The following is a 112,071-nucleotide window of genomic DNA, read 5'->3' as shown; positions in this document are numbered from 1 at the left end:
TGAGGCCCCGGCGGCTATGGAGGTTCCGACGCGGGGGTGAATTCGGGCACCGGTGGTTTTGTTGACGGTCTTGGGCTTTCTGCCCGTTTCGGGGCCGGGAAGGGCAGAAAGCCCACGATCATTCCGGGTGGGGGCGGGAGCGGCCTCGAATCGCCGCGTCACGGACATCCGGCGGGCACGCGCGGCCCTCCGGCCCCGCCCGCCGACACCTCGTGATCCGCGTGGCGTGAGGTCGAACGACCCACCCGGACGACCAGTGCCCGGAACACCCCGCGCCGGAGCTTCCCTACACGGTTTCCGGGCCCTCCGGCCGCAGGTGCGTCATCAGCTCCCTGAACCCCGTCCACGCGTCGGGGTCGGTTCCGTCGCCGATCCGGTACCACACCGACGGCGCGCGCCGCGGGCCGACGGTCCGGCCCCGGGTCGGCGCCGCGAGCGCGCGGTCGAGGCCGATCTCGGCCACGCCCTCCGCGCCGACCGCCATCCCGACCGGAATCGGCACACCCGACCAGTACGGCTCGTACGTGAGGTCCGGCCGCCCGGTGGTGCGCTGCACCGTCATGGTCTGCAGGATCCCCTGCCGGGTGAACTCCTCGGCCAGTGCGGCGAGCCGGTCGAGCGGGATCTCCTCCTCCTTCGCGTAGCCGACCGCGAAGCTGATGGTCTCCTTCACCCCCGAGGTCACGCGCGACACCCGCTGGGTCCCGACGAAGCTCCGGGCCCAGCCGCCCGGGCCCGCGAACGTGAACCAGGTCGCCTGGGGTGTCCGGCGCCGGCACAGCGCGGTCAGCGCGGCGCGGTCCCACATCGACAGGGCGGGCTCGCTCGTCCCCCATCCGGCGGGGTCGGCCTCGCCGAGGGTCTGGGCGAGGGTCTCGGCGGCTCCGCCGAGGACCAGGTCCTCGCCGGCGGGGTGCAGTACCCGGAGGTCGACCAGGAGCTGGCTGCCGAGGTCGGAGGCGTCGCGGACGAAGGTCCGGGAGGGGCCGGACCGGTCCTGCTCCCCCGGGGCCGGGACGAACGCCGCGTTCCCGCTCCACACCAGCGGGATCCCGGAGAACCCGTCGTAGTGCCCGCCGCCGTCGGGCTCCTCGACCACCCATCTGGCCTTGACGCTGTTCAGCACGGTCCGCAGCGCGAACGTGAGGCGGGACTCCGCGGAGGAGAGCACCTGGAACCCCCGCCCGCTCCGCCCGCACGCCGACACCGCGTCGGTCAGCCACGACGCCAGCGGGACCACGGGCCTGTCCTGGACGGCCACCGCGGTCTTCTCGGTGACGATGTCGATCGCCGGGTGGTTCACCGTGCCCCACCTCCCGGCAGCGCGCCCTGGCGGAGCCGGGGGCGGGACGACCAGACCGTGCCGCCGAGCCTGTCGACCAGCCGGTCGGCGAACCGGTGCGCGAGCGCCACCGCCTCCGCCTCGGCACTCGACGCCCGCGCCTCCACCCACCAGCAGGGGTCGGGCATCAGGGCGGCCGTCCCGGCCCCGAGCAGCCGCTCCACCTCGCTGGCGACCGCGACCCGCTGCGCCGCCTCGATGCTCAGCAGGGGGCGTCCTTCGTCGTCGCAGAGCTGGATGACGGCGCCGTCACCGCCGCCCCGCACCTTCAGATCCGTTCCCGCCCGCACCATCCCGTCCACCAGGGCCCGAACATCCGGGGCCCGCTGAACCAGTGCGACCACGTCGTACGTCAACGGTTCTCCTTCTCCGCGTCCAGCAATCCGGTCTGGATGAGATGGGCCGCCTCCCCCCGGCGGATCCACCGCCCCCGCCCGGGCGGCTGCGCGTTGGCGTACACCCGGGGGAAGATCTGCCCCTCGCCGCGGTCGCCGGACATGAGCACCGCGCTGGTGCCGATCTCCCGCATGGCCTGCACCAGCGGGTCGTACAGGCCGCGTCCGGCCCCCGCCACGCGGCGGGTCACCACGAAGTGCAGCCCGATGTCGCGGCCGTTGGACACGAACGGCACGAACGGGGTCAGGGGTTTCTGCCCGGCCGTGGTCAGGACGTCGTAGTCGTCCACGAGCACGACGATGCGGGGACCGCCCAGCTCGCCGCCCTCGCCCTTGTCGGGGTCGGCGTCGTCGGGCATCCGGCCCTCGAGCTCCTTCGCGACACCGCCCGCCAGCCCCGCGCACACCCGCGCGTTGCTCGCGTATCCGCCGAGGTAGGCCTCGGGGATCACGCCGCGCAGCGTCCGCCGGGGGTCCATCACCGCGAACACCACCTGCTGCGGGGTGTAGCGGGCCATCAGCCCCTCGGCGACGAGCCGCAGCAGGTTGGTCTTGCCGCACTCGCCGTCGCCCAGCACCAGCAGGTTCTGGTCGCGGTCGAACAGGTCGAGCAGGACCGGTTCGAGCGCGCGCTCGTCCACCCCGATCGGCACCAGCCGGTCTTCCCGGTCGGGGCCCGGCAGGGTGCGGGCGGGCAGCCGGTACGGCAGCACCCGGACCGGCGGGGCGGTCGGGCCGCGCCACGAGCTGTTGATCGCCCGGGCCGTCTTCTCGACGACCTCGCCCAGGTTGTCGTCGTCCGGCAGCGAGTCGACGCGGGGCAGGGCCACCTGGCCGAAGAGCTTGCCGTCGGTGAGGGCGCGGCCGGGGGTCTTCGCGCTGATCGTCTCGGCGAGCTTGCGGTCCACCGACGAGTCCGACGGGTCGTTGAGCCGGAGCTCCACCCGCTGGCCGAAGTTCGACTGCATGGCCATGCGCACGTCGTTCCAGCGCAGCATCGCGGCCACCACGTGGATGCCGTAGCCGCCGCCGCGCTGCAGGAGGTCGGAGACCATGTCGTTGATCTCCTCGAAGTCGTTGCGGATCGCCCCGAAGCCGTCGACGCACAGCACGATGTCGGCGCTCGGGAGTTCGGGGACCTCGCCTCTGGCGTGCATCCGCCGCAGCTGCTGGACCGAGTCGATGCCGCGGTCGCGGAAGACCTCCTGGCGGTGCTCCAGCATGCCCCGGACCTCCTCGACCGTGCGGCGCACCCGCTCGGCGTCGGTCCGGCCCGCGACACCGCCGACGTGGGGGAGGTCGGACAGCGCCTGCAGGCCGCCACCGACCAGGTCGAGCGCGTAGACCGCGACCTGGGTCGGCGAATGGGTCAGGGAGATGGACAGCACCATGGTGCGCAGCAGGGTCGTCTTGCCGGTCTGCGGGCCGCCGATGATCGCCAGGTGGCCGCCCGAGGCGGAGAGGTCGATGTTCCACAGGCCCTGCCACTGCTTGGTGGCGTCGTCCAGGAGGCCGACCGGCACCTGCAGCGGCTCGGGGGCCCCGGGCAGCCGCATCGCGTCGTCGGTGATCTTCAGAGGGCCGGCGACCAGGTCCAGCGTGGTCGCGGACGGCAGCGGCGGCAGCCAGATGCTGCGCGCGGGCTCCCCGTGCCGGACCAGCTGCCCGACCATCACGTCCAGCAGCGTGGGCCCGACCGTGCGCTCGGGCAGGCCCGGCTCGTCGTCGGCGTCCGCGGCCCCGGCCCGCCCGGACGCGCCCGCCGTGTTGTACGCGGAGTACGGGCGCACCGGGAGGCGGTCCCGCTGCTCGTCCTCCTCCTCGTCCGCGACCGGGCCCCGGTAGCCGCCCGAGACGTAGCCGGCCTTGAAGCGCTGGTAGACACTGGTGTCGACCTTGAGGTACCCGAACCCGGGAAGAGCGGGCAGGTGGAAGGCGTCGGGGGTGTCCAGTACGGTGCGGCTCTCCTCCTCGGAGAAGGTGCGCAGTCCCAGCCGGTAGGACAGGTAGGTCTCCAGGCCGCGCAGCTTCCCGCCCTCGATCCGCTGGCTGGACAGCAGCAGGTGCACGCCGATGCTCCGGCCGATCCGCCCGATGGACAGGAACAGCTCGATGAAGTCCGGGCGGGCCGTCAGGAGCTCGCCGAACTCGTCGATGATCACCAGCAGGTGCGGGAGCGGGGGCAGGCTCGGATCGTGCGCCCGCTTGTAGGCGTAGTCGCCGATGTTGGCCACGTTGCCCGCGTCGCGCAGCACCTGCTGGCGGCGCTGCACCTCGCCCGACAGGCTGGCGTAGACGCGCTCGATCAGCGCGGCGTCGTCCTCCAGGTTGGTGATGACCCCGGCGACGTGCGGCATCGTCTCGAACGGCGCGAACGTGGCGCCGCCCTTGTAGTCCACCAGCACCATGCTGACGCGCTCGGGCGAGTGCGCCGCGGCGAGCGCGATCACCAGGGTCCGCAGCATCTCGCTCTTGCCCGAGCCGGTGGCGCCCACGCACAGCCCGTGGGGCCCCATGCCGAGCTGAGCCGACTCCTTGAGGTCCAGGATGACGGGCTGCCCAAGGTCGTCGACGCCGATGGGCACCCGCAGGAACGCGCGCTCGCTGCGCGGCGCCCACAGGCGCCGCACGTCCATGCTCCCGGGGTCGGCCACGCCCATCAGGGTCGTGAAGTCGACGCTGCCGCCCGAGGCCGCCGTCTCCTCGATCGACTCCTGGGAGAGCCGGAGCGGGGCCAGCATCCGGACCAGGCCGGTGAGCGTGGCGGCGGAGACGTCGTCCACCGTGCCGGTGAACGTCCGCGGGTCGTCCGAACGCAGGTCCTCGACCCGCACCTGGTCGCCCGAGACGGTCAGCCGGATGCTGACGTCCCCGGGCTCCTCCACCTGGTCGGCGACCAGGTGGACGACGGTGGCGCCGAGGGCGGCCGGGGAAACCGCGTCGTCCGGCCGGACCAGCTCGCTCGCCACCCCGCCGTGGGTGTCGTGGACCACCACCAGGCGGCGCATCATCCGGTACGCCTCGCGCTTCCCCATACCGCGCCGGACCTCGGCCGCGAAGTCGGTGCGGGAGCGCAGCTCGTCGGAGAGCAGCGCGCCCAGCTTCGCCGGGCTGGAGGCGATGAGCCGCGCGCTGACCCCGCCGTCCCGCCGCTGCTGGTCGAGGACCTGCGGAAGCCACTTCAACCAGTCCCAGTCGGCCGCGCGGGCCGCCGGGTGCATCACCGCCAGCGCGGCGTCCTCGGGGGCGTGGAACGCGCCCAGCTGGGCGACCACGGCCCGCACCACGCGCAGCACGTCCTCGCGCGCGCCGATCACGCTGACGTTGCCGACCATGTCGAGCGGCACGGTGAGCGGCATGTCGGGCACGGTCTCGAAGCGCCGGATCGCGGCCCGGGCCTCCGAGAGCATGAAGGGGTCGTTCGGGGTCAGCGCGCTCCCGCGCTCGGCGAGGCGGAGCGGTCGTCCCGGCATGTGCCCCGTGCCGATCCGGACCCGGAGGAAGTCCCGGTCCCTGCGGCGGCGCTCCCAGAGCCGGGTGGGGTCGCGCAGGATGTCGTACAGCGCCTCGGGGGGAGGGTCCAGCAGGCGGGCGTGCGCGTGGGCGCGCCGCTCCCGCTCGCCGAGCTCCTCGCGCAGCTCCTCCAGATACTCCAGGTACAGCTCCCGCTGGTTGCGGCGCTGCCGGGCGGCCTGGCCGCGACGCGAGAAGAGCATGCCGACGCCGGCGATCACCGCGACGACGAGGACCAGCGCGCCCAACGCCATGAACGCCGGGTTCCGCAGCACCATCATGATGGTGAGCGAGGCCATCATGCCGACCATCGGCAGCAGGGTCATCAACTGGCCGCCCTGCGCGTTGCCGTCGGGCAGGGTGGGCGGCGCCTCGACCTCGTGCGGGTCCTGCTGCGGGGGCGGATAGACCGTGCGCGCCGGCCGGTGCACAATGCGGGTCGTCACCGGCACTCCTCTCGAAAACGGACGACACAGTTTTCCAGTGACCGCCCTGCCAGGTCCACCCGTACTGTATATAAGACGATCCGGCCGTGGGATTCCCTATTCACACGGCTGTGGAAAACCGAGCGGATCGGAGCGGCCGCTGAATTCCGGACCATTGGAAATCGCGGGGGAGGTCCACGCGCTCGTCGCGGACCTGCTGCCCGTGACACTTCCCGACGCGTCGTTCGACAGGCGGTTGTCCCGGGTCGTGGTGTCGTTCGGCTGGACCGAGCTGGCCGCCTCCACCTGGCCGCTCCTGGAGCGCTGCGCCGGGGCGCGGCCGCACCTGTGGCCGCGGCTGGCCGAGGAGTGGCTGCGCGAGGTCGCCGACCGGGCCGCGCTGGCGGTCGCCGAGATCGAGCTCCTCGGCGACGTGCGCGAGCTGCTGCGCGTGAAACTGGTCCCCAGGATGCCCCCGGACGTGGCGGAGAACCTGGTGAGCGCGCCGGTCGGACGGTACTTCGACGCGCTGGTCGTCATCGACCACCCGAAGTACGGGGCGCCGCTGACCAGGAGCAGGGCCGGGCTCCTCGGGCTGCGCGGCCTCGGCGGCGCCGTCGCGCGCACGCACGAGCGGGAGCTGGCCGACGTCGTCGAGCACGAGTGGCCCCTGACACTGCGGCACTCCGTCCGCGTCGTCACCAAACCCGGCAGCCCGTACGTGTCCGCGCTGCTCACCGAGCTGGAGCGGTTCCTCCCGCGCCCCTGCCCGGACGGCGCGCTCGTCGGAGTCCCCAGGCTCGACACCCTGCTGCTGCACCCGATCGCCTCCAAGGAGGCCGTCGACCTGCTGCCGGCCTTCGCGAGCGCGGTGGCGGACACGCACGCCCGGGCGGACGAGCCCTGCGCCGCCGGGGTCTTCTGGTGGCGCGACGGCACCCTGGCCGCGCTGGACACCCCGAAGGCCCGCAAGGCGTTCGGCAAGGCGCTGCGGAGGAGGCGCCGGGACCGTTAGGGCGGGGCTCGCAGATTCCGCTGACGGCCCGGACGCGCACCACCGGCGGTCCTCGTCCCCAGACCCCTCCGCGGCCCCCTGCCGCGCGGTGGCGGAGAAGGGAAAGGGGCGCGTACGTGTTTCCCATTCGCGGTCCCCTTTCCGTTCCACCGGTTCAGCGACGGTCCATCGCGTCCAGTTCGGCCGGGTCCAGGGGGGCCTTCGGCTCCTTGACGAGGTGGTCGTTTCTCCGGCCCTTGCGGATGCTCCGGAAATCGACCTCGATGAAGCCGGTGCCGTCCACGGTGAACCCGCTTCCGCGCTCGAACATCAGCAGCAGCGGAGCGAACGGGTCGGGCAGGTCGGGCAGGTCCGCCCCGGACTCCTGGAGGGCGCGGAAGTGCAGCGCCCAGACGCAGGTGTGCCGGACCGTGAGGTAGACCCAGTCGGGCAGGCCCTCCTGGAGGCGGCGCACCTGCCCGGGGTCGGCCCGCACCGACGGGTCGACCCACGACGCGATGTCGAAGAAGGGCCAGCCCTCCGCGTCGAACCGCTTCGCCCACCAGGCTGACCTGCGCAGGTACTCCCGCATCAGCGCCGCCTGGGAGGGGCGCTGCTCGTAGCTCCCGGACCAGTCCGCGGCCAGGAGTCGGTCGACCAGTCCCTCGACCGGGTCGCTCATCTACTGTTCTCCTCTGGGAAATCGGGTCGGGCCGGTTCCCCGGCCGCTCTTCTCGTTCGGGGCGGTGCCTGTCGTCTCATCATGGCGGAGACTCGTGAAGGAGCGTTGTACGTCTTCTCCTCGACGAGGCCGCCGGCGTCGCTCCACCGGCGTTCGGAGACCAGGACCCCCTCCTCGTCGAAGTTCCGCTCTTCGGCGAGAAGGCCGTCGGGATGCCATTTCTTCCATGGTCCGACAGCGCCTTTCGAGGTGGGCCTGTCACTTCCAGGAGATCCGCTTCATCTCGTCCAGGTTCGGCGCGATCTCCTCCCGTGCGTCGGGCGGGATCGCGCCCCCGATGGGGTCCTCGGGGGCGCCGCCCCAGCGCTTCAGTGCCTGAAGCGCGGTCAGGCCGTCAGCGAGGGCGGAGTCGAGGCGTTCGGCCCAGAACACGAAGACCCGCATGCCCTCGGTGTGCGTTCGGACGGTCGACGCCTTGAGGAGGCCTGCGGCCTCCTCCTCGGTCGAGGCCCACAGGTAGCCGACCACCACGCCGTCCTTGGTGACGGGGAGGTAGCGCACCGCCGTGCGTGTGGACGGTACGTAACTGTCCGTACGGTGTCGTGCAGGAGAGTTCGGACGGGGGTGTGGAGTAGGCGGGGCCCACCCGTCCCGCCCGCCCACGGTGTCAGATCGTCCATCGAGCTCCGCGTCGGTCCGTCTTCTCGAAACTGAGGAACACCGCGACATCCGGTGTGCTTCCGGTGATTCCCGTCGGCGGCCGTGCCTTCCCATCGGGGAGAAGAGGAGTGTTCTTTTCCGACGAGGTCGAGAACATCACGGAGGAGAAACATGCGTCGTTTCCGAGACGGTCGGAAGCCGTGACGACTAGGCCATCGGAACGCCGTGTGAATTCAGAAAAGATCGGTGACATCCGGTCCGGTCCCGTCTTCGTTCGGTTCGGGCACCGGTGCTTCGGGGGGTCTTTCGGCCTCACGCCACGCGGATCGCGGGGTCACGGCGGGCGGCGACGGCGGGTGCGGGCCGGGGCCGCGCCCATGATGTCCGTCGCGTGAGGGTTCCGTTGACGGTCTTGGGCTTTCTGCCCTTCCCGGCCTCGAAACGGGCAGAAGGCCCAAGACCGTCAACAAAACCACCGGTGCCCGAATCACCCCCGCGCCGGAGGTTCTCTAGTCCACTTGGTTTAGTTTCGGGCATCCCTTCTCCAGGTCCAGCCGGAGTCGGTTCTCCATCCCTTGGAGGGCGTCGGACGTTGATGTCGTGTTCCGGCCGTCGATGACGATGTCTCCGTCTTGGGTATTCTCTAGCCCCGGGGAGCGTTGTACGTCTTCTCTTCGACGAGGTCGCCGGCGTCGCTCCACCGGCGTTCGGAGACCAGGACCCCCTCCTCGTCGAAGTTCCGCTCTTCGGCGATAAGGCCGTTGGGATGCCATTTCTTCCATGGGCCGACAGCGCCTTTGGAGTAGGCGACCAACCCTTCGACTTTGGGAGTTCCGTCCGGGTACCACTCCAGCCACGGTCCTTCCTCGTACCCGTTCTTATAAGTACTCAGGGAGAGGATCTGCCCATTGGGGCCGTAATCCACGGACTCCCCACTGAATGGTTTCCCTTCATGAAGGGCAATCCCGGTTCCGTCAGACTCCAGTTCCTCGTCGCTTATTCTATTCACAGATCCAAATCTCCCTTGATTACCGTTCCCTCGTTCAGAGGGTGCCCCGGAGGGTGCCGCAGCCTGTCCGTGTTGGTTCCGGCCCCGTCAATCATCCGCGTGCAGTTGGCGCAGCAAGGAGCTGCTACGGGGCCTTCCTTGTAAAGAGTGAACGTGGTGTCCACCTGGAACTCGTTGAGGATCTCAGGGGTGACGTCTTCTCCGTTCTCGGTCCTCCTCCATAGGAGTTCGTTCAACGCCTTGACCTCTGCGTGCCTCAATGGGTGGTCATTCTGCGGATATCTTGTATCCGGGAGCCGCTCTCCCGTGAATCGGTTCCATTGTTCATATGGGCCATCCGTCTCCATTTGTTCCATCCGCTCCTGGAGTAGCGGGTGGACTCTTTCTGGTGAGATTGTGTCACCGGGGCGCCCATTGTACGCCTCGACTATCTCGCCCGTCCGTCGATCGATCACGACGGAGTTTACGGCGCCCGGTCTCTTTCCTAGGTCGGCCGGACGTATTTCATTTCTTTCTACCATTCCACGCATGTGATCTGCGCGTTGGTTCACTATTTCATTCAAGTATACTTCGGCGGGTTTTCCGTCGATCTCGCGGATGAGTCCGTCGCCGTCACGCGTTACCCGGGACTCGTCGATCCGTTCCAGGGTCTGTCCTTGGCGAGGTTCGGAAAGCGGCAGCGGGTCGCTGTCAGGAGTGTCAGAACCGGAGGGGGCATCGTTGCCCTCCGGCTCTTCGCCGCCTTCGCCTTGGTCCTCGGGTTGTCCGTCCAAGTCGACAGGAGGGTTTGAAACCTCACCGTCTTCTTCGGGAGCGTCGTCGTCTCCACCACCGTTACCGTCATCTCCGCCGTCGTTTCCGTTGTCGGAGCTGTTTCCGCTGCCGTCGTCCGTGGGGCCGGTGTGGACGGGCGGGCCGTCGCTGCCTCCGGCGCGGGGGCGGCCGGGGCCGTCCCCCGACGGGCTGCTGGTGTTGCCGGGGGTGTCGGCGTTGGCGGTCGGGAGCGGGTTGGTCCCGTCGCCGTCAGGCGTGCGGCCGGGCACGCCGGGGTCGTTGTCGTACTGGCTCATGTCGAGGTCGCGCATGATCAGGTCGACCAGCTCGCCGAGGTTGGACCGGTCGGGGGCGATCTCGAATTCGGGCTCGTCGCGGCCGAGCAGGCGGGGGTACTGGCGGAACGGGCCGAGCCCGCCCTCGTTGGGGGCCAGGTCGTGCGCGCCGTGGTGGTCGGCCGAGGGCGCGACGGAACCGCCGTCCCAGTAGTCGGGGTGCGCCGACCGGTACGGGACGCCGTTCTCCATGAGGAGGCTCTCGACGCCCTCGTGGTTGATCCACCGGTTGAACCGGATCTCCTCGAACTCGTCGAGCGTGCCGCGCTCGGCCTTGAGCCACAGGTCGCTGATGGAGTCCAGCGGGGAGAAGCGGCCGACGCGGATCTCGTTCGGTCCCACCGCGACCGGGTGCTCCGAGTCGAAGATGTGGTTCTTGATCCGGTCCAGCACGCCCTGGTCGATCCCGGTGTTCTCGGCGATGCGCTCGGTGTCGCCCTCGGTGTCGCGGATCTGCTGGTACTGCTCCAGAGCGCGGGCCGAGGTGGGCGGATCGACGTAGGCGTCGCCGTTGCCGTCGATGTAGCGGCCCTGCTCGTCGATGTGGCCGATGTCCACCTGGCGGCCGTCGTCGTCGATGAACCCGCTGCGGGGACCATCATTGTCGCTGTCGCTGTCGCTGTCGCTGTCGCTGTCGCTGTCGCTGTCGCTGTCGCTGGAGTCGGAGTCCGCGTCGGGACCGTCACCGGTGTCGCTGCTGTCGGCGCCGTCACCGGTGTCGGTGTTCCCGGTGTCGGCGGCGTCGTTGTCCGTGTCGGCGCTGTCGCCCGTGTCGCCGTTGCCGTCCGTGTTGCTGTCGGAACCGGTGTCGGTGTCGCCGTTGCCGTCCGCGTTGCTGTCGGACCCGGGGTCGGAGTCTCCGGTGTTGCCGTCGTTGTCGCCGTCCGGCGTGTTGTCGCCCGAGGGCTCGGTGCGCACGGGCGGGCCGTCGCTGCCGCCCGCGCGGGGAAGCCCGCCGGGGGTGTCGTTCTCGCCCGACGGGGTGGTGTCGCCGTCGCCGGAATCGTTGTCCGAGCCGCCGTCGTCGTTGTTCCCGGTGTCCCCCGAGGGCTCCTCGTACGAGTCGTTCCCGCCGCTGTTGGAGGAGGACGGGCTGGTGCCGTCGTCCACCGGGGGGTCGTCGCCGCCCACGGGGGCGTACTCGCGCTCGTTGCGGGAGCCGAGGTCCGCCGCGTCGTCCAGGGCGTCGTCGAGTCCGTCGAGCGTGCCGGAGTCGACGTCCAGGCCGTCGAGCGCGTCCTGCAGGGCCTGGGTGGAGGGCAGGCCGTCCGCGTCCCGGCCGGGCAGGTCGGCGGTGTCGATGTCGGGAGAGTCGGAGTCGGCCCCGTCGCCGCCGTCGCCGTCGCTGTCGTTGCCCCCGGCGCGCCGTCCGCCCTGGATGATGCCCTTGACGATGCCCGCGCCCACGAACATGCTGCCGATGTTCAGCACGCTCTGGGTGATGACGTAGCCGGGCCGGTCGCCCCACTCGCGCCACGGCACGATGGCGTGCCCGAACTCGGTCCAGCCGGTGGAGAAGTTGCCCCACCACTCGCCCCAGGAGCCGACCCCCCAGCCGTTCTCGCCGTAGAACCCGGCCAGGGCGCCGAACCCTTCGAGCATGCCGCCGTAGTTGGCGGCGAGGTTGTCACCCCACTCGCTCCAGGAGCCGACCCCCCAGCCGTTCTCGCCGTGCAGGCCGACCATGCCGCCCAGGTCCTCGGCGATCCCCACGACGAAGTCGACGCCGCCGTTCCAGGTGTCCTCCCACCAGGGGGCGTCGTGCTCCTGCGGGGTGGCCCACGGGGTCTGCACGTCCGTGGGGGCCTCGGTGTAGCCGTACGCCGACTCGCCCCTGCTCAGCAGCGTCGAGTCGCTGTTGGGGTCGGTCGCGACGAAGGTGGTGCCGCCGAAGATCGCGGTGATCTTGTTGGCGCAGTTGCGCTCGGCCTCCATGTAGTCGGTGAGCGCGGCGAGCACGTCGTTGTTGAGCTGGTTGTGCTCCTCGGTCTTGTCCTCGTCCTTGCGCCAGTCGTCGTCGCCCTCGATGTCGGCGACGAAGTTCTCGGCGTCGGCCTTGAGGCTCTTGAGGCGCTCCAGGATGGGGCGGGCCTCCTCGGCGAAGCCGATGAGGGCGTCGCCGACCGTGGTGATGTTGGTGTCGAACTCGTCGCCCTTGGCGGCGACCGGGTCCACCGCGGCGAGCAGGATGTCGGACTCGGGCGCGACGTAGACGCCCTCCAGCCCCGACCACGCCGATTTGATGTCCTGCCCGGCCTGGGAGACCTTGTCCCCGTCGCTCTTCAGGTCGCCGCCCGCGGTCTCCACCGCGTCCAGGTCCGCCGCGGGGATCGGGATCTTCGTCGGGTCGATCACACCGTCGCTCAACGCCACACCACCAAGAGCTCGATCTCTCTGTCGTCATGACCCGCGACGGACGTCCCCCGTCCTGGGCGCTCGTTCCGGTTGGTTGGAGTGCCCGCGCCGCGAGTGGGTTCCCGTTCCGTCGGGGTTTGGCCCGATCCGGCCGCTCGCGCCGGCGCGTGCCTCCGCGTCCGGGCGGGACGGCCCCTAGAGGTCCAGGTCGGAGATGTCGCCGGCGTTTCCCTGCGCCTCGGCGGCCATCTCCAGGTTTCCGTCCAGGTAGAAGGTCGTCGCGTCGACGCAGCCGGTGATGGCGCTCGCGCTCTTGGCGACCATGCTCGTCAGGTCCTCGCTGTACTCCTCGACGAACTCGCTCAGCGCGATGCCGATCGGCTCGCTGGCGCAGGCGGTCCCCGCGCTCTCGACGTGGGTCCCGAACGTCGTCAGCAGGGCGACCAGGCCGCCGGTCCCGTCCTCTCCGCCGACGTGGCTCCCCACCGTCTTCATGATGGCGCCCACCTCAGGAGCGTTGATGTCCCAACCGGACATGTGCGCCGTCCCCCTTGCTCGTGGTCTGTCGGATGAGCCCGGCGAAGGTGCGGCCGGGAAAAGGTGCCGTGCCGCCCGGTGTCATCGGCCGGGGAGCCCGAACATGTCCGCCCGGAAGTTGGAGGGCGGCCGGTTTCCGGAGCGGTGGCCGGAACCGGCCAGTGCCGGGTCCTCGGCGGAGACGCGCTCCATCAGCTGCGCCACGCTCGGCCCGATCCGGGCGACGTCCTGGCTGACCTGGGATTTCAACCGCGCTGTCGACGCCTTCAGCCGGGCCGCCGGGGTCGGTGCGGCGTCGTCGTCGGCAGCGCCCGGAGCCTCCTCCGAGGCCTGGCCGACGGCGTTGTCCGGCGCCTCCGCAGCGTCCCAGCCAGCGGGGTCCACCAGTTCGAACTTCATTCCACCGCCTCCATACGCGCGTTCCGCCCCGGCATCGGGCTATTCGGATTTACCCTTATTATGCAGTCCCTTGGAAACTCCGGTCAGTTCCGCCGTGTTGATAAAATCATGGCCGGAGTTTCGGAAACCAATGGTCTTCTGGGGGCGTCACACACTTCGGAGAACGGACGACCGTACGGCAGGCCACCAGGAACAGGTGAACAGATGTCACGATGGGACTACGGCGACCAGACCCTGAGCACCCTGGCCCGCACCACTTCGGGGTCGAAGGACGAGTTGGGCGACCTGATCGGCCAGCTGATCCAGGCGGCCGAGCCGCTGGCCGGAAAGTTCAACGGCGCGGGAAAGGCGGCCTTCGACTCGTTCAAGGCCCGCTCCGAGCAGATCACCGCGGACCTCAACGCGGGCCTCGGGTCGATCAACGAGGGCCAGCACGGCATGCAGACGGCCTTCAGCGAGGGCAGCCAGAGCATGGCCGACGAGGCCCAGCGGAACATGGGCGCGGCCAACTTCGACGCCGCCAAGTTCCGCACCGCCTGAGCCGCCCCGAAGTCGCAAGGAGAGCCCGATGAGTGGCAACGGACGCAACAGCTACGACCTCGGCGCCTCGCAGGAGGCGCAGACCAACATCCACGCCGTCATGACCCGGCTGGAGACCCTGATCGGCGACCACGACGTCGACGTCAGCAACGCGATGGGCGACTTCGAGGCGACCGGCGTCTCGGAGGAGTACAGCGCCAAGGAACTCAAGTGGCACAACGCCGGCAACGAGGTCCGGGAGATCATCCGGCTGGTGCGGGACACCCTCGAGGCCAACGACGGCACCGCGCAGTCGGCGCTGAGCCGGGCGAGCGCCGCGGTCCAGGCCATCTGAGGCCCGCGGAGAGGCCACGGGCCCGCCGGGCCCACGGGAGGGACGCCGGTCCGGCGCCCCTCCTGTAGCATGCCGGGCGCCCCGCAGCCCAACGCCGGCTGACGCCGGACCTCGGAAGGAGTCCCGATGGCGCGCGACTACGACAGCCAGTTGCTGGAGTCGGTCGCGGTACGCCGCCAGCGGCTCCGGGAGGCCGTGCTCTTCGGGCCGCAGCGCACCCGCATGCGTCTGGACGAGAGCATCGGCAAGGTCGTCGCCAGCGTGTGCCTGGCGGCGGTGGCGTGCGCGGGAACCGTCGGCTGGTCGTTCGTGAGCAGCCAGCTCAGGACCCAGCAGGAGGCGGCGGAGCAGGCCGCGGCCGGTCCGCCGAACGTCACCGCGCTCCCGCTGCCCGCCGACTGGGTCGGCGAGCAGGTCACGCTCGAGATGCTGCGCGAGGAGCTCGACCGCGCCCAGGTCCCCCCGGACCTGTACGTCCTGCCCGACGAGCCCCGTCCCGAGGCCGACGGCGCCGCCAGCTACTACCTGCTGACCACCAGCGACACCGGCTACTCCGTCGACTACTCGGTCAGCGTCATCGAGTTCCAGCAGGGGCGGACGGGACCGGAGTTCGTCACCGAGGACGAGGCCGCCCGCTGGCTGTACCAGGAGCTGGCGCTGGTGGAGACCGAGCCCGAACGGCTCACCGCCGAGGAGGAGCAGGCGGCGGCCGAGCAGAACGCCGAGCTCGCCGGCGCGGCCACGGAGCGGCTCGAAGGGGGCGCGGGCGACTCCTACAAGCTCACGCTGGAGACCGGGCAGATCGTGGACGCGTTCGGCCAGGAGAGCGGCTCGTTGCTGTTCCCCGACGGGACCCCGTTCGAGCGGCGGGGCCTGCCGGAGTTCGCGCGGGAGGCCCCCGCCGCCGCGGAGGAGGGGCAGCCGCGGCCGCAGGTCTACCACCGCTACCGCGTCACCTACCCGTTCCAGGTGACCGCCGCGCTCTCCCCCGCCGCGGAGCGGAGCCCGGGCGGCGGGGTCCGCTTCGCCGTCGACTCCGGCGGGTTCACCCAGCAGGTGCCGCTGCCGAGTATCCGCTGGCTGCTGGGCAACGGATACCTTGAACGCGTCGCGGTGACGAGCGTTCCCGAGTAGTTCGCAGGGCCGAGGACTCCTCCGGGGCCGACCGGGGCAGCAGAGAAGTGATTGGAAGAGCTCGATGACGACTTGGAGCCGGGTGACGCTCGTCGGCGAGCAGCGCAGGGTCGACGCCGTCCTTCCCGCCCAGGAGCCGATCGGGGCGCTGATGCCCGAGGTCCTGGAGCTGCTCGGCGACCCGGTCGAGAACCCGGCCCGGCTTCGCCACCTCACGACGGCCGCGGGCGTCATCCTCGACGGCGACACCACGCTCGCCGACCGGAGCATCCCCGATGGGGCCGTGCTGCGCCTGGTCCGCGCCGACGACCCGCTGCCCGCACCGGTCGTCCACGAGGTCCCCGAGTCGGTCGGCGACGCGCTCGACGACCAGGCGGGGCGCTGGAACCCGGCCGCGGCGCGGTGGACCGCCACCGGCGCGGTCACCGCCCTCTGCCTTGCGATCGGCGGCCTCGTCTGGGACGGGACCGGCGGCGGCGCGGGCGCGGCGGCCGTCGCTGCGGCGGCGGGGCTTCTCCTGGTCGTCGGCACGGTCGTCGGGGCGACCTGGCGTGAACCGCTGGGCACCGGGCTCGCCATCGCCGGCGGCGCTCTGGGCGGGCTCGCGCTGTGGAGCGCCGTCGACCTGTACGGCTGGCCGGACTGGGTCCGGTGGGGCGGGCTGGCCGTCGTCGCGGGCCTGCTGGTCGTCGCCCTCGGCCTCACCTCGCTCGGCAGGGGCGGACTGACCGGGGGCGGGATCGCCCTGCTCCTGGCCCTGGTGTGGTCGGCGAGCGCGGCCCTGGGCCTGGCCGCCGCGCACATCGCGGCGGTGATGGCCGTCGTCTGCGTGGTCCTGCTGAGCCTGCTGCTGCGGACCGCCCTGACCCTCTCCGGGCTGACGGTGCTCGACGACCGGCGCAGCGCCGGTTCGGAGGTGGGGCGCGCCGACGTGATGTCCGCGCTGGCCGGAGCCCATCGCAGCATGGTGGTCGCCACCGTCGCGGTGGCGGCCGCGGCGGCCGCCGCGGGCCTGGGCCTCGCCTCGGACTTCAACGGCTGGACGGCCGCCCTCTCGGTACTGCTCGCGATCGTGGTGGCCAGCCGGTCCCGCATGTTCCCCCTGGTGGCGCAGAAGACGGGGCTGCTCGCGGCGGCGGTGGTGATCCTGGTCAGTTTCGCCTTCTCCTGGGCCGGTCAGGCGGCCTGGGCGGTCTGGGCCGCCGCGGGCGTCCTGCTGGGAAGCCTCGTCATCCCGGTCGTGGTGCTCGCGACCGAGCAGCCCGAGTACGTCCGCGCCCGGCTCCGGCGGATCGCCAGCCGGATCGAGGCGGTGGCGGTGGTGGCGCTGGTCCCGGTGGCCATCGGCGTGTTCGGCACCTTCCAGCGGCTGCTCGACACCTTCTGACCTGACGAGAGAGAGGGGACGGGATGGTCGACGGAACCCGGTCGCGGGCCCCTGGCGGCGCGCCCGCGACCGCCCCCCACGGGGATCCCCTGCTGCGCAGGGTGGGCCGGGGGGTCGTGCGCGCCTTCCGGCCGGCGGACGACGTCTTCGCGGCCGTCGAACTGGGGGAGGCGCTGCAGCAGCCGATCACCACCGGCCGCCGGATCGTGGTGGGCGGCCCGCACGGCGGGGTCGAGCAGGGCACCGTGGCCGCGCTGGTCGCCATGGTGTTCGCGCACTACCGGCAGGACCGGGTGCTCGCCCTGGACATCGACCCGGGGATGGGCTCGCTGGCCCTCCGGCTCGGTGTCCGGACGCGGTCGTCGCTCGGGGAGCTCGCGGGCGAGGGGGCCGAACCGGAGTCGTTCGAGCGGCTCGAACCGCACCTGTCCCCGGCCGGGGAGCGGCTGTGGGTGCTCCCGGGGACCCAGGACGGAGTCAACGGCGGTGACCTCGGCGTCCGGACGTACCAGGACACGCTGGTGCCGCTGACCCGGTTCTTCGGGATCACGCTCATCCACTGCGGAGCCGAGGCGCCCGAGGACCTGACCCGTGCCGCGCTGGCGGGCGCGCACGCCAGTGTGCTGGTCGCCCCGGCGACCCGGGCCGGGGCCGTGGACGTCGGCCGGACACTCGACTCGATGATCGGAAGGGGCGACGAGCAGCTCCTGGCCCGCACCGTCGTCGTCTTCGCCGAGCAGGACCCGGACGCGGACCCGGCCTTCGACCGGGCCGGAGCCGCCGACATCATCCGCGGCAGCGGCGCGGGCGTCGTCAGGTTCGGCTACGACCGGCACCTGGCCCTCGCCACGGCGCTCGACCCGCTGAGGCTCGCCAGGGCCACCCACGCCACCGTGACCGGGCTGGCCGCCGAGGCCCTGCGCCGCTCGGTGTGACCCCCGGGAGGAGAAGGAGAACAATGCCGAGCCCACCACCGGGGGAGGACCCGAACGGGACGCCGGGCGACTACTGGCAGACCGTGGACCGGCGGTCCGGCGCTCCGGATCCCGGGGCGGAACCACGGCGCGGCGACGGCGCGGACCCGGCCGCGGGGGAGGCGGAGCCCCGGCCGAGGCCGAGGCGGCCCTACCAGCCGCCGCCCGACCCGTGGGACGTCCCGCGGCCCGCGGAGCTGCCCGCGCCGTGGGGAAGGCCCGAACCCGCCCCGCGTCCCCAGCGGACGGGGCCGCGCGCCCCGTACCCGACCCCTCCGTACCCGACGGGCCCCCGGCAGCCGTATCCGCCCGGACCGCCGCAGCCCTACGCCCCTCCGGGCGGAGCCGCCTGGCCGGGAGGGGACTCCTACACGCCGGAGGACACCGGGTTCACGGGGTTCACGGGGTTCGAGGCGGTCCCGGCCGTCGCCGAGGACGACATCGCCGCGGCGTTCCTGGAGGGGCCGTCGTCGACGGGGCCCCAGGCGGGGCTCGCGGCACCCGTGGAGCCGCCGCAGGCGTGGCCGTCGGGCCCGCAGGAGTCCCATGTGTGGCGGCCCGAGCCGCCGCCGGGGCCCGCGACGCCGGTGGAGCCGTCGCAGGCGTGGCCGTCGGGCCCGCAGGAGTCCCGTGTCTGGCGGCCCCAGCCCCCGGCGACGCCTCCCGCGTCCCGCCCGGAGCCTCCGGTGGCTCCTTCTGTTCCGCCGGTGGAGGCGGCGGTGCGCTCGCCCGAGCCGGTGGCGGCTCCTCCCGAGCCGGAGCCCGTATCCGAGCCGGAGCCCGAGCCGGAGCGGTCCGGCCCCTGGCCGGTGCTCCCGGAGCCGACGGCGGAGGCGGTGGTCCGGACCGAGGTCCGCTCCGAGCCTCCGGTGGCTCCTTCTGTTCCGCCGGTGGAGGCGGCGGTGCGCTCGCCCGAGCCGGTGGCGGCTCCTCCCGAGCCGGAGCCCGTATCCGAGCCGGAACCCGAGCCCGTACCCGAGCCGGAGCGGTCCGAACCCCGGCCGGTGCTCCCGGAGCCGGTGGCGTCTTCCGTGCCCCTGCCGGAGTCTCCGGTGGCTTCTCCCACGCCTCTGCCGGAGGCGGCGGTGCCCGTGGCACTGCCGTCCGAGCTTCCGGTGGGGTCGTCCGAACCGGGTGGGCGGGCGCGGCCCTCCGGGCCGGAACCGGTCCCGGGCGGTTACGAGCAGCTCCTGGGCTCACTGGAGGCGCTTCCGACCTCGTGGTGGGGCCGGAGCGTCCACCGGATCACCGGCGGCAGGGTGCGGCCGGGGCGGTCCGCGAGGCGGTAGCCTGCCGCCGGCCGCCGACGGGTCCTCTCCACCGTCGGCATTGTGGTCCGCTTCAGGTGCACCACAGGAATCCGGTACCGGTATCCGTAACAGGGGTTTTCCGGGGCGGGGTTGTTCGGCGGGGTGGCCGGGTGATCCTCCTGTGCCCCCGGCGGCGGTCCGGGGTTGCGTGACAGTGCGTGGCACCGGCCGCGCGAGCACCACGCCGGAAGCCGCCCGCCCGCCCGCCCCGGAGCCGAGGACCGGCACGCACACCCGCCCGTGGTGCTCGCGCGGCCGTCGCTCCGCGAAGTCACGCAACCTCGTCGAACCCCTTTCCAGCACAGGAGGATCACCCGGCCGACCCGCCGGAACACCCCCGCACCGGAGGTTCCCCATGGGGTTTCCGACGTGGGGGTGGTCGGCACGCGAACCACTCCCGCGCCGGGAAGTCCCTAACTCCGCGGATAGCAAACAGTGGCGTGTCGCACACGAGGCGTAGGGAACTATGGGGCATAGTCAGCCGACGTTGTGGGGGCGTGCGGCACCATTTCTGCCCGCCGTGGCGGCGGGCGCGCTGACAGGAGAGACATGCCCCCCGAAGAGAACGCCCCGCAGGCTGTCCGAGAACAGCCCGATGCTCCCCTCGGGCCTGACGGCGAACAGTCGGGCCGGGAACCCGGAAAGGCGTCGGCCTGGGCGCTGCTGCGGCCGCTGGTCCTACGCCTGCACTTCTACGCCGGGGTCCTGGTGGCGCCGTTCATCCTGGTCGCCGCGGTGACGGGGCTGCTCTACGTCTACACCCCCCAGCTGGAGCAGGCGGTCTACGCCGACCAGCTGCGCGTCACCGCCCAGGGCGAGCGGATCCCGCTGGGCGAGCAGGTCGCGGCGGCGTCGGCCGAGCATCCCGAGGGCGTGCTCAGCGCGGTCCGCCCCGGCGACGGCCCCGAGGACAGCACCCGGGTGCTGTTCGACGTCGACGGCTATCCGGAGAGCTTCATGCTCGGCGTCTTCGTCGACCCCTACACCGGTGAGGTGCTCGGCTCCCTGGACAGCTACGGGAGCAGCGGCGCCCTGCCGGTGCGCTCCTGGATCGACGTGCTGCACCGGAACCTGCACCTCGGCGACTTCGGGCGCCTCTACAGCGAACTGGCCGCCAGCTGGCTGTGGGTGGTGGCCCTGGGCGGCGTCGCGCTGTGGGTCGGCAGGCGGCGCTCCCAGGCGCGCGTCCGCCGCGTCCTGGCCCCGGAACCCGGTGCGACCGGACGGCGCCGGACGATGTCCTGGCACGGCTCCGTGGGAGTGTGGGCGCTGCTCGGCCTGTTCGCGCTCTCGGCCACCGGCCTGACCTGGTCCACCTACGCGGGGGAGAACGTCACCGCCGTCCGCGCGGCCCTGGACTGGCGGACCCCCGCGGTGAGCACGGAACTGCCCTCGGGCGGGTCCGGCGCCACCGGTGTCGACGTCGGTGTCGACCGGGTACTGGAGGCGGCGCGCGCCGAGGGGCTCGACGGGCCGGTGGAGGTGGTGTACCCGGCCTCCGCCGCCGAGGGGTACAAGGTCACGCAGACGCGCAAGCAGTGGCCGACCCAGCAGGACTCGGTCACGGTCGACCCCGCGACGGGCGAGGTCGTCGACGTGGTCCGCTTCGAGGACTTCCCGGTCATGGCCAAGCTCAGCCGCTGGGGCGTCGACGTCCACATGGGGCTGCTGTTCGGCCTGGCCAACCAGCTCGCCCTGACCGCTCTGGCCCTGGCGGTCGTGGCCATGGTGTTCTGGGGGTACCGGATGTGGTGGCAGCGCCGCCCGACCACGGGCAGCGGCTTCGCGATGGGAAGGCCGTTCCCGAGGGGCGCCTGGCGCCGCCTGCCGTGGTGGGTGAAGGCCGCGACCGTCGTGGTGGCGGTGGGCGTGGGCTTCCTGCTGCCCGTCCTCGGCGTCTCCCTGCTGTTCTTCCTGGCCGTCGACGTGCTCGTCGGGGCCTGGCACCGCGGGCGGGCGCGGGACGGTGCTATACAGGGCGAGAAGAAGTGAAAACCGTTTTCGTCCAGTGAAGTGTGCTCCCAGTGACTACCGTCTCCACCCGTTCGACGTCCACCGCCGCCGCGGCCCTGCTGCGGCGGTGGTGGCTTCTCGGCCGCGTCCGCGACGTCCCCGGGACCACCCGGCTGCTGCTGCTCACCCAACTCGCGTTCAACGTCGGGTTCTACCTGGTGCTGCCCTTCCTGGCGCTGCACCTGTCCGGGGACCTGATGCTGGCGGGGTGGGCGGTCGGCCTGGTCCTGGGGGTCCGGGCGTTCAGCCAGCAGGGGCTGTTCGCGCTCGGCGGGGTGCTGGCCGACCGCTACGGGACCAGGCCGGTGGTGCTGTCCGGGTGCGTGCTGAGGGTGGCCGGGTTCGTGCTGCTGGCGATGGCGGGCGACCTGTGGTCGGTGCTGGCCGGAGCCGTCCTGACCGGGCTGGCCGCCGCGCTGTTCTCCCCCGCGGTGGAGGCGGCCCTGGCGGAGCAGGGCACCGGACTGGAGCGGCTCGGCACGATCAGCCGGGCCGAGCTGTTCGCGCTGTTCGCGGTCTGCGGCGAGGTCGGCGCGGTGGCCGGGCCGCTGCTGGGCGCGCTTCTGCTGCGCGTCGACTTCACCGCGGTCTGCCTGGCCGCCGCGGGGGTCTTCGTGCTGATCGGGCTGGCGCTCGCCCGCTGGCTGCCGTACGCCCCGCCACGCCACGAGGGGGAGCCGCTCCTGGCCGGATGGGGCGAGGTGCTGGGGAACAGGGTGTTCTGGCTGTTCGCGCTCTGCTACAGCGGCTACCAGTTCAGCTACCACCAGCTCTACCTGGCGCTGCCGGTGGAGCTGGGGCGCGCGGGCGACCGCCAGTGGGCGCTGGGCTGGCTGTTCGCGATGGCCTCGGTGCTCATCGTGCTGTGCCAGCTTCCGCTGGCCGACTGGGCGCGCAACCGGCTGGGGTCGGGGCGCGCGCTGCCGCTGGGGTTCGCGCTGCTCTCGTCCGCGTTCGCGGTGGTGGCGTTCGACGTGCTGGCCGACCCCGGCTGGTGGCCGCTCGCACCCGCGGTGGCCATGGTCGCGCTCCTCACGCTCGGGCAGATGCTCGCGGTGGCGACCGCCCAGGACCTGGTGCCCCGGCTGGCGGGGGAGCGGCGCCTGGGCGTGTACTTCGGCTTCCTGTCCTCGGTGGGAGGGGTGGCTGTGCTGCTGGGGGGCACGGCGGTCGGACGGCTGCTGGACGACGCCGGGGGGCCGGGCGGCCACGCGGCGCTGCCCTGGCTGGTGCTCGCGGCGGTCCCCGCTGTGGGGGGCCTGGCCTTGCGGTTCCTCATGAGGCGGGTGAACGCCTGGCTCCCGTGCCCGCCCTCCCGCTGATCTTGACCTTTTCGGGGTCTCAGAAGCGGTTGAGACCCCGAAAAGGTCAAGATCAGCGGGGAGGCTTCTGGAGAGCTTCCGGGGGACGGCGGGGAGGCGGGGGCTCCCCAGGGAAACGAAAACGGTTGTCGTTTTTGTTGTAAGGTGTGGCTGTTCATGTGCAATGCCCGTTTTCCGACGCCGCCCCGCCGCGTCCAGGAGTGAAGGATCCCCATGCGCTCCCACCCCCCAGCCCGTCGTCTCCGGGCGGTCTCGGCCGCTGCCGTCGCGCTGGCCGTCCTGTCCTCGTCGGGCTGCTTCAGCGGGTCCGGCGCACCCGACGGCGCGGACGCCGACGACCGGATCGCCGTCGCGATGCTGCTGCCGCCCCGCTCCGCGCTCAACCCCTTCACCGACGACGCGTTCAAGCTGTCCAGGCTCGGCATCGCCGAGACGCTCGTCCAGCTCGACGAGCCGGGCGACCCCCAGCCCATGCTGGCCACAGGATGGGACCGCGTCGACGACACGACCTGGCACTTCACCCTTCGCGAGGGCGTCACCTTCCACGACGGGACCCCCCTGACCACCGACGCGGTCGTCACCGCGCTGACCGCCGCGACCGAGGCCGAACCCAAGCCGCGCATCCTCGACGGCGTGGAGTGGCGGATCAGCGCGGAGGGGGAGGACACCGTCGTCATCCGCAGCGACTCCGGCGACCCGCTGCTGCCCCAGCGCCTGTCCAGCCCGCAGCTGAGCATCCTCGCCCCCGACGCCTACGGCGGCCAGGCCGTGGACCCCACCGGCAGGGGGACCGGCCCCTTCGAGCTGGTCGCGCTCAACGGCGGCGACAGCGCCACCCTGGACCGCTACGAGGACTACTGGGACGGCACCGCCGCGGCCTCCGGCATCGACGTGTCCTTCGTCCCCGACGGAACGGCCCGCGCCGCCGCCCTGCGCACCGGTGAGGCCGACATCGTCGAGGCGATCCCGCCGTCGCAGACCGCGCTGCTGGAGGAGGGCACCTTCGAGGAGGTGCCGATGCCGCGCACCAACACCCTCTACGTCAACACCCGCGACGGCGGCCCGCTCGCCGACCCCGGACTGCGCGCCGCCGTGCGGGAGGCGGTCGACGCCGAGCCGCTGGTGTCCGACATCTACGAGGACCGCGCCGACCAGGCCGCCGGACTGCTGGGCCCGGCCCTGCCCTGGGCCGACCGGCGCACCGCCCCCGAGTACGCCGCCGAGGCGGCCGACCCCGACGGCGAGAAGCTGACCCTGGGCACCTTCAGCGACCGGGCGGAGCTCCCCGAGGTCGCCGCCGTCCTGGAGCAGCAGCTGGAGGGGGCCGGGTTCGACGTCCAGCTGGAGATCCGCGAGTACTCCCAGATCGAGGCCGACGCCCTCGACGGCGCGTTCGACCTGTTCGTCCTGTCCCGCGCCACCGTCCTCGACTCCGGCGACCCCGTCGCCTACCTGGTCAGCGACTTCTCCTGCGAAGGGGGATTCAACATCTCCGGCCTGTGCGACCCGGAGGTGGACGGGCTGCTGGAGGACGCCGCCGCCGAGGCCGACCTCGACGAGCGCCGGGACATGATCCTGGAGGCCGAGCGCGCGATCCTGGAGACCGGCGCGGCCGTCCCCATGCTGCACGAGCGCGTCATCCAGGGCAACGCCCCCGGCGTGACGGGCGCGTTCTTCGATCCGCGGGAGCGCCTCCTCGTGGGCCTCGAAACCACCGCCGGGGACTAGACCGTGCTCCCCGGATCGTTTCGGAGCCGCGGGGCCGACACCGCCCGGTCAGCCGGGCGGGACGCCTCCGGCGGACCGGAGCCCGCGTCCGAACGACCGAAGGTCCGCCCGGAGGCGCCCCGGAGGCGTCCTCCGGGCGCGGGCCTCCACGGGCTCCGGCCGCCCGACTGGCTGACCGTCGCGGTCGGCCGGGTCGGGGCGGTCGCCCTCCTGCTGTTCGCCCTGGGGACGATGCCCTGGTGGTCGGGGCGCGACCCCGCGCTCACGATCCTGCGCGCCGGTTCCGCCGAGCGCGAGATCTCCCCCGAGGCGCTGGACGCCGTCCGGGACCGGCTCGGCCTCGACGACGGGGCCCTCGCCCTGTTCACCCGCTGGCTGGGAGGGCTGTCGCGCGGCGACCTCGGCACCTCCTGGGTGTCGGGCCGCCCCATCGCGGCCGGGCTCTGGGCGGACCTCGGCGTCTCGCTCACCCTGATGAGCGGCGCCCTGGCCGTCGCGCTGACGCTGGCCGCCCTGCTGGTCCTGCCCGCCCTGCGCGCCGGGGCGCTGGGCCGGGGCCGCGCCGGGACCGGCTTCACCGCCGCGTTCCTCACCGCCGTCCCCGAGTTCCTGATCGGCTCCGTCCTGCTCGTGGTCGTCGCGGTCTGGCTGGGCTGGCTGCCGCCCTACGGTTGGGACGGCCCCGCCAACATGGTGCTGCCGGCCCTGGCCATGGGCGTCCCCGCCGGAGGGCTGCTGGCCCGCCTGGTCGACGACGCGCTGGCGGGGGCCTTCGGCGAGCAGTGGGGCCAGACGTGGCGGGCGTTCCGGTTCCGCCGCCGCGTGATGGCCCGGGGCGGCCTCACCCGCGCGCTGCCCGCGCTGCTTCCGCAGTTCGCGCTCGTCGTGGTGGCCCTCGTCGGCGGCGCGGTCACCGTGGAGACCCTGTTCGCCGTCCCCGGGGTCGGCCGCGCGGCCGTGGGCGCGGCCATCTCCCAGGACCTGCCCGTACTGCAGGCGTACGTGCTGGCACTGCTGCTGGTCGGCGCCGTCGCGGGCGGTCTGGCGGAGGCGGTCCAGTTCCTGATGATCGGTCCGGCGCTGCGCGGGGCCGCGCTCACCGGAGCGCCGCCGCCCCCGCCGGGCCGCCGCGGACCGCGCACCGCCGTTCCGGCGGCCGTGGCCGTCGTGCTGGGAGCCGTGATCGTCGCCGGGCTGCTGCGCGACCCCGAGGCCGTGGACACGTCCATGCGCCTTGCCGCACCCTCCTGGGACCTGCCCTTCGGCGCGGACGCGTTGGGCCGCGACGTCCTGGCCAGGGTCGGCCACGGCGCGGCCCGCACCATCGCGACCGCCGCGGCGGTCACCGCCGTCGTCCTCGTCGCGGGCCTGCTCCTGGGACTGCTGCCCGCGCTGAGCCGGGGCCCGGTGGAGGTCGTCAACGCGATGCCGCCGATCATCGCCGGGCTCGTCACCGCGGCGGCCCTGGGCCCCAGCGCCTTCGGCGCGGCCGTCGCCGTGTCGATCACCTCCTGGGCGCCGCTGGCCGCGCACACCGCTGCGCTGGTGCGCGAGCAGATGGCCACCGGCTACGTCGAGTCGGCGCGCACCCTGGGCGCCTCCACCTGGTGGATCTACCGCACCCAGGTGCTGCCCAACGTCGTGCCCTCCGTCGCGCGGCACGCCATGGTGCGGCTGTCGGGGATCGCGCTGGCCCTGGCCTCGCTGAGCTTCCTCGGCCTGGGCGCGCGGCCGCCCACCCCCGAATGGGGGCTGGTCCTGGCGGAGGGCATGGGCTACGTGGAACGCGCGCCGTGGGCCGCGCTCGCCCCGGCGGGCGCGTTGGCGCTGCTGGGGGTCCTGGCCGTGACCCTGTCCACGCTGCCCCCGAAGAGCGCGCGCGGCTGAGGCCGCCGAGGGACCGGCGGCGCGCGGAACGGGCGGCGGCCGTCAGGGGCGGCCGCCGCGGCCGGGCCGGACAATGAACCACAGCGCGATCATCCCGAGGCCCAGGAGAAGGTGCAGCCAGTTGTCGGCGGTGTTGAGCGGGACGAAGTTCGCCGCGGTGTCATGATCGATGACCAGTCCGTACAGCCACAGCACCAGGTAGACCACGCCGCCTACGAGCAGGTACAGGCGCGCGGTCGCCGCGTTCGCCACCGCCGCCGCGATACCGGCGACGCCGAACAGCAGGTGCACGATGTTGTGCAGGACCGACACCTGGAACAGGCCGAGCAGTTTCGCCTCCGAGTGGTGCCCGGCGAACGCCATCGTGTCGTACCCGGTGGTGATACCGGGGACGAACCCGAGGATTCCGACGAGAAGGAACACCGCGCCGACGGCCCCGGCCGCGATCCGGGCCGGGCTTCGCGTGACGTCCGAGGACATCGGGGATCGGTTACCCGCCATGACAGGACCTCCGAACGTGTCGATGGACCAGCCCTTCTACCCGGGAAGGGCGCCGGGACACGGCGGACGCGCGAAAAGGCGCCGGGTGCGCGGGACACGGGCCGGCGGCCCGGCACTCAGGGCCCGGAAGCCGACAGGAGGACGTGCAGCCGGATCGCCGTCCTCCCGGGCCGGGTGTGGATGCGGACCAGGTCGCACAGGTGGTTGACGAACACCAGGCCGCGGCCGCGCGACGCGCCGCCGGCGGGCCGGAGGCGGCCGATGAGCGGGTCGGCCAGGTGCCCGGTGTCCTCGACCTGGCAGACGAACGTGTCCCGCTCGCTCCAGGCGGCCACGCTGCCGCCCCCGGTCGTGTGCTCGATGGTGTTGGAGACCAGTTCGTTGACGGCGACGGTGAGTTCGGCGGTTCTGTCGGCGGCCAGCCCCGCGGCCTCGGCCTGCTGGGTGACGAAGCGGCGCACGTCGGTGAGCGAGGCCTGCCCCCGGTAGGCGGCGGTGGCGGTTTCCGGGGGCGGAGCGGGAAGGGGCTGGTTGAAGCCGGCGGCCACGTCCAGCGGGTCGGCGTAGGCGTCGCTGGGGCGGCGCGTCCCGAGGTGCTCCATGACCGGGTGGGTGCGGTGGGCGTCGGCGAGGGCCCGGGGGGAGAGGCGCTGCGCGTCGTAGGGGCACAGGATCGCCGCGTCGCGCCCGGCGAACACGGTGTTGATGAGGGCCTCGTGGATGACGCAGGCCGGGTACTCGATGTCGGTGCGGCCGGGCCAGACGGGTTCGCCGATGATGGACACCCGCCGTTCGGGGTGGGAGTCGGCGAAGTCGAGCAGGACGCCGGGCAGGATGCGGCCGGGGTTGCGTCCCGCCACGGTCATGTCGGCGAAGCCGACCCGCCGCGCGTCGGATCCCAGTGCGGAGCGGACGAGGTCGAGGTTGGCCTTCGGGGCGGCGACCAGCACCGGGTCGCCGGCGGACAGCGCGGTCCGCACGAACGGCACGGTTCCGGTCAGGTAGTCCGCCGCCGTGCGGTACAGCAGCCCGAGATGCTCGAACGGGGCGGCCCCGCCGTCCCGGTCGGTGGTGAGCTCGGTAGGGCTCATACGGTGTGCTCCCTGGCGGTCGAGGGGGAAGGGCCGTCGGCGGTCGTCTCCACGGTCATCCCCCGGGTGTCGCAGCCACCGGCGAGGTGGATCAGTTTCGCCATGAGCGAGGACGCGCCGACGATCCGGAGTCCGGCCGAGGCCGTCTGCGCGGTCCGCACCAGCGCGTGCACGGCGGCGGCGTCGGCGAAGGTCAGCCCCGTCACGTCCACGGTCAGCGGCGCGCCGCAGCCGGGCAGGTCCTCGGCGGCCCCGGCCAGCACGGCGGTCAGGGCTTCGCGGGTGGACAGGTCGGACGCGCCGACCAGGCGCAGCCCGAGCGGGTCGTCGGTGCGCAGGATGCGCAGCTGCGGCCGCCAGCTCTCGTCGCCCGGTGTGAAGGCGGTGCCCGGGTGCGCGGACGCGATGCCCCTGAGGTCGCCGGCGGTGAACAGCCGCCGGTCGTACAGGCACACCACGGTGGCGTAGCCGTCGGCGAACATCCGGTTGGCCTGGGCCTCGTACCAGGCCAGCCGCCGTATCCCGGTCACCGAAACCGGCCGGGCCAGCCACGCCATGTCGGTGATCGCACGCAGACTCGCGTAGCCCTCCGCGCGGGCCCGCCCCAGCTCCCTCCGCCAGTCGTCCAGCATCGACACGGGGTCGAACACCCCGGTGTCCGGGGACGACCCCCGCGCGTCGCGGAACCGCACCTGGCCGCGGGCGACCGCGGCGGTGACGTCGACCCCGCGCGCCTCCAGCACGGCCCGCAGCGCCTCCGGGGTCGGGTCCTCGGTGAGGCACAGCACCTTCTCGCCGGTGGTGATCCCCCCGGCGACGAACCGCAGTGTCGTCCGCAGCCGTTCCTCGTCGTCGTGAAAAGCCCAGCAGACGTGGTCTCCCGGTTGCAGCCGGTCCACGATCGCCGTAGTCACCGCCGATGCCCCCCAGTCGTCGGCCGCGGGGCGCGCGGACCGGTCCCGCGACGCGGCTCCGGAAGTCCGGTCGCCCTCCACCACTAATGTCCCGAACAGCGGCTATTACACCAGGTCGCGAGAACGGGTGGCGGCTTTTCCCGGGGATCTGCCGGTGGGCCCGGCGTCAGCGGACGCCCTCCCACAGCAGCCGCTCCCGCGAGGCCGGGTCCTCCCGCACCACGGGGACGCGGTCTCCCAGTCGCATGACGGAGCGGCGGTCCCCGTAGGCCGGCCAGTCGGGCAGCAGGCCGCCGGCCGGACCGGGGCGGCCGTCGCGGGCGAAGGCGGTCCAGGCGGCGCGCATCTGGTCGGACAGCTCCCGGGGCGGGTCCTCCCCCAGGAGGGGGGTGGAGAGGTTGCCGAAGACGAAGCCGATCTCGGTCGTGTGGCACGAGCCCAGGGCCCCGTCCAGAGCGGGCGAGGGCCAGGCGAACTCGTAGACGTGGGTGTCCGCGCCGTGCGCGGCGCGGGCCTCGGCCAGGCGGATCGCCGGGAGGCGGTACGCGTGGTCGCTGAGCACGGCGGAGAACAGGTCGCCCGGGGCGGCGTCCGGACGGGTCGCCCGGTAGGCGGCGAGGGCGTGCGCGGGGTCGAGGCCGAACGCGGAGAGGAAGCCGTTCAGGAAGTTCTCGGTGATGAAGGCGGAGATCCCCAGGGGGACGAGGAAGAGCCGGAACTCGTCGGTGTTGGTCCCCGTGAGCAGGTCGACGCCGCGGGAGGCCCCGGCCGCGATCGCGTCGACCGGGCGGCCGGGAAGGACGTCGCCGTCGACGACCGGCAGAACGGTGGTGCCGCCGCCGGTGGACTCTCCCCACAGCGCGGGGTCGGTGGCGGCGGCCATCTCCTGGCCGAGGGCGGTGTCGGCGGCGATGAGGCGCTCCGGCGGCGCGGCGGCCAGCGCCTCGGTCGTGGGCTCGACCCCGGCGAGGGCGGCCAGGCGCTCGGTGACGCGGCGGGCGACGTCCTCGGGGTGGCTGTGGTGCCCGGCGCCGCTCTGGGTGACGGCGCGGCGGAAGAGCCCGTTCGCGCGCGGCATGGCCATGAGGGCGGTGATGCTCATGGCCCCGGCGGACTCCCCGAAGAGGGTGACGTTGTCGGGGTCGCCCCCGAACGCGGCGATGTTGTCGCGGACCCACTCCAGGGCGGCGACCTGGTCCAGCAGGCCGAGGTTGGCGGTGCCGTCGGGCAGCAGGAGGAAGCCCTCGGCGCCCAGGCGGTAGTTGAGGGTGACGCACACGACGCCGTCGGAGGCCAGGCGGGCGCCGTCGTAGACGGGGAGCGAGCCGGCCCCGTTGCGGAAGGCGCCGCCGTGGATCCAGACCATGACGGGCAGCCGCCCGCCGGTGCGGCCGGGGGCGGGGGTCCACACGTTGAGGTTCAGGCAGTCCTCGCCGGGGTTCGCCGCCTGGCCGAGCAGCGCGGACATCGCGGGAAGGTAGCCGGCCTGCGGGGCGGTCTCCCCCGGGGCGAGCGCGTCGCGGACGCCGGTCCACGGCTCCGGGGGCTGCGGGGGGCGCATCCGGCGCGGTCCGAACGGCGGGGCCGCGTAGGGGACGCCCAGGAAGGAGGCGACGCCGTCACGCTCCCGCCCGCGCAGCGTGCCGGCAGTGGAGAGGACGGTGACGTCCATGGGGGAATACCTCCCGGTTTGTGGCGTTAAGACCGGGTCAATCGTCGCGGAGGGGCGCCGTGCCGCGCAAACCGGTTCTCCAAAGGGGAGACCGGGACCGCGTTCCCGCCCTTCCACCCGGCGGGAGCCGGGAGAGTGGGGAGGGGCCGTCGGACCCGGCCGCGCGGTCATCACTGGGGCCCTGATCGATGATTTTGAGCCTTCTGCCCGTTTCGGGGCCCGAAAAGGCAGAAAGCCCGTGATCGCCACGAGCCCTGAACGGACTCCGCCCGGATCACCCCGCACCCAGTCGATTCGACTACTTTCCGCATTGATTTCGCCACTGAGAGAATTCAAAGGCTTTCCGTCCGACTGCCATCCGGCCATCAGGCTCGGCGTCCATTTCCGTATTTCATCTTTTTTCGCCAGGATTATTGTCGGGAAGGGACGTAGTCTGGCGAACACTCGATGACCGCTCTCGAATCCGCGTCGCGCGGGTGAAGGACGTGGAGGCCGGATGGACAGGGAAAGTCGCAGCTACAAGCCCGGCACGTTCGTCTTCTGGAGCACGGCGGTCATTGTCCTGGCTCTCGCCTCCGCTGTGGTCGGCAATTTCTTCACCAACGCGGTGAAACTGTCCGGATGGGCGAATCACCCCCTTGTGCTGGGTGGAATTCTCCTGCTCTTCCTTCTCGGGCATATCGGCGCCAACGCGGTGGTGTTCCGGTTGGATCCGGAGCTGCCCGCCATCAGGCGGGAACTGCGAGAGCGCGGGCTGGGGAGGAGGCTCTTCCTCTTCCCGTGGCAGCGCGAGGCGCTGCTGGGAATCGCGGCCGTCCGGGACGCGGGAATGGCCGGGGCGGTCCCGCTGGGCACCACCGACGCCAATCTCGGGGAGTGCCGCGACGTCCACGCGGACGCCGTCCGCGCCGCCGACGGCCTCAAGTACGCGCTCGGCGTCCGGATCGCCCCCGACCGGTACCGGAACACCCGCAGGGAGCACCCCGGGAACGTCCTCCTCCCCGCGGGGTTCGCCCTCGGCCTGCCGGAACTGGCCGTGCCGATGACCGAGAACGCGATCATCGAGCGGTTCGACCTGCACGAGTACCTGGACCTCCCCGACTTCGACCTCGGCCTCGACCTGCACCTGCCCTTCGGGGGGATCGCGGTCACGCTGGTGAACAAGTGGGAGGCGGCGGTCCAGGGGCGCCTCGACTACGAGGCCCTCCTGGGCGACGCGGTGGGCAAGGGCGCCCTCCAACTGGGGGCGGGCGCGGTCGGCGCGGTGGTCGGGATGGCGCTGCTCGGACCGGCGGGCGCGGTCGGCGGCAAGGTGGCGGGGGCCGCGCTCGGATCGTACTTCTTCGTCCAGTCCCGGAAGCAGGAGCTGGAGAACGCGAAGGGACGCCTCGAAGAGGTCGACGCGGAGGCGCGGAGGCGGATCAGGGAGCACCGGGACCAGTTCAACGCGTTCGTCGTGAGGAGGGGGGACTCCTACTGGGTCAGCGCGGCCGGGCGCATCGACGCGATCCCGGACCCCCGCAACCTTCCGGAGACCCGGGAGGTGGCGAACACGCTGCTGGCGGGGACCGCCGCCCTGGTCGAGGACCGGCGGAGGCTCCGCCGGCGGCTTCCGCTCCGGGGGCGGCGCGGCGTCTTCCCCGGAAGCGTGCTGGACCAGGCGGAGAAGGACCTCGCCCGGGCGTCCCGGGAGCTCCGGCGGAACGACCCGCTCGCGGCGGCGGCGGTCCTCGTCGGGATCAACCAGGAGTTCCTCTCCCGGAACCTCGGCTGCGCCGAGATCCCGTGGGAGGAGGCCGGAAGGAAGTCGGCGGAGGCGCTGCGGCGCGCCCGGCAGGAGACCGACCGGTGGTACGCGGACGTGAAGGAGACCGTCACCCTGCTGCACGAGGAGTTCCTGAAGGACCTGAAGGAGGAGGAGAACCGGTTCAGGGAGGTCTTCGACGAGGAGACCGACCGGGTGCGGGAGGCCGGTGAGGAGTACGAGGGGAGGCTCCGCCGCTTCCGGTACGAGAAGTGAACGGGGGCCGGCCCGCGCGCGAGCAGGGAGGAGCGGAGGGCGCCGGCGGCGGGTGGTTCCCGCTACGGCCCGCTACGGCCCGGCCCGCCCCCGGTCATGACCGGGAGGCGGCGCGTCGGCGCAGGAACTCCCGCAGCACGTGAACGCAGAACACGAGGAACCCGAACGCGGTGACCCACACGACCCCCTCGCCGCTCGGATGACCGGCCCGCACCATCGCCACGCAGACGACGGCCAGCACGCCGTGGAACACGATCCCGACCAGCAGGAACCTCTTCACGTCTCTCGCCCCCTCGCGACGGCCGGCAACGGGAAACCACCCGATACCCGTGCCGAGCGTACGGCACCCCTCGGCCCTTTCGCCGAAACGGGATACCGGACCGTCCGCGACGCGACGCGGAACCGTGCCCGTGAGTGGACGCGCCGCTATTCGGTTGTCGCGGTGCCGGATTCGGTCTCGTTGCGGCTCTGGCGGTATTCCAGGGCCTCGGGGGTCTCGTTGTACTCCAGGAGGTCCCCGGCGACGCCGGCGAGGAGTTCGCGGACTTCGGCGGGGGTGGCGTGGAAGAACTCGCGGCGGTGGTTGACCCGGTTGACGCGCTTGTCGGCCAGGCGCCGGTGCATCTCGGCCTCGACACCGACGGCGTCGTCGGAGAAGTGGATGGCGTGCACGTCGAAGTTGAAGGGCACCGAGGCGTCGCTGAGCTCGCGCACGCGGTCCATCGGCTCCAGGCGGCGGGTCATGCCGACCTTGACCACCTGCTCGCCGAAGGAGCCGAGGTTGGAGATGACGTACACGTATCCGGCGCGGACGTTGGCGGCCCGGTAGTCGACGTTGTCGATGGCCTGGGCGATGTCGTCGAGTTGGGTCTCCATGCGGGAGGCGCCCTCGACGTCGCCCTTGGCGCGCAGGGCGGCGAGCGCGTTCTCGTAGTGGCGCCGCTCCTTGTCCAGGCGCGCCTTCTCCCGTTCGAGTTCGGCCTGCGCCTGCTTCTCCTCGCGCAGCCGGGCCTTCTCCTCGCGGTCGCGCTCCTTCTCCTCGGCGACCTTGTTGAGGTGGTCGGCGGTCAGTTCGAGTTCCCTCACCCGGAGCCGGTGGTACTGGGCGGAGATCCGGATGTCCATGGACCGTCCGAGCTTCTCGATCGTGGCGCGCGACTTGTCCAAACGGTCCTTGGCGGTGTCGAGCTTGTACGGCTTCATGCCGCGCACGAGGTTGTCGGCCTCGTTGTTGTAGGCGCGCAGCAGCAGTTTGGAGAACTCCCCGACCATCGTGCGGCCCTGGGCGGCGGAGCCGTTCATCGTGAACGAGGTGGTGGCCTGGACCGCACCGCCGTCCTTACGGGTCATCGCCTTGGCCCGGTCCCTGAGCTTGGCGAGTTCGGCCTTGTAGGCCACCGAGTCGTCGAGGGGGTGGGTGTACTCGTAGACGCCCGCCTCCTGCAGGATCAGCAGGTCCTCAGTGACGACGACCCGCTGCTGGAGCACGGCGAGCCGAGCGGTCACCGCGTCGAGTTCGGTGGTCTCCCTGGCCTTCCGGGCCTGGTGTTCGGCGTGCGCGCGCTGCCGCTCGGACTCCCGCGCCGTGCGTGCGGACTCGATCTCCTCGGTCAGGCGCTGCTTGCGCTGCTCCAGTTCGACCACCTCCAGTCCGCCGAGCCGGTCCAGGTCCGCGTGCAGCCGGGCGTTCTCGTCGGAGAGCCGGTTCACCTCACGGGCCAGCTCCTTGGCTCTGCCGCGCGCGCCGAACAGGCCGATCTCGGTGTCGACATGCCCGGAGCCGGGGAGAGGGGGAGCGGCCGCCGCAGGTGGCGGCGGGGGGTGGGGAGCGGAGCCGTTGCCGGGGAGGGGCTGGTGCGGGGGGTGGAAGCGGCCCGGCCCGGTGGTGTCGGCGGGGGCCGGGTACGGGGCCCGGTCCGGTCCGGCGGGGAGCCAGAACCGCCATCCCGGGGGCGCGGGCCCCCACGCGGGATCGGGGCGCCAGTCCGGCGGCGGAGTCCAGCCCTCGGGCGGAGTCGGCCAGTTCGGCGGGGAGTTGTAGTGATGAAGGATGGGGGGCTCCTGGAAGATCGGGGGACGTCCGGGTTCACCGGCGGAGGAGAGCGAGGCCGCCCCTCCGATAACGACCCTGACGGCCACCGGAGGGCGGTGGAAGAAGCCGTCTCGGAAGGAGCATCGTGCTTGGTTCCGAAACCCGCTGAGTCGTTGGGGGACAACGGGGTTACGGGCGGAGCCGTGTTCCCCGGGAATGTCTGAGAACCGTGGACTCCGGTCCGGTTTCCGGGGATTTCCAGTAGCCGAAGCTACTCCCTTCCAGTCGGGTTGTGCTCCCCAAAGTGGATGATCTGTTTTTCCGCCACAGGCGGCTCTGGAGCCTTTTGGTGCTGGTGGCGGCCGATGGGAGAATCGCGGGCCGCCGCCTGGCGGTCGAAGCGGAAGGGTGTGCTGGTGGGCCGGACGCGGTACCGCTCGCCACTCCGAACGAGCCCTTTCCCGGGTTTTCAGGGGAGTCGCGGTGGGGCCGCGTCGTCTCGGGATTCCTCCGATGGGCGCTTGGCGACTCCCCAGTCCCATAGGCGCACGGGAAGGGGACGCCACTGCCCGGGAGGTTGATGTCGGAATGGCCTGTGCAGAAGGCGGGAGCCTCTTCCGCGGAAAGTGGGGAACTCCGGACGGAGGGCCGGGCCGGTCTGTCCGTTGGTCCGGCTAGGGTGATCACCTGCTCCAGAGGTGAAAGACGAGGAATATGCTGTTTTCGATTCCCGAGTCCGGTTGGTGGCTGATCGCGGTCGCGGCGACGGTGTTCTTCATGGCCGGCGTGCTGGCGCTGCCCATCGGGTTGAAGGTCCCGGACGAACTGCGGAGCACGATGGATCAGCAGTGGAGGAGAGGGAGACGGGCGTTCTACGTCCTGACCCCCGTGATCCTCTCCGTCGTCCTGGCGGTGAACCTGCTCCGGCCCGAACCGGCGCCGACGATCCTGTTCCTGTACAGCGTCACGATCGCCTCCATCCCGGTCGCCCTCTTCCCGATCCGGGGCCGGGTGGTCAAGGACTACATCGCCCGGCAGCAGAACCCCGGAACCATGGTCAAGCCCGACCGGCTCGCGACGGCCTGGATCGTCGGTTTCCTGCTCACGGTGTGCCTGGTGGCGGTGATGGCGCTGATGGTGACGTCGTACGGCAGTTGACGCCGGGGCCTGTCGGGCGTTTCGCCGGACTCGTCGGCAACGGTGCGCGGCCCGGTTCACGGCAGGACCTGCTGATGGCGTCCGCCGTTCGCGCGGCGCGACCCGGGCCGCCCGCAGGAACGGCGTCGGTGACGGACACCTGCGCCCGGACGCAGCAGGGAAGCCTGCGGCGAAAGGACCGCTTCCCTCTCGGAAGCGGTCCTTTCGCCTGTGTGCGCTCGGAGGCACTCGGACCCCCGGCCTTCCGTGCGGACCTGGCGGGGCCGGGAGCCGTACGTGCACGCGTATATGAGGCTCCGAAACCGTTCGTGCTTTCGCGGTGGAGCCTGCCTTGGAGGCAAAGGTGGTAAGAGGGTCGAAGATGTCAACCTATATTCTTACGGGGAAGGGTGATTTTGTCGATATTTTCTCCGTGGAGGCAGAGAAGGAAAAAAAGGCGTATCTGGAAGGCGCTGTTGAACTTGTCCTAGAGGGAAAGGTGGTACTTGACAAAAACCTCTGGGATGATGTGGAGTTTATCTGGTGGGGCCTTGTTGATATGGCTGTCGGGTTCAAGGGGGAGGGGAGTATGGATTTCCCTGACCAGCCGATTTCGGTGACGCTTGTACGAAAAGAGAGGGGGTGGCTGAAATTCGAGGTCAAATCATTGCGAGGTGGAGTGATTTCTGCTTCTTCTGTCAAGGAGGAAGAATTTTTTCATCTTCTGAAGAGTGAAGGGATGAGAACTTTATCGCGATTGCTGGTTCTGAACCCCGCCAATGCGGACTCTCACGATCGGGCACTTGCCAAACTTGCTGCGCTGGGTATCCCGTAACTGTTCGAAGCAGGGTGAAAAGCCCGTAGTGCACTGTCGGGGATGACCGCGTTCGGAATCAATACAAAATCAGCCTTCACTGATTTTGGTCGCCGCCAAGTTTTTCAATCAGGACACTGTCAACACGTTTAACTCGAACTCGACAAATTCGCCACTGCAGCCCGGCTCTTGGCTTGGTAATTGTAAGGAGGTTCCTTTGTCGAAGGGGAGTCAAAGGGATTCGACAGTGGGGCGGTTGGTAGTACGTTCCCAGATCAACTAAGGCTTTTTCGGTAAGGTTGAATTCTCTGGATTGTAGGGAATTTGGAAGAAAGTTCCGCTTGCTTCGACAAGAGTTGGAAGTTTCGCCTGAGGGCGTGGAACGCATCTTTCTCGATCATGATCATCGTTGGAGTGCAGCCCGCCTCCGGGAAGCGCGAGATTCTTTTCTTCAATGGTGTCGGCGTCGCCTTGATGTCCACGGACTGGTTGAGCGGCCTGCGGGTCGGCAGGGCCTCTGTCGGGGAGCTGTCGGCCAAGTTTCCACAGTTGGCCGACAGCTCCCCGACAGAAAAAAGGGGGTTTTCTTTGGAGAGTGGGAATTTCAGTGGTTTCGTACTCGGTTTGAGCATGAGGAGAAAGTCACTTTCCCCTGGCGAGACGTTTGAGGAGGCGCTCTCCCGGGATGGGTTGTCCGATGTGCTGGTGAGTGATTATGAGACCTGAAAACCTGGATTTCTCGGGTCGAAAATTTACGGTCAGCTACTATACGCCCAGACGTCATGCTCTTCTTCTGAGTTCCTATGCGGAATGGGGAGGGTATGATGAATCAATCAGGGTTGCCTTTTTCGGGGTTTCCGAATTCTTTATTTCCCAAGCGCTGAAGGAACTTGTGGTGGATGTTCCGTCTCCCTGGGGTGGTTCTGGTGGCCTGCTTAGAAAATATCCCGTCTCGTGGGGGGATGGGAAGGGGTATGTGATTGCCGAGGGGGTGGATGTTGAAAGAGTCCAGGGAAAGAATGCAAGCCTTTTTCGCGACAAGTGGGGGATTCTGGAAATAAGGCCGATCCGACCGGCTGGATGGCCTGGCTGAGGCGTGTGTCGGAGTCAGGTGTGATGGCCTGCCCCGAGTGCGCGTTGTCGGGCGTGTCGATCTGTTTCGCGCCGGGTTTATCGGAGATTCGACCACCACCGCCCTGGACCGGGCCAGGACGGTGTGGAAGGGGCGGTTCGTGGTTCCCACAGGGGTCCTACCCGATGATCTTGACGCTAGAGAGTCCCCGGGGTGGGGGTGATTCGGGCTCTGTCGGAGCAGGGTCTACTCGGGACCTGTTACGGCGGGCAGCGACGGCGGGTGAGGGTCGGGGCCGCGCCCATGATGTCCGTTGCGTGAGGGTTCCGTTAACGGTCTTGGGCTTTCTGCCCGTTTCGGGGCCGGGAAGGGCGGAAAGCCCATGATCATTCCGGGGGGCGGTACAAGGACCACCCCCGCTCCGGAGGTTCCCTAGTGTCCTCGAAACGGACATTCAAGGGCGTTAACGCCAAGGTCTGTTGGTTCATGATGGGATGTCGGGGTCGTAGCGTCATCAAGAGTGTCGGCTACGCGGACCCGACGGTCGAACTTTGGCGAAGCAGCGGTAGCAGATGAGAGCGCAGGTCATCAACTCTTGCCGGGGCGCCACAGGCGGGGAGTCAGCAGCCGTTCATCAATGGGGCCTCACTCACGTGAGACCCCATGACGGGATCAGACGGTGAGGACGAGCTTGCCCTGGAGATGACCGTCGTCGAGTAGCCGGTGCGCGTCGGCGACGCGTTCGAACGGGAACGTCTCCTGCACATGGACCCGGAGCCTGCCCTGTTCGACGAGGTCGACGAGACCTCGCAGAGCGACCGGATCAGGGTCGACCGCGATGCCGCTGAAACGGATGTCGGCCGCCTCGTACTTGGCGGCGAGCACCGAATCCCTCATAGCGACCGCCGTCACCAGGTGACCGCCTGGGCGGAGCACTTCGAGCGACCGCTCGACGGTGTCGCCGCCGATCGTGTCGAGTACGACGTCGATGTCGCGGACCGCCTCGGTGAAGTCGACCGCCGTGTAGTCGATCACCTCGTCGGCGCCGAACCCCTCGACGAACTTCCGCTTGCTCCCGCTGGCGGTCGCGATCACGTGCGCGCCGAGCGCTTTCGCGATCTGGATCGCGACGTGGCCGACCCCGCCACCACCACCGTGGACCAGGACGCGGTCGCCCTCGGTCACGCCGCCGAGGTCGACGAGGCCCTGCCACGCCGTCAGCCCGACGGTCGGCAGCGCCGACGCCTCGACGTGCGAGAGCGACGCCGGCTTGCGTGCCAGGTGCAACGCCGGCGCCGACACGACCTCGGCGTACGCGCTCGCCGCCCGCGGGAACAGCGGCATCCCGAACACCTCGTCGCCGGGCCTGAACCGCCATGTCTGCGGCGCCTCCTCGACCACGCCGCTGATGTCCCAGCCGAGAACGAACGGCGGCCGGCCGATCAGCGGGAACTCGCCGGCGCGCAGGAGCGCCTCCAGCGGGTTCAGCCCGATCGCCTTGACGCGAACGGGGACCTCGGTCGGGAGGGGCCGGGGTTCGGGCACGTCCACGATGGTGAGAACCTCGGGACCGCCGAACGTCTGCTGGGTGATGACGCGCATGACTCTCCTGGATTCCTTGAGGGGGAGGGGAGAGAACCCAGGCTAGGTTTCCGATAGGAACCGGCAGGTACCTTTGGCGCCATGAGCGGTTTCGGTTCCGGTGATCCCTTTCTGGCCGACTGTCCGGCGCGTCTGGCGGTCGAACTCATCGCCGACAAGTGGACGGTGGTCGTGCTCTACGGCCTCAGCAAGGGCCCGGTGCGCCATGGCGAGCTGATCGAGCTGATCGGCGGCATCTCCCGCAAGATGCTCACCCAGACACTCCGGCGACTCGAGGCGCACGGACTCGCCCGCCGCCACGCCTACGCCGAGGCGCCGCCCCGTGTCGAGTACGAGCTCACCCAGCTCGGGGCGACGCTGATCGATCCGATCCACGTGCTGACCGAGTGGGCGGTGGCGAACGGCGACGCGGTGCTCGACGCGCTCGACGCCGATCCCGAGCCGGTCGCCCATAGCGGCTGAGGCCCCCGCAGGGGTCCTGCCCGGTGATCTTGACGTTATCGTTCCAAAAACGCGGGTTTTGGAACGATAACGTCAAGATCACCGGGCAGGGCTCTCGCGGAACGGGCATTGTCGGGGCGGCCGGCCTCTCCGCACGCCCGCGCGCGGACCGCAGGGCGTGCGGTTCTCGCAGGACCGTCGCACCGGGGATCGTCCGGCCCGGCCCGGCGCTGGACCGAGGGGGTTCGCGGGCGTGGTTCCGGTCCCTCAGTCGTCGGATCCGGTGGCGCCGCGCTGGTAGGCCGTCGGGTGGTCGGGCCGGGCCAGCAGGTCGCGGGCGGCCGCCAGGTTCCGGTCGATCGCGGCCTGCCATCGTCCCGGGTCCCGGCGGCGACGATCGCGCGCCAGCGCGAGCCCGGACAGCACCGGCCCCAGCCACGCGTCAGCGACCGGGGCCGGAGGGATGCGGAGGTCCTGGCACATGCCGTCGCCGTGGATCCGGCGGGCGATCGCGTTCAGCGCCGGCCGGGCCAGTCCGCGCGGGGCCTTCAGCATCTGGTTCAACGCGGAGGTCACCGACGCCAGCGTCGCGTCCGCCAGCACGGCGGAGTCCTCCGTGACCGGTCCGGTCACGGTCTGGAACACGGCGTCGAGGCGCGCGGCGGCCTCGTTGCCCGCGATCCCCTCGACCAGGCGCGCGTCGATCCCCAGCAGGTGGGCGATGTGCCACCAGTAGCGGTACAGGTCGGCCAGTTCGCGGTTGCTCAGCCCGAACCCGAGAAGCCCTTCGGCCGTGTAGGCGGTCAGGGTGAAGTCCATCCAGGTCCGCCCCAGATCGACCTGGTTGATCGGACAGCCGTGCGCCGAGCTGTCGTAGCCGCGGTCCAGCGCGAGTCTGCGCATGTGCGCGTGCAGCATCCGCACCTCCAGGGTCGCCACGTAGCCGGGCTGCCCGACCCGGAGGCCGCCGGGCAGCATGACCCGGGTGAGCCACGCCCCGGTCTCCTGGATGCGCCGCTGCGCGGAGTCGACCAGCCGGCCCGTCGTCGTCAGCACCGTGGAGATCGACGGCGACCCGTAGACCCGGATCAGCGAACCCGTGTTCAGCGCGATGACGTGCACCGGCAGCGGCGAGGTGTAGAACGGCGTCGGGCCCTGGTCGAGCAGGAAGTCGTCCACGTAGCCGGGCACGCTCTCGGTCTGCCGCAGCAGCGCCTCCAGCGCCGGAGGCGGATCGACGAGGGAGGCCAGGCCCTCCCGGACGCCCTTGTCCAGCACGGGCCTGGCCTGCTTCATCCCGATCTCGTGCATCTCGGCGACGACCGCGTCGGCGAGCACGTCGCCGGTGGTCAACGCCCACTGCATCAGGTCGGCCCGGGCCTGGCCGAACTGGGCCAGAACGGTCGACCGTCCCGCCCGTTCCGTCGGCCACCGGCTCTGCTCGGTCATGCTGTCTCCCTGGAGGACGAGGGCGTGTCTGGGGCAGGGGTGTCCTTGCGTTTCCCGGCCTGGGCCGGCGGGTCGGGATCGTGGTCCTCGGACCTGAGGCGGCCCGGTGGTGGTCCGGCCCGGGGCGGTCAGCGGCGGGCCTCGGCCCGCGGCCTGCCCGACGAGCCGTGGGTGTCGCCGCTCTCGGCGATGTCGCTCAGCACTTCGGAGGCGGCGAGTTCGTCGCGCGCGGCGAGCCGGTCGAAGCCGCTGACGGCGGGGTAGACGTAGCGGCCCAGGGTCGCGATGAGGACCGCGCCGACGACGAGGACGCCCATCAGGACCGGGATGACGGGGTCGTAGGAGCCCAGCAGGTCGTACCCCAGCCCGAGGAGCAGCGGCCCGAACGCGGTGCCCAGGAGGAACGCGGCCTGGACCACGCCCAGGATCCGGCCGAAGTGGCGGGTGCCCAGGTAGCGGCTGATGAGCAGGGCGAGCAGGTCGCCCTCGACGCCGAAGGCGACGCCGATGAAGGCGACCGCGACGGCGGCGCCGCTGAACGGCGGGTGCAGGAAGAACATGCCCGCTATGGGGGCGAGGATCACGATCGGGCCGATGACGGACACGTGCACGCGGTCGACGACGAAGCCGCCGGCCACCCGGCCCACGAGCGAGGCGAGGCCGAAGACGACCAGCAGGAAGCCCGCCTGGTCGCTGGTCAGCCCGCGGTCGGTCATCATCGGCACGAGGTGGACCTGGAGACCGTAGACGACGACCCCGACCAGACCCAGCCCGAACGCGATGCCCCAGAACCGCCAAGTGCGGACCGCTTCGCGGATCGTCAGGCCGGGGAGTTCGAGGCTGACGTCGCGGCCCTCCACCCGGGCCTCCCGGACGAGTCGTCCCCGGACGTGCCGTTCCGCGCGGGCGCGCACGAACAGGGTGACCATCGTGACCGACAGGAGAACCGAGACCAGTGCCATGAAGCCGTACGCCTGCCGCCAGCCCACGTTCTCGATGAGCGTTCCGGCCAGCACCGGGGCCAGGGCCGAGCCCAGGCCGATGAGGCCCGTCGCCACTCCGACGGCGAGGGCGCGGTTGTTGTCGAACCAGCTCACCACCGCCCTGGTGGCGGGCACCGCCGTCCCGGCCCCGAAGAACCCCACGAAGAAGCACGGGACGAGGTAGACCCACTCGATCGGCGGCACCAGCCCGATCAGCGCCATCGAGGCCGCGAACAGCGCGAACCCCGGCACGAGGATGTGACGCGCGGCGAAGCGGTCCACGAGCTGCGCGACGATGACCAGCCCGATCGCCATCCCGACCGCCGCGACCGAGAACGCCCCGGTGACGGTCGTGCGGCTGAAGCCGGTCTCCTCGACGATCGGCAGCACGAACAGGCCGATGGTGGCCAGGTACATCGGGGGGCCGACGGCGTTGGCGGTGCCGCCGCCGACGACCACCCACCAGGGGCTCCGGGGTCTCGACGTGCGGGTGGCGACAGTGCTCACGCGGGTTCTCCTTCGGTGGTCGTGCGAGTGGCGGTCAGGCGGCGAGGAAGGAGGTCCTGGTCAGTTCCTCGGAGACCTGCCAGACGCGCGCGGCCTCCTCCGCGCCGCGCAGCGGCGGGTACAGCGGCTGCTCGGCCGGGGTGCCGCCCAGGTTCCCGGGGCCGCTGGGGCCGTAGAGCGCGCCGCGCTTGGCGGCGGGGTCGGTCGCGGCCATCAGCGCGGGCAGCTTCGCCGTCTCGGCGGTGCCCAGCAGGATCCCCCGGGCCGAGAGCGAGCGGATCAGGCGGATCTGCGGGGTGTCCTGGCCGCGGCCGAGTTCGGGGCGGGCGGCCAGGAGGTTCGTGGGGGCAACCCCCGGGTGGGAGAGGTTGCTGGTGATCCCCCACCCGTGGGCCTTGCTGCGGCGGTCCAGTTCGAGGCCGAACAGCCCGAACGCGATCTTGGACTGGCCGTACGCGCGCATCCCTTGGTAGGAGCGCTCCCAGTTCAGGTCCTCCCAGTGGACGGCACCACGGCGCGCGGCGACGCTGATCTGCGAGGTCACCCGTGCCCGTCCGGCGCGCAGCAGCGGGAGGAGGCGGCCCACCAGGGCGAAGTGGCCGAGGTGGTTGGTGCCGAACTGCAGCTCGAACCCGTCGGCCGTGGTCTGCCGGTTCGGCGGCCGCATCACGCCCGCGTTGTTGATCAGGATGTGGATCGGCCGGCCCTCCTCGCGCAGGGCGTCGCCGAGGGCCGCGACCGAGTCGAGGGAGGACAGGTCGAGACCGCGCAGCGAGACGTTCGCGCCGGGTGCCGCCTGCCGGATCCGGGCGATCGCGTCCTCGCCCTTGCGCGGGTTGCGGACGGGCATGATCACCTCGGCGCCCGCGGCGGCCAGCCGCGCGGCCATCCCCAGGCCCATCCCGTCGCTCGCGCCGGTGACGACGGCGCGCTTTCCGGACAGGTCCGGCACGGTGATGTCGATGGGTCGACGTGGCATTCTTCCGCTCCTTCGTGTTGCGGCCGCGGGGGCGGCGCCCGGGCGGGTCCGCCGCCGCGCTCCCGCCGCCGGGGCGAGCCGGACCTCTCGGTCCGCGCCGTCCTCCCCGGGACCCGGTCGGGCCCTGGCATCGATCCTCGGCGGACGGCGCGGACCTATCCAGGACCTCTCGATCCCCGGCTCGCCGGGCCGCCTCTGCGCTCCGGATGGGGGGATCGGCGGGGCGTGGCTACTTCCGACCGCAGGCGGTAGACAGGCGGTGGAGACGAGGCGGCACCGGAAATGAGGAGCGTTGTGATCGATCGCGCGGGGCTGGCGGAGTTCCTCCGCAATCGGCGTGAGGCACTGCAACCAGAGGACGTCGGCCTGCCGCGCGGGCAGCGCCGCAGGACCAACGGGCTACGGCGCGAGGAGGTCGCGTCGCTGTGCCACATGTCGGCCGACTACTACTCCCGCCTGGAGCGGGAGCGCGGCCCCCAGCCGTCGCTCCGGATGCTCGCCTCGATCGCCCAGGGGCTGCACATGTCGCTCGACGAGCGCGACCACCTGTTCCGCCTCGCCGGCCACAACCCGCCCCCCAGGGGCGCGTCCACCGACCACATCAGCCCCGGGCTCCTGCGTGTGCTCGACCGCCTGGACGACACGCCCGCCGAGATCGTCACCGAGCTCGGCGAGACCCTGCGGCAGTCCCCGATGGGCGTCGCGCTCACCGGGGACACGACGCGGTACACGGGGCCCGCCCGCAGCGCGGGGTACCGGTGGTTCACCGACCCCGCCGCCCGGCGGATCTACGCCCCCGAGGAGCACCCGTTCCTGTCCCGGATGTACGCCTCGGGGCTGCGCCAGCTCGTCACCCTCCGAGGCCCGCAGTCCCGCGCCGCCCACCTGGCCGAACTGCTGCTGGCCCGCAACGAGGAGTTCCGGCGGGTGTGGGACGACCACGAGATCGGGATACGCCCCCACGAGGTCAAGCACTTCGTCCACCCCGAGGTCGGCGCGCTGGAGCTGAACTGCCAGCGGCTGGTCGACCCGGGCCAGGCCCACTCGCTGATGGTCTACACCGCCGTCCCCGGCAGCGAGAGCTACGAGAAGCTCCAGATGCTGTCCGTCATCGGAACGCAGTCACTCCGCTGACCGGCGCGACGGCCGGACGGAGACGCTGGCGTACGACCCCGCCCGGCGTCGTCGACGTCAACCGTGGACGCCGGAGGCCTGCTGATCCGCGGCTCCGGAGAGAACGCGGACGGAGGCGGAAGGCCCGTGTCCGGTCGCCGGACCACCCGTGACCGGTGGGAGCCGGTGGTCTCGGGTCAGGCCGTGCTCATGTCGGAGACGTGTCCTTGCGTGTCCTCGGACACGGCGGCCTCGTCCTCCCCGAAGTCCGGGGCCTGGAAGGGGTTCGTCGTCGGAGGCGGCGGCGCTGCGGCAGAGCGGCGGGGCGCCCTTTCCGGAGCGGAGAACAGCGGGGTCGGATCGATGAGAGGTCTCCCTTTTCGCGACAACAAGCCCCCGGAGGGGCCTGGCGTGCCGTGACCGGGCGCAGAGGTCTACAGCTTGGTCATCTTGGGGTACGGGCTCAGGATCCGCTCCTGCGTCGAGCCGAAATCCACGAGTGCCGCGATCCCGTCCTCGATGCCGGTCACCCGGCCGAGGCCGTACACGTCGTGCGTCACTTGGTCACCCACGGCCAGTTCCTCGGGAACCGGTATGACCTGGGCTTTGAAGGGGCTGGTGGGCAGATGGCGCTTCAGCGCGGCAGGCTTTGTCATCGCCTCCAGTATGCGCCAGCGGGACCTCGTTCGCTGCGGTTGTCCGCGTCGGATCCGACACGGATCCGGACAGCGGCGTCCGCTTCGGGAGGAGGGGAGGACGGGGGTTCCACGCCGGTGACCTGCGTCTTCGGTTCCCGGTGAGGGAGGCCCGGACTCGATCGCGGGACACCCCCTGCCTCCTCGACCCGGGCGGCGGCGTCACCGACGTGAACGACTCGACCCGCGACTCCTGGCGACTGCCCGCCCCGGACGCCGGGGAGGCGGCGCCGTCACGGACCGCTCGTCGCCGCTGCCGTCCACCGTCGCCGTTGGCGGTGGTGGAGGTCAGGCCGGCCGAGGCACGATGTCCACCGCCCGGTAGTCGTACCCGTCCTGCTTGAAGCCGGGGGCCTCCCACCGGAGGTCCACCCGCTGCCCGGGCGACAGCGTGCGGAAGCCTTCCATCTGGATATGGGAGAAGTGGCCCCAGCAACCGCCGGGGGTCTCCGGTGAGTCGAGCACGCCCCACCCCTCCTCGTCGTGCCACTCGCGAACAGTCGCCGTCACCATGCGGGAACCTTACGGGTTCCGTCGGCTTCGCCGGGCTCGGCCTCCCTGTCGGCGGCTCCCCACTGCTCCCCGTTGCCCCCGGTGCGGTTGCGGTGGGGCATCGGGGCAAGGCGCCGGGTCAGTGCTCGCGGCGGCCGCACTCGGCCGGGTAGAGGGTGGAGCCCGGAGCGGCCGCAGGCAGTGCCCGCCCGAGTTCGATGCACGCGCCGCCCGAGGCGTCGGCCGTCAGCGCGTCGATCCGGAGGGGGCGCACAGACTGCCCGAAGGGCGGGGTGTGCGCTTCGGCCTCGACCGGCGTCCGGAACGGTGCGCCTTCGAGGACGGCGATGGCGGTCGCGCTGCCGTCGGCCCGGAGCTCCGCCTCCTCGATGGCCAGTCGCCAGTGGAGTCCGGCCTCCGCCAGGAGCCGCCTGCCGTGGATCCCATGGGCGAGAAGAGCACGGTGGCGATCACGGACGCACCGGGCTATGGCACAGCAGAGCGGGACTCCGGTGCCGTGAGGGGTGTCCACCCGGTTGTGGCCGGCGGGCGGGAAGTAGTCCAGGGCGTTCGAGAGGAGCCCGAGGGCTGCGTCCTTGACGCGCGGCTGCCGGCCGTGCTCGACGAGGTCCAGCAGGATCGGGGCGGCAGCGTAGGCCGCGGGGAAGACCATGGCGGCGTGGCCGCAGACGAAGCCGCCCCCGGCGAGGAGGGATGCCGCGTCGCCTGTCTCGCGGGCGGTCGTGGACACGGCCAGCAGTCGTAGCGCGTGTGCGACACGCTCCGGGTCGTCGCACCGGTGCCACGTCGGGTTGGGGATCGCCGACCAGTTCACGGCGTCTATGGAGTCAAGGGGCACGCCCGCATTCTGCCGCGTCGGCGCGGCGCCCTCACGCGGATCCCGGCCCTCTGCGCCGAGCCCCGGGCCCGGGAAGCGGTCGGGGCGGTTGACCGCTGATCCGGTATTTCGCTGACCTGCGCTGTCGCGGCCGAAGAGAGGGCTGCGGCCGCAACCCGGTCGAGAGCGGGGCTATGGGGTTTCCGACGTGGGGGTGAATTCGGGCACCGGTGGTTTCGTTGACGGTCTTGGGCTTTCTGCCCGTTCCGGGGCTTGGAAGGGCGGAAAGCCCGTGATCATTCCGGGTGGGGGCGGGACCGGCCCTCGAACCGCCGCGTCACGGACGTCCGGCGGGGACGGGCGGGCCTCCGACCCCGCCCGTCGTCGTCGTCCGCCGTGACAGGCCCCGAGGGAACCCCGTCCTGACAGAGCCCCAAGCACCTCCGCGCCGGAGATTCCCTAGCGCTGCTGGTCGAGAGAGAAGACGACGTCGAGTCCCCGGTCGGGGTGGTAGGACCATGAGGCGGTGATGCCGTCCCAGGACGCGGACTGGCGGCCGTCCATGGCGGTTGTTCCCTCCATCTGCGCGGTGACGCTGTCAGGAACGTCCAGAGCACCGAGGACGCAGTGCAGTCCGGTGTGGGAAAGGCCGCTGATGTCGTCTTCGCCTTGGTGGTCAAGGGCCAGGCTCGCGCCTTCGTCGCCTATCTGCGCGGCGGAGCTCTCGTAGTCCAGCCCGCATTCTTCGACAGCGGCGGTGAAGGTGTCGGGCGTCCCCACTGCGTAGGAGGAGGAGACCAGGGCCCACCCCGCCGCGCCGATGACGATTCCGACGGCACCGGTGAGTGATGGGAGAAGCCACGCGGGAAGGGTTCTTGCGGTTGGTTCGAAGGCTTGGGCGGCAGGGGCCCCGCCGAACGGCGGTGAAGACGGCCCCGTGGTTCCGGTGGGGGGCGTCTGGCCGTTCCAGGGGCGGGGTTCCGGCCCGGGGGCGTGTGTCTCGTTCACTTGTGCTGCTCCTTGGGGGATGCCGCTCGGGTGCTTCCGGGCGGGGAACTCACGGCTGCCGGTCGGTGGCGTCGGCGGACGGCTGCCGTCTGTCGGCCGTGTGCGGCCGTGAACGGGAGAAGCGGGGTGCTACCAGCCGCGGATCTTGCGGCCGTACTCGGTGTCGGGGTGCAGGAGGGCGTCGGCGACGCGGCCGCCGGAGTCCTTGGCGCCGCCGCCGAAGTTGAGGGTTCCGGAGGCGTTGGCGCTGGCGGCGACGCCGTCCCAGTAGCGGGCCTCGCGCTCCCAGCGGACCGGCTCCAGCAGCTCCAGCAGGTCGTCCGCGTTGAGCCGGGCGCCGCCGGCCGCCCAGCTGGTGGCCTGGTGCGCGACGACGCCGAGCCCGGCCAGGACCGCGGGCGCGGAGACCGCGTCGCGCGCCGCGAAGTGCGGGTACAGGCGGGTGATCACCTGGGACAGCAGCGGGGCGAGTTCGCGCTTCACCTGCTCGACGCTGATGCCGTTCGGAAGGTCGCCCTCGTGCACCGTGGCCGAGGACTGGCCCAGCCCGCTGCGGCCGTACAGCGCGGTGACCACCAGCAGCCGCAGCGCGGAGAGGGTCACGACCTCGGGATCGGTCTTGGTCAGCTGCCGCTTGCGGGCCTGGACGAGCTTGGCGAACGGGATGATCTTCCCGTCGTGCTCGACCTTCACCATCTCGGCGACGCGGTGGGCGAGGCGGGTGCCGATGTCGCGCTGGTCCATGGACATGGCCAGGTTCTTCGCGACCGGCACGCCCTCGACGTTGCGGTCGTAGAAGATCTGCCGCGCGTCCTCGACGCTGAGTCCGAAGTACAGCTCGAACGGGATCCGGATGGCGCTGAGCTTCTCGTACGAGATCCCGAAGCGCTCCGGGTCGTCGAACAGTTCGTGCCAGGCGGCCACCTGGGTTTCGCCGTCGATGGCGACGACGGGAGAGGCGGGCAGCACGGTGATCGTGCGGATGCCGCTGCCGGGCACCAGCTCGTCGCTGATCGCGCCGGGCCGGCCGTCCAGCCAGAGCGTGATGGGAGGGGTGGACCACCCGGAACCGTACTCGCCGTTGACCGCCGCGGCGATGTAGGCCGCGTAGGAGGTGACGTTGCGGCCCTTCTGGGTGGACTTCAGCATCCGCTGCACCAGGGCGCGCACCTCGGCGTGACGGCGCAGGGAGCCGGAGGCGTACTTCAGGGCCCGCTTGTCCTCCTCGGTCTTGGGGGAGGGGACGAGCTGCAACAGGGCCGGGAGCCCCACCGTGCCGATCACCGCGTCGGGGCGGAACGGGGTCACGATGAGCTGGATTCCTTCGACGGCCGCGGTGGGCATGGTGATGGTCATGGCGGGGCTCTCTCTCGTCTGCCGTGGGGGCGGGGGTGTCGCTGTCTCGCTCGCGGTAACTGATGGACAGCGGGGGTGTACGCGTCGAGAATCACATCCCGGAGCCGAAAGAGCCACTGCTTATCTGATAACCCCTGTTATCAGTCACTTGCAGGAAGCGAAACGGCGGTTGCTTGTAGAGTGCCCAAGAGCGCGTGCCGGAGCCCGCCGGAGAGGCCGAAGCGGTCCCGGCGGATACCCGCGCATCCACTGCGACGATCACGGGAGGAGAACCCGGTCATGGCCCATCTACCGGAAGCGGTTCCGCCCTCTTCGACACCGTCGCGCGGAAGCGGCGCTCCCCTGGTGTCGATGTCGGACATCGCTGCTTTCGCCCGGGTGAAACGCCCGGTAGTCACCACTTGGCGACGACGCTACGCCGACTTCCCCGCTCCTGTCAGCGAAACCGCCGAACGTCCGCTGTTCGACGGCGCGCAGGTGGCCGGGTGGCTGCTCTCCACCGGACTGGGCAACGCCGACTCCGACCAGCTCAGAGCCGAGATCGCTCTGCACGGCATCGCGGCTCGGGCCGACCGCTTCGGTCCGAGACGACTGGTCGAGCTTCTCGGCAGTCTGCTGTGCCTGCGCAAGCTCGATGAACGCCCCCTGGCCGGTGACGGCGCGGACGGTACCGGGATCGGGGAGGAGCGGGCGCTGTGGGCCGCGGTCCTGCACCGGGCCGAGCGGATGGACCCCGACGACGAGTTCGTCCTGCGCGAACTGCGCTCCGCCGGCGAAGAGGCCGCACCGCTCGCCCGGCTCGCCGAGGACATGGTCGAAGCCGCCTACAGCGAGCGGAGCGCCTACGAGTGGCTGCTCGCCGCGCGATCCCGCTTGGGGCTGCACACCCTCGCCGCCGACGCCGTGGCCCCCGAACTCCAGAGCCTCCTCGTCCAGCTCGCCGACCTGCCCGCCCGGATCGAACGCGGGGAGTCCGTCACCGTCGCCGACCCGCACGCCCGTACCGGCGACCTGCTCGCCGCCCTCATCGGCGGCATCGAGAACCCCGAGCACATCACCGCCCTGGCCGCCGACCCGGACGAGTGGATGGCCCGCGTCGCCCGGCGCCGCCTGCTGCTCGCCGGAGTCGACGAACTCGCCCTCGACGTGCAGACCGGCCGCGATCTGGAAGAACGCCTCGCCGACCCCGACCTCATCGCTACCCGGCTCCCGTACCGCTCCGGCGAGGACCGGGAGGTGCTCACCACTCTGGAAGACATCGAGCGCATCGCCGACCTGCTCGGCCCCGGTTGCACCGCCCTCGTCCTGGGCCCCGCCGACGCCCTCGTCGACGCCCTGCCCGGAACGGAGGAGGCCCGACTGCGCTCGGCCCTGCTGCGCGGCAACATCGTGGAAGCCGTCGTCACCCTCCCCGGCGGCATGCTGCCCTACCGGCCGGGCTACCGAACCGCCCTGTGGATCCTCACCAGGGACCCCGTCCCGGCGGCGCGGGGAAACGTGCTGCTCGCCGATATCGGCGCCGAACCCCTGACCGCGTCCGTGCGGGACCGGCTCGCCGAGGACGTCCTGCTGTGGCGCGCCGAAGGCTTCCGCGCACACGACGGCCACGACCCCCGCTACGGGCGGGCGGTGCGCGTCGCCGACCTCGACCGCGCCTTCGGCGGACCGCTCACCCCGCCCGCGCCGCCCGCCTCCCAGATCCTGGCCCGCACCGTCACCGAACGCCCCGCGCTCATCGGCGAAGCCGAGGCTGCCCTCGAACGCGCCGCCGCCCAGGCCCGCTCCTACGACGACGCGCACGGCCCCTACCGTGCTGACGTGCTGCGCCGCACAGGCCCGCGCCCCCGGCGCACCACCCTCGGCGCGCTCATCACCCAGGGGCGGGTCACCCGGCTCAAGGGCCACCGCCTCGACGAGCGGCACATCAGCGGCGACGGCCACTACCCGGTGCTGGGCCCTCCGGAGCTCACCGGACGCGCCCCCGTCGGAGCGCGCCGCATCGACCGGCTGGTGCTGGCCGCCCACTACGAGCACGCGGCGCTCACCGAACCCGGTGACATCGTCTACACCCTGGCCCCCGAACTCGGCATCCGTGTCGGTCACGACGGCCTCGGCGTCGCCGCCTTCCCCGCCCGGGTGCTGCGTGTCAACCCCGACGCCGAACGCCCGATCCCCCCGCGCGTACTGGCCGCGCTGCTCGGCGCCACCCGGGGCGCCGGACGCAGCCCCAGCGCGGTGCGCCCCGTCCGCCGCATCGAGGACTACCCGCTGCCCGACCTCGACCCCGGCGACGTCGAACGCTTCGACGCGCTGCTCGCCGAGATCGAACACCGGGAGAGGATGCTGCGCGCCCAGGCCGACGCGCTCGCCGACGCGCGGCGGATGACGGTGGCGGGCCTCGCCGACGGCACCCTGACCCTCGAACCGCGCTGAACCAGACCGCGAGAACAACCGACACAGCAAGGAAGGCAACGATGCCCCCCCGTAAACGAGCGAACGCCGGACAGGGCGAACTGCCCGGCATCTCCAGCACCAAGGAGATCCAGGACATCCTGTGGAAGGCCGCCGACAAGCTCCGCGGCTCCATGGACGCCGCCCAGTACAAGGAGTTCGTCCTCGGCCTGGTGTTCCTCAAGTACGTCTCCGACGCCTTCGCCGAGCGCCGCGCCCAACTGGCCGCCGACCCCGAGCTCGCGGAGATCCCCGAGCACCGGCGGTCCGCGTTCCTGGAGGACAAGGACGAGTACACCGAGCAGAACGTCTTCTGGGTGCCGCCCACCGCCCGCTGGGACCACATCGCCGCCAACGCGGCCAGCGCCGAGGGCGGCGTCGGAAAGCTCCTCGACAACGCGATGGACGAGGTGATGAAGGCCAACAAGGTCCTCACCGGCGTCCTGCCCAAGATCTTCAACCGCGACAACGTCGACCAGAACCGCCTCAAGGACCTGGTCGACCTGATCAGCGACGCCCGCTTCACCGGCCACGGCGACCGCCCGGCCCAGGACGTGCTCGGCGAGGTCTACGAGTACTTCCTGGAGCGGTTCGCGCGCGCCGAGGGCAAGCGCGCGGGCGAGTTCTACACCCCTGCGAGCGTCGTGAAGCTCCTGGTGGAGGTGCTGGAGCCGTACGAGGGGCGGGTCTACGACCCGGCGTGCGGCTCGGGTGGCATGTTCGTGCAGTCCGGCAAGTTCGTCGCCAGGCGGCGCGGCCAGGACCACACCCACGACATCGCCGTGTACGGCCAGGAGGCCAACGAGCGCACCTGGCGGCTGGCGAAGATGAACCTCGCCATCCACGGCATGGACCCCAAGGGAGTCGGCGACCGCTGGGCCGACACCTTCGCCGACGACAAGCTGCCCGACCTCAAGGCCGACTTCGTCATGGCCAACCCGCCGTTCAACATGTCCGACTGGGCGCGCAAGGCCGAGGACCCGCGCTGGAAGTTCGGCGTCCCGCCGCAGTCCAACGCCAACTACGCCTGGTTGCAGCACATCGTCTCCAAGCTCGGCGACCGGGGCTCGGCGGGCGTGGTGCTGTCCAACGGCTCCATGTCGTCCAAGCAGTCCGGTGAGGGCGAGATCCGCGCCGCGCTGGTCGAAGCCGACCTGGTGGCCTGCATGGTCGCGCTGCCGGCCAACCTGTTCCGCACGACGGCCATCCCGGCCTGCCTGTGGTTCCTCACCCGCGACAAGACCCCGCAGGGCGCCAAAGCCATGACCGACCGGCGCGGCGAGGTGCTGTTCATCGACGCCCGCGCGATGGGCACGATGGTCGACCGCACCGAGCGCGTCCTCACCGAGGAGGACCTGGCGAAGATCGCCGACACCTACCACGCCTGGCGCGGCACCAGGTCCGCGAAGGAGAAGCAGCTCGCCTACACGGACGTGCCCGGCTTCTGCAACAGCGCCACGTTGCAGGAAATCGCCAAACACGACCACGTGCTCACCCCGGGCCGGTATGTGGGCGCGGCCGAAGTCGAGGAGGACCCGAACGCGGAACCGGTGGAAGAGCGGATCGCGCGGCTGACGAAGGAGCTCTTCGCCCACTTTGAGGAGTCGGCGCGATTGGACACGGTGGTTCGGGAGCAGTTGGGGAGGATCGGATGAGTGAGTGGCCTATTCGTAAACTTGGTGATCTGTGCACAAAGATCACAGTTGGACACGTCGGTTCAATGGCATCCCGTTACGTAACTAAAGGGGTGCCGTTTCTGCGATCGCAGAACGTTAAGCCCGGGCGCATTGATCTTTCTTCGCTCAAATATATTGACGAAGAATTTCACCGGCATTTGGCGAAATCAGATCTTAGTGCGGGAGATTTGGTGATTGTCCGCACAGGGGAACCTGGTGTGGCTGCTGTAATCCCGGAAGGTCTGGGGAAGGTGAACTGCTCTGATCTTGTGATTGCAAAACCAGGGCCAGATGTTGATGTTCGGTTCTTGTGTTATGCCATCAACGAAACCGCTCATGAATTTATCAAAGCTCACACGGTAGGGGCAGTTCAGCAGCACTTCAATATTGCTTCAGCTAAAGAGTTGACTTTGCAGCTTCCGCCATTGATTGAACAGGAAGCCATTGCCGAGGCGCTCGGGGCGCTGGACGACAAGATCGCGGTCAACGGGCGCATCGCGGCTGACATTGAGACCCTGTTGCGTAGCATCTACACATCACTCAGCGTGGGTAGGAGAACGATCCGCATTGGCCAAGTTGGCAACTTGGTTCGCGACTCAATAAAACCTGATTCCCTATCCGGTGGCGAGCCGTATATTGGCTTGGAGCATATGCCGCGTAAGAGTATCTGGCTTAACTCTTGGGGAGAGGCGTCGGGGGTGAGCAGCGTCAAGAGCGCATTTAAAGATGGGGATATCCTTTTTGGGAAGCTGCGTCCATATTTTCACAAGGTGGGAATTGCTCAAATTTCTGGCGTTTGCTCCACTGACATTATTGTGGTGCGGGCGCTGGAAGATGGGTGTCGGTCTTGGCTTTTGATGGCATTGTCGAGCGACGAGGTTGTCGCACATGCGACGGCGCGGAGTGATGGTACGCGAATGCCGCGCGCAAAGTGGTCTGATCTTGCCGAATTCCAAGCCCCTTGGGCCGAACCGGTGAAAGTAGCCCGCTTTGAGGAAATCGCGGTTCCTTTGATCAAGAAAGCAGAGTGTGGTGCAGCCGAAAACCGCACTCTCGCCTCCCTGCGTGACACCCTCCTTCCTCAGCTCATGTCCGGGAAGCTGCGGGTCCGGGACGCGGAGCGGATCGTGGAGGACGCCGTATGACCGGCGACAACGGCAAGATGACCGAGTCCACCTGGGAGCACCTGGCCATGGACGAGCTCGCCGAGCTCGCCTGGGAGGTGCGGCCCGGCAAGGACATCGCCCCCGGTAGCGAATACCGCGAGGACTGGGACGACCTGGTTCTGCACGGCGAGCTGCGGGCGGCCATCGAGCGGCTGAACCCCGAGCTTCCGCCGACGGCCGTCGCCGAGGCCCTTCAGATCGCGATCGACCCCGCATCCCGTGAGGCGTACCCGGAGAACAAGCAGGCGCACGCCCATCTAACCTCCGGTGTCCGGATCACCTACACCGACGACTTCGGCGCGGAGCGGACCCCCACTGTCCGGCTGGTCGATTTCACCGATCCCGAGGCGAACACCTATCTCGCCGCCAACCAGGTGACCGTCCGCGACAGCGACGGCCGCCACCGCCGCTTCGACGTGGTCCTCTACGTCAACGGCCTGCCTCTCGCCGTCGTCGAGCTGAAGAGCGCCGCCGACGAGAACGCCACGGTCAAGGACGCGCACGCCCAGCTCCAGACGTACGTCGCGGAGTTCCCGACCGCGTTCCGCTACAACGTGCTGTGCCTGGTCTCGGACGGGATCACCGCGAAGTACGGCACGGTCTTCACCCCCTACGAGCACTTCGCGCCGTGGAACGTGGACGAGGACGGCCAGCGGGTCGACACCAACGCGCCCGACTACGACGGCGCGGACGCCCTCTCCCTCGCGCTGCACGGCCTGTTCACCCAGGAGCGCCTTCTTTCCCTCACGGTCAACTTCGTCAACTTCACCCCCACCGGCAAGCGCATCGCCAAGCCGCACCAGTTCCACGCGGTCCGCGAGGCCGTGAAGGCGATCGTCGAGGCGTCCCGCACCGACGGCCGGGCAGGCGTGGTCTGGCACACCCAGGGCGCGGGCAAGTCCGAGGAGATGGTGCAGACCTCCGCCCTGGTCTCGCGGCACCCGGCGCTGAACAACCCCACCATCGTCGTGATCACCGACCGCAACGACCTCGACGACCAGCTCTACGACACCTTCCAGGACAGCCGGCCCCTGCTCGGCCAGACCCCTCTCCAGGTCACCACCCGCGAGGGGCTGCGCACCGAACTGACCAACCGCCGCACCGGCGGGATCGTCTTCACCACGTTGCAGAAGTTCGGCCTCAGCAAGGAGGAGAAGGCCGCGGGCGTCAGCCACCCGCTGCTCTCCGACCGCCGCAACATCCTGGTCGTCGTCGACGAGGCGCACCGCTCGCACTACGACAGCCTCGACGGGTACGCCCGCCACCTGCGCGACGCGCTCCCGCACGCCACCCTCATCGCCTTCACCGGAACCCCGATCTCCAGGGCGGACGCCGACACCCGCGCGGTGTTCGGCGACTACATCGACGTCTACGACCTCAAGCGGGCCGTGGACGACGACGCGACCGTCCGCGTGTACCACGAGCCGCGCGTCATCGACGTGTCCCTGCCGCCCGGCATCGACCCCGACACCATCGACGAGCAGGCCAACACGCTCACCGAGGAAATGGACGACGCCGAGCGCCGTCGGGCCTTGCAGTACGCGGCCACCATGAACACCGTCTACGGCGCGCCCGACCGGATCGCGACCCTCGCCGACGACCTCATCGCCCACTGGGAGCAGCGCCGCGAACTGATGAAGCCGCAGATCGGCGGCCCCGGCAAGGCGATGGTGGTGTGCGCCACCCGGCAGATCTGCGTCCGGCTGTACGACGCGCTGGCCGAGCGGCGTCCCGAGTGGGCCAGCGGCGAGGTCGACAAGGGTGTCATGAAGATCGTCTTCCACGGCGATCGCACCGACCCCGAGCACCTGCGCGCGCACGCCCTGCGCAAGTCCCAGCAGAAGACCGTCCAGGCCCGCGCCAAGAACCCCGAGGACGAACTCGAACTGCTCATCGTGCACTCGATGCTGCTCACCGGTTACGACGCGCCGCCCGTCCACACCATCTACATGGACCGGCCCATGCAGGGCGCCAACCTGATGCAGGCCCTGGCCCGCGTCAACCGCCGCTTCCGCGGCAAGCAGGACGGCCTCCTCGTCGGCTACGCCCCGCTCACCGACAAGCTGAACAAGGCGCTGAAGGAGTACTCGTCCAGCGACCAGCAGGACAAGACCCTCGGCGCGGACATCGACCGCGCCATCACCGAGGTCAGGAACGAGCTCGGCACCATCAAGGGCCTGCTGGCCGGAACCCGCTGGCGGGAGCTGCTCGCCGACACCGCCCACCCGGACCCGCGCAGGCGCGCCCTGCGCCTGACCTCGAACTACCTGCGCGACTTCAAGACCCCGGGCAACAAGGTGGAGCCCGGCGCCAAACCGCTCTCCACCCGCTTCAAGGAGAGCGCCGCCCGCCTGGACCGCTTCTACCGAATCTGTTCGATGAGCCGGGAGATCGTCGAACGCTGCGCGGACCTGGACGACTGGCGGCGTGACATCGCGTTCTTCGCCGAGGTGCGGGCCTGGATGGTCAAACTCGACGCCGCCGACCGCGAGGCCAAGGGGCAGCCGCTGACCGCCGAGGTCCGGCTCTACCTCGAACAGCTCGCCGCCTCCGTCGTGGACGCCGACGACATCACCGACCTGTACGCCGAGGCCGGGATCGGGCGGCTCGACATCACTCGCCTCAACGAGACCCAGTTGCGCAAGCTGGAGAACTCCGAGACGCCGCACCTGGTCGCCGAGGCGCTGCGCCGCATGATCCAGCAGAAGATGCGGGAGGTGACCAAGCACAACGTCGTCCGCCATGAGAGCTTCGCCCAGCGGATGGACGAGCTGATGAAGCGTTACATGCTGGACCAGCTCACCAGCGCCCAGGTGATCGCCGAACTCGCCGCGATGGCCCGTGAGGTGTCGGAGGAGGCCCGCCGCGGTGAGCGCTTCGACCCGCCGCTCAGCCACGCCGAACTCGCCTTCTACGACGCGGTCGCCTACCGGGACATGGCCGAGCTCGTGGCCGGAGGAGACGACACGCTCGCCAAGATCGCGCGGGCGCTCGTCTCCGACATCCGCAAGAACCTCTCCGTCGACTGGCTCTCCCGCGAGCCGGTGCGCGCCAAGCTACGGACCCGCATCCGCCGGGTGCTGGCGAAGTTCGACTACCCGCCCGAAGCGGAACGCGAGGCCGTCGACCTGGTCATCAGGCAGATGGAGACCTTCGCCAACCAGTGGGCGCCGAGAGCGGAGTAACCGCAGGCCCCCACCCCATCCCACCGGTGATCTTGACCTTTTCGGGGTCTCAACCGCTTCCGAGACCCCGGAAACGTCAAGATCGCCGAGAGAACCACCGGAGCAACCGACGTCGGCGCGGGCGGAGCTTGTCGCTGGCTCTTCCGGTACCGCAGGCGGCCGAGCGGCCTCCGGCCGGGAGCGGTGCCGCTGGGGTTGCGGGACTGCGGGTCAGAACCCGGTGGCTTTGACCGCCTGGATGAACGCGGTCCACTCCTCTCGGGGGAACAGATGGCCGCCCTGCGCGCGGTTCTGGGTGTCGCGCACGGCGTGCTGTCGCTCAGGGAGGTCAGCGACCTCGACGCAGTTGCTCTGGGCGGTGCTGTAGCTGCTCTTGCGCCAGTGGGCGTTCGACATCGTGCTCGCCTCGCGGTGTCCGGTCGTTTTCATACTGTTGTGACGATTTTGTCAGCGATCAGCCGTGTCGATTCGGCTGGCCCCAGCGCGAGGTCGCCCAAGGTTGCGAAGGCGTCCTGATAGCGCCGCACACTGGCGGGGTCCTCGATGTAGACGTCACTGGTCATGAGTTCGACATGCACGAAATCGAGCCGGGCCATGCTCAGCACGGTGAAGGGTCCTGCGAGCGCGGGGTGGGCGCTGGTCTCCAGAGGCAGGATCTGCACGGTGATGTTGGGTCGTTGAGCGCACTCCAGCATGTGGCCGAGTTGGGCGGCGAACACTTCGGAGCCGCCGAGCCGCTGGTGGAGCAGTGACTCGTGGAGGACGGCGTGGAAGGCGACGGGGTCCTCGTCACGGGTGAGGACCTGTTGGCGCTGCCTGCGCACCGAGACGAAGTGGTCCAGTTCCTCGTCGGTGAGATCGACGCTTCCGGTCGCGCGCACGGCCGCATGCGCGTAGTCGGGATGCTGGAGGAGGCCGGGGAACACTCCGTTCTCGAAGGTGTGGATCCCCGTGGCCGCCGCTTCCAGGCGGACCAGGTCAAGGTAGGACGGCGAAAGGGCGTCGTCGTGTTCGACCCACCAGCCGCGACGCTCGGCCTGGACCTCGCCGGCCACCGAGATCAGGGTCTCGCGCAGGTCGGTGTCGGAGATTCCGTAGGCGTCCAGGAGAGGGCGCACGTCGCGAGGCGGAAGCGCGACCAGACCGTTCTCGACCCGACTCAACGAGGCGATGGAGCGCTCGGCCCGACGTGAGGCCTCCTGGAGAGAGAAGGCCTTCTCCCGCCGCAGTTCCGCGAGCCGGGCGCCCAGCCAGCGCTGCCGCAGCGATGGTTCGTCTCCTATCAAGGCTTCTCCTCGGTTCTGGATGCCTGAGGGGCGCACTCAGCTTGCCACATTTACTATCGTAAATTTTCCTATGCGAATTTATTGCGAACCGTAAAAATGTTGTGCATGCTGAGTGAGGGGATGGTGACCGTTCCATCGCCGAACGTTGTCTGCCCACTTGGGAGGGTCTATGGATGCCGATGTCGTCGCGCGTTGGGTGACGCGGGAGCGGGGGTGTGTGGCGGGGGCGCGGGCCTTGGGGGCTCGCGGTTGGCGTCGTTCGGGGTGACGGGCGCGCGGGCGGACGACGCCCGGGTGATGGTCGGCGAGCTGGTGGCCAACGCGGTGCGCTACGGGGAGGCGCCGGTCGTGCTGGCGGTGTGGCGCTGGGCGGCGGGCTGCGTGGTGGTGGAGGTCCGGGACGCGGGGGCCGGGTGGCCGGTGCTGCCCTCGCCGGTGGCGCCGGCCGATGTCGCCTTCGACGCGGAGGGTGGCCGGGGGCTGCCCGTGGTCACGGCCTACTCGGGCGGCCTGTGCGGGGTGGAGCCGCTGCCCGGCGGGAAGACGGTGTGGTTCGCGCTCGCGTCCGGCGCGCCGGTCCTGTCCGCCGGTGAGCTGTCCGTACTGGTCAGGGCGCGCAACGAGCGGAGGCTCGGTGCTTCCGCGCGGCCGGGTGGGACCGGCCTCCCCGCGCGGGGGATCGTCCCGCTGCCCCGTTCGGCCACGACCGAGGACAGAAGCGCTCCCCCGCTGGTCTGACCCGCGTCGGTCCCGGCGGTCGACAGGCCGGTCCGGGGGTGCGGAACCAGAAGTCCTGCCCGGTGGGCGCGCCGTGCGGTGCGACGCCGTGGCCGGGACCCTCCCGATGGTCGAGGCCCCTGCCCGGGACGCGCGTCTTCTCCCGTCGGGACCTGTCCGGGATCGGTGATCCCTTCGTGAACCGCCGTGGCGGCGGTAGGCGGCCCTCCCCATCCCCCAGCGGCCGCAGCCGGTTCTCCCCGATCCGGGCCGCCGCCACGGCCTCCAACCGATGAGAGAGAAGACCCCGGCAGGTGCGCTCACACCTCCGGGGCACGGCCCCCGACCTGGACGAACAGGTGGAGACATGGAACAGCGTATCGATGGTCCCAGGCATCGGAAGCCGCAGCCGCGCGGATTGGCCGCGCGGCTGCGGTGGCGGCTCGCGGAGCTGCTGGAACGGGTGTTCGTCCCTGATCCGGTCGCGCCCCGGTCGCCGCGCGGTGCGGGGGGCGGTCCTGCGGAGCGGAGCCGCCCTCACGTGCGGGCCGGACATGACGGGGAAGAGGTCTCGGCCGCCGCGCCGATCGGAGGCCCCGTCGAGGAGAACAGGCAGGACGCCCCGTCCGCCGAGTGCGAACTCGCGTCGGCGATCCGCCGGTGGGTGGCGATGCGCGATGCCAGGGCCGGGGCGGAGTCCGGCACCGGGGCGGAGGCCCCCGCCTACCAGGGCCGCCACCGGCGTCCCGCCCGGCGCGGCGGCCGGGACGCCGACCGGGGGGTGCTGGTCCGGCACCACTTGAGGATCGCGGGGTGAGCGGTCCCCGGGCATCCCGAGCGGACGCGGGCGGCGGTCGCTCCAACGGTCGCCGCCCGCGCCGCCGGACGGCGCGGTGTGCCGGACCCGGTCCGGGAGCGCGCCGAAGAAACGAACGACCGCCCCCCGTCAGTCCCGAAGGTCGGGAAGCGGCTTCTCCGACCGACCACGGCTGCGGCCGCGGCCACGGCAGCAAACCCTGATGAGGATGGCGTGCTCGTCTTTGCCCTCCGACACGGTGGTGAGGCAGCTGGATGCCTGCGCGTACCCGCCGGGTGTCCGTGACGCGGCGGCCCGGGGACCAGACCTGCCCTCGCTTGCGACGATCATGGGCTTTCCGCCCTTTCAGGCCCCGGAACAGGCAGAAAGCTCAAGATCATCGAGCAAGTCCCTTCCACGGACGCCCACCCATCGCTCTGTCTCTGTTCGAAGATGGTTTTGTCCTCGTTCGAGGACACACCTCAATTGTCCTCGTTCGAGGACACACGTAAAATGTCCTCGAACGAGGACGGAGGAGACGTGATGTCGGAGGAGTTCGTTCTTACGGGGTGGTCGAAGCTCGGTGGCCTGGTCCGCGACACCCGGCTCTCCAAGGGCCTCAGCCAGGTGGCCCTGGCCGCCCGGGCGGGCGTCGCCCGCTCCTGGCTGGCCCGTGTCGAGGCCGGCCACCGCGGCGTCGAACTGGAGCCTCTCCTCCGGCTGCTGGCCGCTCTGGACCTCACCCTGACCCTGCGATCGAACGCTGACGCGCGGAGGCAGACGCGGCCGCGCCCCGACCGGGACCGCGCCGCGTCCATGGAGAGGCCATCACCCCCCCAGGACCCGCCGGACGGAGTCGGCGCCGGTCTGCGCGCGGCCTCGGAAGCACGTCGGGCTTCCTGGGGCCTGCCCGTCACCGGCACCAGGAGCGACGACGATGGCTGAGCGCTTGGCCGTCCTGCTCTCAGGCCAGGTCGTGGGACATCTGGATCGCAGAACCTCCGGCGACGATCCCACCTTTTCCTACACGACCGAGTACGTGCGGGCCGGTGAGGTGGCCGAACGAGCGGTTCCCGCACTGAAAGCCCACGCCCGGCACATCCTGGACCGCCTTGGCGGTCCGACCGAAGCATGAGGCCCAGGGAGTCTCTCAAGGCGGGGTACCAGCCTCGATCCGTCGGCGGAGTGCGGACGCCGAATGGTCGGGAACCCCGCTCGTTGCGTCCTGGTGCGTCCCGCGTTTTTCGGAGCCGTTTTCGGATTCTCGGGCTACGATGCCCGGTTGTCTGTGACTCGGATCCTACGGGTGTGAGCCGGCTGATCGCCGAGTGCCGTCGTCTCCGGTTGTGGAAGGCCTCCGAGGACTCGAAAACCGACTCCGGAAAACGCGGGCCCCACCACCTCGGGCGCGCCCGACACGAAGCGGAGACGACAGTTCTCTATCACGGGGACGGAGGAGGGTCTGCCGTCCTTCCGGAGGGGCCGGTCCGGTGGATGACGACGTCCCCGTCCTGTGCCGCGAAGACCTGGCCGGTCCCGCGGGCGAGGTTGAACTGCCGCGCGGGCCCGGTGGGCCGCGCGATCCGTTTCCTCGTCGGGGCCGGACCGCCGGGGTGACCCCAGGGCCCCGCTGTGTTTGGGTTAGGTCCGGGTTTGTGGTTTTGGTCTGAATAGCAGGGTGAGGGCGGTGTTGGGATTGGTGTGTTCTCGGTGGGCGTAGGCGATGTTGGCGTATCCGTAGTGGCGAAACACGCCGATGAGCAGGTTGCGCAGGCGGGCCGGTACCTGTGGAGCCGAGCCGACGCGGACCCGGCAGGCGTCCTCGGTGAAGGTGGTGTCGTGGACGTGATGGCTTTTGTTCTCCACTGACCAGTGCTCGCGGATATAGCGGGCCAGATCGGCTCCACCCGCCTGGTGGGCTTGCAGGACGGTCAGCGCGTAGACGGTCTCGCTGCGATAGCGCGGCTGGTGACGGGTGCGACGCTTGCGCACGATCTGTAGAACTTGGCGGGCGTGGGGGAAGGCCACGTTGTTGAGTGGGATCACCTTGAGCGAGCGGATCTCGATCCGTGCGTGCCCGGATTCCTTGACCCGGTGCGCTCGGGGAACCCGCGCCCACGGCAGCGCGCTGACTCGCGCGTGGAGCCGAGGATGGTTGGTTTTGAGAACCGCGATGTAGTGCCGTCGGCCTGGTGGATCCGCTCGGCGTGGGCGTGTTGGGTGTGCAGGGCGCCAAACGTCACGACGGCGCCGGTGATGTCCAGGCCCGCCAGGAGCGGGACGAAGCCGGTGATCTCGCCTTTCCTGCCATCGATGCGGCGTTGGGCCAGAGTCGTTCCGTCGTGGTGGCGCACCGCCTGGAGCAGGTGGACGCGCCGGTCGGGGCCGGTGCGGGCGCCGCGCAGCGCTTTGCCGTCCACCGCGATCCCCCGGTGGCGTGGCCGGTGTCGCGGGTCGGGGTCTGGGGTGGAGATTTTGCGCTGCTCGCGTTCGCCGGGGCGCGGTCGGCGCTCGACGGTGGTGCGTGTCAGGTCGGCCGGGTGGGCGTATCCCGCTGTCTCGATCTGGTCGGCGTCCAGGCGTTTGAGCAGGGTGCGCATCGTGGTCTCGCTGGGCGGCTGGTGCCGACCGCTCAACGGGTCGCGCCGTACTCCCAGCTCGGCCAGGATGTCTTGGGGTGTGCGAGCGGCCCATTCGGCGATCGCCGCGGGATGGTCATGGCCCGAGGCGGCCAGTGCGCAGACGCAGACGCCCAGAATCGAGGTCAGGCTGTGGCGGCGCCCCCGCGCATCGCGGGGGTCGGTGATGGTCGAGAAACGCTCCAGCAGATCCGGTGACGGCTGGAGATCCTCGTCTGAGATGAGTGATGATGAAGACACGGGCACGGTGCTTCCTGCGGGTCATGAGCTTAGACAACACCATGATCGCGGGCACCGTGCCCGTTCTCGTCTCGTGACCTGGCCCAGCAAAGACAAACCCACACAATTCCCAAACACAGCGGGGCCCTGCCACGTCACCGACGCCACCGCGGTGATCGACAAGTGCGGGCACTCGTGTTTCACTAACGACTTTCGCGCCCTGGTTGAACAGCGGGGATGGCAGGACCTGTACTTCCGCAGCGTGGCCACAGAAAGCTGCGTCCTCAAGGCAATCTATTATCGCTCATATTTGCCGTCGAGTGCAGATAGTTTCACATGGACACCACTAGTTTCATCTGCCTCAGGTGCATTATGCTGGATAGTCTTGTAAAGAAATAAAGTCGCTGACCTGAGGTTATGGAGGGGGTGCTAATCAACCCATTGACTCGATGGCAGAGCGAAAATATCCTCATCTCGCTTTGGTCTTGACGGAAGGTGAGAACATCGTGAGCGAACACACGAGTGATCTGGTGATGAACGTAGAGGTCCTGGCTGGAGTCCACGACCGCTTCGACGCTGAGCACTCCGATCCCACGGGAACCTCGGTAGGCGACGACGGGGAGAACCGTGACGGGTTCACCCACATCGAGCCCTAGCGCTCACTAGAAACAAACAGCACTCGTCCATAGTTCAGAAATCGATTCTCCTGAAAAGAGACTCATGGAACATCGGTTCGTGCGGGAAATCGAGCAGGCGCTCAGCTGGCCAGGGCCGAGTATGTTGGGCAAGGAGTTCGCGCGTGGGAGCATCAGCGACACTCGTCTCCCCACCCGCCTTTTGACCCCTCACAAGTTGCTCGACGTCATCATGAGGCGAAGCCTGTCGGTCCCGCAGTTCCGGTGCTTCCGGGCAGGCGAGGAACTGCATCCGTCCCGATTCCTCAGCGACTTGGTGAGCCGCAGGGGCCAGAGCATTCGTGTCCCCGACATGCGTAGGCTCGGCCGTCTGCTCGACGACGGATGCACCCTCGTGCTTGACGAGGTCAACTTCTTCGACCCCACGATGGAAGTGGCGTGTCGTGCCCTGCAGTGGTGGTCGCGCGAACTCGTTCAGGTCAACACCTACCTGACCACCCAGGACGCGGCCGGGTTCTCACTCCACTGGGACGACCATGACGTGGTGATCGTCCAGTTGGCCGGGGAGAAGAGTTGGGAGGTGCGTGGAGCTTCCCGCATCGCGCCGATGTATCGGGACGCCGAGCCCAACAACGAGCCCCCCGAGGACGTGCTCTGGGCCGGGACCATGCGTCCCGGCGACGTCATGCACATCCCCCGCGGCTACTGGCACCAGGCTACCCGCACCGACCGGGGAGACGGCTTCAGCCTCCACGCGACGTTCGGCTTCGTCAAGCGCGCAGGAGCCAACTGGATCGCCTGGCTCGCGGACCGCGCACGCGAACATGAGCTGTTCCGCCACGACCTGGAGCGGTGGACTACAAGCGCATCCATCGAGGTCCAGCAGGAGACACTCACCCAGGCTGCCACGGAACTGATCAAGGCTCACCCTCCCGCGGAGTTCCTCTCCGCCAGGGAAGAACAGCGGCCCGCTCCGCGCCACATCCCTCACCTACCGATCTTCGGGAACCTCACCGACGTCGTGTGCGTGACCGAATTCCCCCCACACGTCCACGAGGCCGACGACGTCGTCACCGTCCAGGCTGCGGGGAAGAAGATCACCTTCGCAGCCAAGGCAGCCCCGGCGCTGCGCATGCTGCTCAGCGGCACCCCAGCTCACGTGGCCGATGTCGCCGAGCAAACAGATATTGACGCCGCGCAACTCGCCGACGTCCTCGTCAAGGAGGAGCTGTGCGCCCAGCTGACCCCGGAGTTGTCCTCGGGCTATACCGGTCTCGTTACGAGCGAGACCTCCTCGAAGGAGCACTGAGACTCGGGGTCCACCGGATCGACACCAGCTACAACTACCTCGGCTTCGCCGCTCATCGGACTCTCGCCCAACGGGCGGGCGACCTGCTGCCAGACCTGTCGATCTCCACCAAGGTCGGCTTCTTCCTCACCGGAACTGGCCACAGCGAGCATTCCCTGGACCCCCAGCGCCTACGGCAGGCCGTGGAGAAGACTGCAGAGGAACTCGGCGTGCCCCCGGACGTGATGTTCCTGCACAACCCCGAGCACACCCTCACACATCTGGAACCCGAGCAAGCGAGCGACGTCCTGGCTGCCGCCAACGCTGAACTGGAAGCCGCAGTGGCCAGTGGACTATGCGCCTCCTGGGGCATCGCGTCGTGGAACCCTCGCCCCCTTCTCCCCGCGATCAAAGGACCGCGGGACGCGCCCGCCCCACAGGTGTTCATGGCGCGCGCGGGCCTGATCGTCAGCTCCCGGACTCTGGACGCCATTGAAGCAGCAGCCGCACTGTGGGACCTTTCCCCAGACCAACGGTGGGGGATGAGCCCGTTCGCCGGACACAGCACGGACCGGGTGTGGGACCAGGTCAACGCCCGTGCGTTCCTGCCAGACGAGTCATCCTGCTCGAACCTGGCCGCGGCCTTCCGTGCCTCCTACGAGCTCCCGAAGGTCAGCCGGGTAGCAATCGGAACCAACCACCTCGGCCACCTTCGTGAACTGCTCCAGGCCGCACAACTGCCAGCCAGCGAAGCGGCGATCGCCAGCTATCGAACCCTGCTGGCCACCTCTTCCAGCAACCGCCAGCCCGTGTGAACCCCCACACATAGCCGTCTCACGGCTCTGCCCGGAGCCGGGCGATCAGGGAGTCGGCTGCACGGCGTGCCGGTTCGGTGAAGGGCATGGTTTTCCCGCTGCGGGAATGGGCCCGCAGCACGTTGGCACAGAACAACAACTGAGACAACCTTCCCGCCCGGGTGCAAAGGTCTTGTCGGAACTCGTGCTGGACGCGGTCAGCGACCGACGGCACACCCAGCGAGAACCCCCACAGGGTGGCGGCGTCGTAGCCGCGCGGCGCCGCCCCCCAATCCTCCCAGTCCAACAGGTGGCAATCCGGGGCGGTGAGGTTGCCCCAGTGCAGGTCGGCGTGCGCGGTACTCCATTCATCCACATCCGTGTCCACGGCGTCGCCGAAGACCTCGGTGAGGCGGCGGGTGAGGTGGGTCTGGCCCATACCCACCCGGTTGGTCCTGTGGGAGGCCAGCGCGGTCAAGGACGCCTTCAGCTCGGACCACCATGCATCACCCAGCTCGGGGTTGGCGGTGATGCTCCCGTTCTCCGCGATGACAGGTGCTTCGACCATCGTCATCTCGTCGGCGCGCCACACTGCGCCGCGGGCCTCGTCCTGCCAACGCACGGAGCGCCGGAGCTGTGGCTTGGACACCCCGGTCAGGACCGAGGCGCATTCAGCACCGGTCCAGGACTGACCGTTCATCCGGTCGGCGCGGCGCCACTGGATCCGCACCCACATTCCGGTGTTCGAGCGGAACCCGACGGTGGTTCCGGTGTTGCCGTAGGCCGCGCTGCTTCTGTCGAGTTCGACGTCCAACCAGTTCTCAACCAGCAGGAGAACGTCTTCGTGGTCCTGCTGGTGGAAGTCTTGGATGGGCTTGACCGAATGAGCCTGGGGGGCAACGTCTGACATGAGGAGTTTGCCTCTCACACGAGGTCGCGGTGCCAGTGTCTTCATCCTGGCACGCCTGGCGTCCTCAGCTTTAGCACAGTCGGACAGTTGCGCCTTCCCAGGTCACGCCTCGGCTGTCGTCGGCTGCGGCGGCCACAACGTCGGCCCCACCCCGGCGGTACAGCCGGTCATCTCTCCACCAGCTTCCGTAGCCCCGGCCATGACATCACCGCTGGACTGGGCCGACGGCCACACACCCCTCACCTTGGAAAGCTGCGGCGGAGTCGGCAAGACCACTCTGGGCGCCGGAGCGGGCACGCAGCGCCCGGTCGCGGCGTCCCTGGCAACGGTGGGCGTGCTCCAGCCCTCTGGCCGCGGCTAAGGCACGGTCCTGGTCGCCGTGGTCGGCGTACCAGGACCGGGCGTCGTCCAGGTATTGGGCGGCCCGACCGTACCGCCCCTGGACGAGGTAGGTCTGGCCTAGCAGGTACCGAATCCGCTAGATCCCCCGCTCGTCACCCAGCTCGGCGTACAACGCCAAAGCATGACGAAATCGGGCTTCCGCCAGGCCTGCGTCGCCGTCCAGGAGCGCCACATCGCCCAGGGCTTGTGCGGTATCTGCCTGGCCACGCGGCTGATGGAGGGTCTGCCAGCGGTGCTCGGCACCTGCGAGCACGTTGTTGGCCCGAGGCAGGTCGCCGGCGCCCCTCAGGCACCGGCCCAACATGCTGCTCACCAGCGCTAGGGGGAGCTCGCCGCCTAATCATCAGGTGTCCGCGCTCCGGGGGAATGCCCGTCCTGGTGAGCCCTCTGCGGTGAAGGGCCCGGGGATTTCACCGCGTATTCGCCGCAAGCAGCCGCAAACGACCGGATTCGGTCGCTCTCAGCCGGATGCCAACGAACGAGCCCCTGACCTTGTCATGCCTGGTCAGGGGCTCGTTTTCGCTGTTGAAGCACTGTGCACTCGGAGGGACTCGAACCCCCAACCTTCTGATCCGTAGTCAGATGCTCTATCCGTTGAGCTACGAGTGCGTGTATTCGGTTGTGTCGGCTGTGCTGGCCAACGGGGAAAACTCTAGCACAGCGCGGGGTGCGGCCCGGACGGGTTGTCCGGAGCGCGGATGTCCGAGGCCCCGGCCGGGTGGACCGGTCGGGGCCTCGGGGTGCGGGCCGGTACGGCGGTCGCCTCACGGCGGGTTGCGCAACGCGGCTCTCAGGACCGTCCGGACGGCCACCGGAGTGGACACCGGACGCGGTATTCCGCGAAGGCTTTGTGATGGAGCCCGGGGGACACTTGCTACCGCACCGACCCGCACCCTGCACAACGACCCTGCCCCCCGCCGAATTCCCCGCCCGCGATCTTTTCGCCGGGGCCCGCCCGGCCTCCGCACCCGGAAGTCCCTTTCGTCCGGTTCGGGACCTTCGGCGGGGTAATCGAGCCGTTCGGCGCGGCCCGCTCCGATCCGGAGGGTTACGGTCGTGGCGGGGGACGAGAGACGTGGAGGCGAGCGATGTCGCAGGCGGTGACGCCTGACCCGATCAGGGTGTTCCTGGTCGACGACCACGAGGTGGTGCGCAGGGGCGTCGCCGCGCTTCTGGAGGGCGAGGACGACATGCGCGTCGTCGGCGAGGCGGGAACGGCGGAGCAGGCCATGAGCCGGGTCCCCACCGTCCGCCCGCACGTGGCGGTGCTCGACGTCCGGCTGCCCGACGGCTCCGGTGTCGGGGTGTGCCGCGACATCCGTTCGGGGCACCCCGAGATCGCGTGCCTGATGCTCACCTCCTTCGCCGACGACGAGGCGCTCTTCGACGCGGTGATGGCGGGCGCCGCCGGCTACGTGCTCAAGCAGATCCACGGCGCCGACCTGGTCGGGGCGGTCCGCACCGTCGCGGCGGGCGGTTCGCTGCTGGACCCGAAGAGCACCGCGCGCATGCTCGACCGGCTGCGCGGGAACGGCGGCAGGACCGACCCGCTCGCCTCGCTCACCCCGCAGGAGCGCCAGATCCTCGAACTGATCGGCGAGGGGCTGACCAACCGGCAGATCGGGGACCGGCTCTACCTGGCGGAGAAGACCGTCAAGAACTACGTGTCGAGCCTGCTCGCCAAGCTCGACCTCAAGCGCCGGACGCAGGCGGCGGTCCTCGTCGCCCAACTGCGCAACAGGGGCAACTGATCCCCGCCGAGGGGTGGGGAGTCATCCGGAAGGGAGGCGGGCGTGAGCGTGGAGGAGCAGGACACGAAGACCACCGACACGGCCGGACTGGAGGTGCTCGACCGGGACGAGTGCCTGCGGCTGCTGGCCCAGGCGCCGATCGGGCGCATCGTCTTCACCGACCGCGCCCTGCCCGCGGTCCAACCGGTCAACTTCACCATGCACGGCGTGGACATCGTCATCCGCACGTCGCCCGACTCCAAGCTCGCGCGGGCCACCCGCGACACGGTGGTCGCGTTCGAGGTGGACGACTACGACGTTCAGGGGCGCACCGGCTGGTCGGTGATGGTGGTCGGGCTCGGCCGCGCGGTGACCGACCCCGGCGAACTGGCCGTGCTCGAGGAACTTCCGCTGCGGCCGTGGGCGCCCGGACGCCGGTCCCACTTCATCCGCATCGTGACCGACATCATCACCGGCCGCCGGATCCCCTCCTGAGCACGCCCTGGAGAGTCTCCGGCGCGGGGGTGTTTGGCGCTCTCTCCGGTGATCTTGACCTTTTCGGGGTCTCAACCGTCTCTGAGACCCCGAAAAGGTCAAGATCAGCGGGAGGTGGAGCCCGAGTCGCCCCCGGGTCGGAGACTCCCTAGACTCCCCCCATGGCAGTGGGAGAGCTTGACGAGATCGTCGTCGACTGCGCGGACCCGGCCTCCCTCGCGGTCTTCTGGGCGCGGGTCCTGGGAGGCGAGCCGGTGGACCGGAGCCCCGACTGGTCCTACGTGGACCCGCCCGGGCAGACCAGGGTCGCCTTCCAGCGCGTCCCCGAGCCCAAGAGCGGCAAGAACCGGCTGCACATCGACGTCGCCGTCGCCGACATCCACGCGGCGTCGGCCGAACTCGCGGCGCTCGGCGCGCGTCTCGTCGGGGGGATCGTCACCGACACCGCGGGCAGCTTCCAGGTCCTGCTCGACCCCGAGGGCAACGAGTTCTGCGCCGTGAGCGGGATCGACCGCACCGGTCGAACCGGCGCGGAGGCGGTCCGCTAACGTGACGGGCGTAACCACGCGGGGTGTCCCACCGGGGGACTGAGACGGGCCGCGCGCCCGAACCCGTCGAACCTGATCTCGTTCACACGAGCGGAGAACGGTGGGCATGCTTCCCGTCGCCATTGACGAGACCGGATTCACGGCCGATCTGGGCCGTCGGCACGCGGACCTGTTCGAGGCGTTCTACCGGCACCCCTTCCTCGGGGGCATGCGCGACGGAACCCTGGGCAGGGAGCAGGTGCTGCACTACGTCGGACAGGACCACGCGTACCTGACCGCCTACGTCCGCTGCTACGGACTGGGCCTGACGCTCTCCCCCGACCGGGAGTGGATGCGGTTCTTCCACGACAGCGTGGCCTACACGCTCGGCGAGGAGGGCCAGGCGCACGAGGCGCTGTGCGCGTTCGCGGGCACCGCGTACGAGGACGCGCAGGTGGACCGGCTCGCGCCCAGCGCCCAGGCGTACGTGGACCACATGTCGGCGGCGGGCCGGGACACGCTCGGCGTGCTGGTGGCGGCGCTGCTGCCCTGCCCGTGGACCTACGGCTGGGCGGCCCGGCGCTTCGCGGCCGAGGCCGCACCCGGCGAGGACCACCCCTTCCACGGCTGGTGGTCGTTCTACGCGGAGCCCTCCGGCGGGGAGGCCGTCGCCACGATGCGCTCCCTCCTGGACGGCCTCGCGGCCGGGGCCGGTCCCGCCGAGCGGGAGCGGATGGAGCGGGCCTTCGAGGTCAGCTGCCACCACGAGATCCGGTTCTGGGAGATGGCGTGGTCCCTTGAGGACTGGACTCCGCCGAACGGGGGCTGACCGGGGCGGGCGGCCAGGCCGCCCGCCCCGGTCAGAGGGACGCTCAGAGCGACAGGCCGCCCAGCGGGGAGCCGAGCAGGTCGGTCGCGCCGCCGATCGGGGGCAGCACGGCGTCGGACCCGGACTGCGGCACGGGGGCGCCCAGGGAGCCGGTGGTGGCGCCGACGAGGTCGCTGGTGGAGGTCAGCTCGGTCGCGTCGCCGAGGACCGCCTCGACCTTGCTCTGCTGGACCCGGGCCTGGTGGGCGAGTTCCGCGGTCGTGGCCGGGGCCAGCAGGTCCGACAGCTCGGACAGGCGGTGGTCGAGGTCGTCCGCGTCGTCGACGGTGGGCATGATCCCCGTGTCGGCCGGAGCGCTCTGGGGGACCCCGACCGCTTCGGGCAGGCCGGTCAGGGAGCGGGGGGAGACCTGATCGGTCGGCAGGACGGTCCGGACCCCGTCGAGCGGGCTGGTGACGTCGTCGGCCGGGAGGGCGGCGGAGGCGACGCCGCCGCCCAGGGCGATGAACCCGGCGGTTCCGGCGGCGAGGAGGACGGCCTTGGCGGTCGTGCGGGCGAACGTGAACATGTCAGGGGTTCCTTTTCGGTGTGTGGACGAGGCGGGCGGCGCTCCGGGGAGCGCGGCCCGGGCCGTTGACCGGGGGCGCCGCCTTCCGGGACGGTGCCCCCGGTCAGGGGCTAGAGGCTCGGGACCAGGCCGTCGACCGTCTGCTCGGCGGTGCGGGCGGTCTCGGTCTCGGTGATGGTGCCGGGCCAGACCGTGAGGTCGGCCGATCCGGGGCGCGTGGGCGGGGTGGACACCCGGAGGGGGAGCGGGGAGACCTGGCTCTGGCGTCCCACGGGCGGCTGGGCGTTCAGCACGCCGGTCCCGACGTTCTCCAGCTGGGTGGGAACCCTGACGGGCAGGTCGTCCGCGGCGGCCTGGACCAGGCCGGGGACGTCGCCGGGCAGCTCGGTGACGGGCGAGCCGACGACCTGGCGCTCGACGAAGCCCCGGTCGCTCTGCGCGTGGCGGTTGGTGTCGGTGACGGGGGTGAACGTGGCATCGATGCCGGCGAGTTCGTCGAGCAGGCCGTCGACGGTGGGGATGTCGCGGTCGGGCAGGACGGAGTGCTGCGCGTGGCGGTTGGTGTCGGTGACGGGGGTGAACGTGGCGTCGATGCCGGCGAGTTCGTCGAGCAGGCCGTCGACGGTGGGGATGTCGCGGTCCGGCTGGGCGGAGCGCTGCGCGTGGCGCTCCTGGACGGGAAGGAGCCGCGCGGAGTCCGCCGGGACCAGCCGCAGCGCGTCCCGGACCCCGGCCGTGTCGCTCACCTCGCCGCCGACCTGGTCGGAGAGCGACGCCAGGGTGGGCGAGTACGGGCCGACGAGGTCCCCGGGGACGCTGGTCAGCTCCTCCGGGGAGAGCTGCGGCCGCGTTTCGGCGGCCCCGTCCAGGACCGCCGCGGAGGCGATGCCGGCGCCCAGGGCGATGAACCCGGCGGTTCCGGCGGCGAGGATGACGGCCTTGGCGGTCGTGCGGGCGAACGTGAACATGGGTCCTCCGTGTTGTCGTGACGGATGCTGCGGGGCGCGGTGGCGCCGTTCCGCAGGAGGGTGTCCGGTCGTCGGCGGCAGGGCCGCCCGGAATGACGCGCGGGCGGGTGCCGGGGTGTCAGCGAAGAGGTCTGGCGGACCACCGGCTGACCTGAACCTCGTGCGGGATGTGCGCACGGGGCTCAGGACAGCCCCCAGAGGCGGGGCTGGGAGGGCGCCGTGGGGCGGGGGAGGGGCGCGCGCCGTCGGGCGGCGGTGCGGGCTCCCCGTTCTGCCGCCGGAGAGTCGTCGGCGGCGGTCGGCCCTAGTCGGGGAAGGAGAAGTGCTCGTCCGCGTGCTGCTGCGGGACGAGGGCCGGGGCGTGCCCGGTGAGCGACGCGGGCGCGGCGGGACCGGGCGCGGCGGGCAGGTGCGTCAGGTACCCGACGAACACGCCGGTGAAGGCGGGGGCCTGGCCCGGGGCGGAGTTGGGCGGGACGGACTTCGCGGGAGCCCGGTCCGGAACGCCGGGCAGAGACCCGGCGCCGGTGCCGGTGTCCGCGGGGTCCTCGGCGGTGGCCCCGGTGTCGGGGACGTGGTGCGCGGAGCCGGTCCGCTTCCCGCCGGGGACGTCGTGCCGTCCGGCGGGCGCGGCCGCCGGTTCGGGGTCGGGAACGGTGACCGCCGCCGGGACGCTCTCGTCGCCGTCCGGGACCGCGACCCTTCCGTGCTCGCCAGGGGCGGGCTCGGAGGGGAGGACGCGCGCGTCCGGCAGGACGCGGAGGTCGGGCTCGGGGATCCGCTCGGCCACCGTCGGGACGGGCACCGCGTCGGCGGTGACCGTCCGGGTCCCGTCCACAACGCTTTCCGCGGCCTCGGCCACGGCCGGAAGGCCGGGGCCGGCGGTGCGGTGCCCGGTGGGCGCCCCGGTCACCGCCTGGGTCGTCTCGGTGATGCTGTCGAGCGCGTCGGCGCAGGCCGGAGCGGCCGATCCGAGAGCCCAGGCGGCCAGCGCGAAACCGCCCGCGACGACGAGGCGGCGCACGGCGGAGGCCGCCCGGGCGCGGGCGTCGCCGGTGAGGCGCGGTGCGCGCTCCCCCCGACTGCTCCACTCCACGGACGACTCCCCACTGGACGAATGCTTTGAGTGACGAAACGGTAGCTGACAGTTCGCTCCGTTACGAACAGTGACCGTAGCATGATCTCCCCGGCACGTGGGCGGGTTCCCGGAAATCGACCGGGGGCGAACGGAGAGCGGGAAGCCTCCGATGCGGGACCCGGTGGTGGCCGCGCCGCGGGGTTCGAGGGCCCGTTCCGCCCTCGCTCGGAATGATCACGGGCTTTCCGCCCCTCCCGGCCCCGAGACGGGCGGAAAGCCCGCGACCGGCAACGAGACCCTCACGCGACGGACATCGTGGGCGCGGCATCGACCGGCGCCCGCCGTCGCCGCCCGCCGTCGCCTCGCGGTCCGCGTGGCGCGAGGCCGAACGGCCCACCCGAAGCACCCGTGCGCGGACCACCCCCGCGCCGGAGGCTCCACAGGGACCAAAGGCCCCCGAATGTCCGGCCCTTGTGCCGCTGCCGCGCCCCCGGGCTGTGGGGTTCACTAGAGAAAGCGGCCGGGACGTGCGGTCCCCGGCCGCGGTGAAGAGGAGGCCCTGCGGGGCCGGGGTGCGGACGAGCCCCCCTCTCGGCCGTGGCGGCAGACAGCGACGGTCGATACGCACCCCCCAGCGGCCCCGGTCGGGAGCGCGGACCCGGCCGGGGCGCCGGACATCGGGCGGCCCCGAGCGAAGCGCTCGGGGCCGCCCTCCTGCTTTCCGGCGGACGGGGCGGGCGCGGTCGGCCCGGCCGGAGGACGTTCGCCCGCAGGGGTTCCTCGGTCCTGGACGACCGGGGGCCCCTCTCCGGAGCGGGGCCCGGGGGACGGCTTGGACCGCGTTGGAGGTGTGGACCCGTGCCCGAGGCCCCGGAGAGCTCCGAGCGCCCGCTGCTCCCGAAGACGAGGCTGGACGAACTCCTCGTCGAGGTCCAGGCCCGCCTGGAGGACGCGCTCTCCACCCGGGACCGGATCCACTCGCTGCTGGAGGCGGTCGTCTCCATCGGCGGCGACCTGGACCTCGCCACGGTCCTGCGCCGGCTCACCGAAGCCGCCGCGCGGCTGGTCGACGCCCGCTACGCCGGGCTCGGCGTGCTGGACGGCGAGGGCGGGATCGCCGAGTTCATCCCCATCGGCATGACCGACGAGCAGGTCCGGGGCGTGACCCGGAGCCCCGAGGGCCGGGGCCTCCTGGCCCACACCACGCGGGGCCTCCGCCCCCTGCGCCTGAGCAGTATCGAGGACCACCCCGACTTCGGCGGCTTCCCCGAGGGGCACCCGCCGATGAGGACCTTCCTCGGCGTGCCCGTCCAGGTCCGCGGCGAGGTGTTCGGCAACCTGTATCTCACCGAGAAGCACGGCGGCGGGGAGTTCGACGAGGACGACGAGGCGGTCGTGACGGCGCTGGCCACGGCGGCCGGGGTCGCCATCGCCAACGCCCGCCTGTACGAGGACAGCCGCCGGCGGGAGCGCTGGCTGTCGGCGTCCACCGAGATCACCACCCGGCTGCTGTCCGGGGCGGCCGCCGAGGACGTCCTGGGCCACCTGGCGGAGCAGGCCCGGAGGATGGCGGGGGCGGACGTCGCCGTGGTGCTGCTTCCCGACGCGGACGGCTCGCACCTCGTCGCCGAGATCATCGAGGGCGACGGCGGCGGTGAGGTCCTGGGCGCGCACATACCGGTCGAGGGCACCGAGTGCGGCGGCGTGTACCGGAGCGGCACGGCCGTCACCATCCCCGACCTGCGGGAGGCGACCCCGCCGCTGTTCGCCGGGCAGGACTTCCGCCCGGGCCTGCTGGTCCCGCTCGGCGCGCCGGGCCACACCCGCGGCGTGCTGCTGCTGGGCAGGGAAGAGCCGCGCACTCCGTTCGACTCGGCGGCGCGCGGCGTGCTCACGGCCTTCTCCGGGCAGGCCGCGGTCGCGCTGGACCTCGCGGAGGCGCGCCGCGACGCCGAGCGCCTCGTCGTCCTGGAGGACCGCGACCGCATCGCCAAGGACCTGCACGACATCGTCATCCAGCGGCTGTTCGCCTCCGCCATGACGCTGATGAGCACGATCCGGCTGATCGCCGACCCCGAGGCGGGCGAGCGCGTGCAGCACACCATCGACGACCTGGACGGGACGATCCGGGAGATCCGCTCCACGGTGTTCGCGCTCCAGACCTCGCCGGTCCCGAGGGAGACGTCCCTGCGCGGCCGGATCCTCGGCGAGGTGGAGAGCGCCGCGCGGGTCCTGCCCTGCCGGCCGGGGGTGGCACTGGACGGGCCGATCGACGCGTCGGTGCCCGGGGAGGCCGGCGAGCAGCTGCTCGCCGTGCTGCGGGAGGCGCTGTCCAACGTGGCCAGGCACGCCCACGCCGGTGAGGTGCACGTCAGCGTGGACGCGTCCGGGGGGACGCTGCGCCTGGAGGTCGCCGACGACGGCGTCGGGATCACCGGGGAGGGGCGCCGCAGCGGCCTGCGCAACATGGCCGACCGGGCCGAGGCCCTGGGCGGCCGCTTCACCACGGCCCCCCGCCCGGGCGGCGGCACGGTCCTGGAGTGGACCGTGCCGGTCGCCGGGGGCGCGGACGCCCCCGGCGGCTGAGGGGCCTACTCCTCGGTGCCCAGGCCGAGGCCGTTGACGCAGGGGTTCGAGGTCGCGTCGCGGCCCTCGATCGCGTTCGCGGGCGGCTGGCTCGGCTGCTCCTGGACGGGCTCGGTGGAGGGCTCCGCCGGGTAGGACGGGGAGGGCTCGGCCGACGGGGACGACTCGGGGGCCGCGGGCTCGCCGGTCTCCAGCAGCGCGTCGCCCACGGCCTGGTCGCTGTTGATGGCCCGGAACAGCTGGTCGGCCTTCTCCTCGTCCCAGACCACCCGGTTCGGGTCGTAGGGGGCCTGCCACCACGGCACCGTGTAGAAGGCGATGTCGCTCGGCTCGACGTCGGACAGCGTCGCGCCGATCGAGATCATGGTGTCCAGGGTCAGGTCCGCGTCCGTCGCGGTGTGCTCGGTGACGGCGGTGAGCAGCGAGGTCATCCTGGTCGGGCTGGTCAGGACGTCGCCGCTGGTCACCTGCGAGGCCATCGCGCCGAGGAACATCTGCTGGCGGTCGATCCGGCCGAGGTCTCCGCCGTCGCCGATCTCGTAGCGGGCGCGCACGAAGGCCAGCGAGTCCTCGCCGCTCAGGACCTGGTTGCCGGCCTCCAGGTCGAGCTTGGAGCGCTGGTCCTTCATGGGCTCGGGGATGCACATCTCCACCCCGCCGACCGCGTCGACCATGTCGCGGAACCCGACGAAGTTCAGGTGCACGAAGTGGTCGATGCGGATGTCGGACAGCGTCTCGATCGTCTTGACCGCGCACGGCGGCCCGCCGTGGAACAGGGCGGCGTTGATCATGCCGTAGTAGCCCGAGGTGCCCTCGGTGCCCTCGTACGCCGGGCACTCGGGCAGCTGGACGAGCGAGTCGCGGGGGAAGTTGACGACGGTGACGCCGTTGTCCGGGGAGATGTGCGCCAGCATCAGCGAGTCGGAGCGCTCGCCGACGAAGTCCCGGCCCCCGTACTCGGCGTTGCCGCCCTCGCGCCCGTCCGACCCGATGAAGAGGATGTTGATGTCGTCGCCGATCTTGGGCGGCCGCTCCTCCTCGACGAGGGCCGTGCCCAGATCGTGCTGGACCATGTTCGAGCGGAGCGACTGGTAGTAGGCGTACGCCGTTCCCAGGCACGCCAGCAGCGCCACCACCAGCGACGCGGCGGTCCACGCGAGTACTCGCGGCCACCTGCGGCGGCGGGGCGGGGCGGCGTCTGGGGAGGGCGCGGCGGATTCGGAGGCGTCATCGGACATGGGCTGGGGGGCCTTCTATGGGCGGGGGCTGGGAAAAACGCCAAGCGGTGGGGCCCGGTCAGGGAGGCGCCGAGGGAAACGGCAGCGGACGGGCAGGTCGATCTTACGAGACTCCACATGAAAAGCGCGTGAGAGATGCGCGACCTTACGCGAAGACGATGAATACTCCCTTGTGGGAGATGGAAAAGCCCGCGTAACGAACGGATCAACGGTTGCTTAATATTCGGTGCGCGCCGCCGCGCGTCCGGAGCCCGGTCGCCGCCGTGGTCGTCCGGCGGGCCCGGCCGACGTCTCCCCGCACCGCACGGGCAGGGGCACGGCGGAGGCGGTCAGAGGAGCTGCCGCACCGTGACGACCAGTCGGAAGGCGGCCGTGGACGCGGAGTACGCGGCGGCCTCGTCCGCGCCGAAACGCACCTTGAGGTAGAGCGTCCGGGTGGCCCCGACAGGGAGGTCGCCCAGTTCCGAGGCGATGGAGCGGCCCTCCGGCTCGGCCTCGGTGGCGACGCGGTGCCATTCCAGCGCCGGGTCGTGCCAGTCCTGGGCGGGGTCGCCGCTGACGGCGACCTCCAGGACCCGGCTCAGCTGCGGAGCGCCCTCCGGGCCGCCGTCCCGGACCTCCACGGTCTCCAACCGGGTGAGCACGCAGTCGAGGTCGCCGGTGTTGTCCAGGGAGATCGGCAGGGAGTCGGCCTCGGGCCACATCATCTCGGGGCCGACCTCGGAGAGGTCGACGGAGACCGGCTCCCGCGTGCCCGAGGAGGTCGTGAGCTCCACGGCGAGCCGTCCCGCCGTGATCGGCAGCGTCGCACCGGTGGTGCGCGCCGTGAAAGCGGCCTGGGTGCTCAGCAGGACGCCGCAGATGGCGGCGATGACGGCGACCGCGCTGACCGCCACCAGCGCGGGCTTCCGTAGCCTCATCCGCTTCCCCCCACCAAGAGACCGCATCAAGCCTGACCGAGCCCGACGTTGAACACGAACTCGGTGCCCGCGCCCTGGAAGCGATTGTCGTACTCGGGGGCGCCGTCCGGCCAGCGGAGCTGGAAGTGCAGCTCGCCCGACCGGCCGGGACGCAGCACCGTGGGCCGCCGGGGCAGCAGGTCGAGCACCGGGCCCGAGGCGAGCCCGGTCCAGCCGCTGCCGCGAGACCAGTCCGGGTCGTGCCCGGCGGGGGTGAGACTGTACCGGATCTCCAGCGCCTCGCTGAGGTCCGGGACGGCTCTGCCATCGGCCACCACGAGGTCGATCGAGTCGATACCGGCGGGGATCGAGCCGGTGTTGGTGATGACCAGGCCGTACGACTCCTCGGCCGACGCGGGCCAGCGCCTCCCCGGCGCGGCCTCGCTGAGACCGACGGGGCCGCTGCCGCTGTCCGGGGCGCGGTGGTCCACCTCGACCGTCAGGTCGCCCGCCGTGATCTCACCGGGGAGGGAGACCGCGCTCGCGGCGAAGTAGGCGTAGGTGCCGCCTGCGGACAGGAGCAGCGCCGCCGCGGTCGCGGCGGCGCCCAAGACCAGGGCGGTCCTCTTCCTCATTCTCGCGCCTCATCTCGACGGTCGCAGCTGGCGCGCGGTGTCCCGCACCGGGCGGGGGATCCGGTGCGGGGCCTCCGGTCGGTGTCAGCGCCCCTGGTTCTTCTGGTCCAGGTTGACCTGGAACGTGAAGGAGGTGGTGGCGTTCTTGTACGGATTGTCCTCTTCGGGGGTGCCGTTGGGCCACTGGATCTGGAAGTAAATGTAGGTGGACTCCCCGGAGAGGAGGGTCCGGTCGCCCGGCAGGCTGGTCAGCGCGCCGGTGTCCAGGGACTCGAAGCTGCTCGCCTCCCACGACCCGGGCTCCCAGTCGAGGGGCTTGACGACCGCGCGGATCTGGAGGCGGTCGGCCAGGTTGGGGGTGCTGCCCGCCAGTTCGGTGATCTCGAGGGAGTTGATCTCGCCGTCGATGCTGCCGTCGTTGGTGACCCTCATGCGGTACCAGTCCTCGCCGAACCACGGGTGGGTCAGGTCCTGGACGTAGACCTCGCCGGGCGCGGCGTTCTGCACCCTGACGGGCTTGTCCGCGGGGCCGCTGCCGTTCTGGCCGACCAGGACCGTGAGGTCGCCCGCGGTGATGGTCTGCTCGGGGGTCTGCGCGCTGTCGGTGAAGTAGGCGTACGTGCCACCGGTGATAGCCACCGCCGCGCCGATGACCGCGGCCGCGCCCAGTCCTGCGATGAGTTTTCTACTCTTGCTGGTGGCCACGAAGGTCCACTTCCTTTCAAGCTGCACTGCCAGGCGAAGCATGGGGGATGGGCCGACGGAAGGCGGTGGGCCCGTGAGACGCGCCGGGCGGCGGGGGGATGAGCATGCGTCGAACCGTCCCGTTGCCGGGTCCTCTCGCCCGCGGTGTGACGCGCGGTGCGAGGACCGGTGCAGCGGGACGGTCAGGGGGATGTGACGCTTTGTCCGCACCCAGAAGGCATACGCTCATTGGCGAGATCGCGTCCGCGAATACCTCCTGCCACCGATCCTTCCAGTCTGCTGGGAAAAACTTTGCCGGTGGCGGGGGTTCTGGTCATCCTCAAAGTGAACGAAGTCGTTTCCCCCTTTTTTGGCGATGATCAGCGTGGCCGCGAACGGCAGTGTAAGGCACCATATTCGCGTTCGTCGCGGATGAGCCGCCGGGCCTGGTCACCGGACGGCGCGACCCGGTTGAGGATCGAGATCATGGACGTGAATCGCGCTGACGGGGCCGTCGGCGGCCCGGCGCTGGATCCGCCCCCGTCGACGGGCGCCGTGAAAGGCCGCGGCCGGGGCGCCCGCCGTCTCGGACCGGTGCTGCTGGTCGCGGCCGTCTCGGTCGCGGCCGCCGTGACGCTCTCCCACCCGCACGGCACCGAAGCCGCCTTCACGGTGCGCGCGACCACGCCTCCCCTGGAGGTGGTCGGCCCGTCCCCGGAGGCGTCCGAGTCCCCCTCGCAGTCCCCCTCGCCCTCGTCGACGCCCTCCCAGGGCCCCAGCACCGGGCCGACCGGGGAAACGGGCCCGGACGGCGGTGGGAGCGTCCCCGACGCCGAGGCCACGCAGGGGCAGGAGGACGACTCCCCGGGCTTCCCCGACTCCCCCGGAACGTCCGAGCCGGGCGGATCCGACGGGCAGCACGACGGGCAGGACGGCCCCGGCCGCTCCGGGGAAGGGGACTTCTCCCCCCACGGACACCCGCACGCCTCGGCGGGGTCGTCCCTGTGAGACCGAGAGGCGGCTCCCATGATCCGGCGTGAGCGCGGCAGGCCCCGCGCGGCGGCCGCGCGGATGGTCGTACCCGTGCTGTGCTGCGCGCTGGTCTCCGCCTCCGGCGGGGCCGCGTTCGCCTCCGACCCCGGTCCGGGAGGCGTCGTCCGGATCGGCGCGGACGTCGACGTCAGCGGTATGCACTCCATCGACGTGCCGGACATCGCCCCGGGGTACCAGGAGTCGTGGTCCGTGACCGTGGTCAACGAGCGGGCCGAGCCGGTGACCGTCGGGTTGCGGGTGGAGGGCCCGGACAACGACGACAACGGGTGCAGCGCTCCGGAGGCCCTGAAGGACGACACCTGCGGCGCGGGGAACGGGGAGCTGGGCGCGCACCTGAGGATGCACGTCGGCGTTCCGGAGAACGAGCGGCTGTTCAGCTCCACGCTGGACGCGGCGGGGGAGGGCAGCGGACAGATCCTCACGGTACCCGGGGGAGGGGAGGTCGAGGTGGTGATCGGCCTCCGGCTGCCGGCCGGGACGGGAAACGTGGTGCAGACCGACTCGGTCGGCTTCACCCTCGTCTGGCGGGCCGAGGCGTTCCCGGGAACGGCCGGCGCTCCGGCCGAGGGCGGTGTGGAGGTGCGTTCGGACGCCGCCGGCAGCAGCGACGGCGGCGGGCTGGCCATGACCGGGGCGCGGGTGATGCTGCTCGTGGGCGTGGCGATGGTCCTGCTGGCGGGAGGCGCGCTGCTGGTCGTCGTCCTGCGCGGCGACGGTCGCGCGGACCCGGTCTCCCGCTGACCGTGGCCTTTTCGGGGTCTCGGAGGTGATTGAGACCCCGAAAAGGCCACGGTCGGCGGAAAAACGGACACCGCGGACATTGAGGGGGGCGAACGCCGAACCCGGGGCGGCCCGGGACCGTCGGCGCGCCCGTGCCCGGCGTGGCGGCCGGGCCTGTTTTCCGCCCGCCATCGCCGCCGGAACCCTGTGAGAGAGGACGGCGGTCGCGGTCCGTTCCCCAATCGGGACCTGAACGGCCGAGAATCCTGTGCGATATCTGCGCTTCCAATATGGATTCTTCGTAAAATCATCCGGGGGGCGTGGTATTTCCGCGTCCGCTGTTTTCCAGGTGTCCGGCGCGCCGGTGGAGGGGAGGGGCTTCCGCCAGGTCAGGTCGGGGTGGCCGAAGACCGTCCGGGACGATGGACCGGGGTCGGCGGTCGGCCCCGGAGGGTGCGCGGGCGAGGAGGGGAGGCCGGATGAGTAGCGGCGTTGAGCCACGTGGTGACGGCTCCGGGACGTCCGAAGGGGCTTCCCCGAATGATCAGGACGAACCGGAGGGAAAGGGCCGCCGCAAGGCGCGGTCGGTAATCCTCCGCATTCTCTCCGCGTCATTTCGGGTCGTCGTGGCGATTTTCGTGCTCGTCGCGCTGGCCGTCGTCTTCTCGGTCTCGGTCCTGCCGCGCGTGACCGGCGCGCAGGCGCTGATCGTGCTCAGCGGCAGCATGGAGCCCTCGATTCCGGTGGGCGCGGTCGTGGTCGCCGGTCCGGTCGATCCCGCCGAGGTGGAGGTGCGCGACGTCATCACGTTCACGCACGGCGACCCGGCGGAGACCGAGATGTTCGACCCGGAGACCTCGCCGCTGGTGACCCACCGCGTCATCGGCATCGAGGAGACCGAGGACGGCGCGCTCTTCCACACCAAGGGCGACGCCAACACGGTCCCCGACGAACCGCCGGTCCCCGCCGCCGATGTCCGCGGCCGGGTCTGGTACCACATCCCCTACTTCGGCTACGCCCAGCAGGCCATGACCCAGGGGCCGACGACCCTCTACGTGCTCGCGGGACTGCTGTTCGTCTTCGGCGTCTGGCTTCTCGGCATCGCCCTGAGCGACGATGACGACGAGAAGCCGGGCGGCGGTCCCGGGAGGAAGACCGACCGGAAGAGCGAGGAGACCCCCCGGTGAACCGTGCCCAGAACCCCCCGTCTCGCTGAAGGACAGCTCCTCCGTGCGCAAACTCGTCCTGGAATCGGCCGTCCTGCTGGTCGTGGTCGTCGCCGTCGCGTTCGGCCTGGACCACCTGGAGCGCTGGGTCACGCCGTCCCAGGGGGTCCGGTCGGCCCTGGCGATGTCCTCGGCGGCGGTCGCGGTCGCGGCCGGACTGGCCGCCGAGGCGGTCGCCCGGCTCGCCGACCGGCCCGCCCTGCGCAGGATCTCGGCCGCCATGATGGTCTGCGGCCTGATCGTCGTCCCGGCCACGGCCGCGGGGACCGCGGGGGCCCCGAACACCGTGGACACCATCGTCGTGGCGTCGGTCCGGCACATCGCGACGCTCGCGGTGGTCGTCCTGCTCCTGCTCGCGGTGGCCACCTTCGACCGGCCGAGGCCGTGGCCCGTGCGCGGCCTGCGCGCGCCCTCCACCGGGTTGCGCGCCCTGCTCGTGACGCTGGGGTGCGCGGCGGCCGGGGGCACGGCCGCCGGGTTCTTCCCCGAGACCGCCTACTCGGTCGTCAGCTCGCCCGCTCTCGTCTACAGCACCTCGACGCTGTGGCTGAACGTCGGAGTGATCACCCTCCTCTCCGGCCTGCTGCGGCGCCGGCGCCTGCTGGTGTGGATGGGGGTCGGTGAGACCGCCATCGTCCTCGGGCACCTCTCCGCGTTCGTGGTGGGCGACCCGCTGCTGTCCTCGCCGCTGCTGAACCCCGGGATGCGGCTGGTCGGCCTCGGCCTCATCATCGTCGCCGTGCTCCGGGTCGCCTACCGGACGTACCAGCGGCTCGAAGGCGACCGGGAGCGGCTCGCCGAGGCCGAGTCCGAGGCCGTCGAGGCGCGCGAGCGCATGTCGGTGCAGGCGCACGAGCTCCGCAACGCCCTGGCCGGTGTGGACGGGGCGGTGCGGCTGCTCACGTCGGACGACCCCGGGGACCCGGCCGACCGCGCGGCCCTGCGCGCCGCGCTGTCCGCGGAGCTGGACCGGATGCGCTCCATGCTGTCGTCCGAGTCCGCGCGCCCGAGGAGCGAACCGGTCAGGATCAAGCCGCTGCTGGAGCACTCGGTGAGGATCTGGACCAACAACGGAGTCCGGATCGCCCTCTCGGCGGACGGCGACCTGGCCGCCGGCGTGCCGCCGAACGTCGTCGCGCAGGTCCTCAGCAACGTCCTGGCCAACTGCGAGCGCCACGCCCCCGGCGCGCGCGTGCGGGTGAAGGCGTACCGGACCGGCGACACGGCCCGTATCGAGGTGCGGGACGACGGCCCGGGAATCCCCGCGGGGCAGGAGCGGGAGATGCTGCGGCGCGGGGTCAAGGGCGCGGGTTCGGTCGGCGACGGGATCGGGCTGCACGTGTGCCACGATCTGGTCGTGGAGCACGGCGGCCGGCTGCGGTTGGAGTCGTCCGGCCTCGACGGTCCCGGCTGCCTCGTCGTCATCGACCTGCCGGCCCGGACGCGCGCGGGGGCAGCCACGTCCACCATCTCCACGAGTACCGGGAGCGGCGATGCCGACACCTGACCACCAGACCTCCCCCGCCGTGCTCATCGTCGATGACCACGTGCTCTTCAGCACCTCCGTCGAGGTGACGCTCCGGGGGCGCGGCATCAACGCGGTGCGCGCCAAGTCCCTCGCGGCGGAGGAGGTCCGGTCCCTGGCCGCGCGGCTGCGGCCCGCTCTCGTCCTGCTCGACCTGGACCTGGGCGCCGACGCCGACGGCAGGCCCATGGACGGGACCACCCTGGCGAGGGGGCTCTCCGCCGACGGCTGGACGGTGCTGATCCTGACGGGGAGCACCGACCGCCAGCGCGTCGCCGCGGCGGTCGCCGCGGGGGCGGCGGGCTGGCTGTCCAAGGCCGTGCCCTTCGACGACCTGATCTACACCATCCTGGACGGCTTCGCGGGCCGCCCGGTGATGGACGTCAACGAGCGGGAGCGGCTCCTGGCCGAGTACCGCGCGGTCCAGGCCGAGCGGCGCTCCGGCGAGCAGGTGCTCGGCCGGCTGACCAGGCGCGAGCGCCAGGTCCTGAGCGCGCTGGAGGAGGGCAAGCGGGCGACCGTGATCGCCCAGGAGTCGTTCGTCTCCATCTCCACGGTCCGTTCCCAGATCCGGTCGATCCTGGCCAAGCTCAACGTGCAGTCCCAGTTGGAGGCGGTCGCGCTGGCCAAGTCGCTGCGCCGGTGACCGGGACGGCGGGCGCCGCGTCCGCCGGAAGGAAGTTTTTCGCGCGTGATGTTTGGGACGGGATTCCCAGGTCAGGATCCCTAGCGGGGGATGGCAGCGGGCGGTGGTTTTCGGGGGGATATACCACCGCCCGCTTTCCTTTTCACGGAGACGGGAGGAGCGGCGTGTCCGAGACACCGGAGCGCGGGACCGAGCGGGAGCGCGACCGCTTCTTCGCGCCGGTGCTGCGGGACGACGACGAACCGCAGGCGTCGGACCGCGACCGCGCGCGGGGGCGCAAGGTCACGGGAACGGGGGTTCCCACGTCGGTCCCCGCCGACGGCGACACGGAGGACCGCTCGGACCTGGAGGGCCCGCCCGACGACGACTTCGCCCCCGGCGGGGGCGACCGGGACGACCGCTGACGGGGCCGGTCAGGTCCAGAGCAGCTGGTCGCTCATCTTGAACTGCGGGCTGGTCTCGATGTTCAGTTTCCCGACGCAGTCGGCGCGCGCGAAGTCCACGTGCAGCACGCACCCGGAGTCGCGCGGCTCCAGGGACAGCAGGGTGGCGCCCTCGCGGTAGAGGGAGAGCAGGGTCTCGGTCCCCCGGGAGACGCGCAGGGCGATCGAGCCGTTGGGGACGTCGTAGGAGAAGCAGACGTTCTCCCCGGCGGGGGTGTCGAGGGTGATGCTGGCGACCTCGTCGCCTCCCGGTGTGCGGTCGGGAGCGACCCCGATGTGGTCGACGAAGCTCTGGTCTGCGGGAACGATGAATTCTCGGTGACCCATGGAGTCCTTCTTCAAGGAGGGGGAAGCAGCGGTCTCATCGCGTTGTGGGTCAGACCCTACACAAACCGGGGATTCCGCACCGGGGGATGCGCCGCGCGGCCGGATCCCGGTCAGGAGCGCAGGAAGTAGTCCCGGGAGGTCCGGCTCAGCGCCAGCCCGACGACCACGGCGGGCAGGAGGAGCTGGGTCAGCGACGCCGCCGGGCTGGGCGAGAGCAGCGTGGAGGCGATGGAGACCGCCTGGACGATCAGGACGGCGGTGAACACGGCCGGGCCCCTCCTGCGCACGAGCAGGCCGAGGAGCAGCTGGGCCGCCCCGGACGGGGCGGCGAACACCAGGGCGTCCAGCGCCGCCGCCGGCCCGTTCTGGACGAACACCACGGCGGCCGAGGCGAACGCCAGCCCCGCGATCACGAACATCAGGATCCGCGCCCAGCGCACGGGTCCGGGAAGCCGGTCCTGCATCGCTCACTCCCACCGTGGAACACCCGAACGGAACCCGACGGCCCCGCCGCGCCGCGACTCTACCCGTCACCGGCGGGACGGCCCCCGGCAGGGCGCGTCGCGGTGGTGAATTCGGGCACCGATGCTTCGGGGGCCTTTTCGGCCTCACGCCACGCGGATCGCGAGGTCACGGCGGGCAGCGACGGCGGGTGAGGGTCGCGGCCGCGTCCACGATGACCGTTGTGTGTGGGGTTTCGTTGACGGTCTTGGGCTTTCTGCCCGTTTCGGGGCCGGGAAGGGCAGAAAGCCCAAGATCATTCCGAGCGGGGGCGGGACCGGCACTCGAACCGCCGTGTCACGGACATCCGGTGGGGACGCGCGGGTCTCCGGCCCCCGCCCGCCGTCGCCGCCCGCTGTAACAGGCCCCGAGCGGACCCCGACCCGACAGAGCCCCGAACGCCCCCGCACCGGAGGTTCCCTAGAGGGCGTGTTTCCGCGCGGTGGCGAGGAAGGCGGACCACTCGGCGGCGGTGAAGGCCAGGTGTCCGGCGTCGGGGTGCTTGGAGTCCCGGACGGCGGTGGTGGAGCGGGGGAGGCGGGCGCACTCGACGCAGTTGGCGTTGGTGCCGCTGTAGGAGCTTTTGCGCCAGTCGGTGTGCTGCGGTGTTGGCGCGTTCATCTCCGCCGTCCTCATTCCTGATCGAGTTCTCTTGTCATGGCTGATCGGAAGGACTCGTTTCGGTGAGGCGGGTGCCTAGAGGGCGTGTTTCCGCGCGGTGGCGAGGAAGGCGGACCACTCGGCGGCGGTGAAGGCCAGGTGTCCGGCGTCGGGGTGCTTGGAGTCCCGGACGGCGGTGGCGGAGCGGGGGAGGCGGGCGCACTCGACGCAGTTGGTGTTCGTTCCGCTGTAGGAGCTTTTGCGCCAGTCGGTGTGCTGCGGTGTCGGCGCGTTCATCTCCGGCACCCTCATTCCTGATCAAGTTCTCTTGCTATGGCTGAGATGAAATCGACTGAAGCGGCTGGCTTCAGCGTAATCTCTCTCAGGTTAGCGACCTCTGAGCGGTAGACCTCGATCTCATGTGGTTCCTCCAGGAAGAGGGCTGAGATCTTGTGCTCGACGTGGACCACGGGTTTCTGCCTGGCGAAGTCGAGCAGCATGAACGAGCCGTCAAGACCGCTGTGCCCTCCCAAGCTGAGGGGGAGAACCCTGACGGTGACGTTCGGCCGCTCACTCGTCTCGACTACGTGACGGAGCTGACGGGCCATCGGCTTCGCCGGGACCATCAGTCTGCGGAGGACTCCTTCGTCGATGACGAACTCGACCGCTGGCGCGTCATCACGGCTCAGGATCGCCTGGCGGCCCAACCGGGCAGCGACTCTGACTTCCACGTCGCTCTCGGGGATGTTCCCGGACTTCATCAGCGCGCGAGTGTAGTCAGGAGTTTGCAGCAGGCCGGGGAGAACCAACGGCTCAAGGTTGAAGATGCTGGTTGCTTCGGCCTCCAGCTGGATCAGGGTGTGGGAGTCCCGCGACATTCCGCCCTGCTTCTCCCACAAGCCGAGTTCACCGGCGTTTTCGGCCTTGATGATCATCCGGTCGCGCTCGTGGCCGGTCACACCGTAGACAGCGAGCAGCGATGCGACGTCTGTCGGAGTGACTTTCTGCTTGCCTGTTTCGATCTTGGAGATCTTCGACTGCACCCAGCCGAGCTGCTCGGCGATCTTGGTGCTGCTGAGCCTGCGCTCTTTGCGAAGCGAGCGCAGTTCTGCTCCCAGGCCACGACTGGTCACCGTTGGCTGATCCGCACTCATCGGACTCCCTACTCTCCCTGAAGTGACACGAGCCTAGCGACAAGCGGTGCTTTGAGCCTGGTGGCACCAAGAGCTGGAACGACGCGAGAGATCCACAAGGTTCAAGAATATCTAGACTATGTCGAGAATATATGCTCAGCTAATTCTAGCTGAAGATGTAGCGACCCTGACTTCTAGGAGGAAGCACGCATGTCTTCCAACGGAACTTTTGACTCTGGTGGACACTCGCGGGGGCTCACCAGGCGCTCCCTGCTCGAACGGCTTGCTGTCGGGCTTCGGGAGCGGGGATGCCGGGCGCTGATCGCGCTGTCCGGCACCGACCACCCCGTTCTCTACGTCACGCGGGACGGCGGCGGGATGACCGCCGTGGTGGCCGTACAGACCGGAAGCGCCTGGTCGTTCCTCTGGGGGAGGAACGGGCAGGCCGCCGCCGACTCCGTCGAAGCGGCCGCGCGCGTCCTCAGCGGCTCCGACAGGGGACGGCGGCGCGGGCCGGCCGCCCGCCGTCCGCAGCCGCGCGGAGCCCTCAGGGTGGTGGCGTGACCGTGGAGGCGTTCTCCATCTACACGCTCAAGGAGAGCCGCACCTTCCCCGGCCTCGCCGAGGAGTGCGCCGCCGCCCGGTCCTGGACCCGCGCGCTCGTCGCACCGTTCCACGACGTCATCGAGGCGGTGGAGCTGGTGGTGAGTGAGTTCTTCAGCAACGCGCTCGCCCACACCGCGTCGGGTCAGGCGGGCGGCGAGGTCTTCGTCAGCCTGGTCGGCCTGGTCTACGGAACCCTGCACCTGGAGGTCGTGGACCAGGGACCGCGCACCGACCGCCCCCGCACGGCGGCCCGGGTCATGCTCCCCGACCCCGGCCGTCCCGGCGGCTGCGGCCTGTTCCTCACCGCCGCACTGGCCCGCGAGTGGGGCCGCACCCCCGCTGACGGTTCCTATGGGATCTTCGACCGCAGCCCCGATGACTACACCGGACCGATGGTCACCTGGGCCGACTTCACCACGAGCGCCGCGCCGCCCAGGGGTTGACCCCTGAAGTGAGGAGACGGCCGTCTCCCGCGTTCGACGTCGTGTACGGCCGTGCGGGTCGTCCGGGGTCTCTCCTCCCATCCGGCACGGTGTGCTGGGAGCAGGCAGGACAGAGCCGGGAAAGGGGGGTGTGCCCATGACTTCTCCGGAGGAGAATGCCGGCCGTGGTGACGGCCAGGCCGAGGCCGCGCCCGCGATGTCCGTTTCACGAGGGCTCCGTTGATGATCGTGGCGTTATCGTTCCAAATCCCTTTTTTTGGGGCGATAACGTCGAGATCATCGAGCAGGTCCCTCCTTCGGACGCCGCAGGGATGCCGGTGAGGCCGCGGAAAGGGGGATGGCCGGGACCCGTTACGGGTTCCCGGCCATCTCCATGTCCCGGTGGGTGCAGAACTCCGCCCAGGTGACCATCGAGTCCGGATGCCCCCGTTCGAGGCCGGACCGGCGGTGGTCGGCGGGGAAGCGGCCCCACGCGCGGGACAGGATCGAGGCGATGAAGAGCCCGCGCCCGTTCTGGGCGTCGGCCCCGGGCAGTATGGCGCGGGCGGCCTGCTTGGGAACGCTGTTGCCCGGTCCCTGGTCCACGACCTCCAGGCGGAGGGTCTCGGGGTCCTCGCCGCTCAGGGTCAGGGTCACCTCGATCTCACCCCCGGGCTCCCCCGACGCCGTGTGCCGCACCGCGTTGGCGAAGAGTTCGCTGGCCACGAGCTCCACCGCGTCGCGGGCGTGTGGAAAAGGGTGCAGCAGCCCGCGGATCCAGGCCCGCGCCTCCCCGCACCTGTCGGCCGTTCCGGGAAAGGTCCGTGCCGCCCGGATCGGGAAGAAGTCGTCGTCTCTCATTCGCACCACCATCCGTAGCCTCGTGCTGGTACGAGGAACGGGCTACCCAGCGGGGAAACGACAATGCGCGCCACATGCCCGAAACGGGTATTTCTTTCCGGTTTCCGGGGGCGAGTCAGGTACCGACAGGGGTGAAGTCGTACCTGACCGTGGTCAACTCCTCGGACGCGTGCCACAGGAGGCGGGCGGTCGCCCGGTCGGAGGCGGCGGCGGACCGGGAGGCCCTGGCGGGCGGACCGGCGTGGCCCCGGCGCGGCCCGAAGTAGTCGCCGCCCTGCACATCGGGCGCCGTCGCGGCGTGCAGGCCGGGCCAGGCCCCGGCCAGGGCGCTCTGCGCGAACAGCCGGTTCCCGGCCCCGGCCACGAGCGCGCGCAGCCGTGAACCGCGTTCCCGGGCCCCGACGGCCTGGAGGTTGGTGGCCGCGTAGCCGGGATGCGCGGCCAGGCTCAGCAGGTCGGCCCCCGCTTCGGCGGCGCGGCGGTCGAGTCCGGCGGTGAACAGCAGGTTCGCGAGCTTGGACTGCCCGTAGGCGCGCATCGGGCGGTAGGGGCGCCGCTCCCAGTTGAGGTCGTCCGGGACGATCCGGCCGATGCTGTGCATGCCGCTGCTGACGGTCACCACCCGCGCGGTCCCCCGGGCGGCCAGCAGCGCGGGCAGCAGCAGGCCGGTGAGCGCGAAGTGGCCCAGGTGGTTGGTGCCGAACTGCGCCTCGAAGCCGTCGGCCGTGCGCCGCAGCGGGATGTCCATCACCCCGGCGTTGTTCACCAGCAGGTCCAGGCGGTCGTGCGGGAGGCGTTCGGCGAAGGCGCGGACCGAGGAGAGGTCGGCCAGGTCCAGGAGCCCCGGTTCCACCGAGGCCCCGGGGACCTGTCGAAGGACGTCCCGGACGGCCGCGCGCCCCCTGTCCTCGTCCCGCGAGGCCATCACGACGTGCGCGCCCGCCTCGGCGAGCTTGTGCGCGGTGGCCAGGCCGAGTCCGGAGTTCGCGCCGGTCACCACGGCGACCGTGCCGCTCCGGTCGGGAAGCGGCCGGCGGGTCCAGGCTTCGTTCGGCATGGGCCGCTCCTTCGTGCTCGGACGTCGTTCCTCCCGGACGGTCGAACGAAGGACGAGGGTTTTTCGCTCCTGGCTCCGGGGCCTTGGCGGTGGGGAGGCGCGCCCGGGAGCGCCGCCAGGTTGGGCCCTCCGAAGGCTTGTGTTAGGAACAGGTAAAAAGTAAAGTCACTTTCCAATTCGAAGGGTGACGGGAGAGCTCCCAGTTGTCAACACCTGACGGGACGAGTCCGCTCCGTTCGTACGCGGCCTCCGCGCGTACGGCGGAGAAGGCCCGCCCGCCGTAACCCTCCACCCGAGCCTGGCGGACCGTGTCACCCCGTTGTGGCCCCAGTGCCGCGCGCGGACCGCGAGGCCCAGATCAGGAGATCTGAATGAGCCGAAGAAGATCCCGAAGCGTCGCGCGCGGGCTCTGGTCCGCGTCGCTGTCCCTGGCGGCCCTCGCCGCGGCGGGCCTCGTGGCGGTGGGCGCCCCGGACGCCCCCGCGCCCGAGGCCGTGGAGGTCACACCGGTGGCGGCCGAGGGGCAGCTGGTGTGGCAGGACGAGTTCAACGGCTCCGCGGGGAGCGCCCCGGACGCGAGCAAGTGGACGCACGAGACCGGGGCCCACGGCTGGGGCAACGCCGAGCTCCAGAACTACACCACGAGCAGGGCGAACTCCGCGCTCGACGGCAACGGCAACCTCGTCATCACCGCCAGGCGGGAGGGCGACGGCTCGTACACCTCGGCCAGGATGATCACCAAGGACAAGTTCGAGCGGGCCTACGGCCGGTACGAGGCCCGCATCAAGCTCCCGCGCGGCCAGGGCATCTGGCCCGCGTTCTGGATGCTGGGCGACAACTTCCCCGAGACCCAGTGGCCGAACTCGGGCGAGATCGACATCATGGAGAACATCGGCCGCGAACCCCACCTGGTCCACGGCAGCCTGCACGGCCCCGGCTACTCCGGCGGCAACGGTGTCACCGGCTCCTACATGCACCCGCAGGGCTGGTCGTTCGCCGACGACTTCCACACCTTCGCCGTGGACTGGACGCCCGACTCCATCACCTGGTACGTCGACGACGTCCCCTACCAGACCTTCACCCCCGCCGACGTGCGCGGCAACCAGTGGGTCTACGACCACCCCTTCTTCATGATCCTGAACGTCGCGGTCGGCGGCCAGTGGCCGGGCTACCCCGACGGCTCCACGCAGTTCCCGCAGCAGATGCTCGTGGACTACGTGCGGGTCTACGACGGCGGCACCGGCGGAACCCCCGGCGGGACCGGCCGCATCACCGCGCCCAACGGCATCTGCGTGGACGTGGCCGGGGCGAACACCGCCAGCGGCACCACCATCCAGCTCGCCCACTGCAACAACAACCAGGCCCAGAACTGGACCGTGGCGGCCGACGGCACGCTCCGCGCCTTCGGCAAGTGCATGGACGTGGAGAGCGGCAGCGTCGAGGCCGGGGCCCGCGTCCAGTTGTGGGACTGCAACGGCACCGGGGCCCAGAAGTGGGTCTACTCCAGCGCGGACCGGTCGCTGCGCAACCCGCAGTCCGGCAAGTGCCTGGACGCCTACAACGGCAACCTGACCGACGGCAACAAGCTGATCATCTGGCACTGCCACGGCGGCCAGGGCCAGAGGTGGACCCTGCCGGCCTGACCCCGGGGGAAGCACGGCCCGACGAAGCGAAGGGAGCCCGCGCCGTTCCGGCGCGGGCTCCTCGTCCGTGTGGGCGGACGTCAGGCGTGGCTCTGGCGGCGACCCCCACCGCGCATCATCGCGACGAGGTACACACCGATCGCGGCCAGGATCAACTGGACGATCAGGGTCAACCAGAAGGACCCGGTGAAGCTCGCCATGATCGCGGTTCCGATCAGAGCGGCGACGATACCGATCACGATCGTCAGCCAGATGGGGATGTCCTGCTTGCCCGGAACGATCAGCCGTCCGAGCGCACCGACGATCAGGCCGACGACGAGGGCGCTGATAATGGTGCCGAAGAAACCGCCACCGATCTCCATGCTGTACCTCCTGCGTCTGTCTCGGTTACTCCTGGACTGCCCGGGAAATCCCGGAAGATTCACGCTTGGCGCAATGGAGACGGGATGATTGCCCCACCAGGGGTTCCACCGACGCGCCGGACGCGCGCGCCCTTCCGCCCGGGCGGCGGGAAGCCCGGGGCAAGGAGATCCGAAGCCGATTCGAAGCGCCCCCTGAGACGGTTTCGTCCGCGCGCCGCACGGGGCGGCGCCTCCCGCGGAGGTGTGCACGGACATGAGGCTCATGAAGAAGCTGGCGGCGGTCGGTCTGGTGGCGGGCGCCGCGGCGGCGGGATCGCTGGCGGTGGCGGCCCCGGCGTCGGCCGCGGCCTACAACGGGGCGTGCGGCGAGGGCTACGCCGTCGTCAACTCGGCGGCCATCGGGAGCAAGGGGACCGTGTTCCTGACCTACAACAGCTCCAACGGCTACAACTGCGCCGTCACCGTGCGCAACAGCTCCGGGAGCGCGGTGCGGATGGGCGTGTGGCTGGCCACGAGCCCCAGCGGCGCGTGGAAGTCCGACGTGGGCAACTACACCACGTACGCGGGACCGGTCTACGTCTACGGCGCGGACTCCTGCATGGACTGGGTCGGCGAGATCTCCGGCACGCTCGCGGAGCGGGGCGCCACCAACTGCGGCTGAGCCCCGCAGGGGAATCCGGCGCGGCGCGCGGCCACCGGCACGGTGTCCGCGCGCCGCGCCGCCGGCGTTCGCGGTCCGTGTGGTGCGGGAGTGCGCAACGAGGCCGGTGTGACCCCTGGGTGACGACAATTGTGCTCGTATTGGACTTTCCGCGCGGTATGTCTGTCACAGTCCGTTGACTGGTGCCATACTGTCAGCGTTTTTCCCTTGGGCCGAGGGACCTTCGAACGAGGGGAGCGCGGTGGTACGGGGCTGGGTTCCGATGCGGTACCGGATTCTCGGCGGGGTCGAGGTGCGCGACGCCGAACGCGTCCTGCACGTGGGAGGCCCCAAACGGCGCACCGTGCTGGCGGCGCTGCTCATGAGGGCCAACCAGGTCGTCACCGACGAGGACCTCATCGACCGGACCTGGGGCGACCGGCCGCCCGCCAAGGCCCGCGCGCAACTCCAGGTGCACGTGTCCGAACTGCGGTCCCTGCTCGGCAGGCAGACGATCCTGCGCCGCCCTCCGGGCTACACGATCCTGACGCGCCCCGGCGAGGTCGACCGCGACCGGTTCGAGTCGCTGGCGGGCCAGGCGCGCGAGGCCCGGGAGGCGGGCCGGGTCGACACCGCGATCACGGCGCTGCGCGACGCCCTGGCGCTGTGGACCGGCCCGGCCCTGGGCGGGGTGGAACCGGCCCTCGCCGACATCGGCCGCCCCGCGCTGGACGACCTGCGGGCCGCGGCCGTGGAGGAGCTCTACGACGCCGAGCTGGCACGCGGCCGGGGCGTCGAGGTCGTCGGCGAGCTGCGCCAGCTCCTGGGGGAGTTCCCGCACCGGGAGCGGCTCTGCGGCCATCTGATGCTCGCCCTGCACCGCGCCGACCGCACCGCCGAGGCGCTGGAGGTGTACGCCTCGCTCCGGACCCGGCTCGCCGAGGAGCTGGGGATCGAACCGGGGGAGTCGGTCCAGGAACTCCAGCGGTGCATCCTCAGGGGCGGAGTCGCGGCGGTGGGGCAGGGGAGAGCCCATGATCGGACGTCTGTCGTCTGTCCGGCCGAGCTGCCGCACGACATCCCCGGGTTCGTCGCCCGCCGGGCGGAGCTGGACCTCCTGGACGCCTCTCTCGGCCAGGCCGAGCGGGACCCGGGCGAGGGGCCGAAGATCTGGGTGGTCAGCGGGGCGGCCGGGGTCGGCAAGACCGCCCTCGCCCTGCACTGGGCGCACTCGGTCGTGGACCGCTTCCCCGACGGGCAGCTCTACATCGACCTGCGCGGGTTCAGCGCCCGGCACGCCCCCATGGAACCCGCGACAGCGCTGCGCGCGCTGCTGCGGGGGCTGGGAAGCGACCCGCGGAACCTGCCCCGCGACACCGGGGAGCTGGCCAGGTTCTACCGGTCGCGGCTGGCGGGGCGGCGGATCTGCGTGGTCCTGGACAACGCCGCGACCGCCGACCAGGTGGCCCCGCTGCTGCCGGGCCACAGCGGAAGCACGGTGCTCGTCACCAGCAGGCGCCGGCTCGCCGGACTCACTGCGCGGCACGGCGCCCGCCCCGTCCCGCTCGGCGCCCTGAGCCCCGGCCACTCCGTCGAACTCCTGGCGCGCCTTCTCGGAGCGGACGCGGTGGCGGCCGAACCGGAGGCCGCGGCGGAGCTGGCCGAGGTCTGCGGGCACCTCCCCCTGGTGCTGCGGCTGGCCGCGGCGAACGCCGTCACAGCGGGGCCCCCGCCGGACATCGGCGCGATGGTCCGGCTCCTGCGCTCGGACGACGGCCTGGCGGGCCTGTCGGCAGGCGGGGACGAGGCGGTCGCGGCGGACTTCTCCCCGTCCCACCGGTCGCTGACCGTCGACCAGGCGCGGTTCTTCCGAAGGCTGGTACTGGCACCCCGGTTCTCCTGGTGATCGCGGCCCTGCCGGGGGCCGGGAGCGGGAGGGAGCCTCCGGCGCGGGGGTGGTTCTTGTACCGGTGCTTCGGGGGGCCTTTCGGCCTCCTGCCGTGCGGATCGCGAGGTGACGGCGGGCGGCGACGGCGGGCGGGGGCCGGGGGCCGGGGCCGTGCCCATGATGTCCGTTGCGTGAGGGTTCCGTTGACGGTTGTGGGCTTTCTGCCCGTTTCGGGGCCTTGAAGGGCGGAAAGCCCATGATCGTTCCGGGTGGGGTGGGACCGGCCCTCGAGGTCTCGAGTGGACCCTGCTCCGACAGGGCCCGAAACACCCCCGCGCCGGAGCCTCCCCAGGGGCCCGGAAGGGGCGAGGCCACCGAAAGCCGTCCGTGGCGCCGGACACCGTGCCGAGTGCGCCGGATCTCTCCGGGAACGCCGTCCGTGAAGGGCCCGCCGTCGCCGGCGGGCCCTTCGGGTCGCGTCACCGCAGATCAACGGGCTGTTGCCAACATTTTGCTCATGTGAGCAAAAACCGCCCCATGTGTTGCGCACAAGTGAAATCCCGATTTACGGTTCGTTGCCAGGATCACATCTGGAGGCCCCATGCGTCTTACACGCGTTTTCGGCACGGTGACCGCGACGGTGGCGTTCGCGGCGCTGTCCGCCTGCTCGCTGTCCACCACGCCGGGCGGTTCCGACAGCGGCGGCGGTGGCGCGGACGACGGTTCCGTCGTCATCGGCTTCAGCCAGGCGACGCAGCAGTCGCCCTTCTACGTCCAGCTCCGCGAGGGGGCCGAGCAGGCCGCCGAGGAGGCCGGCGCCGAACTCTACTTCTCCGACGCCGGGGGCGACGTCACCAAGCAGAACGACGACATCCAGGACCTGATCACCCGCCAGGTCGACGTCCTCCTGGTCAACCCCGTCGACCCGCAGGGCGTCAAGGCCGGGATCGCGGCCGCCGAGTCCGCGGGCATCCCCGTCGTCACCGTCGACCGCCCGGTGCCCGAGGGCGCCGTCGCGCACGTCGGCCGGGACAACAAGGCCATGGGCGCCCTCGTGGGCGAGCGCGTGGCCGAGGAACTCGGTGACGAGGGCGGCATGATCATCGAGATCCAGGGCGACGCCGGCGGCGCCGTGGCGCGCGACCGCAGCGACGGCTTCCACGAGGCCGTCGAGGGCAACGACGAGATCGAGATCGTCGAGGGCCCCTACGCGGACTACATCCGCTCCAACGCGGTCACCGCCATGCAGGACCTCATCCAGACCAACCCCGACGTCAAGGCCGTCTACGCGCACAACGACGACATGGCGCTGGGCGCGCTCCAGGTCCTCGACGAGAACGGCCGCGACGACGTCATCGTCGCCGGGGTCGACGGCCTCATGGAGGCCGTGGAAGCCATCGCGGACGACGGCCCCTACGTCGCGACCGCCCTCAACGACCCGATCTCGCTCGGTCAGGTCGCCGTCGAAACGGTGCTGAAGGCACAGGCCGGAGAGGACGTCGAGGAGTACGTCGACGCCGGGACGGCCCTGGTCGACACCGGGAACGCCTCGGACTACGTCGGCGACACCACCTTCGCCCTCGCCGGGAACTGACCCGCGCCCCCGTCGCCCCGGTACCGGCGGCACACCGCCGGCACCGGGGCCCACCTCCTGGAAGGGAACTGAGAAAGACATGTCGGAGACCATGCAGGCCGCCGTGCTGCACGCCCCCGGGGACATCCGGGTCGAACAGGTACCCGTGCCCGAACCCGGACCGAACGAGGCCCTGGTGCGCGTCGCGGCCTGCGGCGTTTGCGGATCTGACATCCCCCGGATGCTGCGCCCCGGCGGCGCCTACCACCTGCCGCTCATCTGCGGCCACGAGTTCTCCGGCCACGTCGTGGCGCTGGGCTCCGGGCTCGCCGCCGCGGGGACCGTCAAGGAGGGCGACCTCGTCACCGTCCCCCCGCTGATCCCGTGCCGCCGCTGCACCCCCTGCACCCAGGGCCACTTCAGCCTGTGCGAGGACTACGACTACTTCGGCAGCCGCCGCGCCGGGGCCTACGCCCAGTACGTGACGGTGCCCGAGGGCAACCTCATGGTGGTGCCCGCCGACCTCGACCCGCGCGCCGCCGCGATGCTCGACCCGGCCGCCATCGCGCTGCACGCGATCTGGCGCACCAAGCTGCGCACCGGCCACCGCGTCGCGGTCGTCGGCGCGGGCCCGATCGGCCTGTTCGCCATCCAGTGGGCCCGGCTCGCGGGCGCCTCCGAGGTGCTGTCGATCGACGTCAGCGAGCAGAAGGCGGAGATGGCGCGCGAGGCGGGCGCGACCCACACCGCGACCACCCCCGAGCAGGCCGGGGAGCTCGCCGGACTCGGCTACGACGTGATCGTGGAGTCCGCCGGGGTGCCCGCCACCGTCGACCAGGCGGTCTCCCTGGTGGCCCGGCACGGGCACGCCGTCTTCATCGGGATCCCGCACGACCCGGTGGTGCTGCCCAAGTCCACGTTCAGCAACTTCCTGCGCCGCGAGGTCACCCTGCACGGCGCCTGGAACTCCTTCTCCGCGCCGTTCCCGGGCGACGAGTGGCGTGTCGCCGCGCGGGCCATGGCGAGCGGTGAGCTGAACTGGAAGTTCATGATCACGCACGAACTGGGCCTCGACGCGCTCCCGGACACGATGCACAAGCTCGGCGAGCGCTCCGTCTTCAGCTCCAAGGTCCTCTTCATGCCGAACGGGGGATGACGTGACCGCGCTGTTGGCCATCGACCTGGGGACCGAGAGCGCCCGCGTCGCCGTCTACGCGGCGGACGGGACGCCTCTGGGCCAGGGGGAGAGCGGTTATCCCACCGCCTTCCCCCACCCCGGCTGGGCCGAGCAGAACCCCGAGGACTGGTGGCGGGCGGTCGTGGCCGCCACCAGGACCGCGTTGGCCGCAGCGGGTGACCCCGAGGTGGCCGGCCTCGCGGTCGCCACCACCGCCTCCACGGTCGCGGTCCTGGACGCGGACGGCCGTCCGCTGCGCCCGGCCCTGCTGTGGATGGACAGCAGGGCCAGCGCCGAGTCCGCCCGGACCGCGGCCGTGGACCACCCGGTGCTGCGCTACTCCGGCGGCTCCGACGCCGTTGAGTGGCTGGTGCCCAAAGCGATGTGGCTGGCGGGCAACGAGCCCGACACCTACCGCGCCGCGGCCCGCGTCACCGAGGCGGTCGACTACCTCGTGTGGCGCCTCACCGGCGAGTGGGCCGGTTCGCAGATGAACGCCGTCTGCAAGTGGAACTACGACCCGCGCGGCTCGGGCTTCCCCGACGACCTCTACGCCGAGCTCGGGGTCCCCGACCTGCGCGCCAAGCTGCCCGACCGGGTGGTCCCGGTCGGCGAGGCGGTCGGCGGGCTGACCGCGGCCGCCCGCGCCGAGCTGGGAGTGCGCGGCGGGGCGGTCGTCTCCTCCGGCGGGATCGACGCCCACCTGTCGCTGCTCGCCGTCGGCGGCGCGCGCGGCGGGCGGGTGTCGGTCGTGTCGGGCACCTCCACCGCCTTCATCACCGAGATGGCCGAACCGGTCTTCCCGCCGACGGTGTGGGGCCCCTACCCCGACGCGCTCAACCAGGGCAGCTGGCTGGTCGAGGGCGGCCAGGTCACCTCCGGGTCGGTCCTGAAGTGGGCGGGGGAGCAGCTGCTGGGCCGCCCCCGCGCGGAGCTGCCCGCCCTGATCGAGGCGGCCTCGGCCCTCCCGCCGTGCGAGCACGGCCTCGTCGTCCTCGACTACTTCATGGGCAACCGCACGCCGCTGCGCGACCCGAGGCTGCGCGGCGCCGTCCTGGGCCTGACCCTGGGCAGCACGCCCGAGCAGGTCTACCGGGCCGCCGTCGAGGGCGTCGCCTACGGGACCCGCCAGGTCCTGGAGTCCTTCGTGGAGGGCGGGGTCCCCGTGGAGGAGGTGTTCGTCTCCGGCGGCATCCGGCACAACCCGCTGTGGTTGCAGACGACGGCCGACGTGCTCGGGCGTCCGCTGAACCTGGTCGCGGGCGACAACCTGTCGCTGCGCGCCTGCTCGGTGATCGCCGCGGTCGGCGCGGGCCGGGCGGGATCGCTGGCCGAGGCCGCCGAGGCGTTCGCCCCGCGCGTCCGGGTCGTGGAGCCGAACCCCCGCCACGCGGACGCGCTGGAGCGCGGCTACGCCGACTACCGGGAGGCCACCGCGGCCACCCGCGCGGTGTCGCACCGACTCAGCGCGCCGGAGCGGAGGAGCCGATGAGCGACCCCGACTACGAGAGCCTGCTCTACCAGGTCGCCTCGCTCTACTACGAGCACGACCGGACCCAGGAGCAGATCGGCTCCCAGCTGCACTTCACGCGCTGGAAGGTGGGCCGCATGCTGGTCGAGGCCCGCGAGGCGGGCATCGTCCGGATCGAGGTCCTGCATCCGAGGGCCCGGGTCCGGGACCTGGAGAAGGCGCTGCGGGACCGGTTCGGGCTGCGCGACGCCGTCGTGGTGGCGGCCCGCTCCTTCCCCGACGAGGAGGAGCTGCGGGAGCACGTCGCCAAGGCCGCCGCCGAGTACCTGTCGGCGCTGCGCCCCGCGCCGCGCCTGCTCGGGGTCTCCTGGGGGCGGACCCTGGACCTGATCGCCCGCGACCTCCCGCACGGCTGGGCGCAGGGGGTCGGCGTGGTCCAGATCAACGGCGGCATCAGCCGGTCCCGCCGCCCCAGCACGGCCCAGGACGTGGCCAGCCGGATCGCCCACCAGGGCTCCGGCACGGTCACCCTCCTGCCGGTCCCCGCGATCGTCGACCACGAGACCACCCGCCAGATCCTCGAAGGCGACAGCACGGTGTCCAGGGTGCTCGGCCAGGCCGCCGACTCCGACGTGCTGCTGTTCAGCCCCGGCGGCATCGGCACGGACTCGGTCCTGGTGGAGTCCGGCCACATCGACGCCGCCGACGTCGCCCGCCTCGCGGAAGACGGCGCGGTCGGCGACGTGGTGGGCCGCTTCATCGACGGGCGGGGCGAGGTCGTCGACCCCGAGCTCAACGGGCGCACGCTCGGGCTTCCGCTGGACGCCCTGCGCGGCGCGCCGGTCTCCATCGCGGTCGCCTCCGGCACGGCCAAGCACGCGGTGTGCGGGGCCGTCGTCGCGAGCCGGCTGTGCAACACCCTCATCACCGACGACCGGACGGCCTCCTGGCTGCTCGATCACGACGCAAGCGAGGCGAGATGACAACGGAGGCCGAGACCCCCCGCCTGACGATGAGCGGCATCGTCAAGCGGTTCCCCGGCACCGTCGCCAGCGACGGCGCCGAACTGTCCGTGCGGGCGGGGGAGGTGCACTGCCTGCTCGGCGAGAACGGCGCGGGCAAGAGCACCCTCATGAAGATCCTCGCGGGCTCCTACCAGCCCGACGCGGGGGAGATCCGCCTCGACGGCGAGCCCGTCGTGCTCAACAGCCCCCAGGCGGGGCTCGCGGCCGGGATCGCCGTCATCTACCAGGAACTGGACCTCATCCCCGACCTGAGCGTCGCGCAGAACCTCCTCCTGGGCCACGCCCCCGCCGTCGGACCGGTCGTGCGCAAGAAGAAGCGGCTGGAGCTGGCGCGCGCGGCCGTCGCGCGGGTCGGCGGGGACTTCCCCGTCACCGCGACCGTGCGGGACCTGCCCATCGCCGCCCAGCAGCTCACCGCCATCGCCAGGGCGCTGACCGCGGACGCCCGGGTCATCGTCATGGACGAGCCGTCGGCCACGCTGGGCGAGAACGACCTGCTCAAGGTCTTCGAGGTCATCCGCTCCCTGGCCGCGGAGGGCCGCTCGATCATCTACATCTCGCACCGCATGGACGAGGTCATGGAGATCGGCGACCGCGCCACCGTGCTGCGCGACGGCCGCACCGTCGGCGTCTACGACATCGCCGACACCGACCCCGGCGAACTGGTGTCGGCCATGATCGGGGAGTCGCGCGAGCTCGTGCGGACCACCCAGCGGCCCAGGCCCGAGGGCGAGCCGCTGCTGGAGATCCGGAGCGTGCGCATCCCCGGGGTCATCGACATCGCGGGGATCGACGTGCGGCCCGGCGAGGTCGCCGGGCTGGCCGGGCTGGGCGGCGCGGGCCGGACCACCCTGCTCAGGGCGCTGTTCGGGGACACCCGGGCGGCCAGGACCGTGCGGCTGGGCGGGGCCCCGCTGCGGGCGTCCAGCCCCGCCGCCGCCGTGCGCGCGGGTCTGGCGCTGGTCCCCGAGAGCCGCAAGGAGCAGGGGCTCATGCTCGGCCTGTCGGTGGCGCGCAACGCCGCCGTCACCGCGCTGGGCCGGCCGCCGTGGCTGCTGCCGGGGCGCACCGGGCGCGTCCGCACCGCCCCGGTCCTGAAGGACCTCGGGGTGCGCTTCGCCTCCCCCGACCAGCCCGTCGGCAAGCTGTCCGGCGGCAACCAGCAGAAGGTCGTGCTCGCCAAGTGGATCACCAGGGGCGGCGTGCGCGTGCTGCTCCTGGACGAGCCCACCCGGGGCCTCGACGTCGGCGCGAAGGCCGACCTGTACCGCCAGGTCCGCGAGCTCGCCGACAGCGGGGTCGCGGTGCTCCTGGCCAGCAGCGAGCTGAACGAGCTGACCGCCAACGCCGACACCATCTGGGTGCTGCACGAGGGACGCAACGTCGCCCGCTTCGACCCCCGGAACACGTCCGAGAACACCATCGCGCACACCGTCATCACAGGAGTGACGCCATGACCACACCCACAGCGGCGGCCGACCCGACGACCGCCCCCAGCGGAACCAGACCCCCGTCGGGCGCGCGCGGGAAGCGCGGCTCCGACCTGTTCGCCCGGTTCAACCTCCTCATCGTCTTCCTGGCGCTGTGCGTGGTGGCGACGCTGCTCGCCCCCGAGTTCCTCACCACGCGCAACATGGCGAACCTGCTCCAGCAGTCCTCGCTCACCGGCATCGTCGCCATCGGGATGACCCTGGTCATCCTCACCTCGGGCATCGACCTGTCGGTGGGCAGCACCGCGGCCTTCGGCGGCATGACGGTGGCGCTGCTCATCGACAACGACATGAACTTCGTCCTGGCGATCGCGATCAGCCTCGCCACCGGCGCGGTCTTCGGCGCGATCATGGGCGGGCTGTCGGCCTACCTGACACTGCCGGCGTTCATGACAACGCTCGCGGGCCTCACGGCCATCCGCGGCCTCACCTACCTGCTCACCGACGGCGAGCCCGCCGGAGGGGACGTCCCCGAGGCGTTCCAGCTGCTGGGCGGCGGCTTCCTCGGATACGTGCCGGTCGTGGGCATCGTCTTCGTGGCCGTCACCGTCATCGCGGCCCTGGTGCTGCGCGGCACCACCTTCGGCGAGTACGTCTACGCCGTGGGCAGCAACAAGGAGGCCGCGCGGCTGTCCGGCCTGCCGGTGCGGGCCGTCATCACCGCGGTCTTCGCGATCTCGGGCGCCCTGTCGGCGCTGGCGGGCGTGCTGCTGACGTCGCGCCTGACCATCGGCCAGCCCACCGCCTTCAACGGCCTCGAACTCGACGCGATCGCCGCCGTCGTGCTCGGCGGGACGAACCTCTTCGGCGGGCGCGGGAGTGTTTTCGGCACCTTCGTCGCGGTTCTCCTACTCTCGGTACTGCGCAACCTGTGCAACCTGCTCGGACTCGGATCGTTCTTCCAGATGGTCGTCACCGGAGTGATCCTGGTGGTCGCGCTCATCCTCAACATGGTTATAGAGAAGCGAGGTGCTCGTGCCTGACACAGCACTGGCGGCCGCGACAACGGCGTCGAACACGTCACTGCGGTCCTTCCTGCACGGACTCCCCGGAGTGGACGAGGTGGGCGCGCGTGCGCGCGCGGCCGACCTGTCCACCCGGTCCATCAAGACCAGCGCCAAGGCGCAGGCCATCGACCTGGCCATCCGCATGGTCGACCTGACCACGCTGGAGGGCGCCGACACCCCCGGCAAGGTCCGGGCGCTGGCGGGCAAGGCCGTGCACCCCGACCCGGCGGACCCGTCCGCGCCCCGCGTCGCGGCGGTCTGCGTCTACTCCGACCTGGTCGCCGTCGCCGTGGAGGCGCTCGCGGGCAGCGGGGTCGGCGTGGCCTCGGTGGCCACCGCCTTCCCGTCGGGCCGCGCCCCCCTGGAGGCCAAGCTCGTCGACACCCGCCGCGCGGTCGCCGACGGCGCGAGCGAGATCGACATGGTCATCGACCGGGGCGCGTTCCTGGCCGGGGACTACCTCAAGGTGCACGAGGAGATCGTCGCGGTGAAGGAGGCGTGCGGGAGCGCGCACCTGAAGGTCATCCTGGAGACCGGCGAGCTCGCCACCTACGACAACGTGCGCCGCGCCTCCTGGCTGGCCATGCGGGCCGGAGCGGACTTCATCAAGACCTCCACCGGCAAGGTGTCGCCCGCCGCGACCCTCCCGGTCACGCTCGTCATGCTGGAGGCGGTGCGCGACTTCCGGGCCGAGACCGGCCGCCAGATCGGGGTCAAGCCCGCGGGCGGCATCCGCACCACCAAGGACGCCATCAAGAACCTGGTCCTGGTCAACGAGGTCGCGGGCGAGGACTGGCTGGACCCGGAGTGGTTCCGCCTGGGCGCGTCCAGCCTGCTCAACGACCTGCTGATGCAGCGGACCAAGCTGACGACCGGCGTCTACCCCGGTCCCGACTACTACACCCTGGACTAGGACATGGCGGACAAGATCTTCGAGTACGCGCCCGCGCCCGAGTCGCGCGCCGTCGTGTCGATCCGGCCCGAGTACGGCCTGTTCATCGACGGCGAGTTCACCGAGCCCACCGACGCGCGCATCACCACCGTGAACCCGGCCGACGAGGAGGAGCTGGCCACGGTCTCGGTGGCGGACGAGGCCGACGTGGACCGCGCGATCACCGCGGCCCGGCGCGCCTTCGAGACCGTGTGGGGCCCGATGGCCCCCGCCGAGCGCGGCAAGTACCTGTTCCGGATCAGCAGGATCATCCAGGAACGGGCCCGCGAACTCGCGGTGCTGGAGTCCCTGGACAACGGCAAGCCCATCAAGGAGACCCGGGACGTGGACATCCCGCTGGTCGCCGCGCACTTCTTCTACTACGCGGGCTGGGCCGACAAGCTCGCGCACGCCGGGCTCGGCCCGTCCCCGCGCCCGCTGGGCGTGGCCGCGCAGGTCATCCCGTGGAACTTCCCGCTGCTCATGCTGGCGTGGAAGATCGCCCCGGCGCTGGCCGCCGGGAACACGGTGGTGCTCAAGCCCGCCGAGACGACCCCGCTGACGGCGCTGCTGTTCGCCGAGATCTGCCAGGAGGCGGAGCTGCCCCCGGGCGTGGTGAACATCCTCACCGGCGCGGGCGGCACCGGCCGCGCGCTCGTCGCGCACCCCGGCTCGGACAAGGTCGCGTTCACCGGCTCCACCGAGGTGGGGCGCGAGATCGCCCGCGCGGTGGCGGGGACCGACAAGCGGGTCACCCTGGAGCTGGGCGGCAAGGGCGCCAACATCGTCTACGACGACGCGGCGATCGACCAGGCCGTCGAGGGCATCGTGACCGGCATCTTCTTCAACCAGGGGCACGTGTGCTGCGCCGGCTCGCGGCTGCTGGTGCAGGAGTCCGTCGCCGAGGAGGTGCTGGAGCGGCTCAAGGCCAGGGTCTCGCGGCTGCGGCTGGGCGACCCGCTGGACAAGAACACCGACATCGGCGCGATCAACTCCGCCGCGCAGCTGGCCCGTGTCCGCGAACTCGCCCAGGTCGGCGAGGAGGAGGGCAACGAGCGCTGGTCGCCCGCGTGCGAGCTGCCCGACCGGGGCTTCTGGTTCGCGCCCACCGTGTTCACCGGGGTCACCCAGGCCAACCGGGTCGCCCGCGAGGAGATCTTCGGGCCGGTGCTGTCGGTGCTGACCTTCCGCACCCCCGAGGAAGCGGTGGAGAAGGCCAACAACACCCCGTACGGGCTGTCCGCCGGGGTGTGGACGGAGAAGGGGTCGCGGATGCTGTGGACCGCGAACCGCCTGCGGGCCGGGGTCGTCTGGTCCAACACCTTCAACAAGTTCGATCCCGCCAGCCCCTTCGGAGGGTACAAGGAGTCCGGCTACGGCCGCGAGGGCGGAAGGCACGGCCTGGAGGCGTACCTCAATGGCTAAGTCGAGGAAGAACGAGGGGAACGAGAGCGTGGCGAAGGACGACGGCGCGGCGCGGGGCGAGGGCGTCGTCGCGGTGACCGCGCGGCCGAAGGTCCCGGCGGCCCCCAAGCGGCCCTCCGCGGACCTGGCCCGGCGGGCCGCGGCCCATGTCCCGGCGGGCCGCCTCGCGGTGCGCAAGACCTACAAGCTCTACGTCAACGGCGCGTTCCCGCGCTCGGAATCGGGCAGGAGCTACCCGGTGACCTCGGCGGACGGTACCCACCTGGCCAACGCGGCGCTGGCGTCGCGCAAGGACGCCCGCGACGCGGTGCAGGCCGCGCGCAAGGCGTTCGGCGGCTGGTCGCAGCGCACCGCGTACAACAGGGGACAGATCCTGTACCGGGTGGCGGAGGTGCTGGAGGGCCGCCGCGCCCAGTTCGTGCAGGAGGTCGTCGACGCCGACGGGGTGGACCGCTCCCTGGCGGAGTCGCTGGTGTCCGCCGCGATCGACCGGTGGGTCTACTACGCGGGCTGGACCGACAAGATCGCGCAGGTCGCCGGAGGTTCCAACCCGGTCTCGGGGCCGTACTACAACCACTCCGCGCCCGAGCCGACCGGTGTCGTCGCGGTCGTCGCGCCGCAGTCCGGGCCGCTGCTCGGGCTGGTCTCGGTGGTCGCGCCGGTCATCGCGGGCGGGAACACCGCCGTCGTGGTGGCGAGCGAGCGGGCCCCGCTGGCCGCGGTCTCGCTGGCCGAGGTGCTGGCCACCTCGGACCTGCCGGGCGGCGTCGTCAACATCCTGACCGGCCGCACGGCCGAGCTCGCGCCGCCGCTGGCCGCGCACGCCGACGTCAACGCCCTGGACCTGACCGGCGCGAACGACATGGCCGCCGGGCTGGAGGAGGCCGCGGCCGCCACCCTCAAGCGGGTCGTGCGCCCCGAGCCCGCTCCCGACTGGTTCGCCGACCCGGGGCTCTCCCGCGTCACCCCGTTCCTGGAGACCAAGACGGTCTGGCATCCGATCGGGATCTGAGTCCGCGGCTCCCCCGCGGTCCGTGGCGGGGGAGCCGCATGCGGGGGCCCGTCTGGCACCGGGCCCCCGCGCTCACAGCATCGCGCGCGCCAGCAGCCCCTGCACCCGGGTGACCCCGCCGACCAGCAGCGGGACGACCCACAGCAGGACCAGCCCGGCCAGCCCGTGCAGCAGCCACGCCCCCGCCAGGGTGGGGCCGCCCCACGCGCCGTCGAGGAGGCCGTCGAGGTCCTCGCCGAGCAGCAGCCGGGCCGGGTAGGCGACGTTCAGCGCGACGACGGCCCAGCCGTAACCGCCGACCGCGAACGCGAGCGCGTTGAGCGGGAGGCCGAGCAGGCCGTGCCCCACCACCCGAGGCCACGCCGGGGCGGGGCGGTCCGCGTCGGGGGGAACGCCGAGCAGGCGCCCGGCGAGCCGCCGCTGCGTCCGCGCGGCGGCCCGGTGCCCGCCGACGACCGCCACGAGCAGGCAGCACAGCCCCACCAGCGGGGAGACGACCGCGTACAGCGTCCGCCGCCACGTCTCACCCAGGAAGGGCAGCCGCGCGAGCCGCCCGAACGGCGACCGGGCAGCCCCGGCCGTCACCGCCCCGCCCATGGCCGCCTCCCCCCGTAGCCCTGTTCCCAGGACGCTTTCCGCAGAAGGACTCCGCCGAAACCTCCGGCTACAGGTCCGGGCAGATGTGGGTCCGCGCCGCCGTGAGGACGGCCTGCGCCTCCGCCTCGCCGGCGGCGCCGGACAGCTCCCGGGCTCGGCGCAGGCGCGTGGGCTCGGGGTCCTCCATGGCCTCGGTCTGCACGATCATGCGGCAGACCTCCCGGCCCCGGGTCACGGCCTCGTCCTCGCCCGGCTCCAGCAGCGCGGGGTCGGCCTCGGCGAGCCTGTCGAGGTAGTCCGCGCGGTCCTCCGGCCCCGGTTCGGGGGGAAGGTCGGCGGGGGGAGCGGAGGGCAGATCCGCTCCCCCGGAGTCGGAGGGCTCCCCGCCGAGGGTGACCGTGGACTCGGGGGAGGGGGCGTAGCCCTCGTCGTACTCCACGGCGCAGCCGGAGCCGAGGAGTACGACGGCCAGGGCGAGGGCGATCCGGTGGACGGTGCTCACGGGAACTCCTGGGGGTCGAGAGCGGAACGGCTGACTGCTCCGTTCCCGCGCGCGGGGGTTTAACGCGCGGACCAGCCCGACCACCGCGCCACGCCGATCAGGATCACGGGCCCGTCCGGCCGGTCATCGCGGTACTGAGGGTAGCGCTCGGCGAGGAGGTCGAGCGCGGCGGACCGCTCCTCCCCGTCGTGCTCGACGTGGGCCACGCCGTCCGCCCGCGCCCACCACAGCGGGGAGCAGTCGTCGTCGTGCTCGTCCGCGAGCAGCGCCACCCGGGGGTTCGCGATGATGCCGGCCAGTCGCCGCAGCTGCTCGGCGTGCCGGGGCCTCCGGTCGGAGGCGGTGACGACCGTGTCGCCGTGGACCGCGAAGGTGATCGGGACGAGATGGGGGTACTCGTCATCGACCGTCGCGAGCCGGGCGATCCGCGCCGAGGAGAAGCGCGCGCGGGCCTGTTCGGTCTCTAATCGCATGAGACAAGGATGCCCCAAAAAGGTTAACCATGAGTAACCAACGCGAAGAGGGGCGCCGCCGCGCCGAGAAGGATCGGCGAGGCCACGGCGGCGCGGGCGGCGGCGCGGAACCGCCGGATGTGGCGCATGCCTCGCTGGAGCGGGGTGGGCCGTCGTTTGCGGGCGTAGTAGCCGGGTGTGGCGTGGGCGGGCCAGTGGTCGCCGGGGCGGTGGGTTCCGGCGGCGATGGCGCGCAGGCGGGCGATGGAGTCCACGACGTCGCGGGGGGCGGGGAAGTCGTCGCGGGTGGGCCGTCGCCCGGTGACGGGGTGCGGTTCGAGCGGGTGCAGGAAGCGCGGGTCGGGCAGGAAGCGAGGCGGTCGCGGCGCGGGGGCGGGCGTGGGGGCCGGTGCGGGGGTCGGGGGCGGTGTCCACCCGATGGCGATCTCGGGGCGGAGGCCGGCGAGTCGGCGGATGAGCGCGGCGAGCTGCGCGTCCTGCCGTCGGGTGCCAGGGATGCCGGGGGCGCCGGGGATGTCGCCGTGTGTGGCGGTGCTGGTCATGGGTGTTCTGTCTTTTCCTTCGATGAGCGTGAGGGCAGCCGGAGGATCCTCCTGGTCCGGAGCCGGCCGGTCGGGGTTGCGTGACTTCGCGGAGCGATGGCCGCGCGAGCACCACGCCGGGAGCCGTCCGCCGGTCCGGTGGCTAAGGACTGGCGCGGAACCGGGCCCGCGCGGTTCGCACGGCCGGTGCTCCGCACTGTCACGCGGCCTGGGACCGTGGCCGGGGGTGCGGGAGGATCGTCCGGCCGACCGCCGGCGGCTGGGGTTCAGGCGGCCTGGTCGGGGGCGGGGAGTTCGCACCAGACGGTGTGCGCGACGCTTCGCGGGCACGCGGTCCAGCCGTAGCGCGCCGAGTGCAGCGCGACCAGGGCGAGCCCGCGCCCGGACTCGTCCAGGAGCGCCTCGCCCAGGATGTCGGGCGGCGCGGGGATGGCCCGAGAGTGGGGCCAGCCCCCGCGCGGCCCACAGCCGCGCCCGCCCGGGAGCGGACGGCTCTCCGGGGAACGCGGCCAGGGCGGCCACCGGCCCCCACAGGGGAAGAGTGCGCGCCACCACGGGACGCGGGATAACGTAGGACATGATTCGGCTCCCTGGTGTAGCAGGCGAGTTGGGTCACAGGCCCCTGGCGAGTGGTGCAAGCACTCACCAGGGGCCGTCTTCATGCGCACGACCAGCCCGGACCAGGCAAAAGCCCTGCGTGACCGGTCCGGCAGCGCGCCCACGCCTACTTCGCCGCAGCGGGGATCACGGTGGAGCGGGTGCTGACCGACAACGGGCCCTGCTACAAGTCACGCCTGTGACGCGATGCCCTGGCCGAACTCGGCATCAAGCACAAGCGCACCCGCCCCTACCGGCCCCAGACCAACGGCAAGGTCGAGCGGTTCAACCGGACCCTGGTCGAGGAATGGGCCTACGCCCGCCCCTACACCAGCGAGACCCAGAAGCGGGAGGCGTTCCCGGGATGGCTGCACGATTACAATCACCACCGGTTCCACACCGCGATCAGCGGCCCTCCCGCCTCCCGTGTTCCCAACCTCTCAGGTCAGTACACCTAGATGGTGGTGGCTAATCCCGTGGTGAAGGCCAACCACTCCCTGTTGCTGAAGGCCAGGACGGTGCTGTGGGGATGAATGGAGTCGCGGAGCCCGACGATCTCCGGGATGTGGTGGGTGATGGCGGCCTCAACACAGCCGACGTCGCCGCTGCGGTCGGACTTGTGGAAGTCGGCGTCGGTGAACGGGTGATCGGTCATGTCCGTCTCCGTTGGGAAGTCAGCGGGCGGGGGCGAGAGTGGCGGCTTCAAGGTAGTCGTAGAGCGGGACGGCTGCGGCCTGGGCGGCCTGTCGCCATGCGACGTGCTGCCCGACTCGGTCGGAGGTGGCAAGCTCGACCCCGACGAATTCACCGTCGGGGGTGTAGCGCAGGATCGCGGAACGTTCGTCGTCGAACAGCCAGTAGTCCTCCCCGTGGGGAAGCCCGATCCGGTCGGCTTCCTTGCGGGTGAGGATTCGCACGTCCTCCCCAGCATCGACACTGGCGGGGTAGGCGCGGGTGAGCTCGAACCGGAGGTAGTCGGTCAACTCCTCGGGAACGACGTGGACACGGCCGATTTCGCGCCCACTCTCGTAGATGCCCCGAACCATCCGCTGCCAGGGGCGACGCCACTCGGGATCGTGGTTCTGGCCGGCCAGGAAGCGGCGGTAGGGTTCGCGCTCGTTGTCGGCCAGGTAGAAGTCGAGGGTCTCCAACCGGAACGCCGACACCTGGAACCGGGACAGGAAACCAGCGGCGAACTCCGAAGCGGGCATGACGCTCATAGTGCTCCTATCCGGTTCATGGAATGGTCGTAGTTCATGGCTCGCCAGGGGGCATGGGGGGTTCCTTCCGAACACTTCCATTAGACTAAAAGAAGACTAGAAATGGAAGAGTCCTTGTCCGAATCCATCCATCATCAGGTTGCCCGGTCTCGGTTGGCCGAGGCGTTGCGTGTGCTCCGGCTGGATAGCGGCCACTCGGGGGAGCAGTTGGCCGCCGCGTTGGGGTGGTCTCAGTCGAAGGTCTCCAAGATCGAGCGGGCACGCACCCGCCCGTCGGTGCGTGATGCCGAATCCTGGGCGCGTGTGTGTGAAGCCGATGCTGCCGCATTGGCCCGGGTGTCGGAACTGGCTGAGGCTGCGCTGGTGGAGGCCCGGCATTGGAGGGTTGTCCACCGTGGCGGCCTAGCCTCGGTTCAACGCGAGATAGGGGCGGTCGAAGGGCGTGCAGCCCTGGTCAGGTCGTTTCAGCCCGCGCTGGTTCCGGGCCTGCTGCAGACTGCGGAGTATGCCCGGCAGGTGTTGAAACTTGCGGATGTGTCGGGGCGTGGTGATGTACCGGCGGCTGTGGCGGAGCGGTTGAAGCGGCAGGAAGCCCTCTACCGGGAGGGCTCCCGGTTCGAGTTCGTGATTACCGAAGCCGCGCTGCGGTGGCACGCCGAGGATCTCGTTGCGCTTGTCCCTCAGTTCGACCGCCTGCTGTCACTGGGGACCCTGCCCAATGTCCGCATCCAGGTGCTTCCCCTTGATGCTTCTTCAGGGCAGGTGCAGTCGCACGGTTTCCTGCTGTACGAGGAGAGCGAAGAACCCAGGGTCATCGTCGAGACCTACACCCGTGAGATCGTACTCACCGATTCTGACGAGGTCCTCTCCTATCGGACTATCCATCAGCGGTTCGTCGAACGCGCGCTTTCCGAAACCGAGAGTCGCGACTTCCTCCAGGCGCTGCGCCGCCGCATCGACGGCCGAAGCTGACAGGTGGCTCTCCCGACACGAGTAAATCTCTTTTCAGTCTTCTTTTAGTCTGATTTACTGCTCTTGGTGGGAGAGGACAAGAAGCTGGGAGGCGCGTGTGGACGGTTGGGAACTGGTCAAACCTCGGACTGCAGCGGAAGGTGCGGTCTGGCGTTCGTCAGGCGGATCACTGTTCAAGCGGACCGGAGACTCTGATGTGCTCGCCGAGGCACGTTTCCAGAGCATGTTGGCTGACCAGGGATATCCGGTTCCGGCAGTGGTCGAGACCGGGGAAGCCGACGGCCGATGTTTCTTCGTCGAGAGGAGCGTGGGAGATCGGTCATTGCATGACCGGGCTGTGTGCGACACAGAAGAAACCGGAGCCGTCCGTCAGGTCACCCTCGACATGGCTGTCGAGGTCTCTATCCGGTTGCTGACGGCTCAGGTTCGAACCGTGCGGCCGAGAGCGGTAGGCGAAGGGGAGGCCTGGGTGGCACGTGCGGGGTTCGTCGAGAACGTCTTGGCAGAAAACCCCGACCTGGACACCGATCGGGTTCACACGGTGCTGAACTCGGTTTCGGAGCGGTTAGGTGTTGTTCCGTTCTCGCACGGACACCTCGACTACGGCCTGCCCAACGCCTTCGCCGACGGCGTGATCGACTGGCAGCACCACGCTCCCGCACCTGTGGGGTTCGATGTGTATCCGATGCTCGACATCACCGCGTTCAAGGGCGGTGGCAGGGGATATGCCTTCACGGGGGAACAGCGCTCGGCCTATATCGCGGCCCTTGACGAGGCGAGTACGGACCTGCTGGATTTTGCGCTAAGCCGTTTCCTCTGTGACTTCCTGATGGTGAAGTGCTTCTTCTTCCTTGCTCTGATGAAGCCGAAGGACGTGACGAACCGGCGCAAGATCGCGAAATGGGCTTACCGCAGAAGGCTGCTCATGCTCGGACTGGAGTCCTACGAGAGTAACTGCTCCATCGACACCGGTTCCTTTCCCGCCCTAGATCGTTGATGGGAAATCCCTGAAACGCCTGCGCCCATGGCGAAGGGCGTCGAGGATCGGTGTGTGAAAACTGACCTTGACGCCCTTCTGACAGCACTCTACGTCCATCTAGACGATGACGTGATCCCTTCGGCCAACCAACGTCCCGGACCGGGCCGCTCGCCCCTGCTCACCGACGCCGAACTCATCTGCGTCGCGGTCGCCCAGGTACTGCTGCGCTACGACTCCGAACGCCACTGGTTGCGCGCCG

At 71.0% G+C, this 112,071-nt stretch carries 107 protein-coding genes, 1 tRNA gene, 2 pseudogenes and 1 riboswitch; of the genes and pseudogenes, 57 read left to right on the top strand and 53 right to left on the bottom strand.

The annotated features are described in order from the left end of the window. Positions 1-286 precede the first annotated feature (286 nt). From EV190_RS12065 to eccCa, 3 genes are read right to left on the bottom strand one after another with little or no spacing between them, the layout of a single operon-like run. Positions 287-1,303 carry a DUF6177 family protein gene (locus EV190_RS12065; RefSeq protein WP_133741621.1) on the bottom strand — a complete coding sequence of 339 codons (1,017 nt, stop codon included), beginning with the start codon at positions 1,301-1,303 and terminating at the stop codon, positions 287-289. Then, on the bottom strand, positions 1,300-1,698 hold the full coding sequence (locus EV190_RS24070; protein ID WP_166655450.1) for a hypothetical protein: 399 nt from the start codon (positions 1,696-1,698) through the stop codon (positions 1,300-1,302). Before EV190_RS24070 ends, EV190_RS12065 begins: the two co-directional genes overlap by 4 nt. Continuing rightward, a complete protein-coding gene (gene eccCa, locus EV190_RS12055; RefSeq protein ID WP_133741620.1) occupies positions 1,695-5,696 on the bottom strand; it encodes a type VII secretion protein EccCa in 4,002 nt (1,333 codons plus the stop codon). The genes EV190_RS24070 and eccCa overlap by 4 nt, the downstream gene beginning before the upstream one ends. Positions 5,697-5,850: 154 nt before the next feature. Between eccCa and EV190_RS12050 the strand changes: the two genes are divergently transcribed. Continuing rightward, positions 5,851-6,690, top strand: a complete 840-nt coding sequence (locus EV190_RS12050) for a hypothetical protein (RefSeq protein WP_133741619.1) — start codon at positions 5,851-5,853, stop codon at positions 6,688-6,690. Between the two features lie 154 nt (positions 6,691-6,844). Here the strand turns inward: EV190_RS12050 and EV190_RS12045 are convergent, their stop codons facing one another. The 6 genes from EV190_RS12045 to EV190_RS12020 all read right to left on the bottom strand — a co-directional run bounded on the left by EV190_RS12045 (position 6,845) and on the right by EV190_RS12020 (position 13,420). Beyond that, entirely contained in the window at positions 6,845-7,351 is a 507-nt protein-coding gene (locus EV190_RS12045) for a hypothetical protein (protein WP_133741618.1), read from the bottom strand. 258 nt (positions 7,352-7,609) lie between these two features. Next, the gene (locus EV190_RS12040; RefSeq protein WP_133741617.1) at positions 7,610-7,912 is read right to left on the bottom strand and encodes a hypothetical protein; all 303 of its coding nucleotides are present in this window, start codon (positions 7,910-7,912) and stop codon (positions 7,610-7,612) included. A gap of 742 nt (positions 7,913-8,654) precedes the next feature. Continuing rightward, positions 8,655-9,020: a toxin-antitoxin system YwqK family antitoxin gene (locus EV190_RS12035; RefSeq protein WP_133741616.1), complete on the bottom strand. Its 366-nt coding sequence runs from the start codon at positions 9,018-9,020 to the stop codon at positions 8,655-8,657. Then, positions 9,017-12,496, bottom strand: a complete 3,480-nt coding sequence (locus tag EV190_RS23395) for a YwqJ-related putative deaminase (protein WP_166655449.1) — start codon at positions 12,494-12,496, stop codon at positions 9,017-9,019. Before EV190_RS23395 ends, EV190_RS12035 begins: the two co-directional genes overlap by 4 nt. Before the next feature lie 183 nt (positions 12,497-12,679). After that, positions 12,680-13,021 carry a DUF6507 family protein gene (locus tag EV190_RS12025; protein ID WP_133741615.1) on the bottom strand — a complete coding sequence of 114 codons (342 nt, stop codon included), beginning with the start codon at positions 13,019-13,021 and terminating at the stop codon, positions 12,680-12,682. Positions 13,022-13,102: 81 nt separating this feature from the next. Further along, a complete protein-coding gene (locus tag EV190_RS12020) occupies positions 13,103-13,420 on the bottom strand; it encodes a hypothetical protein (protein ID WP_133741614.1) in 318 nt (105 codons plus the stop codon). Positions 13,421-13,624: 204 nt separating this feature from the next. Between EV190_RS12020 and EV190_RS12015 the strand changes: the two genes are divergently transcribed. From EV190_RS12015 to EV190_RS11995, 5 genes are all read left to right on the top strand, one after another. After that, entirely contained in the window at positions 13,625-13,960 is a 336-nt protein-coding gene (locus tag EV190_RS12015; RefSeq protein ID WP_133741613.1) for a hypothetical protein, read from the top strand. 28 nt (positions 13,961-13,988) lie between these two features. Next, positions 13,989-14,294, top strand: coding sequence for a pore-forming ESAT-6 family protein (locus tag EV190_RS12010; protein WP_133741612.1), 306 nt, complete (start codon positions 13,989-13,991; stop codon positions 14,292-14,294). 126 nt (positions 14,295-14,420) lie between these two features. Continuing rightward, complete coding sequence (locus EV190_RS12005) at positions 14,421-15,428, top strand: TNT domain-containing protein (RefSeq protein WP_133741611.1); 1,008 nt, start codon at positions 14,421-14,423, stop codon at positions 15,426-15,428. Between the two features lie 64 nt (positions 15,429-15,492). Further along, on the top strand, positions 15,493-16,815 hold the full coding sequence (eccD, locus tag EV190_RS12000; protein ID WP_133741610.1) for a type VII secretion integral membrane protein EccD: 1,323 nt from the start codon (positions 15,493-15,495) through the stop codon (positions 16,813-16,815). Positions 16,816-16,838: 23 nt separating this feature from the next. After that, positions 16,839-17,750: a MinD/ParA family ATP-binding protein gene (locus EV190_RS11995; protein ID WP_133741609.1), complete on the top strand. Its 912-nt coding sequence runs from the start codon at positions 16,839-16,841 to the stop codon at positions 17,748-17,750. A gap of 406 nt (positions 17,751-18,156) precedes the next feature. On the opposite strand, the gene EV190_RS11990 is transcribed toward EV190_RS11995, so the two are convergent. After that, positions 18,157-18,855, bottom strand: a complete 699-nt coding sequence (locus tag EV190_RS11990) for a hypothetical protein (protein WP_133741608.1) — start codon at positions 18,853-18,855, stop codon at positions 18,157-18,159. Between the two features lie 793 nt (positions 18,856-19,648). Between EV190_RS11990 and EV190_RS11985 the strand changes: the two genes are divergently transcribed. The 4 genes from EV190_RS11985 (at position 19,649) to EV190_RS11970 (ending at position 26,049) form a co-directional block, all read left to right on the top strand. After that, a complete protein-coding gene (locus EV190_RS11985) occupies positions 19,649-21,091 on the top strand; it encodes a PepSY-associated TM helix domain-containing protein (RefSeq protein WP_133741607.1) in 1,443 nt (480 codons plus the stop codon). A gap of 32 nt (positions 21,092-21,123) precedes the next feature. Continuing rightward, positions 21,124-22,434: an MFS transporter gene (locus EV190_RS11980; RefSeq protein WP_208113157.1), complete on the top strand. Its 1,311-nt coding sequence runs from the start codon at positions 21,124-21,126 to the stop codon at positions 22,432-22,434. Between the two features lie 213 nt (positions 22,435-22,647). Next, positions 22,648-24,162 carry an ABC transporter substrate-binding protein gene (locus tag EV190_RS11975; RefSeq protein WP_133741606.1) on the top strand — a complete coding sequence of 505 codons (1,515 nt, stop codon included), beginning with the start codon at positions 22,648-22,650 and terminating at the stop codon, positions 24,160-24,162. A 3-nt stretch (positions 24,163-24,165) separates the two neighbouring features. Further along, positions 24,166-26,049 (top strand): ABC transporter permease subunit, encoded by a 1,884-nt coding sequence (locus EV190_RS11970; RefSeq protein ID WP_208113156.1) that lies wholly within the window; start codon positions 24,166-24,168, stop codon positions 26,047-26,049. A gap of 42 nt (positions 26,050-26,091) precedes the next feature. Here EV190_RS11970 and EV190_RS11965 read toward each other — a convergent pair whose 3' ends face one another. From EV190_RS11965 to EV190_RS11950, 4 genes are all read right to left on the bottom strand, one after another. Continuing rightward, positions 26,092-26,550, bottom strand: coding sequence for a DUF4383 domain-containing protein (locus EV190_RS11965; protein ID WP_243742525.1), 459 nt, complete (start codon positions 26,548-26,550; stop codon positions 26,092-26,094). A gap of 116 nt (positions 26,551-26,666) precedes the next feature. Beyond that, the gene (locus tag EV190_RS11960; protein ID WP_133741605.1) at positions 26,667-27,641 is read right to left on the bottom strand and encodes a sensor histidine kinase; all 975 of its coding nucleotides are present in this window, start codon (positions 27,639-27,641) and stop codon (positions 26,667-26,669) included. Next, positions 27,638-28,555, bottom strand: a complete 918-nt coding sequence (locus EV190_RS11955; protein WP_133741604.1) for an MEDS domain-containing protein — start codon at positions 28,553-28,555, stop codon at positions 27,638-27,640. The genes EV190_RS11960 and EV190_RS11955 overlap by 4 nt, the downstream gene beginning before the upstream one ends. A gap of 166 nt (positions 28,556-28,721) precedes the next feature. Continuing rightward, a complete protein-coding gene (locus tag EV190_RS11950) occupies positions 28,722-30,227 on the bottom strand; it encodes a carboxylesterase/lipase family protein (RefSeq protein WP_133741603.1) in 1,506 nt (501 codons plus the stop codon). A gap of 496 nt (positions 30,228-30,723) precedes the next feature. Between EV190_RS11950 and EV190_RS11945 the strand changes: the two genes are divergently transcribed. Beyond that, entirely contained in the window at positions 30,724-32,247 is a 1,524-nt protein-coding gene (locus EV190_RS11945) for a hypothetical protein (protein ID WP_133741602.1), read from the top strand. A 94-nt stretch (positions 32,248-32,341) separates the two neighbouring features. Here EV190_RS11945 and EV190_RS11940 read toward each other — a convergent pair whose 3' ends face one another. Together EV190_RS11940 and EV190_RS11935 are read right to left on the bottom strand one after the other, a co-directional pair. Then, entirely contained in the window at positions 32,342-32,527 is a 186-nt protein-coding gene (locus EV190_RS11940; RefSeq protein ID WP_133741601.1) for a hypothetical protein, read from the bottom strand. A 146-nt stretch (positions 32,528-32,673) separates the two neighbouring features. Then, positions 32,674-34,386, bottom strand: coding sequence for a DUF4041 domain-containing protein (locus EV190_RS11935; RefSeq protein ID WP_243742524.1), 1,713 nt, complete (start codon positions 34,384-34,386; stop codon positions 32,674-32,676). A gap of 607 nt (positions 34,387-34,993) precedes the next feature. On the opposite strand from EV190_RS11935, the gene EV190_RS11930 reads away from it, so the two are divergent. From EV190_RS11930 to EV190_RS11915, 4 genes are all read left to right on the top strand, one after another. After that, entirely contained in the window at positions 34,994-35,437 is a 444-nt protein-coding gene (locus EV190_RS11930) for a hypothetical protein (RefSeq protein WP_133741599.1), read from the top strand. A gap of 331 nt (positions 35,438-35,768) precedes the next feature. Beyond that, positions 35,769-36,251, top strand: coding sequence for a hypothetical protein (locus tag EV190_RS11925; RefSeq protein WP_243742523.1), 483 nt, complete (start codon positions 35,769-35,771; stop codon positions 36,249-36,251). Positions 36,252-36,629: 378 nt separating this feature from the next. Beyond that, a complete protein-coding gene (locus EV190_RS11920) occupies positions 36,630-36,956 on the top strand; it encodes a hypothetical protein (RefSeq protein ID WP_133741598.1) in 327 nt (108 codons plus the stop codon). After that, positions 36,946-37,323: a hypothetical protein gene (locus EV190_RS11915; RefSeq protein WP_133741597.1), complete on the top strand. Its 378-nt coding sequence runs from the start codon at positions 36,946-36,948 to the stop codon at positions 37,321-37,323. Before EV190_RS11920 ends, EV190_RS11915 begins: the two co-directional genes overlap by 11 nt. Positions 37,324-37,974: 651 nt before the next feature. Here the strand turns inward: EV190_RS11915 and EV190_RS11910 are convergent. Further along, complete coding sequence (locus EV190_RS11910) at positions 37,975-38,904, bottom strand: NADP-dependent oxidoreductase (protein WP_133741596.1); 930 nt, start codon at positions 38,902-38,904, stop codon at positions 37,975-37,977. A gap of 81 nt (positions 38,905-38,985) precedes the next feature. Here EV190_RS11910 and EV190_RS11905 point away from each other — a divergent pair, with 81 nt between their 5' ends. Next, entirely contained in the window at positions 38,986-39,366 is a 381-nt protein-coding gene (locus tag EV190_RS11905) for a winged helix-turn-helix transcriptional regulator (RefSeq protein WP_133741595.1), read from the top strand. Between the two features lie 246 nt (positions 39,367-39,612). On the opposite strand, the gene EV190_RS11900 is transcribed toward EV190_RS11905, so the two are convergent. From EV190_RS11900 to EV190_RS11890, 3 genes are all read right to left on the bottom strand, one after another. Continuing rightward, a complete protein-coding gene (locus tag EV190_RS11900) occupies positions 39,613-40,794 on the bottom strand; it encodes an oxygenase MpaB family protein (protein WP_133741594.1) in 1,182 nt (393 codons plus the stop codon). Positions 40,795-40,922: 128 nt separating this feature from the next. After that, the gene (locus EV190_RS11895) at positions 40,923-42,284 is read right to left on the bottom strand and encodes an MFS transporter (RefSeq protein WP_243742522.1); all 1,362 of its coding nucleotides are present in this window, start codon (positions 42,282-42,284) and stop codon (positions 40,923-40,925) included. A 34-nt stretch (positions 42,285-42,318) separates the two neighbouring features. Continuing rightward, positions 42,319-43,263 (bottom strand): SDR family oxidoreductase, encoded by a 945-nt coding sequence (locus EV190_RS11890; protein WP_133741593.1) that lies wholly within the window; start codon positions 43,261-43,263, stop codon positions 42,319-42,321. Between the two features lie 294 nt (positions 43,264-43,557). On the opposite strand from EV190_RS11890, the gene EV190_RS11885 reads away from it, so the two are divergent. After that, positions 43,558-44,397, top strand: a complete 840-nt coding sequence (locus tag EV190_RS11885) for a helix-turn-helix transcriptional regulator (protein ID WP_133741592.1) — start codon at positions 43,558-43,560, stop codon at positions 44,395-44,397. A gap of 413 nt (positions 44,398-44,810) precedes the next feature. Here EV190_RS11885 and EV190_RS24065 read toward each other — a convergent pair whose 3' ends face one another. The 5 genes from EV190_RS24065 to EV190_RS11855 form a co-directional block, all read right to left on the bottom strand. Then, on the bottom strand, positions 44,811-44,948 hold the full coding sequence (locus EV190_RS24065) for a hypothetical protein (protein ID WP_243742521.1): 138 nt from the start codon (positions 44,946-44,948) through the stop codon (positions 44,811-44,813). 411 nt (positions 44,949-45,359) lie between these two features. Further along, positions 45,360-45,581: a cold shock domain-containing protein gene (locus tag EV190_RS11870; RefSeq protein WP_208113155.1), complete on the bottom strand. Its 222-nt coding sequence runs from the start codon at positions 45,579-45,581 to the stop codon at positions 45,360-45,362. 121 nt (positions 45,582-45,702) lie between these two features. Beyond that, complete coding sequence (locus EV190_RS11865) at positions 45,703-46,422, bottom strand: hypothetical protein (RefSeq protein ID WP_133741588.1); 720 nt, start codon at positions 46,420-46,422, stop codon at positions 45,703-45,705. A 438-nt stretch (positions 46,423-46,860) separates the two neighbouring features. After that, positions 46,861-47,181, bottom strand: coding sequence for a hypothetical protein (locus tag EV190_RS11860; protein WP_133741587.1), 321 nt, complete (start codon positions 47,179-47,181; stop codon positions 46,861-46,863). 357 nt (positions 47,182-47,538) lie between these two features. Next, complete coding sequence (locus EV190_RS11855) at positions 47,539-48,765, bottom strand: DNA sulfur modification protein DndB (RefSeq protein WP_133741586.1); 1,227 nt, start codon at positions 48,763-48,765, stop codon at positions 47,539-47,541. A 378-nt stretch (positions 48,766-49,143) separates the two neighbouring features. Here EV190_RS11855 and EV190_RS11850 point away from each other — a divergent pair, with 378 nt between their 5' ends. The 4 genes from EV190_RS11850 to EV190_RS11835 are packed head-to-tail and all read left to right on the top strand — an operon-like array spanning position 49,144 to position 57,243. Then, positions 49,144-51,198, top strand: a complete 2,055-nt coding sequence (locus tag EV190_RS11850) for an SAM-dependent methyltransferase (protein ID WP_243742520.1) — start codon at positions 49,144-49,146, stop codon at positions 51,196-51,198. Between the two features lie 41 nt (positions 51,199-51,239). After that, complete coding sequence (locus EV190_RS11845) at positions 51,240-52,871, top strand: class I SAM-dependent DNA methyltransferase (RefSeq protein ID WP_133741584.1); 1,632 nt, start codon at positions 51,240-51,242, stop codon at positions 52,869-52,871. Further along, positions 52,868-54,037, top strand: a complete 1,170-nt coding sequence (locus EV190_RS11840; RefSeq protein WP_133741583.1) for a restriction endonuclease subunit S — start codon at positions 52,868-52,870, stop codon at positions 54,035-54,037. Before EV190_RS11845 ends, EV190_RS11840 begins: the two co-directional genes overlap by 4 nt. Continuing rightward, on the top strand, positions 54,034-57,243 hold the full coding sequence (locus EV190_RS11835) for a type I restriction endonuclease subunit R (RefSeq protein WP_133741582.1): 3,210 nt from the start codon (positions 54,034-54,036) through the stop codon (positions 57,241-57,243). The genes EV190_RS11840 and EV190_RS11835 overlap by 4 nt, the downstream gene beginning before the upstream one ends. 210 nt (positions 57,244-57,453) lie before the next feature. On the opposite strand, the gene EV190_RS11830 is transcribed toward EV190_RS11835, so the two are convergent. Beyond that, entirely contained in the window at positions 57,454-57,672 is a 219-nt protein-coding gene (locus EV190_RS11830) for a DUF397 domain-containing protein (RefSeq protein ID WP_243742519.1), read from the bottom strand. After that, complete coding sequence (locus tag EV190_RS11825) at positions 57,669-58,529, bottom strand: helix-turn-helix domain-containing protein (protein WP_166655448.1); 861 nt, start codon at positions 58,527-58,529, stop codon at positions 57,669-57,671. Before EV190_RS11825 ends, EV190_RS11830 begins: the two co-directional genes overlap by 4 nt. Positions 58,530-58,625: 96 nt before the next feature. On the opposite strand from EV190_RS11825, the gene EV190_RS11820 reads away from it, so the two are divergent. The 4 genes from EV190_RS11820 (at position 58,626) to EV190_RS11805 (ending at position 61,177) form a co-directional block, all read left to right on the top strand. Next, on the top strand, positions 58,626-59,267 hold the full coding sequence (locus tag EV190_RS11820; protein ID WP_133741580.1) for an ATP-binding protein: 642 nt from the start codon (positions 58,626-58,628) through the stop codon (positions 59,265-59,267). 346 nt (positions 59,268-59,613) lie between these two features. Then, a complete protein-coding gene (locus EV190_RS11815) occupies positions 59,614-60,063 on the top strand; it encodes a hypothetical protein (protein ID WP_133741579.1) in 450 nt (149 codons plus the stop codon). A gap of 492 nt (positions 60,064-60,555) precedes the next feature. After that, complete coding sequence (locus EV190_RS11810) at positions 60,556-60,987, top strand: helix-turn-helix domain-containing protein (protein WP_133741578.1); 432 nt, start codon at positions 60,556-60,558, stop codon at positions 60,985-60,987. Next, entirely contained in the window at positions 60,980-61,177 is a 198-nt protein-coding gene (locus EV190_RS11805; RefSeq protein WP_133741577.1) for a hypothetical protein, read from the top strand. Before EV190_RS11810 ends, EV190_RS11805 begins: the two co-directional genes overlap by 8 nt. A gap of 506 nt (positions 61,178-61,683) precedes the next feature. On the opposite strand, the gene EV190_RS11800 is transcribed toward EV190_RS11805, so the two are convergent. Beyond that, entirely contained in the window at positions 61,684-62,166 is a 483-nt protein-coding gene (locus EV190_RS11800; protein WP_243742533.1) for a hypothetical protein, read from the bottom strand. Continuing rightward, positions 62,085-62,921, bottom strand: a complete 837-nt coding sequence (locus tag EV190_RS11795) for a transposase family protein (RefSeq protein WP_166655446.1) — start codon at positions 62,919-62,921, stop codon at positions 62,085-62,087. The genes EV190_RS11800 and EV190_RS11795 overlap by 82 nt, the downstream gene beginning before the upstream one ends. A gap of 485 nt (positions 62,922-63,406) precedes the next feature. On the opposite strand from EV190_RS11795, the gene EV190_RS23390 reads away from it, so the two are divergent. From EV190_RS23390 to EV190_RS11780, 3 genes are all read left to right on the top strand, one after another. Beyond that, positions 63,407-63,556 carry a hypothetical protein gene (locus EV190_RS23390; RefSeq protein ID WP_166655442.1) on the top strand — a complete coding sequence of 50 codons (150 nt, stop codon included), beginning with the start codon at positions 63,407-63,409 and terminating at the stop codon, positions 63,554-63,556. Between the two features lie 79 nt (positions 63,557-63,635). Continuing rightward, the gene (locus EV190_RS11785; protein ID WP_243742518.1) at positions 63,636-64,844 is read left to right on the top strand and encodes a cupin domain-containing protein; all 1,209 of its coding nucleotides are present in this window, start codon (positions 63,636-63,638) and stop codon (positions 64,842-64,844) included. Next, positions 64,766-65,638 (top strand): aldo/keto reductase, encoded by an 873-nt coding sequence (locus tag EV190_RS11780; RefSeq protein ID WP_133741574.1) that lies wholly within the window; start codon positions 64,766-64,768, stop codon positions 65,636-65,638. The genes EV190_RS11785 and EV190_RS11780 overlap by 79 nt, the downstream gene beginning before the upstream one ends. A 19-nt stretch (positions 65,639-65,657) precedes the next feature. On the opposite strand, the gene EV190_RS11775 is transcribed toward EV190_RS11780, so the two are convergent. From EV190_RS11775 to EV190_RS11765, 3 genes are all read right to left on the bottom strand, one after another. Further along, a complete protein-coding gene (locus EV190_RS11775; RefSeq protein ID WP_208113153.1) occupies positions 65,658-66,527 on the bottom strand; it encodes an aminoglycoside phosphotransferase in 870 nt (289 codons plus the stop codon). Positions 66,528-67,005: 478 nt separating this feature from the next. Continuing rightward, a complete protein-coding gene (locus EV190_RS11770) occupies positions 67,006-67,242 on the bottom strand; it encodes a hypothetical protein (RefSeq protein WP_133741573.1) in 237 nt (78 codons plus the stop codon). Between the two features lie 223 nt (positions 67,243-67,465). Continuing rightward, a tRNA-Arg gene (locus EV190_RS11765) sits at positions 67,466-67,538 on the bottom strand. A 479-nt stretch (positions 67,539-68,017) separates the two neighbouring features. Here EV190_RS11765 and EV190_RS11760 point away from each other — a divergent pair. The 4 genes from EV190_RS11760 (at position 68,018) to tenA (ending at position 70,510) form a co-directional block, all read left to right on the top strand. Then, positions 68,018-68,680 (top strand): response regulator, encoded by a 663-nt coding sequence (locus tag EV190_RS11760; protein WP_133741572.1) that lies wholly within the window; start codon positions 68,018-68,020, stop codon positions 68,678-68,680. A 42-nt stretch (positions 68,681-68,722) separates the two neighbouring features. Continuing rightward, positions 68,723-69,154 carry a pyridoxamine 5'-phosphate oxidase family protein gene (locus EV190_RS11755; protein WP_133741571.1) on the top strand — a complete coding sequence of 144 codons (432 nt, stop codon included), beginning with the start codon at positions 68,723-68,725 and terminating at the stop codon, positions 69,152-69,154. A gap of 161 nt (positions 69,155-69,315) precedes the next feature. Then, on the top strand, positions 69,316-69,702 hold the full coding sequence (locus EV190_RS11750; RefSeq protein WP_133741570.1) for a VOC family protein: 387 nt from the start codon (positions 69,316-69,318) through the stop codon (positions 69,700-69,702). 9 nt (positions 69,703-69,711) lie between these two features. Then, a riboswitch (TPP riboswitch) is annotated at positions 69,712-69,818 on the top strand. Beyond that, complete coding sequence (gene tenA, locus EV190_RS11745; protein ID WP_133741569.1) at positions 69,809-70,510, top strand: thiaminase II; 702 nt, start codon at positions 69,809-69,811, stop codon at positions 70,508-70,510. (Overlaps the previous riboswitch by 10 nt.) 43 nt (positions 70,511-70,553) lie before the next feature. Here the strand turns inward: tenA and EV190_RS11740 are convergent, their stop codons facing one another. The 3 genes from EV190_RS11740 to EV190_RS11730 all read right to left on the bottom strand — a co-directional run bounded on the left by EV190_RS11740 (position 70,554) and on the right by EV190_RS11730 (position 73,142). Further along, a complete protein-coding gene (locus EV190_RS11740; RefSeq protein WP_133741568.1) occupies positions 70,554-71,078 on the bottom strand; it encodes a hypothetical protein in 525 nt (174 codons plus the stop codon). 110 nt (positions 71,079-71,188) lie between these two features. Further along, entirely contained in the window at positions 71,189-72,046 is an 858-nt protein-coding gene (locus EV190_RS11735; RefSeq protein ID WP_133741567.1) for a hypothetical protein, read from the bottom strand. Between the two features lie 304 nt (positions 72,047-72,350). After that, positions 72,351-73,142, bottom strand: coding sequence for a hypothetical protein (locus EV190_RS11730; RefSeq protein ID WP_133741566.1), 792 nt, complete (start codon positions 73,140-73,142; stop codon positions 72,351-72,353). Positions 73,143-73,982: 840 nt separating this feature from the next. Between EV190_RS11730 and EV190_RS11725 the strand changes: the two genes are divergently transcribed. Then, the gene (locus EV190_RS11725; protein ID WP_133741565.1) at positions 73,983-75,710 is read left to right on the top strand and encodes a sensor histidine kinase; all 1,728 of its coding nucleotides are present in this window, start codon (positions 73,983-73,985) and stop codon (positions 75,708-75,710) included. A 5-nt stretch (positions 75,711-75,715) separates the two neighbouring features. On the opposite strand, the gene EV190_RS11720 is transcribed toward EV190_RS11725, so the two are convergent. The 4 genes from EV190_RS11720 to EV190_RS11705 all read right to left on the bottom strand — a co-directional run bounded on the left by EV190_RS11720 (position 75,716) and on the right by EV190_RS11705 (position 79,187). Further along, positions 75,716-76,948 carry an LCP family protein gene (locus tag EV190_RS11720; protein WP_133741564.1) on the bottom strand — a complete coding sequence of 411 codons (1,233 nt, stop codon included), beginning with the start codon at positions 76,946-76,948 and terminating at the stop codon, positions 75,716-75,718. A gap of 329 nt (positions 76,949-77,277) precedes the next feature. Then, positions 77,278-77,868, bottom strand: coding sequence for a hypothetical protein (locus tag EV190_RS11715; RefSeq protein ID WP_133741563.1), 591 nt, complete (start codon positions 77,866-77,868; stop codon positions 77,278-77,280). A 26-nt stretch (positions 77,869-77,894) separates the two neighbouring features. Then, on the bottom strand, positions 77,895-78,482 hold the full coding sequence (locus tag EV190_RS11710; protein WP_133741562.1) for a SipW-dependent-type signal peptide-containing protein: 588 nt from the start codon (positions 78,480-78,482) through the stop codon (positions 77,895-77,897). An 84-nt stretch (positions 78,483-78,566) separates the two neighbouring features. Further along, on the bottom strand, positions 78,567-79,187 hold the full coding sequence (locus EV190_RS11705) for a TasA family protein (RefSeq protein WP_133741561.1): 621 nt from the start codon (positions 79,185-79,187) through the stop codon (positions 78,567-78,569). A 465-nt stretch (positions 79,188-79,652) separates the two neighbouring features. Between EV190_RS11705 and EV190_RS11700 the strand changes: the two genes are divergently transcribed. The 6 genes from EV190_RS11700 (at position 79,653) to EV190_RS11675 (ending at position 84,740) form a co-directional block, all read left to right on the top strand. After that, entirely contained in the window at positions 79,653-80,174 is a 522-nt protein-coding gene (locus EV190_RS11700; protein WP_133741560.1) for a hypothetical protein, read from the top strand. Positions 80,175-80,192: 18 nt separating this feature from the next. Beyond that, on the top strand, positions 80,193-80,960 hold the full coding sequence (locus EV190_RS11695) for a hypothetical protein (protein ID WP_133741559.1): 768 nt from the start codon (positions 80,193-80,195) through the stop codon (positions 80,958-80,960). A gap of 605 nt (positions 80,961-81,565) precedes the next feature. After that, a complete protein-coding gene (locus tag EV190_RS11690; RefSeq protein WP_243742517.1) occupies positions 81,566-82,126 on the top strand; it encodes a signal peptidase I in 561 nt (186 codons plus the stop codon). A gap of 43 nt (positions 82,127-82,169) precedes the next feature. Beyond that, positions 82,170-83,672 (top strand): sensor histidine kinase, encoded by a 1,503-nt coding sequence (locus EV190_RS11685; protein WP_133741557.1) that lies wholly within the window; start codon positions 82,170-82,172, stop codon positions 83,670-83,672. Beyond that, positions 83,659-84,336 carry a LuxR C-terminal-related transcriptional regulator gene (locus tag EV190_RS11680; protein ID WP_133741556.1) on the top strand — a complete coding sequence of 226 codons (678 nt, stop codon included), beginning with the start codon at positions 83,659-83,661 and terminating at the stop codon, positions 84,334-84,336. Before EV190_RS11685 ends, EV190_RS11680 begins: the two co-directional genes overlap by 14 nt. 164 nt (positions 84,337-84,500) lie before the next feature. Beyond that, positions 84,501-84,740 (top strand): hypothetical protein, encoded by a 240-nt coding sequence (locus EV190_RS11675; protein ID WP_133741555.1) that lies wholly within the window; start codon positions 84,501-84,503, stop codon positions 84,738-84,740. A gap of 9 nt (positions 84,741-84,749) precedes the next feature. Here EV190_RS11675 and EV190_RS11670 read toward each other — a convergent pair whose 3' ends face one another. The 5 genes from EV190_RS11670 to EV190_RS11650 all read right to left on the bottom strand — a co-directional run bounded on the left by EV190_RS11670 (position 84,750) and on the right by EV190_RS11650 (position 87,361). Next, a complete protein-coding gene (locus EV190_RS11670; protein WP_133741554.1) occupies positions 84,750-85,106 on the bottom strand; it encodes a hypothetical protein in 357 nt (118 codons plus the stop codon). 110 nt (positions 85,107-85,216) lie between these two features. Then, the gene (locus tag EV190_RS11665; protein WP_133741553.1) at positions 85,217-85,570 is read right to left on the bottom strand and encodes a hypothetical protein; all 354 of its coding nucleotides are present in this window, start codon (positions 85,568-85,570) and stop codon (positions 85,217-85,219) included. Positions 85,571-86,027: 457 nt separating this feature from the next. Continuing rightward, complete coding sequence (locus tag EV190_RS11660) at positions 86,028-86,228, bottom strand: DUF397 domain-containing protein (RefSeq protein WP_133741552.1); 201 nt, start codon at positions 86,226-86,228, stop codon at positions 86,028-86,030. 75 nt (positions 86,229-86,303) lie between these two features. Next, a complete protein-coding gene (locus EV190_RS11655) occupies positions 86,304-86,504 on the bottom strand; it encodes a DUF397 domain-containing protein (protein ID WP_133741551.1) in 201 nt (66 codons plus the stop codon). An 11-nt stretch (positions 86,505-86,515) separates the two neighbouring features. Then, complete coding sequence (locus EV190_RS11650; RefSeq protein WP_133741550.1) at positions 86,516-87,361, bottom strand: helix-turn-helix domain-containing protein; 846 nt, start codon at positions 87,359-87,361, stop codon at positions 86,516-86,518. Between the two features lie 189 nt (positions 87,362-87,550). Here EV190_RS11650 and EV190_RS24060 point away from each other — a divergent pair, with 189 nt between their 5' ends. Together EV190_RS24060 and EV190_RS11645 are read left to right on the top strand one after the other, a co-directional pair. Continuing rightward, positions 87,551-87,904 carry a hypothetical protein gene (locus EV190_RS24060; RefSeq protein ID WP_243742516.1) on the top strand — a complete coding sequence of 118 codons (354 nt, stop codon included), beginning with the start codon at positions 87,551-87,553 and terminating at the stop codon, positions 87,902-87,904. Beyond that, complete coding sequence (locus tag EV190_RS11645) at positions 87,901-88,389, top strand: ATP-binding protein (RefSeq protein ID WP_243742515.1); 489 nt, start codon at positions 87,901-87,903, stop codon at positions 88,387-88,389. The genes EV190_RS24060 and EV190_RS11645 overlap by 4 nt, the downstream gene beginning before the upstream one ends. 351 nt (positions 88,390-88,740) lie before the next feature. Here the strand turns inward: EV190_RS11645 and EV190_RS11640 are convergent, their stop codons facing one another. Both EV190_RS11640 and EV190_RS11635 read right to left on the bottom strand, forming a co-directional pair. Beyond that, positions 88,741-89,229, bottom strand: a complete 489-nt coding sequence (locus EV190_RS11640; RefSeq protein WP_133741548.1) for an ATP-binding protein — start codon at positions 89,227-89,229, stop codon at positions 88,741-88,743. Positions 89,230-89,344: 115 nt separating this feature from the next. Further along, positions 89,345-90,286: an oxidoreductase gene (locus EV190_RS11635; protein WP_133741547.1), complete on the bottom strand. Its 942-nt coding sequence runs from the start codon at positions 90,284-90,286 to the stop codon at positions 89,345-89,347. 371 nt (positions 90,287-90,657) lie between these two features. Between EV190_RS11635 and EV190_RS11630 the strand changes: the two genes are divergently transcribed. After that, positions 90,658-91,929 (top strand): glycoside hydrolase family 16 protein, encoded by a 1,272-nt coding sequence (locus EV190_RS11630; RefSeq protein WP_133741546.1) that lies wholly within the window; start codon positions 90,658-90,660, stop codon positions 91,927-91,929. An 80-nt stretch (positions 91,930-92,009) separates the two neighbouring features. Here the strand turns inward: EV190_RS11630 and EV190_RS11625 are convergent, their stop codons facing one another. Next, positions 92,010-92,291, bottom strand: a complete 282-nt coding sequence (locus tag EV190_RS11625; RefSeq protein WP_133741545.1) for a GlsB/YeaQ/YmgE family stress response membrane protein — start codon at positions 92,289-92,291, stop codon at positions 92,010-92,012. 253 nt (positions 92,292-92,544) lie between these two features. Here EV190_RS11625 and EV190_RS11620 point away from each other — a divergent pair, with 253 nt between their 5' ends. The 11 genes from EV190_RS11620 (at position 92,545) to EV190_RS11570 (ending at position 105,930) form a co-directional block, all read left to right on the top strand. Further along, positions 92,545-92,952 (top strand): spore-associated protein A, encoded by a 408-nt coding sequence (locus EV190_RS11620; RefSeq protein WP_166655444.1) that lies wholly within the window; start codon positions 92,545-92,547, stop codon positions 92,950-92,952. 262 nt (positions 92,953-93,214) lie between these two features. Further along, entirely contained in the window at positions 93,215-94,837 is a 1,623-nt protein-coding gene (locus EV190_RS11615; RefSeq protein ID WP_133741544.1) for an AfsR/SARP family transcriptional regulator, read from the top strand. A gap of 583 nt (positions 94,838-95,420) precedes the next feature. Next, complete coding sequence (locus tag EV190_RS11610; RefSeq protein ID WP_133741543.1) at positions 95,421-96,413, top strand: substrate-binding domain-containing protein; 993 nt, start codon at positions 95,421-95,423, stop codon at positions 96,411-96,413. Positions 96,414-96,492: 79 nt separating this feature from the next. After that, positions 96,493-97,548 (top strand): galactitol-1-phosphate 5-dehydrogenase, encoded by a 1,056-nt coding sequence (locus EV190_RS11605; RefSeq protein ID WP_208113152.1) that lies wholly within the window; start codon positions 96,493-96,495, stop codon positions 97,546-97,548. Position 97,549: 1 nt separating this feature from the next. Then, on the top strand, positions 97,550-99,061 hold the full coding sequence (locus tag EV190_RS11600) for an FGGY-family carbohydrate kinase (RefSeq protein WP_133741542.1): 1,512 nt from the start codon (positions 97,550-97,552) through the stop codon (positions 99,059-99,061). Beyond that, positions 99,058-100,023, top strand: coding sequence for a sugar-binding transcriptional regulator (locus EV190_RS11595; protein WP_133741541.1), 966 nt, complete (start codon positions 99,058-99,060; stop codon positions 100,021-100,023). Before EV190_RS11600 ends, EV190_RS11595 begins: the two co-directional genes overlap by 4 nt. Next, on the top strand, positions 100,020-101,522 hold the full coding sequence (locus EV190_RS11590; protein ID WP_133741540.1) for a sugar ABC transporter ATP-binding protein: 1,503 nt from the start codon (positions 100,020-100,022) through the stop codon (positions 101,520-101,522). Before EV190_RS11595 ends, EV190_RS11590 begins: the two co-directional genes overlap by 4 nt. Continuing rightward, positions 101,519-102,538, top strand: a complete 1,020-nt coding sequence (locus tag EV190_RS11585) for an ABC transporter permease (RefSeq protein WP_133741539.1) — start codon at positions 101,519-101,521, stop codon at positions 102,536-102,538. The genes EV190_RS11590 and EV190_RS11585 overlap by 4 nt, the downstream gene beginning before the upstream one ends. After that, positions 102,531-103,475 carry a deoxyribose-phosphate aldolase gene (gene deoC, locus EV190_RS11580; protein ID WP_133741538.1) on the top strand — a complete coding sequence of 315 codons (945 nt, stop codon included), beginning with the start codon at positions 102,531-102,533 and terminating at the stop codon, positions 103,473-103,475. Before EV190_RS11585 ends, deoC begins: the two co-directional genes overlap by 8 nt. Before the next feature lie 3 nt (positions 103,476-103,478). Then, positions 103,479-104,918: an aldehyde dehydrogenase family protein gene (locus EV190_RS11575; protein ID WP_133741537.1), complete on the top strand. Its 1,440-nt coding sequence runs from the start codon at positions 103,479-103,481 to the stop codon at positions 104,916-104,918. Further along, entirely contained in the window at positions 104,911-105,930 is a 1,020-nt protein-coding gene (locus EV190_RS11570) for an aldehyde dehydrogenase family protein (protein WP_133741536.1), read from the top strand. Before EV190_RS11575 ends, EV190_RS11570 begins: the two co-directional genes overlap by 8 nt. Before the next feature lie 72 nt (positions 105,931-106,002). Here EV190_RS11570 and EV190_RS11565 read toward each other — a convergent pair whose 3' ends face one another. The 4 genes from EV190_RS11565 to EV190_RS11550 all read right to left on the bottom strand — a co-directional run bounded on the left by EV190_RS11565 (position 106,003) and on the right by EV190_RS11550 (position 108,044). After that, positions 106,003-106,527 carry a hypothetical protein gene (locus tag EV190_RS11565; protein WP_133741535.1) on the bottom strand — a complete coding sequence of 175 codons (525 nt, stop codon included), beginning with the start codon at positions 106,525-106,527 and terminating at the stop codon, positions 106,003-106,005. A gap of 67 nt (positions 106,528-106,594) precedes the next feature. After that, positions 106,595-107,029, bottom strand: coding sequence for a hypothetical protein (locus tag EV190_RS11560; protein ID WP_133741534.1), 435 nt, complete (start codon positions 107,027-107,029; stop codon positions 106,595-106,597). Positions 107,030-107,088: 59 nt separating this feature from the next. Then, entirely contained in the window at positions 107,089-107,502 is a 414-nt protein-coding gene (locus EV190_RS11555) for a TIGR03668 family PPOX class F420-dependent oxidoreductase (RefSeq protein ID WP_133741533.1), read from the bottom strand. Positions 107,503-107,525: 23 nt separating this feature from the next. Further along, entirely contained in the window at positions 107,526-108,044 is a 519-nt protein-coding gene (locus tag EV190_RS11550; protein WP_133741532.1) for a hypothetical protein, read from the bottom strand. A gap of 713 nt (positions 108,045-108,757) precedes the next feature. Here EV190_RS11550 and EV190_RS11545 point away from each other — a divergent pair. Continuing rightward, positions 108,758-109,099, top strand: a pseudogene (locus EV190_RS11545) (integrase core domain-containing protein); the annotation flags it as partial. Here EV190_RS11545 and EV190_RS11540 read toward each other — a convergent pair. Both EV190_RS11540 and EV190_RS11535 read right to left on the bottom strand, forming a co-directional pair. Next, the gene (locus tag EV190_RS11540) at positions 109,096-109,296 is read right to left on the bottom strand and encodes a DUF397 domain-containing protein (protein WP_133741531.1); all 201 of its coding nucleotides are present in this window, start codon (positions 109,294-109,296) and stop codon (positions 109,096-109,098) included. The pseudogene EV190_RS11545 and the gene EV190_RS11540 sit on opposite strands and share 4 nt — an antisense overlap. Before the next feature lie 19 nt (positions 109,297-109,315). Continuing rightward, entirely contained in the window at positions 109,316-109,861 is a 546-nt protein-coding gene (locus tag EV190_RS11535; RefSeq protein ID WP_133741530.1) for a DUF6879 family protein, read from the bottom strand. A gap of 114 nt (positions 109,862-109,975) precedes the next feature. On the opposite strand from EV190_RS11535, the gene EV190_RS11530 reads away from it, so the two are divergent. The 3 genes and pseudogenes from EV190_RS11530 to EV190_RS24560 all read left to right on the top strand — a co-directional run. Next, positions 109,976-110,833 (top strand): helix-turn-helix domain-containing protein, encoded by an 858-nt coding sequence (locus EV190_RS11530; protein ID WP_243742514.1) that lies wholly within the window; start codon positions 109,976-109,978, stop codon positions 110,831-110,833. Positions 110,834-110,930: 97 nt separating this feature from the next. After that, complete coding sequence (locus tag EV190_RS11525) at positions 110,931-111,830, top strand: phosphotransferase (RefSeq protein WP_133741528.1); 900 nt, start codon at positions 110,931-110,933, stop codon at positions 111,828-111,830. A 54-nt stretch (positions 111,831-111,884) separates the two neighbouring features. Further along, positions 111,885-112,071, top strand: a pseudogene (locus EV190_RS24560) (hypothetical protein); the annotation flags it as partial.

The sequence above is a fragment of the Actinorugispora endophytica genome (assembly GCF_004363075.1).
In the GTDB taxonomy this organism is placed as follows: domain Bacteria; phylum Actinomycetota; class Actinomycetes; order Streptosporangiales; family Streptosporangiaceae; genus Actinorugispora; species Actinorugispora endophytica.
Note: the sequence above shows the minus strand (reverse complement) of the source record. Positions and strands in the feature narration are given on the sequence as shown.

What these genes read in the sequence shown, in the direction of transcription:
- EV190_RS11630 (WP_133741546.1), top strand. Translation starts at nt 90,658, where the DNA reads ATGAGCCGAAGAAGATCCCGAAGCGTCGCGCGCGGGCTCTGGTCCGCG.
- EV190_RS11660 (WP_133741552.1), bottom strand. Translation starts at nt 86,228, where the DNA reads ATGAACGCGCCAACACCGCAGCACACCGACTGGCGCAAAAGCTCCTAC.
- EV190_RS11670 (WP_133741554.1), bottom strand. Translation starts at nt 85,106, where the DNA reads ATGGGTCACCGAGAATTCATCGTTCCCGCAGACCAGAGCTTCGTCGAC.
- EV190_RS11570 (WP_133741536.1), top strand. Translation starts at nt 104,911, where the DNA reads ATGGCTAAGTCGAGGAAGAACGAGGGGAACGAGAGCGTGGCGAAGGAC.
- EV190_RS11965 (WP_243742525.1), bottom strand. Translation starts at nt 26,550, where the DNA reads ATGGCGGGTAACCGATCCCCGATGTCCTCGGACGTCACGCGAAGCCCG.
- EV190_RS12025 (WP_133741615.1), bottom strand. Translation starts at nt 13,021, where the DNA reads ATGTCCGGTTGGGACATCAACGCTCCTGAGGTGGGCGCCATCATGAAG.
- EV190_RS11900 (WP_133741594.1), bottom strand. Translation starts at nt 40,794, where the DNA reads ATGACCGAGCAGAGCCGGTGGCCGACGGAACGGGCGGGACGGTCGACC.
- EV190_RS11610 (WP_133741543.1), top strand. Translation starts at nt 95,421, where the DNA reads ATGCGTCTTACACGCGTTTTCGGCACGGTGACCGCGACGGTGGCGTTC.
- EV190_RS12020 (WP_133741614.1), bottom strand. Translation starts at nt 13,420, where the DNA reads ATGAAGTTCGAACTGGTGGACCCCGCTGGCTGGGACGCTGCGGAGGCG.
- EV190_RS11625 (WP_133741545.1), bottom strand. Translation starts at nt 92,291, where the DNA reads ATGGAGATCGGTGGCGGTTTCTTCGGCACCATTATCAGCGCCCTCGTC.
- EV190_RS11750 (WP_133741570.1), top strand. Translation starts at nt 69,316, where the DNA reads ATGGCAGTGGGAGAGCTTGACGAGATCGTCGTCGACTGCGCGGACCCG.
- EV190_RS11550 (WP_133741532.1), bottom strand. Translation starts at nt 108,044, where the DNA reads ATGACCAGCACCGCCACACACGGCGACATCCCCGGCGCCCCCGGCATC.
- eccD (WP_133741610.1), top strand. Translation starts at nt 15,493, where the DNA reads ATGACGACTTGGAGCCGGGTGACGCTCGTCGGCGAGCAGCGCAGGGTC.
- EV190_RS12015 (WP_133741613.1), top strand. Translation starts at nt 13,625, where the DNA reads ATGTCACGATGGGACTACGGCGACCAGACCCTGAGCACCCTGGCCCGC.
- EV190_RS11540 (WP_133741531.1), bottom strand. Translation starts at nt 109,296, where the DNA reads ATGACCGATCACCCGTTCACCGACGCCGACTTCCACAAGTCCGACCGC.
- EV190_RS11855 (WP_133741586.1), bottom strand. Translation starts at nt 48,765, where the DNA reads ATGACCATCACCATGCCCACCGCGGCCGTCGAAGGAATCCAGCTCATC.
- EV190_RS12005 (WP_133741611.1), top strand. Translation starts at nt 14,421, where the DNA reads ATGGCGCGCGACTACGACAGCCAGTTGCTGGAGTCGGTCGCGGTACGC.
- EV190_RS11620 (WP_166655444.1), top strand. Translation starts at nt 92,545, where the DNA reads ATGAGGCTCATGAAGAAGCTGGCGGCGGTCGGTCTGGTGGCGGGCGCC.
- EV190_RS11760 (WP_133741572.1), top strand. Translation starts at nt 68,018, where the DNA reads ATGTCGCAGGCGGTGACGCCTGACCCGATCAGGGTGTTCCTGGTCGAC.
- EV190_RS11740 (WP_133741568.1), bottom strand. Translation starts at nt 71,078, where the DNA reads ATGTTCACGTTCGCCCGCACGACCGCCAAGGCCGTCCTCCTCGCCGCC.
- EV190_RS11655 (WP_133741551.1), bottom strand. Translation starts at nt 86,504, where the DNA reads ATGAACGCGCCGACACCGCAGCACACCGACTGGCGCAAAAGCTCCTAC.
- EV190_RS11680 (WP_133741556.1), top strand. Translation starts at nt 83,659, where the DNA reads ATGCCGACACCTGACCACCAGACCTCCCCCGCCGTGCTCATCGTCGAT.
- EV190_RS11845 (WP_133741584.1), top strand. Translation starts at nt 51,240, where the DNA reads ATGCCCCCCCGTAAACGAGCGAACGCCGGACAGGGCGAACTGCCCGGC.
- EV190_RS11735 (WP_133741567.1), bottom strand. Translation starts at nt 72,046, where the DNA reads ATGTTCACGTTCGCCCGCACGACCGCCAAGGCCGTCATCCTCGCCGCC.
- EV190_RS24060 (WP_243742516.1), top strand. Translation starts at nt 87,551, where the DNA reads ATGTCTTCCAACGGAACTTTTGACTCTGGTGGACACTCGCGGGGGCTC.
- EV190_RS11985 (WP_133741607.1), top strand. Translation starts at nt 19,649, where the DNA reads ATGCCCCCCGAAGAGAACGCCCCGCAGGCTGTCCGAGAACAGCCCGAT.
- EV190_RS11585 (WP_133741539.1), top strand. Translation starts at nt 101,519, where the DNA reads ATGACCACACCCACAGCGGCGGCCGACCCGACGACCGCCCCCAGCGGA.
- EV190_RS11640 (WP_133741548.1), bottom strand. Translation starts at nt 89,229, where the DNA reads ATGAGAGACGACGACTTCTTCCCGATCCGGGCGGCACGGACCTTTCCC.
- EV190_RS11700 (WP_133741560.1), top strand. Translation starts at nt 79,653, where the DNA reads ATGGACGTGAATCGCGCTGACGGGGCCGTCGGCGGCCCGGCGCTGGAT.
- EV190_RS11840 (WP_133741583.1), top strand. Translation starts at nt 52,868, where the DNA reads ATGAGTGAGTGGCCTATTCGTAAACTTGGTGATCTGTGCACAAAGATC.
- EV190_RS11890 (WP_133741593.1), bottom strand. Translation starts at nt 43,263, where the DNA reads ATGCCACGTCGACCCATCGACATCACCGTGCCGGACCTGTCCGGAAAG.
- EV190_RS11950 (WP_133741603.1), bottom strand. Translation starts at nt 30,227, where the DNA reads ATGGACGTCACCGTCCTCTCCACTGCCGGCACGCTGCGCGGGCGGGAG.
- EV190_RS11595 (WP_133741541.1), top strand. Translation starts at nt 99,058, where the DNA reads ATGAGCGACCCCGACTACGAGAGCCTGCTCTACCAGGTCGCCTCGCTC.
- EV190_RS11905 (WP_133741595.1), top strand. Translation starts at nt 38,986, where the DNA reads ATGAGCGGTTTCGGTTCCGGTGATCCCTTTCTGGCCGACTGTCCGGCG.
- EV190_RS11830 (WP_243742519.1), bottom strand. Translation starts at nt 57,672, where the DNA reads ATGAAAACGACCGGACACCGCGAGGCGAGCACGATGTCGAACGCCCAC.
- EV190_RS11695 (WP_133741559.1), top strand. Translation starts at nt 80,193, where the DNA reads ATGATCCGGCGTGAGCGCGGCAGGCCCCGCGCGGCGGCCGCGCGGATG.
- EV190_RS11820 (WP_133741580.1), top strand. Translation starts at nt 58,626, where the DNA reads ATGTTGTGCATGCTGAGTGAGGGGATGGTGACCGTTCCATCGCCGAAC.
- tenA (WP_133741569.1), top strand. Translation starts at nt 69,809, where the DNA reads ATGCTTCCCGTCGCCATTGACGAGACCGGATTCACGGCCGATCTGGGC.
- EV190_RS11920 (WP_133741598.1), top strand. Translation starts at nt 36,630, where the DNA reads ATGATCATCGTTGGAGTGCAGCCCGCCTCCGGGAAGCGCGAGATTCTT.
- EV190_RS11915 (WP_133741597.1), top strand. Translation starts at nt 36,946, where the DNA reads ATGAGACCTGAAAACCTGGATTTCTCGGGTCGAAAATTTACGGTCAGC.
- EV190_RS11910 (WP_133741596.1), bottom strand. Translation starts at nt 38,904, where the DNA reads ATGCGCGTCATCACCCAGCAGACGTTCGGCGGTCCCGAGGTTCTCACC.
- EV190_RS11930 (WP_133741599.1), top strand. Translation starts at nt 34,994, where the DNA reads ATGCTGTTTTCGATTCCCGAGTCCGGTTGGTGGCTGATCGCGGTCGCG.
- EV190_RS11665 (WP_133741553.1), bottom strand. Translation starts at nt 85,570, where the DNA reads ATGCAGGACCGGCTTCCCGGACCCGTGCGCTGGGCGCGGATCCTGATG.
- EV190_RS11615 (WP_133741544.1), top strand. Translation starts at nt 93,215, where the DNA reads ATGCGGTACCGGATTCTCGGCGGGGTCGAGGTGCGCGACGCCGAACGC.
- EV190_RS11715 (WP_133741563.1), bottom strand. Translation starts at nt 77,868, where the DNA reads ATGAGGCTACGGAAGCCCGCGCTGGTGGCGGTCAGCGCGGTCGCCGTC.
- EV190_RS11635 (WP_133741547.1), bottom strand. Translation starts at nt 90,286, where the DNA reads ATGCCGAACGAAGCCTGGACCCGCCGGCCGCTTCCCGACCGGAGCGGC.
- EV190_RS11720 (WP_133741564.1), bottom strand. Translation starts at nt 76,948, where the DNA reads ATGTCCGATGACGCCTCCGAATCCGCCGCGCCCTCCCCAGACGCCGCC.
- EV190_RS11815 (WP_133741579.1), top strand. Translation starts at nt 59,614, where the DNA reads ATGGAACAGCGTATCGATGGTCCCAGGCATCGGAAGCCGCAGCCGCGC.
- EV190_RS11535 (WP_133741530.1), bottom strand. Translation starts at nt 109,861, where the DNA reads ATGAGCGTCATGCCCGCTTCGGAGTTCGCCGCTGGTTTCCTGTCCCGG.
- EV190_RS11945 (WP_133741602.1), top strand. Translation starts at nt 30,724, where the DNA reads ATGGACAGGGAAAGTCGCAGCTACAAGCCCGGCACGTTCGTCTTCTGG.
- EV190_RS11805 (WP_133741577.1), top strand. Translation starts at nt 60,980, where the DNA reads ATGGCTGAGCGCTTGGCCGTCCTGCTCTCAGGCCAGGTCGTGGGACAT.
- EV190_RS11835 (WP_133741582.1), top strand. Translation starts at nt 54,034, where the DNA reads ATGACCGGCGACAACGGCAAGATGACCGAGTCCACCTGGGAGCACCTG.
- EV190_RS12045 (WP_133741618.1), bottom strand. Translation starts at nt 7,351, where the DNA reads ATGAGCGACCCGGTCGAGGGACTGGTCGACCGACTCCTGGCCGCGGAC.
- EV190_RS11555 (WP_133741533.1), bottom strand. Translation starts at nt 107,502, where the DNA reads ATGCGATTAGAGACCGAACAGGCCCGCGCGCGCTTCTCCTCGGCGCGG.
- EV190_RS11975 (WP_133741606.1), top strand. Translation starts at nt 22,648, where the DNA reads ATGCGCTCCCACCCCCCAGCCCGTCGTCTCCGGGCGGTCTCGGCCGCT.
- EV190_RS11605 (WP_208113152.1), top strand. Translation starts at nt 96,493, where the DNA reads ATGTCGGAGACCATGCAGGCCGCCGTGCTGCACGCCCCCGGGGACATC.
- EV190_RS11775 (WP_208113153.1), bottom strand. Translation starts at nt 66,527, where the DNA reads ATGTCAGACGTTGCCCCCCAGGCTCATTCGGTCAAGCCCATCCAAGAC.
- EV190_RS11710 (WP_133741562.1), bottom strand. Translation starts at nt 78,482, where the DNA reads ATGAGGAAGAGGACCGCCCTGGTCTTGGGCGCCGCCGCGACCGCGGCG.
- EV190_RS12010 (WP_133741612.1), top strand. Translation starts at nt 13,989, where the DNA reads ATGAGTGGCAACGGACGCAACAGCTACGACCTCGGCGCCTCGCAGGAG.
- EV190_RS11590 (WP_133741540.1), top strand. Translation starts at nt 100,020, where the DNA reads ATGACAACGGAGGCCGAGACCCCCCGCCTGACGATGAGCGGCATCGTC.
- EV190_RS11995 (WP_133741609.1), top strand. Translation starts at nt 16,839, where the DNA reads ATGGTCGACGGAACCCGGTCGCGGGCCCCTGGCGGCGCGCCCGCGACC.
- EV190_RS11575 (WP_133741537.1), top strand. Translation starts at nt 103,479, where the DNA reads ATGGCGGACAAGATCTTCGAGTACGCGCCCGCGCCCGAGTCGCGCGCC.
- EV190_RS11810 (WP_133741578.1), top strand. Translation starts at nt 60,556, where the DNA reads ATGTCCTCGAACGAGGACGGAGGAGACGTGATGTCGGAGGAGTTCGTT.
- EV190_RS11565 (WP_133741535.1), bottom strand. Translation starts at nt 106,527, where the DNA reads ATGGGCGGGGCGGTGACGGCCGGGGCTGCCCGGTCGCCGTTCGGGCGG.
- EV190_RS11650 (WP_133741550.1), bottom strand. Translation starts at nt 87,361, where the DNA reads ATGAGTGCGGATCAGCCAACGGTGACCAGTCGTGGCCTGGGAGCAGAA.
- EV190_RS11960 (WP_133741605.1), bottom strand. Translation starts at nt 27,641, where the DNA reads ATGAGCCCTACCGAGCTCACCACCGACCGGGACGGCGGGGCCGCCCCG.